Source organism: Pseudomonas sp. PDM14 (genome assembly GCF_014851905.1).
GTDB lineage: Bacteria > Pseudomonadota > Gammaproteobacteria > Pseudomonadales > Pseudomonadaceae > Aquipseudomonas.
Genome location: NZ_JACVAQ010000002.1, coordinates 785,294 through 900,636 on the forward strand (window position 1 = coordinate 785,294; position 115,343 = coordinate 900,636).

A 115,343-nucleotide genomic window follows, 5' to 3' on the forward strand; every position below is an offset into this window, starting at 1 on the left:
GAAAGTACCCTGACCGAAACCGGTCAGTGCGCCCAGCATCTGGCCAGTCTGGTTGTTGTCGCTGTCGATCGCTTGCTTGCCGAGGATGACCAGCTGCGGCTGCTCTTTGTCGACAACGGCTTTCAGCAGCTTGGCTACCGCCAGAGAGTTCAGCTCGTCGGCGGACTCGACCAGAATGGCGCGGTCAGCACCCAGCGCCAGCGCAGTACGCAGTTGCTCTTGGGCAGTGGCAGGGCCGATGGTGACGACGACGATTTCAGTCGCAACGCCTTTTTCCTTCAGGCGCACGGCTTCTTCCACGGCGATTTCGCAGAAGGGGTTCATCGACATCTTGACGTTGGCGAGGTCGACGCCGGAGCTGTCCGCTTTGACGCGAACCTTGACGTTGTAGTCGACCACTCGTTTGACAGCTACAAGAACCTTCATGGATTCCTCGTTACTCTCCGGTGAATAAGGATGTCGCCAAGGCGAGCCTGGCAGGTGATGCAGGTCGGCCGGAACCGACGGTCAGCCCGTACGGCGAACGCAAAACCGCCCGTATCTTGACCGGAACACCTATTCTGGTCAATACGAAAAAATCCCATTCCATTCGTCGCCAAGCCTTGCGCTACAGGGCTTTGACAAAATTCAAACAAACGTTTGTATTGGACCGGGACGGACGTGTGGATATAATGCCCGCGCGCAGGCCAGAGAAAGCCTAGCCAAGTAATCACAATACACCGAAGAGCCTTGAGCAGGAGATTCTCTGTGGAACGCGAATTTATGGAATTCGACGTCGTCATCGTTGGTGCGGGCCCTTCCGGTCTGTCTGCCGCCTGCCGACTCAAGCAGAAAGCCGCCGACGCCGGCAAAGAGATCAGCGTCTGCGTGGTCGAGAAAGGCTCCGAGGTCGGTGCCCACATTCTTTCCGGTGCAGTGTTCGAGCCGCGTGCGCTGAACGAGCTGTTCCCCGACTGGAAAGAACTCGGCGCCCCGCTGAATACCCCGGTCAAGCGTGACGACATCTATATGTTGAGAAACGCCGAATCCGCGATCAAGGTGCCGGACCTGTTTGTGCCGAAAACCATGCACAACGAAGGCAACTACATCATCTCCCTAGGCAATCTGTGCCGCTGGCTGGCCCAGCAGGCCGAGAACCTCGGTGTCGAGATCTACCCGGGCTTCTCCGCCCAGGAAGCACTGATCGACGAGAACGGCGTGGTGCGCGGCATCATCACCGGCGACCTGGGTGTGGACCGCGAAGGTCACCCGAAAGAAGGCTACTACACCCCCGGCATGGAGCTGCGTGGCAAGTACACGCTGTTCGCCGAAGGCTGCCGCGGTCACCTCGGCAAACAACTGATCAGCAAGTATGACCTGGCTTCCGAAGCCGACGCCCAGCACTATGGCATCGGCATCAAGGAAATCTGGGACATCGACCCGGCCAAGCACGAGCAAGGCCTGGTGGTACACACCGCCGGCTGGCCGCTGGACGTGATTGGCACCGGCAACACCGGTGGCTCCTTCCTTTATCACCTGGAAAACAACCAGGTGGTCGTCGGCCTGATCGTCGACCTGTCCTACAGCAACCCGTTCCTCTCGCCATTCGACGAGTTCCAGCGCTACAAGCACCACCCGGTCGTGGCGCAGTACCTGGAAGGCGGCAAGCGCGTTTCCTACGGTGCTCGCGCCATCTGCAAAGGCGGCCTGAACTCGCTGCCGAAGATGGTCTTCCCGGGCGGCGCGCTGATCGGCTGCGACCTGGGTACCCTGAACTTCGCCAAAATCAAGGGCAGCCACACCGCCATGAAGTCCGGCATGCTCGCCGCCGAAGCGGTCGCTGACGCACTGCTGGCCGATGGCCAGGGCGGTGATCTGCTCAATGGCTACGTTGATGGCTTCAAGGCCAGCTGGCTGTACGACGAGCTGTTCCGCAGCCGTAACTTCGGCCCGGCGCTGCACAAGTTCGGCCCGGTTTTCGGTGGCGGCCTGAACTGGCTGGACCAGAACATCTTCGGCGGCAAGATCCCCTTCACCCTGCATGACACCAAGCCGGACCATGCCTGCCTGAAGAAAGCCGCTGAGTCGACCAAGATTGCCTACCCGAAACCGGACGGCAAGCTGAGCTTCGACAAACTGTCCTCGGTATTCCTCTCCAACACCAACCATGAAGAGGAACAACCGTGCCACCTGAAACTGACCGATCCGAACATTCCGATCGAGCAGAACCTGCCGCTGTATGACGAACCGGCGCAGCGCTACTGCCCGGCAGGCGTGTATGAAGTCGTCAGCAATGAAGACGGCAGCAAGCGCTTCCAGATCAACGCGCAGAACTGCGTGCACTGCAAGACCTGTGACATCAAGGACCCGGCCCAGAACATCACCTGGGTGGCTCCTGAAGGCACCGGCGGCCCGAACTACCCCAACATGTAATTCGCCCGCTGTATCGAAAAGCCGCCGCAAGGCGGCTTTTTCGTTTCTGTCATTCCCGCGCCAAGGGGCTTCCGCCTTCCCCCCCCCGACCACACATCGCATACGAGCAGGTCGGAAGAAAACCCACCGCCAAGCTCTACGCTGAAACATCCAACGGCACGTTGAGCCGGCAATAAAAAAGGGCTCCCGAAGGAGCCCTTTTTCACATGCCTACCGGATCAGTGAGCGAACAGCGAACCGCCCTGCTTGCCAGCCAGTTTCTCCGGCTTGATCAGGAAGCGAGCCAGTGCCGGCAACAGCCACAGCGCACCGAACATGTTCCACAGGAGCATGAAGGTCAGCATCAGCCCCATGTCGGCCTGGAACTTGATCGCCGAGAAGATCCAGGTCGCCACGCCGATCGCCAGGCACAGGCCGGTGAACAGAACGGCCTTACCGGTGGATTTCAGCGTCTGGTAGTAGGCTTCCTGCAGCGGCATGCCGGCACGCAGGAAACTTTCCAGGCGACTGTAGATATAGATGCCGTAGTCGACACCGATACCCACACCCAGCGCGATCACCGGCAGGGTCGCCACCTTGACGCCGATACCCAGGGCCGCCATCAGCGAGTTGCCCAAGATCGAGGTCAGGATCAGCGGCAGGATGATGCACAGCATGGCGCCGAAGGAGCGGAAGGTGATCAGACACATCACCGCCACACAGATGTACACCAGCACCAGGATGATCAGCTCGGACTTGGCGATGACCTCGTTGGTCGCCGCTTCGATACCGGCGTTACCGGCGGCCAGGAGGAACTCCAGACCATCCTTGTTGTGCTCCTTGGCGAACTCGTCGACCACGGAAACGGCGCGCTTGAGCGTGGCCGCCTTGTGGTCGTTGAGGAACACCAGTACCGGTGCCAGCGAGCAGTCGGCGTTGTACAGGCCATCGGCGCGGGCGATGGAACTGTTCAGCACGTCAGGGTTGCGCGACAGGGTTTCCCATTTCAGGTTGCCCTCGTTCATGCCCTTGATCACCTGCTTGGACACACTGACCATCGACAGTGCGGACTGCACGCCTTCGGTGTTGTCCAGGCGCCACATCAGCTCGTCCATCGGCGCCAGCGTGTCGTACGTCGAACAGCCTTCGTTCGGCGTCTTCACCATCACCACCAGCACGTCGGAGCTGGTCGAGTAGTTGTTGATGATGAAGTTGTTGTCGTTGTTGTAGCGCGAGTCGGCGCGCAGCTCCGGGGCACCCTGGTCGAGGTCACCGATCTGCAGGTTCTGCTTCTGGTAGATGAAGCCACCGACGCCGGCTGCCAGGGCGATGACCACCGAGATCGGCGCCACTACCGGGTGAGCGAAATTCGACAGCAGACGCCAGAACGGGTGGTCACGCACCGCGTCCTTCTTGCTGCGCTCGACCGCCTTGCTGCTGATACCGATGTAGGAAATCGCCACCGGCAGCAGGATCAGGTTGGTGAACACGATCACGCCGACACCGATGGACGCACCGATGGCCAGCTCGCGGATCACGCCGATGTCGATCACCAGTAGGGTGATGAAGCCGACGGCGTCCACCAGGATGGCGATCATGCCCGGCAGGAACAGCTGGCGGAAGGTACGGCGGGCGGCGGTCAGGGCGTTGTCGGCGTCGCTCGACTGCAGGGCGATACCGTTGATCTTCTGCACGCCGTGGGAAATACCGATGGCGAAGATCAGGAACGGCACCAGCATCGAGTACGGGTCGAGACCGAAGCCGACCAGGTGCATCAGGCCGAGTTGCCAGACCACCGCGATCAGCGTCGTCGAGAGGACCGAAATGGTGCTGCGGATACACCAGCTGAACCAGTACAGCAGGACCAGGGTGATCAGGAAGGCGATACCGAAGAACGCCACCACCATGATCAGGCCGTCGATCAGGTCACCGACCTTCTTGGCGAAACCGACGATGTGAATCTTCACATTCGGGTTCTGCGCCTGGAACTTGTCGCGGATCTTCTCTTCCAGCTCGTGGGAGAACTGGCGGTAGTCCAGCTTGAGCAGCTCGCTCTGGTTTTCCGGGTTCGGGTAGGACTCCAGCAACGGCACGTCGACGATGCTCGACTTGAAGTTGTTGGCGACCAGACGGCCGACCTGGCCGGACTTGAGCACGTTGTTGCGCAGCTCGTCGAGGCTCTCCGCGGAACCGTCGTAGGTCTGCGGAATCACCTCACCACCGTCGAAGCCCTCTTCGGTCACTTCGGTCCAGCGTACGCTCGGGCTCCACAGCGACTTCAGGCCGGAACGGTCGACACCCGGGATGTAGAACGCTTCGTCATGGACCTGCTTGAGCGTCTCCATGTATTCCTGGGTGAAGATGTCCCCGTCCTTGGCTTCCACGGAAATACGCACGGTATTGCCGAGGTTGGACAGGTCGTTGCGGTGCTCCATCATCTTCTGGATGAATGGATGGTCGAGCGGAATCATCTTCTCGAAACTGGTCGAGGGACGAATCATCGAGGCCTGCCACAGCAGGAAGATCGTCACCAGCGCGCAGAGAGTGATCACTACCGGCCGGTTGTTGAAAATCAGGCGCTCAAGAAAGGTCGCCTTGTCTTGGTGATGGCTACTCATCGTACTCATACCCTAAAAAAGCCCGGCTTATTGTTTTTGGCCCGGTTCGGCGCCATTCCCTTCTGCAACATGCACGCCGCCCTGGCCTACCAGGATCAGCTTGCCCGCCGCATCGTCGGTGACGCTTGCCAGCGAGGCGCGGTCAGGACGATTGAACACGGAGAACGTACGGCCGGAGTCGTTGCTGCGCAGCACGCTGCCGCCGTGACCGACGATGACCACGGTACCGTCCTTGAGCAGGGTGCCACCGGCCAGGCCGAAGCGCAGCGGGCCGCGCTCGGAGAGCAGCTGCTGGGTCTGCCAGGTCTTGCCGAAGTCGGTCGAGCGCAGCAGGTTGCCACGCAGGCCGTAGACCAGCACGGTGTTGGCGCTGGCGGTACCTTGTGCACCGAACAGCGAGCCTTCATAGGGGCTTTTCAGGCTTTCCCAAGTCTGGCCCCAGTCGGCGGAGCGGAAGACGCTGCCCATCTCGCCCACGACCAGCAGGCCGGCATCCTTGACGGCGGTGATGCCGTTCAGGTGGTAGCCGTCTTCGTTGCTGATGCGGTCGCTGACGTCATTCCAGGTCTGCCCGCCATCGGTGGTTTCCAGCAGTGCGCCATAGGCACCGACGGCGATGCCGTGGTTGGCGTCCTGGAACCAGATGTCCAGCAGCGGCGCTTCGCGCCCGAGGTCTTCATGTTGCAGCGTCCAGTTGGCGCCGCCGTCGACGGTCGCCAGGATCTGCGCGTCGTGACCGACCGCCCAGCCTTTCTTGTCGTCGATGAAGAACACACCGGTGAGCAACTGCCGGGTCGGCACGCGGGCCTGCACCCAGTTGCGACCGGCGTCGTCGGAAAACAGGATGTGGCCACGATCACCCACAGCGACCAGACGCTTGCCGGCATGGGCAACGTCGAGCAGCAGGCTGTGAGCGGCTTTCGAGGATTCGATGGAGAAGACGGCCGGAGCGTCGGCGGCGACAGCGTGCACGGGAGCAGCCAGAACCAGGACGGAGACCACGCTGAGCAATGACAGCGCTTTCGCCAGCGGCGATTTGAGTTGGGTCGACAGCGGAACGGAGTCCAGGCTACCGAAGCGGGTGCGCCGCATGACGGGCTCACGCATAAAACTTCCCCCTTTATTCTTATAAGTGGGTGCATGCCTTATGGCAGACCGCCCATGCTATACAGCTTTGGAAAATCCTGACAATCGGCGCGACGTTATGTTTTGTTAAGCGCTCGATTGCCAGCAGCCGCACAAGCTCGGGCCTTGCGACTGTAGCAAGCTTTTTACGGCGTGCGTCGGCAAATCGTGCAAAGCCATTCTTCCGAGTGAACGAATCGCCGGCTCTTCCACCCTTCCCCAGATATACGAAGCCGCCCTTGAGGGCGGCTTCGATGACCTGTACGACTCAGCGCGTCCCGCGTCGGCGCAAGGCCGCTGGGGTGAAGGCGCTGTCCGCCGGAATCGGCTGACTGAAATCGACCGTGGTCGGCTCCTCGCTGTCGAGGTTCTGCACGTGGTAACGGCGGCCCTGCAGGTCGTGGAACACCTCCATCGCCGACCAGGTGGTGGGCAGGTCGTAGTAGTTCTTCAGGTAGGCGACGGAGACGCGCCACAGCTCGTTGCGACCGTCGTACTGGTCGACCACGGCGGCCTGCCAGCTGTCCTCGTCGAGGTACAAGGTGCGCTTGGAATAGATGTGCCGCGCGCCCGGCTTGAGCGTGCCCTCGACCACCCACACACGGTGCAGCTCGTTGCGCGTCAGTTGTGGATTGATGTGGCCGACCTGCAGGACATCCTTGTACTTCACCTGCGGGCTGGAGATCTTGTAGTTGTTGTACGGGATGTACAGCTCCTTCTTGCCCAGCAGCTTCCAGTCGTAGCGATCCGGTGCGCCGTTGAACATGTCGGTGTCGTCGGCAGTGCGCAGGCCCTCGGACGCGGAGATCGGCGTGTCGTACGCCAGGTTCGGCGCGCGGCGAACACGGCGTTGGCCGGCACTGTAGCCCCAGGCCTGGCGCTGCTCCTTGACCTGATCCAGCGTCTCGTGCACCAGCGCGGCACTGCCGGCCAGACGCGCCGGGCTCTTGGTGAACGACAGGTAATAGAAGAGGATGTTGTTCAGGTCGGCGAAGCTGCCCTTGGGATCGTAGTAACGGAACAGCGCCTCCTGCTCGGTGACCACCGGCGAGAAGGCGCCATTGCGCTGCACCGCCACCTCCGCGGAGCGCCGCACGATGTGCGAACCGCGGTAGCGCACGATGTGGTTCCACAGCGCTTCCACGCCGCTCTGCGGAATCGGGAACGGGATGCCGCCGTAGGCATCAGCGAACCCATTGCCGCCGTCCAGCAGCTTGGCCGTCGAGGCATTCTTGATGCTGTTGTCGTAGACCCACTGCGGCGCCGAGCCAGAGCGGCGGGTCGGGTAGATCGGCATATTGAAGGTATCGGGATAGGCGTTGAACAGGGCGATCTGCCCTGCGCTCAGCTTGTCCTTGTACTGCTCCAGGTTGGCCTTGGTGATGGTGAACAGCGGCTTGTCTTGCGGGAACGGATCGACGTGGTGCGAGCTGTTGCCCTGGTACCCGGCCGGTGCCCGGGTAATGCCTCCGGTCCAGGCCGGGATGCTGCCGTCGGCGTTGCCCGCCTTTTCGGCACCGAACGGCGTCAGGCTGGCACCCAGTTTGGCCGCCTCTTGCGACGAAACGGCTGCCATTACGCTACCGGCAGAGAGCGCCAGTGCAATCGCGGCCCCCATCAGCGTGTGCTTTTTCAGCATCTTGATTCTCCGTGATAAGTCATCGACCGAGCGCCCATGGGCGCTCGGTATCTTTTATAGGGGGCCTTAGAACGAGTACTTGACGTTGACACCGACGTTATCGCGGTCACGAGCGGAGTTGTTCTGGCCTGCACCGTAGAACTCGGTGTATTGCAGCTCGGCCTCCAGGCTATTCATGTAGTTGGCACGCAGGCCGACGGTGTACGCCTTGCGGTCTTCGATGAAGTTGCCGGTCTGGTGTGAATTGCCCTGGAAGTCATCCTTGTAGATGACGAACGGGGACAGGTTCACACCCGCATAAACGTCGTTCCAAGTGCCGGAAAGGACCACGGTGTAACCGTAGGAGTCACGGTCAATCTGGTCGTCATGACCAAAACCGGAAATGTACGAGTTGTTCGCACGCCCGGCGTACGTACGCTCCTGCAAACCACCGTTCAGCGGATTGAGGCCGATGTACTTCAGGCTGCTGCCGCGAATGTGCTCGGAGGCGAGTTCGGCCACACCGATCAGCGAGTCGAAACCCAAGGACGGGCCGAAATTGTAGATGGTGCCAACAGACGTATTGAACGCCTCTACACGCTCATAGTTGTGGAAGATGCTGCCACGGCACATCTGCCCGCCCGATACACGCGCACAGGCCTGGGAGCCAGAGACTGCACCGTCATACAGGTTGGTCTGACCGGTTACGCCCTGCCCCAGAAGATCACCGAGGATGTCGTTGGTAGCGCTGATACCGATGGGCATGTTCGGACGGTACGACAGCTCGCCGAACACTGACGCCTCGCCAACCGTGGTGTTGAAGCTGAAGCCATACATGCGTACGTCTTCCACGTACTCACGACGTGCGATTGCGTTGCTCGCGGCATCGAGGGTTGCGATAGCCCCCGCGCTGCCACCGACGATCCCAACCAGGTTCGTCATATTGAGGCCCTGATACCCGCCGAAGTCGACAGCGATCTGCGGTTCCTTGGTGTGGTAGTTGACGAAGTAGAAGCCGAACTCGGTCGAATTGAGTTCTTCGGCAATATAGCGGAACGCCACGCCATATTGGCCATCGTTCTTGGCGTTCAGGTCGGAGCCGATGTTCGCCACCTTGAACACGCCTGTGGACGCATCCATGAAGCTGTTACGACCGTTCGGACCACGGCCGAGCCCCGTGAGACCGGACAGGGCGGCGCTACTGGCAATGCCGTTGTATGCAGCAAAGGCAGGAATCAGCGCGGTGCTGGTGGTGTAGGCCTGATCGCCACCATCGGCGAACAGGTCGGTTTCGGAGAAGTAGGTCCCGACCGGATCGATCACCGTTTCCTTCCAGTTGAACTGGTAGAAGGCTTCCATCGATAGGCTGTCGGTCAGCCCCAGGTTGAAGCTCAGCGCCTCGACCGGGACCAGAACCTCTTTCAGCTCCGAGCCGGGGAGGCGGAACTTGGCTGCGTCGACCGGGTTGGTGGTGTTGATACCACCACGGTAGAAAATCCCCTCCCCCCAGTTGAACACCTGCTTACCGAAACGAGCAGTAACAGGCATCTCTGCAATGTCCCAATTGCCATAGACATAGGCATCGAGGATCTGCGCATCACGACCGGCCTTGTGGCGGGTTTCATACGTGAAGCTGTTGTCGCGCGGGTAGCTCTGGCTCGGCCGGTAGTCGTCGTTGTCGTTACGCCGGTCCATGATCTGGCTGTCGTAGAACGCCGTACCGCGCACCAGCATTCCGTAGTTCTGGTAGGTGGCCTCCAGGTCGGAGGTGACCTTGTACACCTCGGAAACCAGACCAGTGTCGAAATTGCGGTTACCGTCGTTGGTGTTGACGTCGTCGTTGCTCTTGTCGCGGCCCTGCACGCGCCAGAGCTGGCCGTAGGAGACGGTGGTGTCGAGCGAGCCGCTGAGTTCGTTGTCGAGGAAACTGAACTCTGCCGCCTGGGCCGGCACGGCCAGCAACAGCGGCATCAGTCCCGCCAGGGCGAAACCCGCAGCCGCGGGCGCCAGGCTCAGTGAAGAGGTGCGCAAGGGATTGTCCATCTACAGCTCCATCGTTCTTGTTATGAGTCGGGCCGTCGTTCGATGACGCGCCCAAGGCAGGCAACCGATGGAGCCAATACAAGATCGATACCAGAAATGCGTGGCCTGAACGCTTTCTTTCCGGCACGGCCGGCAACCTGGCCAGCTGGTCAGTTAATGTACAAAACGCGGCAAAAAAGCATTCGTGTCCTGATCCGCTCATGGATTTGGCGCGATCGAACTTGAGTAATACGGCGCCTGAGCAACGAGAAAAAACCATGCAAACCAGGCAGCTACGCGTTCCGTTCGAGCTGGCAGAAAGGAAACAGGCGGGGTAACAGCGGCGAAACCGAGCAAGCGCTCGGTAACACCTGAAAGCGATCCCTCCCCACTAGCGGAAAGGGATCGCAACGGCGTCAGGCGAGGCTCTTGCTGACCACTTCGAACACGTCACTGGACAGCTCGCCGGAGGCGAGAATGCGCTCCAGCTCGCCACGCATCTGCGCCTGGCGCGCTTCGTCGTACTTGCGCCAGCGGGTCAGCGGTCCCAGTTGGCGTGAGGCGATCTGCGGGTTGGAAGCGTTCAGGCTGATGACCTGATCGGCGAGGAAGCGATAACCGCTGCCATCGGCGGCGTGGAAGTTGACCAGGTTCTGCCCGGCGAAGGCACCGATCAGGGCACGGACCTTGTTCGGGTTCTTCAGGGTGAAGGCCGGGTGCTGCATCAGCGCCTGCACCCGCGCCAAGCCGCCGGGCAAGGTGCTGGCCGCCTGCACGCTGAACCACTGATCCATGACCAGGGCGTTGTCCTTGAAGTGCTCGGCGAAGGCCTTGAGCGCCTCGCCACGCTCGGCCTCGAACGGCGAGTTGACCAGCACCGCCAGGGCGGTCAGGCGCTCGGTCATGTTGTCGCACGCCTCGTACTGCTCAAGCGTCGCGGCCAGCACTTCCGGCTTGCCGGTGAGCATCAGGTAAGACAGCGCGATGTTCTGCAGGCTGCGGCGGGCGAAGTGACCGGCCTCGGCCACGTAGGCGGTCGCGCGCGACTGCTCGCGGTTGGCCTGGTAACGCTGCCACAGTGGCTCGAACAGCGCGTTGGCCAGCTCGAGACGGGCGAATTCGCGGGCCGCGTGGATGGCGTCGACATCAGCCACGTCGCTGATCTCGGTGAGGTAGGCCTCGCCCGGCAGCGAAAGCATCTCGGCGACCATCGCCTGGTCCAGCGACGCGTCCTGCAGCAGGGTGCGCAGCGCAGTGACCAGGCGCTGGTCGAGCACCAGTTGCTCGCCGCGCTGATGCTGGCCGATCAGCTCCTGCAGCACCTGCACGGACAGCTGCTGGCCAGCCTCCCAGCGGTTGAAGCCATCAGCGTCGTGCTGCATGAGGAACATCAGCTGGTCGCGGTCGTAGGGGAAGCTCAGCTTCACCGGCGCGGAGAACCCGCGCAGCAGCGACGGCAGCGGCTGCGCGGCGATGTCGACGAAGGTGAACGACTGCTGCGCCTCGGTCACCGACAGCACGCGATTGCTGCCCACTGCGGCGCTTTCGCCCTGCAGGCGCAGCGGCAGATCGTTGCCCTGGGCGTCGAGCAGGCCCAGCTCGACCGGGATCACGAACGGCAGCTTCTCGCTCTGCCCCGGCGTGGCCGGGCAGCTCTGAGTGAAGGTCAGGGTGTAGGTCTTCGCAGCCGCGTCGTACGCCTCGCTGACCGCCAGGCGCGGCGTGCCGGCCCGGGTGTACCAGCGCTTGAACTGGCTCAGGTCGGCGCCGCTGGCGTCCTCCATGGCCTTGACGAAATCGTCACAGGTCACGGCCTGGCCGTCGTGGCGCTCGAAGTACAGGTCCGAGCCCTTGCGGAATTTTTCCGCACCGAGCAGGGTGTGGATCATGCGCAGCACTTCGGAGCCCTTCTCGTAGATGGTCAGGGTGTAGAAGTTGGAGATTTCCATGTACGCATCCGGGCGCACTGGGTGGGCCATCGGGCCGGCGTCCTCGGCGAACTGGTGGGTGCGCAGGTAGGCCACGTCCTCGATGCGCTTGACCGTGCGCGAGTTCATGTCGGCGCTGAACTCGGCGTCGCGGAACACGGTGAAGCCTTCCTTGAGCGACAGCTGGAACCAGTCACGGCAGGTCACGCGGTTGCCCGACCAGTTGTGGAAGTACTCGTGGGCGACCACCGCCTCGACGCGCTGGTGGGCGGCATCGGTGGCCGTCTCGGCGCGGGCCAGCACGCAGCTGGAGTTGAAGATGTTGAGGCCTTTGTTCTCCATGGCGCCCATGTTGAAGTCGTTGACCGCGACGATCATGAAGATGTCCAGGTCGTACTCGCGCCCGTATACCTCCTCGTCCCACTTCATCGACTTCTTCAGGCTGTCCATGCCGTGCTGCACCTTGTCGATGTTCTCCGGCTCGACGTAGATGCGCAGGGTCACGTCGCGGGCGCTCAGGGTGGTGAAGGTGTCCTCCACGCACCAGAGGTCACCGGCGACCAGGGCGAACAGGTAGGCCGGTTTCATGAACGGGTCTTCCCAGGTCGCCCAGTGGCGGCCGCCCTCCTCGCTGCCACTGGCGATCGGGTTGCCGTTCGACAGCAGGACCGGGTAGCGGTGCTGCTCGGCGCTGAGGGTCGTGGTGAACGTGCTCATCACGTCCGGGCGGTCGAGGTAGTAGGTGATCTTGCGAAAGCCCTCGGCCTCGCACTGGGTGCAGAACATGCCGCTGGACTTGTACAGGCCTTCCAGCGCGGTGTTGCTTTCCGGGTGGATGCGCACGCTGCTGTCGATGACGAAGCTGGCCGCGGTCGGCTGCAGGGTCAGATGGCTGTCATCGAGCTGGTAGTCCGAGGCGCTCAGCGGGCGGTCGTCGAGGGCGACGCTGAGCAGCTCCAGCTGCTGGCCGTCGAGCACCAGCGGCGGCAAATCGGCGCCGAGGGCCGGGTTGCGGCGCATCACCAGTTGCGCATGGACCAGGGTGTGGTCTTCAAACAGCTCAAAGGTCAGGTGGGTCTCGTCGATCAGGTAATCGGGCGCCTGATAGTCCTTGAGGTAGATCATTTTCGGCTGTTCGGTACGCATGGCTTGTGGCCCTTTTTCTGGAGCGGGCCGGCGGCACGACCCGTTGACGATGAGTTCGGTAACTCGCTAGTGATGCACGGCCAACTGATAGGCCGTGTACTTGCGGATGTTGATCACGCCGGTGTCGAACATCAGGTACTGGCCCTTGATACCGAGCAGCGTACCTTCCACGAGCGGGTTCTTGTCCAGGTTGAAGCTGGTGATCTTGGCCGGGTAGGCCTCGATCGGGTAGCTGATCTGCACCACCGGCTGTTCGCTCAGTGGCTGCACGGCCTGGATCCCGAAGCGCTGCTGCAGGGCGTGCATGCCGTCGGCGCAGACATCGAGAATCTGGTCGCGGATGGCCAGCAGGTCGACCGGCGTGGCGTCGCTTTTGAGCAGCTCGCGCCAGTTGGTCTTGTCCGCCACCTGGCTGCGCAGCAGGTCTTCGACGAAGCCGGACTGCTGACGCGTGGCAACGCGCATGATCGGCAGCGCCTGGGTCGCGCCCTGGTCGATCCAGCGCGTGGGAATCTGCGTGGCGCGGGTAATGCCGACCTTCACCCCGGAGGAGTTGGCCAGGTAGACCACGTGATCGGTCATGCAGAACTGCTCGCCCCAGCTCGGCTCGCGGCAGGTGCCGGCCTCATAGTGGCAGCGCTCGGGACTCATGATGCAGATGTCGCACTGCGCCAGCTTCTGCATGCACGGGTAGCAGTAGCCCTGGCTGAAACTGGTTTTGGTCTTGCGGCCACAATGGCTGCAGTGGATCGCGCCGAGGTACTCCAGGCGCAGGGTCTTGCCGATCAGCGGGTTGACCGGCACTTCCTCGTCATCCAGGCGAAAGGCGTACTGCACCGGCGCACCCAGCTGCGCCTTCATCTTGCTCAGGGCACCGCGGGCCAGCTCGACCATCAGTGCAGGGTGTCCGTGGTATTGGCGGAGGTGTACAGCAGGTTGGGGATCGGCTCGGACTTGGAGCCGCACTCCGAGGTGCCCATGTAGCCGGTGCGCTCTTCTTCCGGCAGGTTCTGCACTTCCCAGGCGATCATCGCCTGCAGCGACAGCTCCTTCTGCTCCTGGCTCAGCTTGCGGCCATCCGGCCATTTGCCGATTTCCACCGCCAGCTTGAGGCTCTGGTAGATCTCGGGGGTGATGTTCTCGATCATTTCGGCAAAGGACGACATTTTCAGGCTCCAGACAAACGCCATAACGGAAATCAGGCCGGCAGTTTACCGGCGCGCACGCGCCAGCGCACCGCCGATCAGGCCAGCGGCACACCCGGCGACCAAGCCGCCGACATGCGCGGCATTGGCAATCGAGCCGAACCCGAGCAGGTCGACCACCCCGCTCAGGCACACCAGCAGCCAGATCAGCATCATCACCAGCACGCCGCGCGGCAGGTGATAAGCCGGCGTCGGCGCCAGCAGCTGGAAGATCCAGCAGTAGCCGAGCAGTCCGTAGAGCACGCCGGAAAGGCCGCCGAACAGCCCGGAGCCGCCAAACCAGAACTGCGCGAGGTTGGACAGCAGGCTGAACAGCAGCGTCAGCCCGAGCAGCGCCAGCGAGCCCTGGCGCGCTTCGATGCGTCGGCCCAGCTCCCAGTACCACATGCTGTTCATGGCCAGGTGCAGCCAGCCGAAATGGATGAACATCGGCGTGACCAGGCGCCAGACCTGCCCGGCCTGCAGGCCTTCCAGCCACGGCATGAAATAGGCGTATTCGCCCTCCACCCGGTAATCCTGAAAGCTCAGCCAGCGCATGCTCAGGTGGTTGTCGCCGAGCCAGGTCACCCCGGCGACGATCAGGGTGATCAGCAGCATCAACGCAGTCATCGGGCTGGCACGCAGCTGCTGGACGAAGCCGGCACGTGGCGCAGCGCGCTGTACCGGCGGCAACGTATCCGGTTCACCGCCCTCGGGGTAGCGCTGGTACAGGTCGCGCACACCAACGGCCACCTGCTCGTCCGGCACCCAGAGCACCTGCTGGCCGGCCTCCTCGCTGACCCGGTGCGGTACCTGCAGGTGGCGCAGCAGTTCGACGAAGCGGTTCAGATCGGTATGCAAGGGCAGACGCAGAGCCGCGACAGCGCTCATTGGGGAAACTCCGACGGTTCGACATCGACCCAGACGAACTTGCCCGGGTCCAGAAACGTTTCTTGGTCCAGACGGTAGGCGACCAGCTTGCCGGCCATCACCGCGCTGTAATCCAGACACGCCAGGTTTGGCCGGATCGGTGCCGGCAGGCCGCGACGCCAGTAGTGGCCGACGAACAGCAGCGGTTCGTCGAGGCCGTATTGCAGCAGGCGTCCACGGTCAGCGGTCGACAGCGGCTGACTGGCCACCTCGGCGGGCAGGCCATCGGGCTGGAACACCACGTCGCCGTAGGTCTTGGGGTTGTCTTCCCAGAACTTGGTGCGGAAGAAGGCGCGGGTGAAGCCCTCCTCGCTGGTCAGCGTGAGGCCCTGCGGCAGGCGCATGTCGGTGCCGCGTAGCAGGCGCTCGAAGATGCGGTTGGGGAAGCTGCCAGCCACCGCCGACATCTGCAGGAAGGCCGGATCGATACGCCCGTCCGGGTGCGTGGTACGCAGCGCCGCGATCAACTCGTTGTCCCAGCAGGCATGCACCATGCGAAAGCGTTCGGCATCGACGAACAGCGGCAACTGATAGAACCAGCCGAGGAAGTCGTGCCAGTCGCCCGGATGCTCGGCGAACTGCTCCAGGGTCTGCTCCAGCAGGCGCTCGTGCCGCGGCGTGTGCTCACGGACGAACTGCTTGCCGCTGGACGGCACCGCGGGCGTGGCCCAACCCAGCGCGTTGTACTCGTGGTTGCCCATGATGCACAGCGCCTGGCCGGCAGCGACCATGTCGTGCACCAGGTGCAGCGCCTCGCGAATGCGCGGGCCGCGGTCGATCAGGTCGCCGAGAAACAGCGCCATGCGCGTCGGGTGGCGCCAGACGCCGGCGTGGTACTGATAACCCAGCTGTTCGAGCAGGCGCGCCAGCGTATGGGCACAGCCGTGCACATCGCCGATCAGGTCGTAGCCGCGCGCCGCATCGAGCTGCATGTCAGTCCTGGCTCCCCAGGCGGCTGCCCCAGCCGAGCTTGGTGCGGCAGGCCTCGTAGTAGTTGTGGTCGAGCGGGTGGATCAGGCGCAGCTTCTGCGGTTTCTTGGCCACCGTGATGGTGTCGCCGGGGGCGCAGGTGAAGTGATTCTGGCCGTCGCACGACACCAGCGGGTAGATCGGCAGGTCGTCGGCGACCACCACCTTCAGCTCGCTGTTGCCGTCGACCACGATGGGCCGGCTGGACAGCGTGTGCGGGTACATCGGCACGATGACGATGGCGTCCAGACGCGGGTGCATGATCGGCCCGCCGGCGGACAGCGAGTAGGCGGTGGAGCCGGTCGGCGTGGCGATGATCAGGCCGTCGGCCTTTTGGCTGCAGACAAAGTGGCCGTCGATGTACAGCTCGAACTCGATCATCTTGGTCGACTTGCCGGGGTGCAGCACCACGTCGTTGAGCGCATCGCCCTGGCCGATGGCTTCACCGTGGCGGCGCACTTCGGCTTCGAGCAGGAAGCGGCTCTCCTCGATGAAATGCCCTTCGAGCACCTCGGCGACCTTCACCTCCAGCTCGTCGGGCTTGATGTCGGTGAGAAAGCCCAGGCTGCCACGGTTGATCCCCAGCACCGGGATCTTGTGCCGCGCCAGCGCGCGGGCGGCGCCGAGCATGCTGCCGTCGCCGCCGACGACGATGACCAAGTCGCAGACCTCACCAAGGATCTTGCGCGAGGAGGTCTGCAGGCCGTGGCCCGGCAGCACTTCGGCAATGGTGTCCTCGAGGATCACGTGCAGATGACGCTCGAGCAGGAAGTTCTTCAGGCGGCGGATGGTATCGAGAGCGTGGGGGCTGCCCAGGCGACCGATGATGCCGATATTGCGGAATTGCTCCATGGGGCGCTCTGCAACGGGAGGAATTGCCTGGATTATGGGCGAAAGCCGTCTGCAGCGGCAAACCGCTCTCGGCTATGCTCGGCCAATGACTGCCCTGCTTCCGCTCGATGATCTGCTCAACCAGCTGCGCCAGCCCGCGGTACGTGACCTGGCCTGGACCCTGCTGTCTCCTGCCCTGCTCCAACCCGGCAGCCTGCCGCTGCGCAACCCGCTCGCCGCCAGCGACTGGGCAGCCCACCCGGACCGCTTGTACACCTGGTTACTGAAGCAGGAGCGCGATAGCCGGCCATTGCAGGCCTGGCTCGACGAGGGTCGCAGCCGACGCCTAGGGCATTACTACGAACGCCTGTGGCAATTCGCCCTGCAACAGGCGCCCGGGGTCGAATTGCTCGCCGCCAACCTGCCGATCCGCCATAACGGACAAACCCTCGGCGAACTCGATCTGCTGCTGCGCGACGCGGATGGCATTCACCACCTGGAACTGGCGATCAAGCTCTATCTCGGCCCCGAACACGATGACGGTCACGACGCCCACCACTGGCTCGGCCCCGGCAGCCAGGATCGCCTGGGGGTGAAGTTGCAGCACCTGCTGCAGCACCAGTTACCGCTGGCCAGCAGCAACGAAGCGCAGGCGCTGATCGATGCCGTGTGTCAGGGCGTAGTGCGCTCCAGCCTGTGGCTGGGTGGCTACCTGTTCTATCCATGGCAAGCGCCCTGCGCCTCGCCGCAATACGCCAATCCCGCCCACCTGCGTGGCCGCTGGCTTCGCCATCAGGACTGGCCGGCGTTCGCCATGCAGCAACCCGAGGCGCACTGGCAGACACTGCCGCGCGCCGCCTGGCTCAGCCCGGCGCGTCTGACTGACGTCGAGATGAAGTCAGCAAGAGCCTTCAACGAATGGCTGCAGGCACTGCCCGACGACGCCCAGGCGCAGCTACTGGTGCGCCTGGAGGCGGACGCCTCAGGTCAGTGGCAGGAAAGGGAGCGGGTATTCCTGGTCGGCCCGCATTGGCCACAAGCCGAACCGTGGGATCAGCCGCTGCGCTCGGTGCGCCCACCGGAGCGCGCCAGGTAGCCGGGGCCGCTCTCACAGAGCAGGGCATCACGCTGGATCGCTGGCAGCGCATCGAGGCCATCGCGCAGGGCATAGGCATTGAAGCCCAGTTGCGAGAGCAGGAACACCGCGCTGGCGCTGCGCTTGCCGCTGTCGCAGTAGCACAGATAGGTACGCGACTTGTCGAGCAGACGCGCCTTCAGGCGCAGCAGCTGCAGCGGCATGTTCAGCGTCTGCTGGGCGTGGGCACGCTCGTACTCGGCCTGCAGGCGCACGTCCAACCACTGGGCGCCGCTGGCCAGCAACCGCGCCGCTTCACCGAACGACACCTCGTCGACCACCGGCGCCTTGAGCAGGGCGAAGAAATCCTGACGATCCAGGCGCAGCACCACACCCGAGTCGAGCATGGTCACGCTGGCATTGCGCGGCTGATCGGAGAGCAGCGCCTCTTCGCCGAAACAGGCACCGATCTCCAGCTCGGCGAGCACCTGGCGATCGCTGTCGGCACCGCGAATCACCTCGGCACGGCCGCTCTTGAGGAAATAGCAGCAGTCGCCACCCTCACCCTCCACCAGCACCCGGCTGTCGGCCGGCAGGTCGATCGGCCGCAAACGCTCGAGCATGGCCTGCACGTTGGCCGGCGGCACCTTGGCGAAGAGCGGGTTTTCCAGCAGACGCTCGAGCCACTCGGTGTCTTCACCTGAAGCAGTGAGGTCGAGCAGCAGGTCCTGATAGGCCAGGCGCCAGGTCAGCAGGCGCCCAAGCGTCGCGCTGTCCAGGGCCAGCACGCTGACGTCGGTCAGCGCCTGGGCTTCGTGCAGACGTGGCAGGCTCGGCGACAACGGATGGCAGCTGGCGGCGCTGCCGGCCTGCAGGCGTTCCTGCTGGCCATCGGCGGTGTGCAACAGCAACTCGCCAGACAGCAGGTAATAGGTGGTGCGCGCCTGATCGCCACGGCGGAACAGCAGTTGCCCGGCGAGCAGCGGCACCGGCACCAGCTGGCTGCGCAGTTCGCGCCACTGCTGTTCGGACAGCACGTTGAGCGGCGTGAAGCTGCGCAACTGCTCGGGGTTCAGGGGCTCGCTCATCACACCAATCCTTATCGTTATTCTCGCGTCACGGCGGTAAACCTGTTCAACGTCCAGCGCGCTGGTTTGAACAGGATCTACGACACGGCCAGCTCCTGCATACGATGCGCCATCGCCCGTCGCCCCTGCAAACCACCGGTGTGCAGAAACAGCAGGCGAGTGCCCCGGGCAAAGTAACCGGCCTCAACCTCCGCGCGCAATGCCAGCAACGCTTTGCCGGTGTACAGCGGCTCCAGCGGAATGCTCGAAGCGCGCTCGGTGGCGAGGATGAACCGCGCCAACTCGGCATCGAGACGCCCGAAGCCACCACGGCTGGCGTCCAGCAGACGGCATACGAGATACGCCTGACCGGCCTCCTGCAGCAGCGCTGCCAGGTTGCTCTCGACGCCATGCCCGGCTGGCACCGCCATGGCCCCGAACACCGCATGCGCACCCGCCTCGGCGAGAACGATACCGGCGAGCGTGGTGCCCGTCCCGGCAGCCAGCCACCAGCCGTGGTAATCATCCCAGCCGAGCGGCGCCAGCTGCCTGCGCGCCATCGCCACAATCGCCGCGCAGGCCTGCGCGGCAGGCAGGCCACTGCCGCCCTCGGCAACCGCGGCGAACTGCGGATAGCGCTCCAGCCAGGGCAACCAGAAATCCGCGTCATGACGCGCGCGGTAACCACCGTAGCCCAGCCAATGCAGCTGCATGCCGAAACGCTGCAGATCGCGCACGGTGGGCGAATCCTGCGCTGCGCCGCGCAACAGGCCGACACTAGGAAAATCGAAACGCTGCCCGGCGGCGGCCAGTGCGTGCAGGTGATTGGAGTGGGCGCCGCCGAGGCTGATCAGGCCGTGCGCACCCGTGGCCTCAGCCGCTTGCAGATGCGGCAGCAGCTTGAACCACTTGTTGCCGGAAATCAGCGGATCGAGCAGATCCAGGCGCAGCACCGCGACCTCGACGCCGGCACGCTGCAGCCAATCAAGATGCAGCGCGTGCAGCGGCGCCTCGGACGCCCACTGCGGGACCCGCACCGCCACTAGCTGACGGTGCGCAGACGCGTACCGGCCTTGTGCCGGGCGCAGCAGTTGGATTCACCGATGACGAAACGGCTGGGCGTTTCCACCCGGTCGATGGGCATGGCGCAGCGCTCACCCGAGGACAACGTCGCCTCGCAGGTGGGCTGCTGGTAGTGGCCGAGCCACTGGCGGTACTGCGCCTCGGAGACAAAACACTTGGCCGCGGCGTAGCTCATCGGGTTGTCCTGGTAGCGGGCGATGTCCTGCAGCGGAATGGTCAAGTGCCCGGCGCCCGGGTGATAGACCACGAACACCACACCGAGGCGGGACAGGCGCTCGAGGATTTGCTCGCCTCCCTGGGCGGCGAACTCGTCGCGCTCGCGCTTGAGGCGCTCCACTTCCTGTTGCTGCTGGGTGTCCTGCTCGGCGCTGTAGGCTAGTTCGACGTCACGGATCGCCACCTGCTCTTTCAGCTCGGCGACCGCGGCCGCCACCTTGGCCTGCAGCTCGCCCTCGAACTGCGAGCGCAGGATGTCCGCCTCGGTGCGGCTGTGGCGCTCGAGGGCACGCAGCTGCTGGGACATTTCCTCGCGGGTCTTCTGAAAATTCTCCACCTGCTCGTCGAGCTGCGCCTTGAGGCTGGTGTTGAGTTCCTCCTGCTGACGCAGGGCCATGTGCAGGCTGTGGATCTCGCTCTGCGAGCCACGCAGGCGCTCTTCGGCATGCAGTTTGAGGCGCGCCATGTCCTCTTCGTACTGCTTGCTCAGGGTGCTGATGCGCAGGCGCTGCTGCTTGATCAGCTGCGCGGTCTTGACCCGGTGTTCCTGTTCCTTCTGCTCGCTCTGCCTGTCGGCTGCCTCGCGCGCCGGATCGGGTGCCTGCCACTTGTCTTCGGCCACCATCTGCAGGCGCTCGGGAACCATCACCGAGGCCATATCGTCGTCCACCAGCACGCCGAGATTGTTGCGCTTGACCGCATCGCGCAGCAGCACCAGGTCGTTCTTGCCGGGCGCCAGGCCCGGATCCCACAAGTGCATCTGGTGCCAGGACACCGGACACTGGCTGCGGCAGGCCAGGCGAATCGGCCCGGCCCCCATGTCCGGGCCACGTCCGGCGTTGTCGGCGAGGTGACGCAGGGGCAGGTTCCAGCCGGAATCGGCGGCGCCCTTTTCATCGAAGTCGAGGTAGAAGAACACCACGGAACGGATCAGCAGCCGCGGGTTGATCAGCACGTAGGCCATGCGCATCTGCTCGTCGGCGAACTCCGGCATGTTCACCACGCCATCGAGCAGGGCTTCGAATTCGGGGAAAAGCATTTCCTTGCAGATGCCGCGTTCATTGAAGAACACCACGGCTTCGACCATCTGCGGCTTGTTCTGCATGCTCATGATTTTCCTCACGGCCATCAGGAGGATGATTCGCTGCAGACGGGCATGGCCCGGTCGCGCGTATTGCCTGCAATACAGGCGCCATCCCTCGTTTGAGGCAAGTCTAGGGGAAAAAGCAAAGCGGGCAATGTGACTGGGTTGGCACTCGACCGGCCACCGGCGGTCGGTGAGCCGGTGGCAGGGTCAAACTGTGATGCGGTTGGGCAGATTGGCGGCATGCCGAGGCGTTGCGCGCCCCGGCAAACGGCGTCAGGCCGGTTTTTTCGCCGCCAGGAACGGCGCCAGGCGCCGGCCCATTTCCTCGCCGAGGGCCTGCAGGCCACTCATGGGACGAACCATCACTTCGAACTCGACGATCTTGCCCGCCTCGTCGAAACGGATCATGTCGATGCCCTTGAGCTCACGCTCGCCGACCCGGGCGCTGAACTCCAGCACCAGGTTGAGGCCATCGTCGCTGACCAGCTCACGGTGGTAGGCGAAGTCCTCGAACACCTTGATCACGGTATTGAGGATCAGGTTGACCGTCGGCGCCCCCGGGTAGGGAGTGTGCGCCATCGGCGAGCGAAACACCGCTTGCGGGTGCAGCAGGTCGCCCAGTTGACTGAGGTCACCGGCAGCGATCATCTGGTGCCAGCGTTCGACGCTCGCGGCCACGGCCGGTGCGAGTTGCGTGGAAGTGCTCATGGCAGTTCTCCTTGTTGTTGTCAGCCGTAAACAAAACGCCCCGCATGAAGCGGGGCGCTGGTGACTCAGAGTTCGGCGGCGAGGCGCGAACCCTGGTTGATCGCACGTTTGGCATCCAGCTCGGCCGCCACGTCGGCGCCGCCGATCAGGTGCACATTCTGCCCGGCGGCAACCAGACCCTCCTGCAGCTCGCGCAGCGGATCCTGGCCGGCGCAGATGATGATCGTGTCCACCGGCAATACCTGCGGCTCGCCATCGGCGATGCGGATGTGCAGGCCGGCGTCGTCGACCTTGAGGTACTCGACCGCGTTGAGCATCTGCACCTGCTTGTTCTTCAGGCCGGTGCGATGGATCCAGCCGGTGGTCTTGCCCAGGCCGTCGCCGACCTTGGAGGTCTTGCGCTGCAGCAGGAACACCTGGCGCGCCGCCGGGTGCGGCTGCGCCTGGATGCCGGCGATGCCGCCACGGGCTTCCAGATCGGTGTCGATGCCCCACTCCTTCCAGAACGCGTCACGGTCGAGGCTGGTGGCCTCGCCCTGATGGGTGACGAACTCGGAGACGTCGAAGCCGATACCGCCGGCGCCAATCACCGCAACCTTCTGGCCGACCGGTTTGCGCTGCAGGATGGCATCCAGGTAGCTGATCACCTTGGCGTTGTCGATGCCCGGAATCGCCGGGGTGCGCGGCGCGATGCCGGTGGCGAGGATGATCTCGTCATAGCCGCCCTTGGCCAGCTCGTCGGCCGATACACGGGTGTTCAGGCGCAGGTCGACGCCGGTGGTTTCCAGCTTCTTCTTGAAGTAGCGCAGGGTCTCGTAGAACTCTTCCTTGCCCGGCACACGCTTGGCCACGTTGAACTGGCCGCCAATCTCGCTGGCCGAATCGAACAGGGTCACGCTGTGGCCACGCTCGGCGGCGACGGTCGCGGCGGAAAGCCCGGCAGGGCCGGCACCGACCACGGCGATTTTCTTCACGGCGGCAGTGGGGATGTAATTCAGCTCGGTCTCGTGACAGGCACGCGGGTTGACCAGGCAGCTGGTCAGCTTGCCGCCAAAGGTGTGGTCCAGGCAGGCCTGGTTGCAGCCAATGCAGGTGTTAATCTCGTCGGCACGGCCTTCAGCGGCCTTGTTGACGAAGTCCGGATCGGCGAGGAACGGACGGGCCATGGAGACCATGTCGGCGTCGCCTTCAGCCAGTACCTGGTCGGCAACTTCCGGGGTATTGATGCGGTTGGTGGTGCACAGCGGAATGCTCACTTCGCCCTTGAGCTTGGCGGTGACCTTGGTGAAGGCCGCGCGCGGTACCTTGGTGGCGATGGTCGGGATACGCGCTTCGTGCCAGCCGATACCGGTGTTGATGATGGTGGCGCCGGCCTTCTCGATGGCCTTGGCCAGTAGGACGATCTCGTCCCAGGTGCTGCCACCCTCGACCAGGTCGAGCATCGACAGGCGATAGATGATGATGAAGTTCGGGCCTACGGCCTCACGCACGCGGCGGACGATTTCCACCGGCAGGCGCATGCGGTTCTCGTAGCTGCCGCCCCAGCGATCGGTACGGTGGTTGGTGTGGGCGGCGAGGAACTGGTTAATGAAGTAACCCTCGGAACCCATGATCTCGACGCCGTCGTACTCGGCCTGCTGGGCCAGCACGGAGCAGGTGACGAAGTCCTGGATCTGCTTCTCGATGCCCTCCTCGTCCAGCTCGCGCGGCGTGAACGGGTTGATCGGCGCCTGAATGGCGCTCGGCGCTACCGATTTCGGGCTGTAGGCGTAGCGGCCGGCATGCAGGATCTGCATGGCGATCTTGCCACCCGCCTCATGCACCGCCTTGGTGACGATCTTGTGCTTCTCGGCTTCCTCGACGGTGGTCAGCTTGGCCGCGCCGGAGTACACGCCGCCTTCCTCGTTCGGGCCGATACCGCCGGTGACCATCAGGCCGACGCCACCACGGGCACGCTCGGCGAAGTAGGCCGCCATGCGCTCGAAGCCGCCCGGCTTCTCTTCCAGGCCGGTGTGCATCGAGCCCATCAGGGTGCGGTTCTTCAGGGTGGTGAAGCCGAGGTCGAGTGGAGCCAGCAGATGCGGATAGGTAGCGGCGGCCATGGAGTTCTCCTGAGCAGGCGTGTGCGGTTCACGGATTGTCGCGGTCTCATGCGGACCGCGATCGGTTATGCGGCAGACGATAAAGAGCGGCACGCGACCGCTCAATGATCGTAAGTGACAAGTTATTGATCAAAAGTAGCAGCGCGACTTGGCATCGCCGCCGCACTTCCCTACCCTGAGGGCGAATTCCATCACTCGTTTTCCTATGCGCAACCTGCTGACCACCTTCTTCGCCGTGCTGCTGCTCTGTGGCACCGTCATCTATGCCCTGTGGACGCAGGAAGTCCCGCCCAGCCACTACCTCTCCGACTTGCGCAGCGAGATCGTCGAAACCAGCGGCACGCCCACTGAGCTGGGCAACCTGCTGGCGATCAGCCCGACCCTGCACCCCAGCGACTACCAGCGCCCGCGACGCCTCTACCTGAAACTCGATGCTGCCCTGCGCCATGCACGCCAGGCCGGCCAGCTCGACGCGCATACCGTGGTGGTGCTGCCCGAGCAGATCGGTACCTGGTTGGTACTCGCCGACGAGAAACCGCGCCTCTACCGCGCCGGCTCGCTGGACGAAGCCAAACCGCTGCTCGCCCTGAACAACCCCTGGGCGCTGCTGCGCACCTGGCTCAGCGCCGAGCAGTCACTGAACCTGCGCGAGCTGTTGCTGCGGATGAAAGCCCAGCAGGCCGCCGACGCCTACCTGCAGGTATTCGGCGCCCTGGCACGCGAGCACCGGGTGATCCTGCGTGCCGGCAGCATCCTCTTGCCATCACCACGCCTGGTCGACGGCAGCGTGCGCACCGGCAATGGCGCCCTGCACAACTTCGCCCTGACCTTCGCCGCGGACGGCAGCATCCTCGGCGCACCACTCAGCCAGGCGCTGCACAAACACCCGGCGGCGCAGGAACAGGTGCTCGGTGACAGCGGCCTGACACTGCGCAGCCAGGCCATACCCGGCGCCACCACCTACCAGCTGCATGCTGCGGGCGCCCAGGCCAGCGTCAGCGCCACACTCGGCGGGCAACTGTGGGCGGTGCGAGCCGCCGACGTACGCGTGGAAATGAGGACGGCGTCCCAGGCACAGGGCCCGACGCGCTTGCACAACACCTGGCTGACCCGATGAAAGCGCAGCGCGTCCGCCTTGGCGAGCTGTCCGTGGCCTTCGTCCACGGCCTGAGCGAAGCCGTACGCGAAGCCGAGCGGGATGCCGGCAGCCTGCTCGAACAGTTTGGCCTGGATGCCGCGCGCCTGGCGCAACCCAATGGGCGCCTGTCGATCCCGCGCTATATGCGCCTCGGCCACGCGGCCATCCAGCTCACCGGCAACCCGGCCCTGGGCCTGGACATGGGCCGTCTCAGCCATATCGGCCAGCTCGGCCTGGCCGGTGTCACCGCTGCACAGGCACCGACGCTGCGCGAGGCCGCCCGTACCCTGACCCGCTTCGAGCTGCTCTACGCCAGCAACTACCGTGGCCAGTCGAGCTTTCACGAAGACAGCAAGGGCGCCTGGCTGCGCTTCTACTCCATCAGCCCGTACAACGCCTACAACCGCTTCGTCGTCGACTCGGTACTGGCCGGCTGGCATCGCCACCTCAGCCAGGTCGCCGGACAAAAGGTGACAGTGGAAAAGGTCGAGATCGAATTCCCCGCCCCCGTCTACGCCGAGCGCTACAGCGAAGCCTTCGGCTGTCCGGTGGAGTTCGGCGCGGCGGCCAACCAACTGCGCCTGAGCCAACCGACCCTGGCACTGCGCGGCCCTGAACACTGCCCGAGCACCTGGCAGCAGTTGGTGGCACTGTGCGAACGCGAGTTCGAGCAGCTGACGCGCACGCGCAGCCTGCGCGAACGCATCACGCGTCTGCTGGGGCCGTTACTGCATGGTCGGGAACCGGATCTGGAAGAGGTGGCCACTCGCCTGCAACTGCCCGTGTGGACATTGCGCCGCAAGCTGGCAGAAGAAGGAACGCAATACCGGGCGATTCTCAACGATACCCGGCGCGATCTGGCGATGGCATACATCAGGGATACCGAACTGGCGTTCGGAGAAATTGCATACTTGCTGGGCTTCGCTTCCGCGGAAGCCTTTCAACGCGCCTTCAAGCGCTGGAGCGGGCAAACTCCCGGGGAGTTCCGCCGCAGCCAGCGCCTACAGGCTTAGGCACTTCACAGCTCGGTGGCGTCTTCGGCCGACTCGGCTGAGTCGTGTTCGCCGGCGTGGTACTCGAGCAGTTCTTCTACGTAATCGTCCATAGGGCTTCCTCCTGTCGTGACGTTATGGCCTAAACAAAGACCATGCCAACAGCCTGAAGATTCCATATGACGAGCGTGTGACGGCGAAAAATTTTCCACCAGATGCGAAAAACCCCCAGTTCTTGCGAACTGAGGGCTTCTCTAATATGGCGCAGCGGACGGGACTCGAACCCGCGACCCCCGGCGTGACAGGCCGGTATTCTAACCGACTGAACTACCGCTGCGCGTCGGTCTCGCAAGAGAATGGTGGGTGATGACGGGATCGAACCGCCGACCCTCTGCTTGTAAGGCAGATGCTCTCCCGGCTGAGCTAATCACCCGAGTAGCCTTGCGAGGTGGCGAAATTTACGCATCGGCCTTCGCTAAGTCAACACCCTGCTTGAAGTTTTTTTACAAATCGCGATTTTCCCGCTGTCGCAGCCGCTTGCCGATGCGTGATGACCAGGCCGGAACCAGCAACACGTGACGGCATCCAGACGGCCGCCACTCCGCCATCGCCGAACGCGCAAGGAAACCTGCCGATGCGCGCTGCTGGCCCGCCGCGAGCAGCAGCGTTGTATTGCACGCCAGCGACGCTGCGGTCATCGAGCGAGGCAACGCGCTCTGCCGTTTCCGGCCTCGTTCTGGTGCATTCGGCACCAAGCTGGGCCGTTCAGGCACCACTGCGCAGCAACAGGCGGCTGCTCACCAAGCCCTTGTCGGCACGCTCCAGGCCGGCTTCGTCGACACGCACGCCCTGCCCCTCCAGCTCGATCAGCCAGCGCAGCAACCGTGCAAACTCGGTGGGCTGCAGCACCACCTGCACCGCGCCATCGCCCTGACTGTCGATGCGTTCGACCGTCAGCCCCTGGGTGCCGGCGCTGGCCGTTACCAGGCCTTGCAAGCGTGCCGGGGCGAGGCTGACCTGCGGTTTACCGCTCATGGCGCGCACCTGCGGTGCGTGCTCCTGCAGGTAGCCGTTGAGCGTGCGTTGCTGCTGCAGGTACTCGCGCGCCTGCACCACACGCAGCTCCGCCGGACGCCAGAGCAGCAGATAGAGCAGCACCAGCAGGGTGAACAGCCCGAGCGCGCCGAGCGCCAGGCGATCACGCCGTGACAAGCCGTACCAGTAGTTCAACGCACCCGTGCGCTGCAGGCTGGCCTGCAGCGGTGCTGTCAGGGACATGAGCCGGCTCATCCGTTACCTCCAATGACCAGTCGCGCGCTGACGCCCGCGTCCTCGCGGCTCGCCGAGCCCATCTGTACCGCCATGCCGCTCTCCTGCAAGCGCTCGCGCAGACGCTCCAGCGCGGCAAAATCCTGCGCCTGCAGATTCAGCGCGACATCGCCGCGCTGGGCGTTGAAGTCCAGCTGCTCGACCCGCACCTGCGCGCCTTCGGCGTTGATCGCCCTGGCCGCCTGATCGAGCAGGCCGAGGAGCAGGTTCTGCCCGCTGCCGGCGCCTTCGCTGAGGTGCTGATCGAACTGCGCACGCAGGTTGATCAGCTTGCGGTCCCCGGGGAACAGCTCGCGGTACAGCGCCTCGTTGGCGCTGGCGTAATGCTCCGCCTCGCTCTGCAGACGCCAGCCCTGGGCCAGGTTGAAGCCCCATTGCAGCGTGACCCAGATACCGAACAGTGCCAGCACCACACGCCAGCGCCCCAGCCCGCCAGACGCCTCGCGGCGGGCGAAGGCGCCCTGAGCCAGGTTGCCACCGTGCTGCTTGGCCAACCAGGCATAGGGCTGCGCCACCTCATGCAGTTCGTCCACGCCGTCGGCTCGCGCCGCGCCCTGCGCCAGGTGCGCGACCCAGGGCTGCGGGCACAGATCGCGCACCTGCGGCCACTGCTCGGCCTGAATGGCCAGGCGCACCTCGCCACTGCCGCCCAGCAACCAGCGCTCGCCCAGGCACAGTAATTGAGTCGCGCCATTGCCGAGCAGGTCGGCGTCGATCTCGATGCGCTGTGGCGCGCTGTCCCCGCACAGCGCCAGCCAGCCGGCCAACCAGTCGCGACGCACCGCATACACGCGGTGACGGCCATCGCCCAGCGCCTCGCCCACCGTCAGGTGAAACAGGTCGACATCCTCGGCCAACAACTCCTCGACGGCGAACGGCAGGGCCTTTTCCAGCCAGCGCGCCTTGGTCGTCGGCAGTGCGACGGCGCAGACGCTCACCGCCTCCACCGGTAACACCAGGCGCCACACCTGCTCGGTGGCCGGAACGGCATCGGCGAACGCCAGCTGCGCACAATCGCCACCCGCCACCCGCCACACCGGCAGTTCGGGGTCGACCGCGGCGCAGGCCGCGGGCGGAAGAAATACACACAGCGCACTCATTGCTCGGACTCCTTGTTGGCCAGCGCCGGTACGATGCCGGCCTGCCCCAGATCACGCGCCGTCACGCGCACGCGCCCATCATTGCCACGTTGCAGGGTGCTGACCAGCACCTGCCGCCGATCCCCCAGGCGCACTTCGCTGGTGACCTGGAAATACTGACTGCTGAATACCACGCCCTCCACGGGGCTCTGTGCGCCCAGCAACTGCTGAAACTGCTCCTGGGCGATACCACCGCGCCGCTGCATGGCCAGCAGCGCATCCAGCGATTGCGGCGCTACGCCGGCACTCAGGCTGGCCAGCACCTGGGCGCTGGCGGTATTGACGTTCAGTTTGACCTCCCTGGGCAAGGCGCTGACGAAGGGCTGCAGGCGGCGATACTCCTCCTCCTTCATGCCCAGCAGCAGGCGCAGCTCGGAAACATCGGCGATCAGCCCCGGACCAGTACGGTACGGCGGCTGCAACAGCAGGTACTCGGCATCCTCGGCGCCCTCGCTGCCGGAGGCATCCTGATCGCGGTCGAGCCAGTCCAGCAGACGATCGGCATAGGTCGGTGGCAGCTCCAGCAATTGCAGCAGACGACGCAGACGCTGCAGCTCCAACTCGGCCTCCTGGCCGCCAACCGCGAGGCGGTTGAGATTGAAGCGCCCGGCCAGGTCGCTGATGCGCAGGGTCAGGTCGCCGCCCTCGTCGAGGGGAAAACTCAGCCGTGGATTGGCCCACTGCTCGCCCAGGTGATCGATGGGTACCGCCGTATCGTTGGCACGCAGATCGCGCAGCAGAATGGCCTTGGCCAGCAACTCGCCGCCCTCGGCGTAATACAGTGCCTGGCGCACCAGCAACTGGTTGCCGGTGCTGCGAATCGCCAGCTGCTGGCGCAGCAACAGACCAGTACAGACCACGCTGACCAGTGCCACCACCAGCAACACGGTGATCAGGGCGACGCCGCGTTCGCGCTTCACAGGCCGCCCTCCGCCGCATCGGGCAATTGCTCGCCAGGGTCGGGCTCGCCGGGCACCTGCTGGCTGCGCTCCGCCGGATCGACCAGACGCCAGACCCGACGCAGTTCGCCATAGTGGCGGTGCTCGATGGTCACCTCCAGCGCCTTGGGCAACTGGGTCATGGCTTCCTCGGCATCGCTGTTGGCCGGCGGCCAGGTCTGCAGCCAGCGGTCTTCTTCATCGAGAAAGCGCAACTCGAAACGCGTGACGCCCTGCAGGGCACGCTGCACGCGCGGCTGGCTGTCCTGGGCCTGGTCGAGTACCGCCCAGTAGACCCGCTGCCAGTCCTCGCCCTGCAGCTGCCAACGCACCCGCTGCAAGGTCGCACGCGGCAGGCCCAGCGGGTTGCGCCAGCCATTGCGGGTCAGTTCCAGGCGCGTACTGGAACCGCTGTCGCCGAGCATTGCCGGCATGCTGTCGCCCAACGGGTCACGCACCGGACGAGCGATGGCCTGCAGTACGTCGCGCTCGAAGGCGGCCATGGCACGGGTCAGCTCGCGGATGCGCTGCTCCTGCACGCGCTGGCCGCGGTCGACCTGCATCACGCTGTCGAACATACGGTAGGTGGCCAGACCGAGCAGGGCGAAAATGGCGATGGCGATCAGCAGCTCGAGCAGGGTGAAACCTGCGGCGCGCCTCATGGCTGTACCCCGATGAAACCGGTCAGGGCTACCAGTGCCTGGTCCTCGACCTTGCCCACCAGGCCGCTATCCGGACGCAGCGCCACCCACAGGGTCACCCGTCGCATGCCTGGTTCGCTGGTCGCCTTGACCTCGCTCTGCCACGACCAGCGGCGCCCGGCATAGGTGTCCTCGCCCTGCTCGCGCCCTTCCGCCGCCGGATCGGTGGCCAGCTGCATCTCTTGCAAGCGGTTGTCGGCGACCCACAGGGCGAAGGTCTTGTCCTCCAGGCGTGCAGCCGTCTTCAACGCCCGCGAGCTGGCCGCCAGGACACTGGCCGCGACCAGAGCGAAGATCGCCAGGGCCACCAGTACTTCCAGCAGGGTGAAGCCATGCGCACGCTTCACGGCCGGCTACCCGGCAGCTTTTCCGGCTCGATCAGCGGCTCGCTGAAACCGTCGCTGGACATCACCAGCGCCGGAGCGCCGCGATCCCGCCCAGCCAGGCGCAGGCTGAACGGACTCAGCTCGCCACTGGAGAGAATCAGCAGTTGCGGCACCAGCGTCTTGGCCGTGCCCTTGCCGGTTGGTACCGGCAGCGTCAGCGCCTGGTCGTCCAGTTCGATGCGCAGCTCGACCCAGTCCGGCAGCCTGTGCACCTTGTCATCGTCCAGCGGTTGCCACTGCGCCCGCGGCGCGTCGTAACGCAGCACCTGATAGCTCTGCCGCTCGAAGCGTACGCCGTACTCACGGTTGTCCAGCACCGCTTCGTCGAGCAGTACGCGCAGCAGGCCACCGAGGCGCTCGGCCTCGTCGTTCAACTGGCGCGCCGGGCTGGAGACCATGCCGCTGCCAATCACCGCCACGCCGACCAGCACGCCGAGGATCACCAGGACCACCAGCAGTTCGATCAGGGTGAAGCCGCGCACGCGCCGCATGAATAATCAGAGGCTCCAGTTGCCGATGTCGGCGTCACTGCCCTCGCCGCCTTCCTGGCCATCGGCGCCCAGCGAGTACAGGTCGATCTTGCCGCGCGTGCCCGGCGACAGGTACAGGTAGGTATTGCCCCACGGGTCGACCGGCAGCTTCTTCAGGTAGCCCTCGGCGTTCCAGTTCTTCGGCGGCGGGTTGCCGGTGGGCTTTTTCACCAGCGCCTCGAGGCCCTGCTGGGTGCTCGGGTAGCCCTGGTTGTCGAGCTTGTACATGTCCAGCGCGGCGCCGATGGCGCGGATATCGTTCTGCGCCACGGTGACCTTGGCCTGGTCCGGGCGGCCCATCACCTGCGGCACCACCAGCGCGGCGAGGATGCCGAGAATCACCACCACAACCATGATTTCAATGAGGGTGAAGCCTTGTTGATTTACCCGCTTGTTCATCGTTTCAACCCACCAGTTGGTTCAAGGACAGAATTGGCAGGAGGATGGCCAGTACGATCACCAGCACCACCGCTCCCATGAAGACCAGCATGAACGGCTCGAACAACCCCACCAGCAGGCCGATGGTGGCCGCCAGGTCGTTCTCCTGATTGCGCGCAGTGCGCGCCAGCATCTGATCCAGTTCGCCCGAGCGTTCGCCGCTGGCGATCATGTGCAGCATCATCGGCGGAAACTGCCGGCTGGCCTCCAGCGCCCGCGACAGGCTGCCGCCTTCGCGCACGCGCTGGGTGGCCTGGATCACGTCGTTGCGGATCACTCGGTTGACCACAACCTCGGTGCCGATTGCCAGCGCCTCGACCAGTGGCACGCCGCTGCGCACCAGGATCGCCAGAGTCGAGGCGAACCGCGCTGTCTCGGTGGCCCGCACCAGCCCCCCCACCAGCGGCACGCGCAGGACAACGCCGTGCCAGCGCAAGCGCATGCCCTCCTCGCGAATCGCCCGGCGAAACCCCAGCACCAGCAGGACGATGACAATCAGCGCCAGCCAGCCCCAGCTCTTCACTAGCTCACTGACGATGATCAGCCCGCGGGTCAGCGCCGGCAGGGTCTGCCCGGAGTCGATGAACACCCGCACCACGTCCGGCACCACGTAGCCGAGCAGGAAACCGACGATGATCAACGAGGTGACCATCAGGATCACCGGATAGAGCAGTGCCAGCTGCACCTTCTGCCGCGACTGCTGGCGCTGTTCGGTGTAGTCGGCAAGTTGCTCCAGCACCGGCCCCAGGTGTCCGGCGTGCTCGCCGGCGGACACGGTGGCGCGGTACAGCTCGGGGAAGGCCGCCGGGAATGCCGCCAGCGCCGCGGCCAGGCCATGACCTTCGAGCACCCGCGCGCGTACGGCGAGCAGCATCGACTGGATGCGCGGCTGACGTGATTGCGCGGCGGCGGCGCGCAGGGCCTCCTCGATGGGCAAGGCGGCACTGATCAGCGTCGCCAGTTGCCGGGTGACCAGGGCCAGGTCGCGCGCGGCCAGGCCACGACGGAAACCGAAGCCGCTGCCCTGCGGCGCCTCGCGGCTGCGCATGGCCTCGACCTGCAGCGGCGCCAGCTGTTTCTCGCGCAGCAACTGACGCACCTGACGCGCGCTGTCGGCCTCGAGCACGCCCTTCTGCTGGCGGCCCTTGGCGTCGAGGGCGATGTATTCGAAAGCGGCCATCAGTCTTCCCGCGTCACGCGCAGCACTTCTTCCAGGGTGGTCACCCCTTCCAGCACCTTGCGCCGGCCGTCTTCGCGGATGCCAGGGCCGAGGCTGCGGGCATGGCGGGTCAGCTCCTGCTCGCCGGCACCGTTGTGCACCAGGGTGCGCATCTGCTCGTCGAACACCACCAGCTCGTAGATACCGGTACGCCCGCGGTAGCCCTGCTGGTGGCAGTCGCTGCAGCCCTGGGCGTGGTAGATCACTGGCTTGGCCTGCGCATCGAGGCTGAGCAGCGCGCATTCGGCCTCGTCCGCCGGGCGCGCCTCGCGGCAATGCGAGCAGAGCACACGCACCAGGCGCTGGGCCAGCACACCGAGCAGGGACGACGACAGCAGGAAGGGCTCGACGCCCATGTCGACCAGGCGGGTAACGGCGCCCACCGCGCTGTTGGTGTGCAACGTCGAGAGCACCAGGTGACCGGTCAGCGAGGCCTGCACGGCGATGTCGGCGGTTTCCTGGTCGCGAATCTCGCCGACCATCACCACGTCCGGGTCCTGGCGCAGGATGGCGCGCAGGCCGCGGGCAAAGGTCATGTCCACGCGCGGGTTGACCTGGGTCTGGCCGATGCCTTCGAGGTAGTACTCGATCGGGTCTTCGACGGTGAGGATGTTGCGTGTGCGGTCGTTGAGAGTGACCAGGCCGGCGTACAGCGTGGTGGTCTTGCCCGAGCCGGTGGGGCCGGTCACCAGGATGATGCCGTGCGGCTTGCGCAGGTTCTCGTCGAGCAGCCGACGGTCGCGCTCGCTCATGCCCAGGTGCGGCAGCGACAGGCGCCCGGCCTGTTTGTCGAGCAGGCGCAGCACCACTCGCTCGCCGTTGGCCGAGGGCAGCGTGGAGACGCGGATGTCCACCTCGCGGCCACCGACCTTGAGCGAGATGCGCCCGTCCTGCGGCACGCGCTTTTCGGCGATGTCCAGGCGCGCCATGACCTTGACCCGCGACACCAGCAGCGCCGCCAGCTCGCGGCGTGGTTCGATCACTTCACGCAGGATGCCGTCGACCCGAAAGCGCACGACCAGGCGTTTTTCAAAGGTTTCCAGGTGGATATCGGAGGCGCCAGCCTTGATCGCCTCGCTGAGGATGGCGTTGATCAGGCGGATGATCGGCGCGTCGTCTTCCTGCTCCAGCAGGTCGCCGGATTCGGGGGTAAGTTCGGCCAGGCTGGCCAGGTCCATTTCCGCACCGAGGCCTTCAGCCATCAGGCGCACTTCCGAGGAGTCGCGCTGGTAGGCGTTGCCCAGTTCCTGCTCGAAAGCGGCGGGTTCCAGCCACTGCAGGGCCAGGGTCTGGCGGGCGAAGCGCTGGGCTTCCTGCACGGCAGCCAGCGTGGCGCCTTCACGGGCGAACAGGTGGGTGTGCGCACCGGCTTCACGCAGCAGCACACCATGGCGCTTGGCGAAGGCGAACGGCAGCGAGCGAAATGGCAAGCCTGCCGGCGCTGCGGCGACGGCAAATGGATCGGTGGACATGTGCGGGCCTATTCCTGGATCAAAGGAGTTAGCTGTTCTTGTTGTTATGAGGCGCGACAGAGCGGCCAAGTTAACGGATTCGACAAAAAAATAAAGGTTCGATGTGGGGCTTTGTCATCACAGTGCGCGCAATCGCACAGGGGATGGGCCTCGCCGGATAAAAAAACGCCGGCGCTGCGGGTGCAGTGCCGGCGTCATGGCCACGTGTGCGACGTACTGCTGCCTGCCCGCAACGTCGCGTGAATGACCTGTAATGTGCGTAACGCGTAACAGGACTCACCAGCGCAGCGCGCTGGTGAGGTCCACGGGTTTACTTGTCTTCGTTGCGCTGGTGCTTGAAGAACACGCCGTTGTCGCCGAATGCGGAGGCGATCATTGGGGTGGTCAGCTCCAGCTCGCCGACTTTCACCGCACTGCTGCGGCGCTGCTGGGCGTAGGTACGGCTGAGCGACGGGATGATCGAGGTCTTGATCTCCGCCGAGGTGGCGTACACGTCATACAGCTTGGTGCCGGCGGTTAGCGTGGTCAGGTCGTTGCGGAAGTCGTGCACGGCACTGGAGAAACGCGTGCGCAGCTCGGCCTTCGGCACGAAGTAGATCTGTGTCGGCGCCTTCGGCTTGGCCACGGCCTGGCCGTTCTGCGTCACTTCGGCGAGGTCGTCGACGCGCAGCAGGGTCGGTTTCAGGCTCACCGCCGAGAACAGCAGGGTCGTGCCCAGGGTGTCATTGACTTCCGGCACCACGTACTGCGAAAGCTCGTTGGCGAAGAAGTTGTAGTTGTTGCCCTGGCCGCTGAGGCTGTACAGCGCGGAGACGTTCTGCGACGGCTTGCCATCGACGAAGGCCTTCCACCCCAGACCCGGCTGGAAGCCGTTGGCATTCGGATCGCCAGCTACCGACAGGCGCAGCAGGCCATGGTCGGCGCCCTGGAACAGCCCGGTGTACGGGTTGCCCGCGGTGGCGACGAACTTCACCTTGGCCATCACGCCGTGCGGGTGCATGGCCTTCTGATAGCCCGCCGGTGCGACATCACCGGTCTGCTGGACCTTCTTCCACAGCACCGAACCGATCAGGCCACCGACGTCCACCGGCGGGATCACCGGCAGTTGGCCCGCGGCGTACTGGGTGCGCAGCGCACCGTTGACCCACAGGTTGTCGACCTTGCCCTGCGCCGGCCAGGCCTGGTAGTCCGCCGGGATGTTCAGGCCCCAGGGTTTGAAGGCGTTCTCCACGCCCACCAGGCTGCTGTTGAGCTCCGGGTTGTGGCGCTTGAGCACGTCGACCATGGTGCTGTTCTCGACCCAGGCCAGGCCTTCGGCGGTGTAGATCTCCGGGCGGTAGTCCTTGGTGTAGAAACGGTCGGTCATCAGGCGGCGCGAGGCGTTCATGATGAAGATCTGGAACGCCGTCTCGCCGAAGGCGAAGCCGTCCGGGCGCACGGTTTCAGCGAGCTGGCCGACCAGGGTGTCGATCTTCTCGATGTCGTTGCCGTACAGGCGCTTGAGCTGCGCCAGGGTGGCCGCGTCCTTGGTCAGGTCCTCGAACTTGGTGATCGGCTTGAGGCCGATCTGCCGGCGGAACTCGTTGTAGCGCGGCACGCCACGCTCCCGATCACGCAGCACGTCGATGGTCGCCAGGTCGATGTTGCCGACCAGCGGAATCGACAGGTTGCGCAGGAAGTTCGGGTAGTTGTGCAGCGTCAGCGAACCGGGGTTGGTGATGCCGAACGAGTACCACAGGCGGTCTGGACGCTCGACGTTGAGCAGATTCTCGGCGTCGCGGTCACGGGTGTTCTGCAGCGGCACGGAACGCGACACCAGGTTGGAGCCGATGTCGTAGACGTCGACCTTGTCGCGCATCAGCGGGTGCATGCGGTACACGGCGACGAACTCTTCGGTGAGGCTGTACGGCGTGCCGTGGTTGTTCGGTGCGGTCGAACCGACGATGCCGCTGAGGGCGTGGTCGATAGACGAGCTACCGACACCATTGGGGTCGAAACCAAGGATGCGTTTGATGAAGGAGTCCGACTTGGCCAGGTCCTCCTGGAGCATGCGCACTTCGGCCTGATACTTGTCACGCGCGCCGCCGGAACCCAGCAGGCCCCACCAGTTGGCGTACATGGCACGTTCGGTGATCGGGTTGGCGATCACCGCAGGGGTCCATTCCACGGTGTGGATCTTGGCCATCAGCGCCGAGTTGACCAGGCGCGCGTGGTCGTACAGCCACTGGTCGGTCTGCCCCGGATACTTCTGCTTGAGCATCGTGGCGATGGCGTTGTGTTCCTTGGTGAACAGCTGGTGCAGCATGCTCAGCCCGACCCACCAGTTCTCGTTGAAACCGGTGATCGGCTTGCCGCTGATCAGCTCGTGCGGCAGGCTGCCGTCGGCGTTGATCTTCAGCTTGCCGTCGACGAAGGAACGCACCTTGTCGTTGGTTTCCTTGTTGCTGCCGTAGAGCTGCGAACCGTCCCACCAGTGGGTGTTGTGGTTGCGGTAGGTCATCGGCTTGCCGGCATCGGCGGCGGTACGGGTCGGATCGGGCTGGGTGCGGCGCACGGACAGCGTGCCGCTGCCGAGCACGTCGCCGGCCGGCAGCGGTACCTGGATCGGGTTGGCTTCGACGTTCGGGCCGTGTTCGACCCAGTCGTGGATCATGAACTGGATCCAGGAGGCGGCGATGAAGTTGAGGCTCGGCGCCGGCTTGAACTCGCCGCGCGCCATCAGGCTGTTACTCACGTCACGCGGGTTGGGCTTGAGCAGCGTGTCGGTTTCGCCATGGGTGACGTTGGGGTTCACGTTGCGGCCGAAGCGGCGGTAGACGGAGCCTTCGGCAGGGTTCGAGAGGATGTTGCAGGTGCCGTCCTCGGTCCGCGCCACACGACTTCGCGCGTCACAGGTGATCGTCGCGTTGGCCTTTGGGTAGTCTTCCACGTCGAACAGGTTGTTCTTGAACAGCGATTCGCGCTCCAGGCTGAGCGCGATCAGGCCGGCGAAGATGCCCAGGGTGCCGAGCTTGGTTAAAGCCGGCCATGTGACCCAAACAGACATGACGGTATCTCCCGATTTTATTTTTGTGGGTATGGGGTGCCGGGATGATCCGGCAGGCGGGAGAGTAAGGATTTGTTTCAGCCCCTCCCCCCCTCCCAGGGAGGGGTAGAGGGTGATCGGCAGGCCGTTCGTCGTCAGCTGCGTGGCAGCATGGCGAGGATGGCTTCGGTGCGGCTGGAGACGTTGAGCTTCGAGTAGATGTTCTTCAGGTGCCACTTGGTGGTCGACAGGGCGATACCGGTGCGCGCGCTGATCTCGGTGTTGGACAGGCCGCTGCGCAGGCAGTCGAAGATCTCCACCTCCTTGCCCGTGAGCAGGCTGGCGATGTCCGGCAGTGGCGCCGGCGCGGCGCTTTCGGCCATGAGGAACTCGGCGTAGGTCGCACGGTAGTTCTCCGGAATTTCCAGCAGGCCGGATTGCAGCAGGCCGAGCACCGCCTCGGCAAAGCCTGGCGCCTCGTCGAACACCGAGCGGTTGATGTTGACGATGCCAAAGCGCTCCACCAGTTGCAGCAGCGCACGCAGTTGGTCGTCCTTGCCTTGTTGCGGCGAGCCGAACACCAGCAGGTTGGCTTCGACCACCAGCGCACGGGCCTTCATCTCGCTCTGGCGCAACGACTGCGCCAGCACGTTGAGGATGCGACTGGCGCGCGGCTGCGCGCCACGCATCACCAGCCAGTACACCGCAGCCAGGCCGTAGCGCTCCCAGCACTCGTCATAGGGCCGCGCGCGCTCCCACTCCCCGGCCGCCAAGCGCTCTTCGATGCCGAGGCGCTGGGCCAGGCTATCGAGCGCCGCCGGACGCCCGGCGAGGAAGGCCTGGCGCATGCTTTCCTGCGCGACCTGGCTGGCGAAGCGCTCGTAGTTGCCCAGCTGCAGCACCCGCGACAGCTGCTCCAGCAGGCGCCCGGCGCGGCCATGGGACTGACGCCGGTAGAGCAGGCGCGACAGGGTGATGTGCACCGTGGCGATGGCCTCGGTGGCCGACGACGAACTGACCACCGCCATCAGGTCCTCGCACAGCTGCTGCGCCGCCGCGAGCTGGTTCTGCTCGTACAGCGCCACCACCATGGCCGTAGCCCGGTTGACCCAGGCCGGCGAGGAGCGTTCGGTGCGCTGGTAGTCATTGCACACATCCTTGCGCGCACTGGTGGCGCGCCCGGCGTTGCGGTTGCACAGGGCGATGATCAGGTCGGCGTAACTTTCCAGGAAGCTCTGGCCGATCTGCGCCAGCAATGCCTTGGCTTCCATGGCCATGTGGATGGCCCGCTCCAGGCGCGCGTTCATCAGGTGGTGGTAGGACAGCAGCGTCAACGTCAGTGCGCGGATGTTCGGTGGCACGCCGGGCTGCAGCAGCGACGCCCAGCGCTCGCCCGGGACGAAGCCGAGGTCGAACTGGAACAGCTCCAGGTTCAGCGCCAGCAGCCGGCGCGTCGGCTCGTCCACGGTCGGCTCGGCGGCAGCGCGGGCGAACAACTCGTCCAGGCAGTAGCGCGCCTGGTGGAAGCGCCGCGACAGGGTCAGCGCATAGATCATCGGCACCAGCAGGCGCGGGCGGGCGAACAGCTCGGCCTCGGGCAGCGGCTCCAGCCACTTGAGCACATCGGCGAAGTAGCCGATGCGCACCCACTGCTCGCAGGCATCCTCGAGCATCTGCAGGAACAGCGCCGGCTCGCCGCAGCGCTGGGCATGCAGCAGCGCCTGCTCGAAATCGCCGCGCTGCAGGAACCACTGCGCCGCCCGCTGGTTCAGCGGGCCGATGCGCTGCGGCTGCTCGACCGCCAGACGCTTGCCGAGAAAATCGTGCAGCAGCGCGTGATAGCGGTACCAGCCGGCCTGGTTTTCCACCGGCAGCATGAACAGTTCGCGGGCGGCGATATCCTCCAGCAGCAGCGCCGAGCCGCTGCGGCCGAGCACGTGGTCGCAGAGATCGCCGTCGAAGCGCTCGAAGATCGCACTGCACAGGAAAAACTCGCGCAGGTGCGGTGACAGGCGCTTGAGCACCACATGGCCGAAGTAGTCGACGATCTCCGGCTGGCTGCCATTGAAGCGCTCGAGGGCAATGGTGCCGAAGCGCGCATAGGCCAGTAGCGCGACCTTGACCCCGGCCATCCAGCCCTCGGTCATGGCCATCAGGTTGTCGACGTAGGTCGCGCTCAGGCTCGGCCCGCCAAGGTGCGCATTGAGCTGCTGGATCTGCCCGGCGGACAGGCGCAGGTCATGCTGGTCGATGCACAGCAGCTTGTTTTCCAGCTTCAGCCGGCTCAGGGAAAAGCCGGGGTGGTTGCGACTGGAGAGGATCACCCGGGTACTCGAGGACAGGCGTTCGAGCATCGCCGAGAGCACATCGAGAATGGTCGGCTGGCTGATGTGCTGCAGATCGTCGAGGACGATGTAGAGGCCACCGTCGATGCGGTCCAGGGCGTCGGCCAGGTACTCACCAACCGCCTCGGGTGCCTGGTGCATCTCGCCGCCGAAGGGGTTGAACCAGGAAATGTCGAAGTCTTCGACCTGGCCGCGAATGCACTCGGCGAGGCGGCGAAAGAAGCGCACGGGGTCATTGTCGCGGGCCTGCACCGGGTAGTAGGCGACGGTGCGCAGGGTGTCCCCGGCCTGCCAGTGGGCCAGCAGCGTGGACTTGCCGGAGCCCGCGGGCGCGAGCAGCAGCGTCAGGGGGAACTGCTCGCAGTGGCTGAGCAGCTCCAGCAATTGCTCCCGCGCAAAACCCGGAGGCATGGCGGCAGACGACTTGCGGTCATCCATGGTGGTAACTCTTCAGGCTTGTTTTTATTGTTTGGGAGCACGCACGTGGCGACGGATGATAACCACCTCGCGCCGGGGAAATCTGAAACAGGTCACGCTTCGAACAGCGCGCCGCGCAATGGCGCTGGCGCCAGACGGCCGGCACCCTGGCCGCAGGCGATATACCGCAGCTCTGGAACCGGCACGTCAGACGGTGGTCATGCATCGGTAGCGCAACGATGATTGCATCGGTCTGCGACAAGCACGGCAGCGATTCTTGCGGTATGGTTGGCGCTGCTCCGATTTCCGATGGCAGAATCGGCGCAATCCCCTACCCAGGGATGGTGCAAGGATCGGCCAAGCGGCCGCACGCTACCCGGCGGCGCCGCGCGACAAAAAATAAGAAGAAAAAAGAACTTGGGGAGTGAAGCTTTGACCGCATCAGGCATCCGCCTTCCTGGCTGGCTGCATCGCCACGGCGTGTCCATCCTGTTTCTGCTCGGCGTCTGCGCCATGAGCCTGAGTCTGTCGTGGCAGACGCTGGATCTCGTGCGCCTGTTGCGCAGCCCCGCCCCCGCTCCCACCGAATCCTCCGCCAGCGCCCAGCAGCAACCCATCGTCGTGGAATCCCTGCAGGGCCTGTTCGGCACGCCGCTGCAGCAGCGCGGCGACCAGCAGGCCCCGGCCACCACCCTGCAGCTGACCCTGCTCGGCAGCTTCGTCAGCCCGGACAGCCAGCGCTCCACCGCCATCGTCCTGGTCGCTGGCGGCAAGCCCAAGCGCCTGGCCATCGGCGATGAAATCAGCGACGGCGTGCGCCTGCAGGCCGTGCATCAGGATCATGTGGTCCTCAGCCGCAACGGTCGCGATGAGAGCCTGCGCTTCCCCCGCCAGCGCAACGTTGCGCCGGTACAGCAACAGAACGCGCCAGACGAGCTGCTGCCACCGACCGCCGAACAGCTTGAGCAACTGCAGGGCGAAGACGTCCAGCTCCTGCAGCAGCGCATGGAACTTCTCCGTCAACAAATGGAAGGCGACGGCAGCGTGCCGCCGCCAGCCGACGCACCCGAAGACGAAATCACCCAATGAGCCAGCCGAAATCCATGTCGCCCAAGCACCTGCCCCTCGCCCTCTGCCTGGCCATTGGTTGCGCGAGCCTGCCGCTTCTCGCCCAGGCCGCCGAACCAGCCGCCATCAGCGCCCAGCAGAACGAAACCTGGACCATCAACATGAAGGATGCGGATATCCGCGACTTCATCGAACAGGTTTCCAGCATCAGTGGCCAGACGTTCGTCGTCGATCCGCGGGTCAAGGGCCAGGTCACCGTCGTCTCGCAGGCGCCGCTGGGGCTGAGCGAGGTCTACCAGCTGTTCCTCTCGGTGATGAGCACCCACGGTTTCTCGGTGGTGTCCCAGGGCGACCAGGCGCGCATCGTGCCCAATACCGAGGCCCGCGCCGATGGCTCCACGGGTGGCATCGACTCGCCCAACACCATGGAAACCCGCGTGATCCAGGTGCAGCAGAACTCGGTGAACGAGCTGATTCCGCTGATCCGCCCGCTGGTTCCGCAATACGGCCACCTGGCCGCGGTGCTGTCGGCCAATGCGCTGATCATCAGTGACCGCCCGGCCAACATCACCCGCATCGAACAACTGGTGCGCCAGCTCGACCAGGCCAACCAGCAGGACTACACCGTCTACGACATGAAGCACGCCTGGGTGATGGATGCCGCCGAGGTGCTCAACAACACCCTCAACCGCGGCCAGGCCAAGGGCACCAGCGCCGCCCAGGTGATCGCCGACCGGCGCACCAACCGCCTGATCCTGCTTGGCCCGGAAGAGGCGCGCAGCAAGATGCTGGCCCTGGCGCGTTCCATCGACACGCCCTCCTCGCGCTCGGCCAACACCCGCGTCATCCGCCTGCGCCATAACGACGCCAAGGCCCTGGCGCAGACCCTGGGCGAAATCAGCGAAACGTTGAAATCCGCCGAAGGTGGCGGCGCCGAAGGCGGTGGCGGCAAGCCCAAGCAGATGCTGATCCGCGCCGACGAGAGCCTCAATGCCCTGGTCATCCTCGCCGACCCGGACACCGTGACCATGCTCGAGGACATCGTCCGTCAGCTCGACGTGCCACGTGCGCAGGTGCTGGTCGAGGCCGCCATCGTCGAGATTTCCGGCGACATCCGCGATGCCCTCGGCGTGCAGTGGGCCGCGCGGGGTGACAACGGCATTGGCGGGGTCAACTTCAACAACACCGGGATTTCCATCGGCACCCTGATCGGCGCACTGCAGGAAGAGGAAATCCCCGCCACCCTGCCCAACGGCGCGATCATCGGCATCGGCAACGGCACCTTCGGTGCGCTGATCACCGCGCTGTCGTCCAACAGCAAGAGCAACCTGCTGTCGACCCCGACCCTGCTGACCCTGGACAACCAGGAGGCGGAAATCCTGGTCGGCCAAAACGTGCCGTTCCAGACCGGCTCCTACACCACCGCCACCGACGGTGCGAGCAACCCGTTCACCACCATCGAGCGCCAGGACATCGGCGTGACGCTCAAGGTCACCCCGCATATCAACGAAGGTGCCACCCTGCGCCTGGAGATCGAACAGGAAATCTCCTCGCTGGTGCCCTCGCCGGCCAACGTCACGGTGTCCGACGTGATCACCAACAAGCGCTCGATCAAGAGCACCATCCTCGCCAGCGACGGCCAGGTCATCGTGCTCGGCGGCCTGATCCAGGACGACGTCACCCGCAGCGACTCCAGGGTGCCGATCCTCGGCAGCATTCCCCTGCTGGGGCGGCTGTTCCGCTCCACCGAGGACACCCACGTCAAGCGCAACCTGATGGTCTTCCTGCGCCCGGCCATCGTCCGCGACGCCAATGGCCTGGCGGGGCTCAGCAGCAAGAAGTACAGCGACTTGCGCGTGCTCAGCCAGCCTGCCGAAGGCCCGAGCATCCTGCCGGCGGAAGCCCGCCGCCTGTTCGACCGCCAGGACAGCTACGGCGAGCCGACCATCGACCTGCGCCCACAGCAGTAGATACCCGCCAGCCAAAACGACTACGCCGCGTCCTGTTATGCAGGACGCGGCGTAGTCGTTTCAGGCAGTGCCACGTGCAGCGGGCGAGTCATTCGCCCGCGATGCGCCTCACAATGCAGCGAGACCGCGAGCCAGGTCGGCCTTCAGATCGGCCAGGTCTTCCAGGCCCACGGCAACGCGAATCAGGTTGTCGCGAATCCCGGCATTGCCGCGCTCTTCGGCCGACAGGCGTCCGTGCGAGGTGGTCGCCGGGTGGGCGATGGTGGTCTTGGTGTCACCGAGGTTGGTGGTGATCGAGATCACTCGCGTGGCATCGATGAAACGCCAGGCCGCCTCCTTGCCCCCCGCCACCTCGAAACTGACCACCGCACCGAAGGCACTCTGCTGACGCGTGGCCAGTTCATGCTGCGGATGGCTGGGCAGGCCGGCGTAGTAGACACGCTCGATGCCCGGCTGCTGCTCCAGCCACAGGGCCAGCTGCAGTGCGCTGGCGCAATGCGCCTGCATGCGCACGCGCAGGGTTTCCAGGCCCTTGAGGAAGATCCAGGCGTTGAACGGGCTGAGGGTCGGCCCGGCAGTGCGCAGGAAGCCGACCACACCTTCCATCTGCGCCTTGTAGCCGGCGACCACGCCGCCCATGCTGCGGCCCTGACCGTCGATGTACTTGGTCGCCGAATGCATGACGATGTCGGCGCCGAGCTTCAGCGGCTGCTGCAGCGCAGGGGTGCAGAAGCAGTTGTCCACCGCCAGCAGCGCGCCACGGGCATGGGCGATTTCCGCCAGTGCGGCGATATCGACCAGTTCGGCCAGCGGATTGGACGGCGACTCGACGAACAGCAGCTTGGTGTTGGCCTTGAACGCCGCCTGCCAGGCCGACAGGTCGGCCAGCGGCACGTAGTCGACCTGCACGCCGAAGCGCTTGAGGTACTTCTCGAACAAGCTGATGGTCGAGCCGAACACACTGCGCGAGACCAGTACGTGGTCGCCCGCGCTGCACTGGCTCATGACGATGGCGAGGATCGCCGCCATGCCCGACGACGTGGCGACCGCCTGCTCGGCGCCCTCCAGCGCGGCGATGCGCTCCTCGAAGGCGCGCACGGTGGGATTGGTGTAGCGCGAATAGACGTTACCCGGCACTTCACCGGCAAAACGCGCGGCAGCATCGGCGGCGGTGCGGAACACGTAGCTGGAGGTGAGGAACATCGCCTCGCCGTGCTCGCCTTCCGGCGTGCGGTGCTGCCCTGCCCTGACCGCCAGGGTGTCGAAACCGACACCCTCGAGGTCACTGTCCAGACGTCCTGCATCCCAATCCTGGCTCATCGCGCCGTCCTCAGTCGTTGTGCAGGTCGATGATCGCGCTAACCGCTTCGGCCGTAGCCTTGCTGGCATCGTTGCGCGCCTGTTCGATCTTGTTCAGGTAGACCTCGTTGACGTCCCCGGTGACGTACTCGCCGTCGAACACCGCGCAGTCGAAATGCTCGATCTTGACCTTGCCGCCGCCGACCGCTTCCTTCAGGTCAGCGAGGTCCTGGTAGATCAGCCAGTCGGCGCCGATCAGCTCGGCCACTTCATCGGTACTGCGGCCGTGAGCGATCAGCTCGTGCGGGCTGGGCATGTCGATGCCGTAGACGTTCGGATAGCGCACCGCCGGGGCCGCCGAGCAGAAGTAGACGTTCTTCGCGCCAGCTTCACGGGCCATCTGGATGATCTGCTTGCAGGTGGTGCCGCGTACGATGGAATCGTCCACCAGCATCACGTTCTTGCCGCGGAATTCCAGTTCGATGGCGTTGAGCTTCTGGCGTACCGATTTCTTGCGCGCCGCCTGGCCGGGCATGATGAAGGTACGGCCGATGTAGCGGTTCTTGACGAAGCCTTCACGGAACTTCACGCCCAGGTGGTTGGCCAGTTCCAGTGCCGAGGTGCGGCTGGTATCCGGAATCGGGATGACCACGTCGATGTCATGGTCCGGGCGCTCGCGCTGAATCTTCTCGGCCAGCTTCTCGCCCATGCGCAGGCGCGCCTTGTACACCGAGATGCCGTCCATCAGCGAGTCCGGGCGAGCCAGGTAGACGTGCTCGAAGATGCACGGCGAGTACTGCGGGTTCTCCGCGCACTGGCGGGTGTAGAGACGGCCGTCTTCGGTGATGTACACCGCTTCGCCCGGCGCCAGGTCACGGATCAGGGTGAAGCCGAGCACATCGAGGGCGACGCTCTCGGAGGCGATCATATATTCCACGCCGTTGTCGGTGTGACGCTGGCCGAAGACGATCGGACGGATCGCATGAGGGTCGCGGAAACCGACCACGCCGTAGCCGGTGATCATCGCCACCACCGCGTAACCACCCCGGCAACGGGCATGCACGCCGGCAACGGCCGCGAACACGTCCTCCTCGGTCGGCTGCAGCTTGCCGCGCACCGCCAGCTCATGGGCGAAGACGTTGAGCAGCACTTCCGAGTCGGAGTTGGTGTTGACGTGGCGCAGGTCGGACTCGTAGATCTCCTTGGCCAGCTGCTCGACGTTGGTCAGGTTGCCGTTGTGCGCCAGGGTGATGCCATACGGCGAGTTGACGTAGAACGGCTGCGCCTCGGCGGAGCTGGAGCTGCCCGCGGTCGGGTAGCGCACGTGGCCGATGCCAACCTGGCCGACCAGACGCTGCATGTGGCGCTGCTGGAAAACGTCCCGTACCAGGCCGTTGTCCTTGCGCAAAAACAACCGGCCATCATGGCTGGTCACGATGCCGGCAGCGTCCTGGCCGCGATGCTGGAGGACGGTGAGCGCGTCGTACAGAGACTGGTTGACGTTCGACTTACCGACAATACCGACGATGCCACACATGTGCCGCAACCCCTACGTTGTGAATCAGGCTAGAACTACAGGCTCTCGGGCAGTTTAGGCTGCAAGAGACCGTCTTTGAATGGAAGCTCGGCTGGCGCGCTGATACCGCTCGCCAACCACTGACTGGACAGACTCAGAATCAGATTCTTCGACCAGTCGGCGACCATCAGAAAATGCGGCATCAGGGTCGACTGCTGCCACCATTCATCCTGTTGCACCGGTGCCAGGCTGACCAGACCGATCAGCACTACCACCAGCAAGGCCCCGCGCGCTGCGCCGAAGACCATGCCGAGAAAACGGTCGGTGCCTGACAGGCCGGTTACCCGGATCAGCTCACCGATGAGGAAATTGACCAGTGCGCCCACCAGCAAAGTGGCGATGAACAGAATGGCGCAGGCGGCGATGACGCGCATCGACGGTGTTTCGATGAATTCCGTGAGGTGCTGCGAGAGGGCCCCGCCGAACATCCAGGCGACCACACCTGCGATGATCCAGGTCAGCAGCGACAGGGCTTCCTTGAAGAAACCGCGCTTGAGGCTGATCAAACTGGAAATGGCGATGACGGCGATGATCGCCCAATCGACCCAAGTGAATGCCACGATGCTGCCTACAGACGGGAAAGGCGGCGGATTTTAACAGAGCAAAGCCCCGCCGGGTAAGTCGGGGCTTTTATATCAGCGTGATAGAGAGGATCAGGCCTTTTCCGGCTGGAAACGCACCACGAAACCGTTGAGCTTGTGCTGGCGATTGAGCTGATCGCGCAGGCGATCGGCTTCGGCACGCTCGATCAGCGGTCCGACGAAGATCCGGTTCATGCCATCGACGCTGCGGATGTAAGCGTTATAGCCCTGGCTACGCAGCTTCTTCTGCAGCTCTTCGGCGCCCGGACGGCTGGACAGGCTGGCCAGCTGGATCGACCAGCTCACCGGCAGGCTGCTGGCATCCAGACGCTTGGGCTCGCTGACAGCAGGCTTGACCGGAACGGCCTGTGGCGTGGCAGGGGCTTGTGCAACGACCGGAGCGGGCTCCTCCGCAGCAGGCTCAGCAGCCACCACGGGGGCATCCAGCGGCTCGACCGGCGGCACGGCCTCTTCGGCGACAGGCTGCGGCACTTCGACCGGGTCGAGCGCGACTTGCGGCATGGCTGGCGCCTGCGGCATGGCCGGCGCATCGACCGACACCTGACGCAGCTCGTCCTCGCGGGAAAACAGCATGGGCAGGAATATCACCGCCAGGGCGAGCAGTACCAGCGCGCCGACGATTCTCTGTTTTAGTCCCCTATCCAGCACTGCCATCCGCGGCCTCCACCTGGTGCTCCAGCCACTCAAGGGCCTCGGCTACGCAATAAAAAGATCCGAACACGAGGATTTCATCCCCATCCTGCGCCTGTTCGCATTGCGCCTGCAGCGCCTGCGTCACGCCGGTATAGGACGCCACTGGCGCCTGCAGGTTGCATAGCAATGCCTGCAACTCCGCCGCAGGCCTGCTGCGCGGAGTCGGCAGCGGCGCGACCGCCCAGTGCTGCACTTCCGCCAGCAGCGGCATGACCACACCCAACAAATCCTTGTCAGCCAGCAGGCCGAATACCGCCAGGCGACGAACCACCGGACGCGCCAACAGGCGCATGGCCAAGTACTCCGCTGCGTGGGGATTATGCCCAACATCCAGCAGCAGCGTCAGCGCCTTGCCGTTCCAGCATATTTCCCGACGATCCAGCCTCCCGGTAACGCGTGTGGCTCGAAGCGCCGTGTGAATCTGCGCAACATCCCAAGGCAATTGCAACAAGGCATAGGCCTGCAGCGCCAGCGCGGCATTTTCCATCGGCAGGTCGAGCAGCGGCAGGTCGTGCAGCTCCAGTACCCGACCATCACGACTCAGCCCCGCCCACTGCCAGGCGTGTTCATCGATCGTGCAGTGATAGTCGCGACCACGCAGGAATAGCGGGCAATCGAGCTGCGCGACCTGCTCCAGCAAAGGCTCCGGCGGGTCGACATCACCGCACAGCGCCGGGCGACCCTGACGAAAGATGCCGGCCTTCTCGAAGGCCACGGACTCACGGGTGTCACCCAGCCAGTCGGCGTGATCCAGGCCGATGCTGGTGACCAATGCCAGGTCGGCATCGATCAGGTTGACCGCATCCAGACGCCCACCCAGGCCGACCTCCAGCACCACGGCATCGAGCCCCGCCCGCTCGAACAGCCAGAATGCCGCCAGTGTGCCCATCTCGAAATAGGTCAGGGTGATGTCGCCGCGAGCAGCTTCCACCGCGGTGAACGCGGCGCAGAGTTCGGCATCGGTCGCTTCGCGCCCGTCGAACTGGACGCGCTCGTTGTAACGCAGCAGGTGTGGCGAACTGTAGACGCCGACCTTGAGGCCCTGCGCCATCAGCAACGAAGCGAGAAACGCACAGGTGGAGCCCTTGCCGTTGGTACCGGTAACGGTGATAACCCTCGGCGCCGGGCGACCCAGGCCAAGCTGCTCGGCTACCCGGCGACTGCGCTCCAGCCCCATATCGATGGCACTGGGGTGCAACTGCTCAAGGTAGGCAAGCCATTCGGCGAGGGTACGTTCGGTCATGCGGTGGCCGGAACCTGTGCAGGGGTCGGACGGTGCTGCAGTTGCGCAAGCAGGTTACCCAGGCGCGTACGCAGCTCCTGACGATGGATGATCATGTCGATCGCGCCATGCTCCAGAAGGAACTCGCTGCGCTGGAAGCCTTCCGGCAGCTTCTCGCGCACGGTCTGCTCGATCACGCGCGGGCCGGCGAAGCCGATCAGGGCGCGCGGCTCGGCGACGATCACGTCACCCAGCATGGCCAGACTGGCGGAGACACCGCCGTACACCGGATCGGTCAGCACGGAGATGAACGGCAGGCCTTCTTCGCGCAAACGCGCCAGCACGGCGGAAGTCTTGGCCATCTGCATCAGGGAAATCAGCGCTTCCTGCATGCGTGCGCCACCGGACGCGGCGAAGCACACCAGCGGGCAGCGCTTCTCCAGCGCGACATTGGCGGCCTGAACGAAACGCTCGCCGACCACGGCACCCATCGAGCCCCCCATGAAGCTGAATTCGAACGCACAGGTAACGATGGGCATGCCCAGCAGCGTACCGCTCATGGACACCAGGGCGTCTTTCTCGCCGGTATCCTTTTGCGCAGCACTCAGGCGGTCCTTGTACTTCTTGCTGTCACGAAATTTGAGGCGGTCCACCGGTTCCAGATCGGCACCGATCTCTTCACGGCCATCGGCATCGAGGAAGATGTCCAGACGGCTGCGCGCGCCGATGCGCATATGGTGGTTGCACTTGGGGCAGACGTCCTGGGTCTTCTCCAGCTCAGGACGGTAGAGCACCGCATCGCAGGACGGGCACTTGTGCCACAACCCTTCCGGTACCGAGCTCTTCTTGACCTCGGAACGCATGATCGAAGGGATCAGCTTGTCTCTCAACCAGTTGCTCATGCTTACTCTCCGTAGCTGACCCGGGCAGATGCTGCGCTGCCCGGCAAACTCATATTCGCTGTCCGGGCAGGCACAGCCCGGACGCTCAAAAGACTGGTTATGGACGGCAGGCAGTGCCGGCCCGTCACATCAGCCATGCTGCACGGCGCGAATAAAAGCCTGAATCTTCTCGGCATCCTTGATGCCCTTGGCGAGTTCGACGCCACCGCTGACATCCACCGCATATGGGCGGACGCGGGCAATGGCGGCACTCACGTTCTCGGGGGTCAGGCCGCCAGCCAGAATCACTGGCTTGGGCAAGTCCGCTGGCACCAGTGACCAGTCAAAGGCCTCGCCGGTTCCACCGGGAACGCCTTCGACATAGGTATCCAGCAGGAAGCCCGCCGCACTCGGATATGCCCGCATCTGCGCCGCGATGTCATCACCGGGGCGCACTCTCAGCGCCCTGATGTAAGGACGCCCGTAGCCTTCGCAATCACTTACGCGCTCGTCGCCATGGAACTGCAGCAGGTCCAGCGGCAACACCGTCAGCAGCTGCTCGATATCCGCGCGCAGTGCATTGACGAACAACCCGACGCTGGTCACGAACGGCGGCAAGGCCGCCAGGATCTGCTGAGCCTGTGCCACATCGACCGCACGCGGGCTCTTCGGATAGAACACCAGGCCGATTGCATCCGCGCCGGCTGCAGTTGCGGCCAACGCGTCCTCGATCCGGGTGATCCCGCAGATTTTGCTACGAACGGCAGGCAAGTGCTGGCACCTTGTAGAGAAAAACCAGATGTTAGCAAAGGCTAACCGCTGTGTTGACGAAATTTCCGCGACAGCTGCATAGCCACTTCGGGCGTCACTGCACCATTACATCAGGCAATCCCGAGAGGAAATGCGGCCCGAGGTAACGCTGCGGCAAGTCGAACTCCTGCGGGTACTCGACCTGAACCAGATAGAGCCCGTAGGGATGCGCCGTGACCCCGCCGGTGCGCCGTACACGACTCTCCAGGACTTCCCTCGCCCACTCGATCGGGCGCTCCCCCGCACCAATGGTCATCAACACACCGGCGAAATTACGCACCATGTGATGCAGAAAGGCATTGGCGCGAATATCCAGCACGATGAAGCGCCCGTGCTCGACCAGATGCAGGTGGTGAACGGTCTTCACCGGCGACTTGGCCTGGCACTGGCGGGCGCGAAAGGCGCTGAAATCATGGGTGCCGACCAGGCTCTGCGCTGCCTGACGCATGCGCTCTATATCCAGCGGGCGGTGGTTCCAGGTGACCTCTTCAGCCATGTGTGCCGGGCGGATCTGATCGTTGTAGATCACGTAGCGATAACGCCGCGCCATGGCACTGAAGCGCGCATCGAACTGCGGCGGCATGCGCCTGGCCCAGCTCACGCTGATGTCGGCAGGCAGATTGAGGTTGGCGCCCATGACCCAGGAATGCATGGTGCGCTCGACCGCGGTGTCGAAGTGCACCACCTGGCCGCTGGCGTGGACCAGCGCATCAGTACGCCCGGCACAACTCAGCACCACCGGCGCACCACCAGCGACCTTCGAGAGTGCCTTTTCCAGGCTTTCCTGAATGGACGGTACGCCAGCACGCTGACGCTGGAAGCCGCGGTACCGCGAGCCTTTGTATTCGACACCCAGGGCGATCCTGGAAATGCCAACGGCAGCCCCAGGGGCTGCCGTTGTCGGTATTGCATCAGACATTTATCAAACCAGTTTGCCGATCAGCTCGCGTGCTTCGTTCTGCTGACCTTCGTTACCTTCCGCGACCACCTCATCGAGAATGTCACGAGCACCTTCGGTGTCGCCCATGTCGATATAGGCACGCGCCAGATCCAGCTTGGTAGCGGTTTCGTCGGTGCCCGAAAGGAAATCGAAATCGTCGTCCACATCCAGTCCCGCGTCAGATTGAGCCAGTGAAGCAGCCGGCTCCGGCGCCAACAGATCGTCATCGAGGTCGCCACTCAGCTGATCCAGCTCGGCGGTGACTTCATCCAGCTGCGCTGCGAAGCTGTCAGTGTTCGGCTGGCTGGCAACGGGCTCGTCGGACAGCGACAGATCGAAATCAGCCGGCAGATCCAGCGCGTTGTCGGCGGCCGGGACAGCCGGCTCATCTTCCAGGCTGAGCATGAAGTCGTCTTCGGCGGAAGCCGGCTTGTCGCTATCCAGGTCCAGGCTGAAATCGGCCAGATCGTCGCCCTGCTCCAGAGCGGCAGCGGTATTGTCCGAGCCCAGCTCCAGATCAAAATCGAGATCGGAAGCTTTCTGCGGCTCGGCCTGAACCGGCAGGTCGAACTCACTGTCGAGGCTCAGATCGTTCAGGTCGGCATCCAGGTCATTCGACTTGGCAACGCTCGGCAGATCGCTGTCCAGGTCATCCAGGCTCAGGTCGAAGGAGTCGTCCAGATCGTTGGACTGTGCCGGGGCAACAGGCTCGTCCAGAGTCAGGTCATCGAGGCTGAACTCGTCCAGTTGATCGGCAGCCGCGTAGCCACCAGCAGCCAACGCCACCATGGCTGGGTACTTGGCTTTCAGCTGATCGACGCTGGCAGCCGCACCACCGATTTCACGCAGTTCCTGCTCCTGGCGAAGGAAACCGTCGCGATCACCCAGCTCGGCATAAACCTCCATCAGTTTCAGACGCAGATCGCTGCGCTGCGGCTCATCATTGATGGCGTTCTGCAGCAGTTCGGCCGCCTGGCTGAACTTGCCATAAGCAATGTAGATATCCGCTTCACCCAGCGCGTCAGCGGTCTGCGGTGTCACACGCTCGGCTTCAGGTTCGGCAAAGTCGCTTGGCGAATCATCGAGGCCGGCGAAACCGTCTTCCGGCATATCCAGATCACTGGCGAAGGTCGAACCCTCGTCGGCAGACAGGCTTTCCTGCAGCTCGGCTTCTTTCATCGCATTGCGACGCGACAGCACCATCAGGGCGATCAGCAGGGCCAGCAGTGCACCACCACCGACGATACCCAGCAGCATCGGATTACCCATCAGGTTATCGATGAAGCTGACAGGCTCGGGCTCCTTGGCAACGACCGGGGCGGCAGGCTTGACTGCCGGGGGTTTCACCGCAGCAGCAGGCTTGGCTGGAGCTTCGGCAGCCGGCTTGGCTGGTTCGGCTTGCGGTGCGGGCTCTTCGCTGTAGTTGTAGTCAGTCGCTGGCGCGGCAGGTTTGGCATCGGCAGCAGGCGCGTCCGCGGTGGGAGCAGCTGGTTTGGCTGCTTCGGCAGGTTTGGGCTCGACCGCTGCCGGTTTCGACTCAGCCGCCGGCGCCTCGACTGCAGGCGCAGCAGGTTTGGCAGGAGTGGATGCAGACGGTGCAGCGGCAGGAGCGACCGGCTCAACTGGCGTCGCAGGTGTTGCCGGCGTGGCAGGTACCGCAGCCTTGCTCTGGCTGGCCAGGTCGGTTTGCAGCTTGGCCAGTTGATTGTCCTTCAGCTCAATCAGTTTTTGCAGCTTGTCCATCTGGCTCTGCAGATCGCTCACGCGGCCTTTCAGGTCTTCGTTCTCGCGACGAGTCGAATCCAGGCTTTCCTTGGTGACGGCCAGTTGATCGTTGAGCGCCTTGCTGTCGCCAGCACCACCCTTCTCGCCTGCGGTTTTACCGGTGGCCGGCGCAACCAGTTTCAGGCTGTCCTTGGTTTCGGTCTTGGCGGGTGCATCACCAGCGCTGGCGCGCTTGGTGGCATCGAGCTGACGCGCGCCAGCAGGGGCCGCGGCAACCGAACGGCCTTCACGCCAGGCGTTGTTCTGCTCCACGACCTGAGCAATGGCCTCGCCCTGGCTGCGGCTAGCGATTTGCGACTCATCGGGCAGACGCAGCACCTGACCGCTTTTCAGGCGGTTGATGTTGCCATCGACGAACGCGTTCGGATTGAGGTCCTGGATGGCCAGCATGGCCTGGTGCACGGAACCGCCCTGACGGGTACGCGCCGCGATTTCCCAGAGCGTATCGCTGGAGGTGGTCTTGTACTCGTTACCCTGCAGCTGGCTGACAGGTGCGGACGGACGCAGCGCGGGAGCGGCCGGGCGTGCGGGAGCGGGTGCAGGCGCCGGGGCGGCAGCTTGCGGTGCAGGTGTGATTGGACGCGGAACAGGCGCGCTGGCCTGCGGACGCGGTGCAGGTGCCGGAGCGGCTACGGGCAGGCGCGGAGTGGCGGCGATCACGGCTTGCGGGGAATAGGTCGGTGGGTCGAGCAGCAGGGTGTACTCACGCAGCAGGCGGCCATTGGGCCACAGCACTTCCACCAGGAAGTTCAGGTAAGGCTCACGTACCGGCTTGCTTGAGGTCACCCGGATCACGCTCTTGCCGTTGGGCTTGATGATCGGGGTGAATTTGAGATCAGTCAGGAAATACTGGCGATCGACGCCTGCCTTGTTGAACTCTTCGGGAGACGCGAGGGTCGGAATCACTTCCGCAGTCCCCAGATCACGCACCTCAAGCAGTTCGATCTCCGCTACCAGCGGCTGGCTCAGCGAGGACCTGAGGGTAACTTCCCCCAGGCCAAGCGCATGCGCCGTACCGGAGGACAGCGCCGAAGCAGCTGCAATTGCCAGCACCAGTTTGCGAACCCGAACCATAGCGTAATCCCTTGTTTTATCTTTTTTTCTCGATAATCGAGAGGATTTTGAAGGTCGCTGCCTGCACCGCTTTTAGCGGCTCCCCGTCAGCGCACAGCCAAACCAGTATTAGCCAACCTAGAATAATTCTTCAAATTTGGAGGTAAGTATCTTTTACAGATAGTGTTTTATCAATAACTCACCTATTTGCACAGCATTTAGCGCGGAGCCTTTTCGCACATTATCAGACGCAATCCACAAATTGAGTTCGGTCGAATCATCCAGCCCCTGACGCACGCGGCCGACATAGACTTCGTCCTGCCCCACCGCATCCCCCACCACCGTCGGATAGTCACCCTCTTCCACCCGTTCGACGCCAGGCTGTTTATCCAGCAATTGCCCGATCTGCGCAATATCCACCGCAGCAGACGCCTGCACGGACACGCTCAGGCTGTCACCGAAGAACACCGGCGCCTGCACGCAGGTCACCGCCACTTTCAGCTCGGCCATGTCCAGTACCTGACGCAGTTCCTGAGCAATGCGACGCTCAAGCGCATCATGCCCGGACGCATCCAGCTCTCCGACCTGAGCCAGCAGATTGAATGCCATCTGCCGGTCGAACACCTTGGGCTCCAGCGGGCGCATGTTGAGCAGCTCTGCAGTCTGCCGCGCCAGTTCCGCAATGCCTTCGCGGCCACGACTGGACACCGCCAACGCCGCAGTCAGCGTGATCTTCTGCAGAGACAGGTGAGATTTCAACGGCGCCAGGACCAGACCCAGCGCAACAGCTACCGGCGCCGGACTGCCGAGCAGGAATGGCGGCTTGAGTGCCGACAGCATGGCGGCATTGGCTTCAGGCACCAGGCGCGGCGCCTGGTCCAGCGGCAGCACGCCACTCAGCTCGATCACCGAGCAGCCGGCTGCGTGGGCCTTGAGAGCGAATTCGTGGGTAACCGCGGCGCCTGCGGCGAAGAACACCAGCTGCACCTGGGCGAAATCGAACCCGGCCAGCTCGCGCACGCGCAGGTTCTTGCCACGAAAGATGATCGACTGCCCCGCCGACGAGTTGCCGGCCAGCACGTGCAGATTGGCGATCGGGAAGTCGCGTTCGTCGAGCAGTTGCACGATGGTTTCGCCGACCGTGCCGGAGGCACCGATCACTGCGACATCGAAGGACTTGGACATCGTGAGGCCTTACGCAGGTATCGAATGGGCGGGCACTCTACCCCTCAGCCGTGACGCAGGCAATTGGCGCCACAATGCAAAAGGGGCTGGCACTTGCCAACCCCTTTCTCGTCAACGCTCCAGCAGGATGCGCAACATCCGCCGCAGCGGCTCCGCCGCCCCCCACAACAACTGGTCACCGACGGTGAAGGCACCGAGGTACTGCGAGCCCATGTTGAGCTTGCGCAGACGGCCGACCGGCACACTGAGGGTACCGGTAACCGCAGTCGGGCCCAGCTCGCGAATGCTCGCCTCGCGCTGGTTCGGCACCAGTTTGACCCACGGGTTGTGCTGGCTGATCAGGCCTTCGATGTCCGACAGCGGCACATCCTTGTTCAGCTTGATGGTCAGCGCCTGGCTGTGGCAGCGCATGGCGCCGATACGCACGCACAGGCCATCGACCGGGATCGGGCTCTTGTTGCGACCGAGGATCTTGTTGGTCTCCGCCTGGCCCTTCCACTCTTCGCGGCTCTGCCCGTTCGGCAGTTCCTTGTCGATGTAGGGGATCAGGCTGCCGGCCAGCGGCACGCCAAACTGGTCGACCGGGAAGCTGTCGCCACGCATGGCCTCGGCAACCTTGCGGTCGATGTCGAGGATGGCACTGGCCGGGTTGGCCAGCTCATCGGCGACCGAGGCGTTGATCGCGCCCATCTGCTTGATCAGCTCGCGCATGTTCTGCGCGCCGGCGCCCGAGGCCGCCTGATAGGTCATCGCGCTCATCCACTCGACCAGGCCGGCTTCGTAGAGGCCGCCGAGCGCCATCAGCATCAGGCTGACGGTGCAGTTGCCGCCGATGTAGTTCTTCACGCCGCCATCGAGCGACTGGTCGATGACCTTGCGGTTGACCGGATCGAGCACGATGACCGAGTCATCGGCCATGCGCAGGCTCGATGCCGCGTCGATCCAGTAGCCAGCCCAGCCGGCTTCGCGCAGCTTGGGGAAGACTTCGCTGGTGTAGTCGCCACCCTGGCAGGTGAGGATGACATCGAGCCCCTTGAGCTCGTCGATGTTGTAGGCATCCTTCAGCGGGGCAACGTCCTTGCCTACCGCCGGGCCTTCGCCACCGACGTTGGAAGTGGTGAAGAACACCGGCTCGATCAGGTCGAAGTCACGCTCTTCCAGCATGCGCTGCATGAGCACGGAACCAACCATACCGCGCCAACCGATCAAACCTACGCGTTTCATAACACCTACACCCTAGAGAAGAAGTGGTCCGCTGCTACGCAGCGGGCCGACAGATTACAGATTGCGCAGGGCCTCGACCACTGCGTCACCCATGGCGGCGGTACCGACCTTGGTCTTGCCTTCCGACCAGATATCGCCCGTGCGCAGCCCCTGATCCAGCACCTTGCTAACCGCCAGCTCGATGGCATCGGCGGCTGCGGCCTGATTGAAGGTGTAACGCAGCATCATCGATACCGAGAGGATGGTCGCCAGCGGGTTGGCGATGCCCTGGCCGGCGATATCCGGCGCCGAGCCGTGGCACGGCTCGTACATGCCCTTGTTGTTGGCGTCCAGCGAAGCGGACGGCAGCATGCCGATGGAACCGGTAAGCATGGAAGCCTCATCCGACAGAATGTCGCCGAACATGTTGTCAGTGACCATCACGTCGAACTGCTTGGGCGCACGCACCAGCTGCATGGCAGCGTTGTCGACGTACATGTGGCTCAGTTCGACATCCGGGTAATCCTTCGCCACTTCCTCGACCACGGCACGCCAAAGCTGGCTGGAGGCCAGCACGTTGGCCTTGTCCACCGAGCACAGCTTCTTGCCACGCACGCGGGCCATGTCAAAGCCGACACGAGCGATGCGACGGATCTCGCTTTCGCTGTATGGCAGGGTGTCGTAGGCCATGCGTTCGCCGTTCTCCAGCACCTTGCTCTCGCGCGGCTGGCCGAAATAGATGCCACCGGTCAGCTCACGCACGATGAGGATGTCCAGGCCAGACACCACTTCCGGCTTGAGGCTGGAAGCCTCGGCCAGTTGCGGGTAGAGGATGGCCGGACGCAGGTTGCCGAACAGGCCCAGCTGCGAACGGATCTTCAACAGGCCGCGCTCCGGGCGGATGGCCGGGTCGATCTTGTCCCACTTCGGCCCACCGACGGCGCCGAGCAGCACCGCATCGGCAGCGCGCGCACGATCCAGAGTCTCGTCGGCCAACGGTACGCCGTACTTGTCCACGGCAGCACCGCCCAGCTCATCGAACGACAGCTCGAAGCCCAGGCTGTACTTGTCGTTGGCCAGCTCCAGCACCTTGACCGCTTCGGCCATGATTTCCGGGCCGATACCGTCGCCGGGGAGAATCAGAATCTGCTTGCTCATTGCCTTCCTCAATTTATCCATGGGCCGGATGACGTGGCTCATCCACCGAAATCCCGCAGGCGGCTGGATGAGCGCTCATCCACCCTGCCCGCCTGTATTACTTGATCGCGCCAAACAACCAGGGGTTGTTCTGCTGATGGCGACCCTCGAAGACCTTGATCGCGTCGGCGTCCTGCAGGGTCAGACCGATATCGTCCAGACCATTGAGCAGGCAATGCTTGCGGAAGGCATCGACCTCGAAACCGTACTGCACGCCGTCCGGACGGGTCACGGTCTGCGCGGCCAGGTCGACGGTCAGCTGATAACCCTCGGTGGCCTCGGCCTGCTGGAACAGCGCATCGACTTCATCTTCCTTGAGGATGATCGGCAACAGGCCGTTCTTGAAGCTGTTATTGAAGAAGATGTCGGCGAAGCTCGGCGCGATGATGGTGCGGAAACCGTACTCTTCCAGCGCCCACGGCGCGTGCTCGCGGGACGAGCCGCAGCCGAAGTTTTCGCGCGCCAGCAGCACACTGGCGCCCTGGTAGCGCGGAAAGTTGAGCACGAAATCCTTGTTCACCGGGCGCCCGGAGCTGTCCTGGTTCGGCTGACCGACATCCAGGTAACGCCACTCGTCGAACAGGTTCGGGCCGAAGCCGGTGCGCTTGATCGACTTGAGGAACTGCTTGGGAATGATCTGATCGGTGTCGACGTTGGCACGATCGAGTGGCGCAACGAGGCCGGTGTGTTGGGTAAAGGCTTTCATGACGCTCTCCTCAGGCCTGCATCAGTTCACGAACATCGATGAAACGACCGGTCACCGCGGCAGCGGCGGCCATCGCCGGGCTGACCAGGTGCGTACGACCACCGGCACCCTGGCGGCCTTCGAAGTTGCGGTTGGAGGTCGAGGCGCAATGCTCGCCGCTGCCCAGCTTGTCCGGGTTCATCGCCAGGCACATGGAACAGCCCGGCTCACGCCACTCGAAACCGGCTTCGATGAAGATCTTGTCCAGCCCTTCCTGCTCGGCCTGGGCTTTGACCAGGCCGGAGCCCGGCACCACCATCGCCTGCTTGATGGTCGCGGCAACCTTGCGCCCCTTGGCCACTTCGGCGGCGGCGCGCAGGTCTTCGATGCGCGAGTTGGTGCAGGAACCGATGAACACGCGATCGAGCTGGATATCGGTGATCGCCTGGTTGGCATTCAGGCCCATGTACTTGAGGGCGCGCACGATGGAGTCGCGCTTGACCGGGTCAGCCTCGGCGGCCGGGTCCGGCACGCGCTGGTCGACGGCCAGGACCATTTCCGGCGAGGTGCCCCAGCTGACCTGCGGCTTGATCTCGGCGGCGTCCAGCTCGACCACGGTGTCGAACAGCGCATCGGCGTCGGACACCAGGTCGGCCCAGGCGGCCACGGCCTTGTCCCAGTCTTCGCCCTTGGGCGAGAACGGGCGGCCTTTGACGTAGGCGAGAGTCTTCTCGTCCACCGCCACCAGGCCAACACGAGCCCCCGCTTCGATGGACATGTTGCAGATGGTCATGCGCCCTTCCAGCGACAAGTCGCGAATTGCGCTGCCGGCGAACTCCAGGGCATGGCCGTTGCCGCCGGCGGTGCCGATCTTGCCGATCACCGCGAGGACGATGTCCTTGGCGGTCACGCCGGCGGGCAATGTGCCTTCGACACGCACCTGCATGTTCTTCATCTTCTTGGCGACCAGGCACTGGGTCGCGAGCACGTGCTCGACTTCCGAGGTGCCGATGCCATGGGCCAGCGCGCCGAACGCACCGTGGGTCGAGGTATGCGAGTCGCCGCAGACCACGGTCATCCCCGGCAGGGTCGCGCCCTGCTCCGGACCGACGACGTGGACGATGCCCTGGCGGCTGTCGTTCATCTTGAACTCGAGGATGCCGAAGTCATCGCAGTTCTCGTCGAGGGTCTGCACCTGGATGCGCGAAACCTCGTCGGCGATCGCCTCGTTGCCGCCCTGGCGCTCGGCCTTGGTGGTGGGTACGTTATGATCCGGCGTGGCGATGTTGGCGTCGATGCGCCACGGCTTGCGGCTGGCCAGACGCAGCCCCTCGAAGGCCTGCGGCGAGGTCACTTCGTGGAGAATCTGCCGGTCGATGTAGATCAGCGACGAACCATCGTCGCGGCGCTTCACCTCGTGCATTTCCCAGAGCTTGTCGTAGAGCGTCTTGCCGGCCATCTGCTATGTCCTCATCAGGGTCATGTGCGGTGCGAGGGTTAAAACCCTTCTGCTGATGGGGCAATCCTATGGAGTTGCAACGAATAACTCCAATTCATAATTTTTATTCAAAGCATTCCTTGCTGGAATGCGCGAGCATTACACTCGCCACCTCCTCTGTTAATAGACGCACCCGACGCCTTTCTGGAACGCCGCCCATGGACCTTGCCAACCTCAACGCCTTTCTCGCCATCGCCGAAGCCGGCAGTTTTTCCGAAGCCGCCGAGCGCCTGCACCTGACCCAGCCGGCCGTGAGCAAGCGCATCGCCGGCCTCGAACAGCAGCTCAATGTGCGCCTGTTCGACCGCCTGGGCCGCGAGGTCAGCCTGACCGAAGCCGGCCGCGCCCTGCTGCCCCGCGCCTACCAGATCCTCAACGTGCTGGACGACACGCGCCGCGCCCTGACCAACCTCAACGGCCAGGTCAGCGGCCGCCTGACGCTCGCCACCAGCCACCACATCGGCCTGCACCGCCTGCCGCCGCTGCTGCGCGCGTTTACCCGCAGCCATCCGCACGTGGCGCTGGACATCCAGTTTCTCGACTCCGAAGTCGCCTACGAGGAGATCCTCCACGGCCGCGCCGAGCTGGCGGTGATCACCCTCGCCCCGGAAACCCGCGAACCGGTGCGCGCGGTGGCGGTATGGGACGACCCGCTGGACTTCGTCGCTGCCCCCGAACACCCGCTGGTGCGTGGCGGCGCCATCTCCCTGGCCGACATCGCGCGCCACCCGGCAGTTTTCCCCGGTGACAACACCTTCACCCACCACATCGTCCGGCGCCTGTTCGAGGCCCAGGGACTGACCCCGAACATCGGCATGAGCACCAATTATCTGGAGACGATCAAGATGATGGTGTCCATCGGTCTGGCCTGGAGCGTGCTGCCACGCACCATGCTCGACGAACAGGTCATGCGCCTGCCGCTGCCGGGCATTCAGCTGGAGCGCCGACTGGGCTACATCGTGCATACGGAACGAACCCTGTCCAACGCAGCCAAAGCCTTCATGCAGCTCATGGACGAGCAGCGCACGGGTCTTGCCTAGGACGCGCGGACAAGGCTAACGTGGCATTCATAACGATAAGAAAAGGCCCTGGCATGCCCGCACGCCGTTTTCGCCCAGCGCACTGCCTGACAACCGCACCGGCAATGGTCCACACATGACCCGTAGACCGCCGCTTCCCGTCATTCCCGCACTCGACCCGGCCGAATTCGAAAAGGCCTGGCAGGATGCCCCGCACCTGCTCGCCGCACTCAATGGCGCCAAGCTGGGCGCCTGGTACTGGGACATCGAAAGCGGCAAGGTCAGCTGGTCGCGCGGCGCCCAGGCGCTGTTCGGCTTCGACCCCAAGCGCCCGCTGAGCGCGCCGGTCAACTACATCGAACTGATTCCCGAGGAAGACCGCGCCGAAGTGCTGCGCCTGTTCGATGCCGTGCTCGACGGCAAACCGAGCAATCGTGCCTTCCGTCACCGCATTCGCTGGCCTGACGGCAGTCTGCACTGGCTGGAAATCAGCGGCAGCCTGCAGCAGCACACCGATGGCAAGCCGCGCGTGTTCGGCGTGATCCGCGACCTCAGCGCCCAGCGCGAACGCGAGGAAGCCCTGACCAATTCCGAGCGGCGCTTCTCCAGCCTGTTCCACATGAGCCCCGACGTGGTCGTGCTGATCCGCTACGCCGACGGCGTGATCACCGAGGCCAACCAGAACTTCGAGGCACTGTTTGGCTGGCCGCCATCGGAGATCATCGGTTTCTCGACCCTCGACCTGAAGCTCTGGGTACACGCCGCGGAACGCGACTACATGCGCAGCCAGGCGCCACTGATGGATGGCCCGCTGAACCAGGAAGTGCAGCTGCGCACACGCACCGGGCAGATCCTCGACGGCATCCTCAGCAGCCAGTATATCGATCTCGACGGCCAGGCTTTTCTGCTGTCCAGCTTCGTCGACACCACCGAACGCAAGCGCGCCGAAGCCACCCTGCGCGCCAGCGAAGACAAGTTCGCCAAGGCCTTCCGCCAGACCCCGGACGCTGTGGTCATCACTGACAAGGCCAGCGGCCGCTTCGTCGAGTGCAACCCGGCCTTCGAACGCCAGTTCGGCTGGAGCAAGGGCGAAACCATCGGCCGCAGCTCTCTGGAAATGGGCATCTGGGCCAGCCCCAGCGACCGTCAGCGACTGATCGATGCCATACAGTACGACGGCACCTGCCACAATCTGGAGGTGCAGCTGTACAGCCGCGACGGCCGCCTGACCCACAACCTGATCTTCGGTGGCGAGATCGAGTTGAACGGCACGCCCTGCCTGGTGCTGACCGTGCGCGACATCTCCCACGAGCGCGAGCAGGAACAGGCCCTGCTCGACAGCCAGGAGCGCCTGACCCTGGCCCTCGACTCGGCCAACCTCGGCACCTGGGACTGGCACATCCCCAGCAGCATGCTCTACGGCTCGGCACGCGCCGCCACCCTGCACGGCCTCAAGGGCGAGCCCTACCACGGCGACTTCGCCGAATTCTTCCGCTGCGTGCCGGAAGACGACCAGCTGAAAATGCGCGTCGCCTACCGCGAGCTGGTCGAGGGCGTACGCCACGATTACCAGCTGTCCTACCGCGTGCGCATGCCCGACGGCGAGTCGCGCTACCTGGAAAGCACCGCCAAGCTCTACCGCGACGAACAGGGCGAGCCGCTGCGCATGGCCGGGATCCTGGTCGACATCACCGAGCGGGTGATGCGCGAACAGCGCCTGGCCGCCTCCGAAGAGAAATTCGTCACCCTGTTCCAGGCCAGCCCGGAGCCAATCTGCGTCTCGCGCGTGCGCGACGGCCACTTCATCGAGGTCAACCCGAGCTTCTCGCAGACCTTCGGCTGGGCATCCCACGAAATCGTCGGCCAGAGCGCGCCGGCACTGGGTTTCTGGGTCGACGAGCAGCAGCGCCTGCAGCTGTACAAGAAGATGAGTCGCGACCAGGGCCTGAACAACGAGACCGCGCGCTTCCGCACCCGCCAGGGCAAGGAGCTGACCTGCGTGGTGTCCAGCCGCTTCATCCGCGTCGACCGCCAGCTGTGCATCACCACCACCTTCCGCGACATCACCGAACGCCAGCAGGCCGAAGCCGCGCTCAAGTCCAGCCAGGAGAAGTTCGCCAAGGCGTTCCACTCCAGTCCCGACGCGATCACCATTACCGAGCGCGAGAGCGCCCGCTACATCGAGGTCAACGAAGGCTTTTGCCGCCTCACCGGCTTCCGGGCCGACGAAGTCATCGGCCGTAGTTCGCTGGAGCTCAACGTCTGGGCCGACCCTCAGGAGCGCGTGCGCCTGCTCGAAACCTTGCGCCAGGATGGCCGCGTGCATCACCTCGAGATGCACGGCCTGCACCGCGATGGCAGCTCGCGCCTGGTCGAAGTGTCGGTCGAACCGATCGACCTCGACGGCGTGCCCTGCCTGCTGCTCACCGCACGCGACATCAGCGAACTCAAGGAGGCCCAGGCCCAGGTGCGTCACCTGGCCTACCACGACCCGCTGACCAACCTGCCCAACCGCGCCCTGCTGATGGATCGCCTGACCCAGCAGATCGCCCTGCTCAAGCGCCACGACCTGCACGGCGCGCTGCTGTTCATCGACCTCGACCACTTCAAGCACATCAACGACTCGCTCGGCCACCCGGTCGGCGATGCGGTGCTGAAGATGGTCACCGCGCGTCTGGAAGCCAGCGTGCGCCAGGAAGACACCGTGGCACGCCTGGGCGGCGACGAATTCGTCGTGCTGCTCTCCGGCCTGGAAGGCAAGCGCTCGGAAATCACCCGCCAGGTGCGGCATATCGCCGAAAAGCTGCGCAAGCTGCTGGCCGAGCCGATGCTGCACGACGGCCATCGCCTGCAGGTAACGCCGAGTATCGGTATTGCCCTGATCCCCGACCACGGCGACAACCCGACCGACCTGCTCAAGCGCGCCGACATCGCCCTGTACCGGGCCAAGGATTCCGGGCGCAACACCATCCAGCTGTTCCGCACCACCATGCAGGCCGCCGCCAGCGAGCGCCTGCGCCTGGAAAGCGACCTGCGCATGGCCCTGGCGCGCGGCGAATTCGAGCTGTACTTCCAGCCTCAGGTAGACGCCCGCAACGGCCGCGCCATCGGCGCCGAAGCCCTGCTGCGCTGGAGCCATCCGACCCTCGGCGCGCAGTCGCCAGCCCAGTTCATCCAGGTGCTCGAGGAAAGCGGGCTGATCCTCGAGGTCGGCGCCTGGGTGCTCACCGAGTCCTGCAACGTCGCCGCTCAGCTCCTGCTCGATGGCGTGATCAGCCGCGGCGACTTCCAGCTCTGCGTCAACATCAGCCCACGGCAGTTCCGCCAGAACGACTTCGTCGACCTGGTCGAGCGCTGCCTGCAGCAAAGCGCTCTGCCGGCGAGCATGCTCAAGCTGGAGATCACCGAAGGCATCGTGATCCAGAACATCGACGACACCATCGCCAAGATGCACCGCCTCAAACGCACCGGCGTGAGCTTCGCGATGGATGACTTCGGCACCGGCTACTCGTCGCTGACCTACCTCAAGCGTCTGCCGGTGGATGTACTGAAGATCGACCAGTCGTTCGTTCGCGACGCCACCACCGACCCCAACGACGCGGAAATCATCCGCGCCATCGTCGCCATGGCGCGCAGCCTAAACCTCGACATGATCGCCGAGGGCGTCGAGCAGATCGAACAGCTGGACTTCCTCCAGCAGCAGGGCTGCCACTTCTACCAGGGCTACTTCTTCAGCAAGCCGTTGCCGCTGGTGGACTTCCGCCACCTGCTCAAATTCAACCGGCAGCAAACCGCCGAGGCATGAAAAAGGCGCCCTAGGGCGCCTTTTTTCCATCATCGCGAGTTACATCATCGCGCGCAGCTTAGCTCTGCAGCACCGGCTGCTGGCCGCTGATCGGAATGCGCTTGGCCTTGGCTTCCTCGGGCACGATGCGCTCCAGCTCGATGTTCAGCAGGCCGTTGACCAGGCTCGCTGCCTTCACTTCGATGTGGTCGGCGAGGCGGAACGACAGCTTGAAGCCGCGCTGGGCGATGCCCTGGTGCAGATAGGTCACGCTTTCCGCGCTGCGCTCACGCTTGCCGCCGGTGACGGTCAGCACGCCACGCTCGACCTGCAACTCCATGTCCTGCTCCTGGAAGCCGGCAGCGGCAACCACGATGCGGTACTGGTCATCGCCATGCTTCTCGACGTTGTAGGGCGGGTAGGAACTGCCGCTGGCCTCGTTGCGCAGGGCCGACTCGAACAGGTCGTTGAAGCGGTCGAAACCGATGGATTGGCGGAACAGCGGGGCCAGGGAAAGGACGTTGCTCATGGAAAATCTCCTGAATAAATCAGCAAGTGGTGAATGCGGGACCCGACTTCGGCATCCCGCATTGCCTAGATGCGGACGGGGTGCGAAATTTCAAGAGCGGCTATTTTTCCTGCACACGACGAGGTGACGAATGGACAAGGTCATGCTGATCACCGGCGCCAGCCGTGGCATTGGCGCCGCCATTGCGCGCCTGGCGGCGGCGCGAGGCTATGCGTTGTGCCTGAACTATCGCGAGCGCAGCGAAGCGGCGGCAAGCCTGGTCGAGGAGATCGAGCGCCAGGGCGGCCACGCCATCGCCGTGGCGGCGGATGTCGCCGATGAGGCGCAGGTCGTGCAGCTGTTCGAGCGCATCGACCAGGCTTTCGGTCGCCTCGACGTGCTGGTCAACAATGCCGGCATGCTGGAAACCCAGATGCGCCTGGAGCAGATGGACGCCGCCCGTCTGCAGCGAGTCTTCGCCACTAACGTGATCGGCAGCTTTCTCTGCGCCCGCGAGGCGATCAAGCGCCTGTCCACCCGGCATGGCGGCCGCGGCGGCGCCATCGTCAACCTGTCGTCCATCGCCGCGCGTATCGGTGCACCCAACGAGTACATCGACTACGCCGCGGCCAAGGGCGCCATCGACAGCATGACCCTGGGCCTGGCCAAGGAAGTCGCCGCCGAGGGCATCCGCGTCAACGCCGTGCGCCCAGGCGTGATCCACACCGAGATCCACGCCAGCGGTGGCGAACCGGGACGCATCGAGCGGGTCAAGGCCAGCGTGCCCATGGCCCGCGGCGGACTGGCCGAGGAAGTGGCGGAAGCGATTCTATGGCTGGCCAGCGAGGCGGCGTCGTACACCAGCGGCGCGCTGCTGGACGTCAGCGGCGGCCGCTGAACTCAGGCGCAGAGCGCATCAGACGGCGTGCGACTGGCGGTCTGCAGGCCGAGCAAGGCATCGATCTGCGCGCAATCGTTCTCACGACGCATCGCCGCGAACAGCGCGATCGCTTCCGGGTAGCTGCGCGTGAGCATCGCCCGCCATTGCTTGAGCCGACCCGGGGCGTAGCGCGGGGCGATCTTGCCGCGCGCCTGCAGCCAGAAGTCCTGCAGCAGCGGCAGGAATTCTTCCCAGGTCATCGGCGCCACCGGCTGCCTCGCCTGCGCAGCGGCGATCTGCCGGGCGAGGTCCGGACGCGAGACCAGCCCGCGACCAAGCATGATGTCCTCCACACCACTGACCTCGCGGCAACGCCGCCAGTCCTCCAGGCTCCACACCTCGCCGTTGGCGTAGACCGGAACCGCCACCGCCTCCTGCACGCGCGCCACCCACTCCCAGTGCGCCGGCGGCTTGTAGCCATCGGTCTTGGTCCGCGCATGCACCACCAGCTGCGCCGCACCGCCGTCCACCAGGGCACGGGCACAATCCAGCGCGCCATCGGGACTGTCGAAGCCCAGGCGCATCTTCGCGGTCACCGGAATTTCCCGCGGCACGGCGCGGCGCACCTCGCTGAGGATGGCGTGGAGCAGCTCCGGCTCCTTGAGCAAGACCGCACCGCCACGCGACTTGTTCACCGTCTTTGCCGGGCAACCGAAGTTGAGATCGATCACCGGCGCACCCAGCTCGCAGGCATAGGCGGCATTCTCGGCCAGGCACACCGGATCGGAACCAAGCAGTTGTACCCGCACCGGCGTGCCGCTGCGGGTACGCGACGCACTGCCCAGCTCGGGTGCCAGCTTGCGGAAGTGGCTGGCCGGCAGCAGCCGGTCGCTGACGCGGATGAACTCGGTCACGCACCAGTCGATGCCACCGACACGAGTCAGCACGTCGCGAAGAATCTCGTCGACCAGGCCTTCCATGGGCGCCAAGGCGATCTGCATGGGTACGGGTATCCGGAAAAAGGGCGCGTAGTCTAAGCGCTGCGGCAGATCGGCGGAATTACCCGCGGGCCGGCAAGGTCCATTGGGGACCTGCGACTGACGAAAGGACTACCGCCATGCGCTTGCCCCTGCTGCTTGCCCTGTGCCTCGCCTGCCCCATGGCAGTGGCGGAAATCACCATCCCGGTGCCCCAGCTGACGCCCAACGAACCGGCGCCGGACTCACCGGCGCGGCTGGTGGTCATGCGTGACGAAAGCGCGCCGAATGCCTGCGATGTCGAGCTGTACATCAACCAAGTGGTGGTCGGTAAAGTGGCGCCAGGCGAAACCCTGAGCCTGGACGTACCCGCCGGCGACCTGAGCCTGGCGGTCTCGATCTCGCAGGCGGGTTATTGCGGCGGCCTGGGCCCGGGCACGCCGCAGTCGGTGCTGATCGAGCCAGGGCAGACCCGTCAGTTCGCCATCACCGTCGAACCGGGCCAGGCTTTCCTCGCCCCGTTGTCGGAATAAGCGCTACGCGCTAGGTTCGAGCAACGCCTGGCCGTAACCCTCGATGAACTCCACCGGCATGCGCTTGGGCTTGCCTGTGGACAGTTCGATGCAGACGAAGGTGGTTCTTGCACGCAGTAGCGTGCAGGCATCACTGGGGCGCACCAACTGGAAATGCCGGGTCATCTTCAGGCGCTGGTCGGACTCGATGATCCAGGTGGCCAGTTGCAGCGCCTCGCCTTCGTAGGCGCTGGCCAGGTAATCGATCTCGTGACGCACCACCGCCATCGCCCGATCTAGGCGCCGGTACTCGGCCAGGTCCAGACCGAGGCTCTGCGAATGCCGCCAGGCGCAACGCTCCAGCCAACTGACGTAGACCGCGTTGTTGGCGTGGCCGAGGCCGTCGATATCGTCGGCAGTGACGCTCAGGTCGATGACGAATGGGGTAGCGAGATCCCAGGTCACGGCTGCACATCCTGGCTGGCGCCCAGCGCAACGGCTTCGGCGGCCAGCTGGGTGATCTGGTCCCAGGCGCGCGCACGAATCAGGTTGTCCGGGGCGATCCAGGTACCGCCGACGCAGGCCACGTTCGGCAAGCGCAGGAAGCTCAGCAGGTTGTCCGGCGTAACGCCGCCGGTCGGGCAGAAACGGATGCCGGTGAACGGCCCCTTGAAGCTCTTGAGCATCTTCACGCTGGTGTTGCCATTGGCCGGGAACAACTTCAGCGAACGGTAGCCGTATTCAAGCGCCAGCAGCACTTCCGACGGGGTCATCACGCCCGGCAGGTAGGGCAGCCCGGAATCCTCGGCAGCGGCGGCCAGGCGCTCGGTGCACCCTGGGCTAACGGCGAACTGGGCACCGGCATCGCGGGCCTCGAGGAACTGCTCGGTGTGGATCAGCGTACCGGCGCCCACCAGCAGCTCCGGCAGGGCCGCCCGGATCGCCGCCAGGGCATCCAGCGCCCGCGGCGTGCGCAGGGTCACCTCAAGCACCCGCACCCCGCCAGCGAACAGCGCCTGGGCCAGGTCGACCGCCAGCGCGTTGTCTTCGATCACCAGCACCGGCAACACCGGGCGCGCCCGCTGCAGCACCACATCCATCGTCAGGCTCATGTCATCGTCCCCCTGCAAAATATCCACACCCGGCCAGCCAGGCGAATCCGTCCAGTCAACGCAGCTTCGGACAACCCGCGGCGCGCAATGTCAGCTGTGACGGCGAGATCGTCCGACGAAGCACACCAGACGCAGCCAGGCCGCTCGCCGTATTCAAGAGCTGCAGTGTACCGGCTAGAGGCGCGCAATCGAAACGACAGGGTAAAGGACGCCGCATACGGACGCGGGCGAGAGGGTTTTGGACAGCGGAAAAACAAAAGGGCCATTCCGCTAGGAATGACCCCTTAAGCCCGCAAAACGCGGAATAAAAATGGCGTCCCCTAGGGGACTCGAACCCCTGTTACCGCCGTGAAAGGGCGGTGTCCTAGGCCACTAGACGAAGGGGACGAAACCTTCGAACAACAAGGCCAGCAGCGAGCTGGCCTTGAGTGGAATTGGTGGAGCTAAACGGGATCGAACCGTTGACCTCTTGCATGCCATGCAAGCGCTCTCCCAGCTGAGCTATAGCCCCGGATTTAGCGTCTCTCGACGAGCAGTGCAAGCACTGCATGAATGGCGTCCCCTAGGGGACTCGAACCCCTGTTACCGCCGTGAAAGGGCGGTGTCCTAGGCCACTAGACGAAGGGGACAAAACCTTCATTTACACGAACGAGCTGGAATTCGTTCGGTGGCAATTTGGTGGAGCTAAACGGGATCGAACCGTTGACCTCTTGCATGCCATGCAAGCGCTCTCCCAGCTGAGCTATAGCCCCGTCTTAACGACGGGGCGCATATTAGGTGCCGAGCTGTAGGCTGTCAACACAATTTTTCCGCCGTGGTTGAATCTTTTATCCACAAGAACAACCACTTACCGAAGAGCACTGGATCAGCGGAAGCTTTCCAGCAGCTTCTTCCACTCCTTGCTCTCGCCATTGCTGACCCCCCCCACCAACTCGATGGCCTGGCGCAGGCGGAAACGCGAGAGGTCGGCACCGAGAATCTCCATGGCGTCGAGCACCGACACCGAGCTGGATTTGCCGGTGATCGCCGGGAACATCAGCGGCATCAGATCACGCAGCTTCAGGCCCAGGCCCTCGCAGACGAACTGGATGCTCGCGGTGATCTTTTCCTTGTCCCACTGGCGCAGCGCCTCCAGCTCCCACAGCACCAGCTGCAGTGCCTGGCGCACCTGATCCGGGCTCAGCTTCTTGTGCTCCAGCAGCTTGGCGTCGAGCTGCACGCCACCACTGAAGAAGAAACTGCCAAGCGGCGCGATGTCGCTGAAGGTCTCGACACGCTGTTGCACGTGTGGCGCGATCTGCATCAGGTACTGCGAATTGAACGCCCACTGCTGCACGCGCGCTGCGAACTGCTCGACCGGCAGCTCACGCAGCCACTGACCATTGAGCCAGGACAGCTTCTCCACGTCGAAGATCGGCCCGCCGAGCGAGATGCGCGACAGGTCGAAGTGCTCGATCATTTCGGCCAGGGAGAACTTCTCGCGCTCATCCGGCATCGACCAGCCCATGCGACCCAGGTAGTTGAGCAGCGCCTCGGGCATGTAGCCCATGCGCTCGTAGAAGGTGATGCAGGTCGGGTTCTTGCGCTTGGACAGCTTGCTCTTGTCCGGATTGCGCAGCAGCGGCATGTAGCAGAGCTTGGGCTGCTCCCAGCCGAAGTACTCGTACAGCTTGATCAGCTTCGGCGCCGAGGGCAGCCACTCCTCGCCGCGCAGGACGTGGGTGATTTCCATCAGGTGGTCGTCGACGACGTTGGCGAGGAAATAGGTGGGCAGGCCATCGGCCTTCATCAGCACCTGCATGTCCATGCGATCCCACGGGATCTCGACGTCGCCACGCAGCATGTCCGGCACCACGCAGACACCCTCGCTCGGCACCTTCATGCGCACCACATGGGACTCGCCAGCCGCGACGCGCTGCTCGGCGACATCCGCGGAGATGTGCATGCAGTGGCCGTCGTAGCGCTGGGTTTCCTTGCGCGCAGCCTGTTCGGCCCGCACCTGATCGAGACGTTCGGCACTGCAGAAGCACGGGAATGCATGGCCCTTGCTGACCAGTTCGTCCGAGTACTTCTTGTAGATCGCGCCGCGCTCGCTCTGCCGATACGGCCCGTGCGGCCCGCCGACGTCCGGGCCTTCGTTCCACTCGATACCCAACCAGCGCAGGGCGTCATAGATCTGCTGCTCCGACTCACGGGTCGAACGCAGCTGATCGGTGTCCTCGATGCGCAGGATGAACTCGCCGCCGTGCTGGCGGGCGAAACACAGGTTGAACAGAGCTATATAGGCAGTACCGACGTGCGGGTCACCAGTAGGCGACGGCGCAATGCGGGTGCGGACTTTGGTCATGACAAGTCTCGGGGCAAGGGAATTGGATCAAGGGCGCGATGTTAACAGGCCGGCGGCCGTGGTCTCCAGTTGCGCGGGGCTCGGCAGGCTGGCCATGAGGAAGTCGAGGAAGGTTTTCACCTTCATCGCCTGAAAGCGCCGTGACGGGTAGACCGCATACAGCTCACCAACCGGCAGTTGCGCCGCCGGCAGCAACTCGACCAAGCGCCCACTCTGTACCGCCGCCTCGGAAATCATCAACGGCAGGCCGGCAATGCCCGCCCCCGCCAGCGCCGCTTCGCGGGCCAGGGTGATGTTGTTGCAGGACATCACCCGCTGACAGGCGATCTGCTCGCCGAGCAGCGGCCAGTAGCGTGGCGGGTCCTGCGGCAGGAGGATGGCGCGATGCGAGACCAGCTCCTCGCTGCGCCGCGGCGTGCCATGCAACGCCAAGTATTCGGGGCTGGCACACAGGCGGCGGCCACTCTCGAACAGCTTGCGCGCGATCAGGGTCGAGTCATGCGGCTGGCCGACGACGATGGCGATGTCCACGCCCTCCTCCACCGGGTCGACATCGCGCGAGGTCAACTCGACCTCGGCGCTGATCTGCGGGTACTGGCGCATGAACTGCCCCAGCACACTGCCGAGAAACAGCTGGCCGAACTCGATGGGCGCGGTGATGCGCAACAATCCCGACGGTTCCTGCTGCAACTGCATCACAGCCTGCTCGGCCTCGGCGAAGTCGAGCATGATCTGCCGACAGCGCTCGTAGTAGGCCTGGCCCACCTCGGTCAGGCGCAATTTGCGTGTGGTGCGGTTGAGCAGGCGCACCCCCAGGCGCTCCTCGAGCAGGGCGATGCGCCGGCTGACCGTGGACTTCTGCATGCCCAGGCTCTGCGCGGCCTGGGTGAAACTGTGGAACTCGACCACGCGGGTGAAGATCAACGCATCATCCAGCCCCATGATTGTTCCTCATAAGCAACAAAGTTTGGCGATTCTACCGGCTACATACTTCCAGGCAACACTGTTAGATTTGCTTACACTTTGCCCGCCGTTCGAGCACCTTCATGTCCGCCCAACTGCAACGCCGCCTGTCGATCTTCGTCGTCCTTCTCGTCCTCATCATCGCCGCGTTCTTCGCCCACTGGCTGCTGGTCGGACGTTTTCACGAAAGCACCGACAATGCCTATGTCCAGGGTGAGATCACCCGCGTGTCGAGCCAGCTCGGTGCGCGCATCGACCAGGTACTGGTGCACGACAACCAGTCCGTGGAAAAAGGCCAGCTGCTCGCCGTGCTCGAGTCGGCAGACTTCCAGCTGGCCCTCGACCGTGCCCGCGCCGCGCTCGCCACCCGCGAAGCCGAGCTGGACCAGGCGCAGAGCCGCCTGAGCCAGCAAGGCAGTCTGATTGCCTCGAGCCAGGCCGATGTCGGCGCCAGCCAGGCCACACTCAACCGCACGCAGATCGACCTGTCCCGTGCCCAGGCGCTGCGCAAGCCGGGTTATGTTTCCGAAGAACGCGTTACCACCCTGTCCGCCGACAGCCGTGTGGCCCGCTCGCAAGTGGCCAAGGCCGAGGCCGACCTCAGCGCCCAACGCCAGCAGGTTGCCGCACTGAACGCCGAGATCAAGCGCCTCGACGCGCAGATCGCCAATGCCCGCGCCGACATCGCCCAGGCCGAGCTCAACCTGCAGCGCACGCAGATCCACGCACCGATCAGCGGTATCGTCGGCCAGCGCTCCGCACGCAACGGCCAGGTGGTGCAGGCCGGCGCCTACCTGCTGTCGATCGTGCCCAACGATGACATCTGGGTGCAGGCCAATTTCAAGGAAACCCAGATCGGCCGCATGCAGGCCGGCCAACATGCCGAACTGGTCTTCGACGCTTACCCGGACAGCCCGATCGACGCCACCATCGAAAGCCTGTTCGCCGCTTCCGGTGCGCAGTTCAGCCTGCTGCCGCCGGACAACGCCACCGGCAACTTCACCAAGGTGGTGCAGCGCATCCCGGTGAAGCTGACCTTCGCCGCGGACAACCCGCTCAAGGGCAAGATCCGCCCGGGCATGTCGGTCGAGGTCAATGTCGACATCCGCAATGAGCGGTGACTCGCTGATCCGCCCGGTTGGCGAACCCAGCCGGCGCGACTGGATCGCCGTGATGAGCGCCATGCTTGGCGCCTTCATGGCAGTACTGGACATCCAGATCACCAACTCTTCGCTGAAGGACATCCAGGGCGCGCTGTCGGCGACGCTGGAAGAAGGCTCGTGGATCTCCACCTCCTATCTGGTAGCCGAGATCATCATGATCCCGCTGACCGCCTGGCTGGTGCAGCTGCTCTCCGCGCGGCGCCTGGCGGTATGGGTGTCGCTGGGCTTCCTCGCCTCCTCCCTGCTCTGCTCGTTCGCCTGGAACCTGGAGAGCATGATCGTGTTCCGCGCCCTGCAGGGCTTCACCGGCGGCGCGCTGATTCCCCTGGCGTTCACCCTGACCCTGATCAAGTTGCCGGAAAGTCAGCGCGCCAAGGGCATGGCCCTGTTCGCCATCACCGCCACCTTCGCCCCGTCCATCGGACCAACCCTGGGCGGCTGGCTGACCGAGAACTGGGGCTGGGAATACATCTTCTATATCAATGTGCCGCCCGGCCTGCTGATGATCGCCGGCCTGATGTACGGGCTGGAGAAGAAGAAACCCAACTGGGAACTGCTCAAGAGCACCGACTACGCTGGCATCGTCACCCTCGGCATGGGCCTGGGCTGCCTGCAGGTGTTTCTCGAGGAAGGCCACCGCAAGGACTGGTTGGAGTCGAGCCTGATCGTCGGCCTCGGCTCTATCGCCGTGGTCAGCCTGTGCGTATTCGTCATCCTGCAGTTCTCGCGGGACAACCCGCTGATCAACCTGCGCATCCTGCGTGAACGCAACTTCGGCCTGACCAGCATCGCCAGCCTGGGCATGGGGCTGGGCTTGTATGGCTCGATCTACCTGCTGCCGCTGTACCTGGCACAGATCCAGAACTACAACGCCCTGCAGATCGGCGAAGTGATCATGTGGATGGGCCTGCCGCAGCTGTTCATCATCCCGCTGGTACCGATGCTGATGAAGGTCATCCCGCCCAAGCTGCTCTGCGCGCTGGGTTTTGGCCTGTTCGGCTTCTCCAGCTTCGCCTCGGGCGTGCTCAACCCGGACTTCGCTGGCGAGCAGTTCAATCACATCCAGATCATCCGCGCCCTCGGCCAGCCGATGATCATGGTCACCGTATCGCTGATCGCCACTGCGTACATCCAGGCCCAGGACGCCGGCTCAGCCTCCAGCCTGTTCAACATCCTGCGCAACCTCGGCGGTGCCATCGGCATCGCCCTGCTCGCGACCCTGCTCGACAGCCGCACCAAGACCTACTTCGACTACCTGCGCGAAGCCGTGGTGCCCGGTAACCCGCAGGTCGACGAGCGCCTCGCGCAACTCACCGAACAACTCGGCAGCTCGCAGGCGGCACTCGGCAAACTGAGCGAGATCGTCCATCAGCAGGCCAGCATCATGGCCTACAATGACGCCTTCCATTTCGTCGGACTGGCGCTCGGCATCAGCATGATTGCCGTGCTCCTGACTCGCGCACTGCCACCGGGAACCACCGGCGGCGCTGCCCACTAAAAGTCGGTCACTGCGTCACGAGCGCGGTGGCCATCTGCAAGGTCAAGCAATGCCCACCTCCGCCACCCGCACCCGTTCGCTGCTGCTGATCGGGGCTTTCCTGGTCATCTACATCGGCTGGGGCACCACCTACCTGGCCAACCATTTCCTGCTGCGCGAACTGCCACCCTTCATCATCGGCACCCTGCGCTTCCTGCTGGCCGGGCTGCTGGCGCTGGCCTGGGTGATCGCCCGCGGCGAACTGCGCCTGCAGCGCAGCGACATCGGAGGCGCGCTGATCGGCGGCGTCCTACTCATTGCGGTCGGCCAGGGCGCGCTGATCTACGCCAACCTGCACCTGCCCACCGGCATGCTGGCGATGCTCTACACCACGCTGCCGCTGTGGAGCGTGGCGCTGGAATGGTTGCTGGGCGAACGCCCACCGCTGTGGGTGCTGCTGGGGCTGGCGGTGTCGGTGGCGGGCATCGTGCTGCTGATGGGCAACGGCCTGGGCCACGGTGCTGGGCCGCTGCAGTGGCTGTCCGGGGCGCTGGTGCTGGGCGCCACGCTGCTGTGGGCAATCGGCGCCTGGTGGCTGCGCCGGCGCGCGCCGTTTCGCTCCAGTGCACTGGGCCTGTCCCTGCAGATGCTCACCGGCGCGCTGATCCTCGCCGTGATCGCCGCCTTCCAGGGCAACTGGCAGAGCCTGCACCTGGGTTCGCTGTCCGGCACCGGGTGGCTCTGGCTGGCGTACCTGGTGCTGCCAGTCAGCCTCGGCGTCTACCCGGCCTACTTCTGGCTGCTGCGCGAAGTCCGCCCGAGCCTGGTGTCGACCTTCGCCTTCGTCAACCCGGTGGTGGCACTGCTGCTCGGCTACCTGCTGCTCGACGAACAGTTGACCACGGATGCGGCGATGGCCTGTGCAGCGATCCTGATCGGCGTATCGCTGATCGTCTTTGGCCGCCGTTGACGCCACATGCAGAGCGGGCTGCAGCCCACCCTGTATGCGGCTTGATCACACCTGTAGCAAACGGTCGCGCAGCTTCTGGATCTCGTCGCGCATCTGCGCCGCGGCCTCGAACTCCAGGTCCCGGGCCAGCTGGTACATCTTCTCCTCGAGCTGACGGATGCGCTTGGTGATCTCGCTCGGCGAGCGCAGCTCGGCCTCGTAGCGTGCATTCTCTTCCGCCGCCTTGGCCATGCCCTTGCGCTTGTTGCTGCGCGAACCAGGCACCGTGGCGCCTTCAAGGATGTCCTGAATGTCCTTCTTCACACCTTTGGGCACGATGCCATTGGCCTCGTTGAAGGCGATCTGCTTGTCGCGGCGACGCTCGGTCTCGCCGATCGCCCGCTCCATCGAGCCGGTGATGCGGTCGGCGTAGAGGATCGCCCGGCCATTGAGGTTGCGCGCCGCGCGGCCGATGGTCTGGATCAGCGAGCGCTCGGAACGCAGGAAGCCTTCCTTGTCCGCATCGAGGATCGCCACCAGCGACACCTCGGGCATGTCCAGGCCCTCACGCAGCAGGTTGATCCCAACCAGCACGTCGAACGCCCCAGTACGCAGGTCGCGAATAATCTCCACACGCTCGACCGTGTCGATGTCCGAGTGCAGGTAGCGCACCTTGACTCCGTGGTCGGCGAGGTAGTCGGTGAGGTCTTCGGACATACGCTTGGTCAGCGTGGTCACCAACACCCGCTCCTCCAGGGCGACGCGCTTGGTGATCTCCGACAGCAGGTCATCGACCTGGGTACGCGCCGGGCGCACTTCGATCTGCGGATCGACCAGCCCGGTCGGACGCACCACCTGCTCAATCACCCGCCCAGCGTGATCGGCCTCGTACGGGCCTGGCGTGGCGGAGACGAAGATGGTCTGCGGGCTGGCCGCCTCCCACTCCTCGAAACGCATCGGCCGGTTGTCCAGCGCCGATGGCAGGCGGAAACCGTACTCCACCAGGGTTTCCTTGCGCGAACGGTCGCCCTTGAACATCGCGCCGACCTGCGGCACCGAAACGTGGGACTCGTCGATGACCAGAAGCGCTTCATCGGGCAGGTAGTCGTACAGGGTCGGCGGCGGCTCGCCCGGACCGCGCCCGGACAGGTAGCGCGAGTAGTTTTCGATGCCGTTGCAGTAGCCCAGCTCGAGGATCATTTCCAGGTCGAAGCGCGTGCGCTGCTCCAGGCGCTGCGCCTCGACCAGCTTGTTGTTGGCCCGCAGGTAATCCAGGCGCTCCTTGAGTTCGACCTTGATGTGCTCCACCGCTTCCAACAGGGTCTCGCGCGGGGTGACGTAGTGGCTCTTGGGGTAGAAGGTGAAACGCGGCAGCTTGCGGATGACCTCGCCGGTCAGCGGATCGAAGGCCGACAGGCTTTCCACTTCGTCGTCGAACAGCTCGATGCGAATCGCCTCCAGGTCTGACTCGGCCGGGAAGATGTCGATCACATCGCCGCGCACCCGGAAGGTGGCGCGAGCGAAATCCATGTCGTTGCGCGTGTACTGCAGGTCCGCCAGCCGGCGCAGCAGGGCGCGCTGATCCATCTTGTCGCCGCGATCCACGTGCAGAACCATTTTCAGGTAGCTCTCGGGGCTACCCAGGCCGTAGATACACGACACGGTGGTGACGATGATCGCATCCGGGCGTTCGAGCAGCGCCTTGGTCGCCGACAGGCGCATCTGCTCGATGTGGTCGTTGATCGAGGCATCCTTCTCGATGAAGGTATCGGACGACGGCACGTAGGCTTCGGGCTGGTAGTAGTCGTAGTAGGAAACGAAGTACTCCACCGCGTTGTTCGGGAAGAAACTCTTGAACTCGCCGTAAAGCTGCGCAGCGAGGGTCTTGTTCGGCGCCAACACCAGCGTCGGGCGCTGGATCTGGGCAATCACGTTGGCGATGCTGAAGGTCTTGCCCGAGCCGGTTACGCCGAGCAGCGTCTGGTGCGACAGGCCCGCCTCCAGGCCTTCGACCATCTGCCGGATGGCCTCCGGTTGATCGCCGGCCGGCTTGAATCGGGTGACAAGCTGAAACTGCGACATGAACGACCTCTCGACCGCTGTGACGCGCCGCTGCCACGGGCGTCTCAGCTAGCAATAAAGCACGCGCGCGATATCGCCGCATGCAACCTTGGCCGCTATAATACCGACCGCCTCACGCAACCCCTAGCGCAGTCCGCGCGGACGTTGCCAATCCCCCACTCTCATCTCCGAGCTGCCGCATCATGAGTCTGTTCTCTGCCGTCGAAATGGCGCCGCGCGACCCGATCCTGGGCCTGAATGAAGCCTTTGCTGCCGATACCCGAAGCACCAAGGTCAACCTGGGTGTGGGGGTGTATTACAACGAAGAGGGCCGAATTCCTCTGCTGCGCGCCGTGGCCGAAGCCGAGAAGGCACGCATCGAGGCGCATGCGCCGCGTGGCTATCTGCCGATCGAGGGTATCGCTGTGTATGACAGCGCCGTACAGAAACTGTTGCTCGGTGCCGACTCCGAGCTGATCGCCGCCGGCCGCGTGATCACCACCCAGGCCGTGGGCGGCACTGGCGCGCTGAAAACTGGCGCAGACTTCCTCAAACGCCTGCTGCCCGACGCCGTCGTCGCCATCAGCGACCCGAGCTGGGAAAACCATCGCGCCCTGTTCGAAAGCGCCGGCTTTCCAGTACAGAACTACCGCTACTACGATGCCGCCAACCACGGCATCAACCGCAGCGGCATGCTGGAAGACCTGAAAAACCTGCCGGCCCGCTCGGTCGTCGTGCTGCACGCCTGCTGCCATAACCCAACCGGTGTCGACCTGTCCCTGGACGACTGGAAAGCGGTGCTGGACATACTGCGCGAGCGCGAACACGTGCCCTTCCTCGACATCGCCTACCAGGGCTTCGGTGACGGCATCGAACAGGACGCCGCTGCGGTCAGGCTGTTCGCCGACGCTGGCGTGACCTTCTTCGTCTCCAGTTCGTTCTCCAAGTCATTCTCGCTGTATGGCGAGCGTGTCGGCGCCCTGTCGATCGTCACCGGCTCCAAGGAAGAAGCTGGCCGCGTGCTCTCGCAGGTCAAGCGTGTGATTCGCACCAACTACTCCAACCCACCGACCCACGGCGCAACCGTGGTCGCCAGCGTGCTGAACAACCCGGAACTGCGCGCACTGTGGGAAGCCGAGTTGGCTGAGATGCGTGAGCGGATCCGTAGCATGCGCATCGCCATGGTGGATCAACTGGCGGCACTGGGCGCCAAGCGCGACTTCAGCTTCGTCGCCCGCCAGCGGGGCATGTTCTCCTACTCGGGCCTGACTCAGGAGCAAGTCGAACGCCTGAAAACGGAGTTCGGCATCTACGCTGTCGGCACCGGCCGCATCTGCGTCGCCGCACTGAACCGCAACAATCTGGATGCCGTGACCAAGGCCATCGCACAGGTTCTCTGAGATAACTGGGAAGTATTGACTTCCCCTTTTTAATCAGTAGGATACGCACCGCAGTTCCGCGATAGCTCAGTCGGTAGAGCAAATGACTGTTAATCATTGGGTCCCTGGTTCGAGTCCAGGTCGCGGAGCCAAATTCAAAGCCCCAGCACTGCTGGGGCTTTTTTATTGCACAGAGAAAAGCTCGAAAGCGAATACGTCGAGCACAAAAAAGCCGGCGCAAGGCCGGCTTTCATTCTGCGAACGAAACTGACTTCAGTTGACGCTCAGTCGATCGCGGTTCTTCTCCAGAGTGGCCGCACCGATACCCTTCACTTCGAGCAACTCATCCACAGAAGCAAACGGACCATTGGCCGTGCGGTGTTCGATGATGGCTTCGGCTTTTACTTTACCGATACCATTCAGCTCGCCCTGCAACGTTTCTGCATCGGCAGTATTGATGTTCACTGTCGACGCTTGAGCAGCCTGCTGCTCGCTAACGATAGGTTGGGCTTTGGGTTTGACGGGTTCCGCTGCCGAGACAGCGACGGAGAGACTGGCAAGGCAGGCAAACAACAGGGAAGACAACTTGAGTTTCGGCATTTGCAGCTCCTTAGTGGATTCCATGTGACATTCCGTTTGTCACGTAACAGACAATAGCCAGCCAATACCCACTGTCAAAGCCGCCCTACCGATCTGTGCGCTGCTGCACATGTATCCAGTCGACGATCTCACCTTCCGGGCTGTATCCACTCACTGTTTGCCGAAGCATCCTGCGCACCGTGTCGTAGTCATCGCGCTCAACCGCCAGGAACAACTCGCCAAGGACACCTTTCAGCACCTCCCAAGGCAGATGCTCCTCATCCGCCCGCATGATCATCGAGTGATCGGTCGGGCTGACGTTCTCGCCAATCAGCAGCTCTTCATAGAGTTTTTCCCCTGGACGCAGACCAGTGAATTCGATGGCAATGTCACCGCCGGGCGAATCTTCATCACGCAGACTCAGTCCAGAGAGGTGAATCATCTTTTCTGCCAATTCGACGATTCGTACAGGCTGCCCCATGTCCAGCACGAACACATCGCCACCCTGCCCCATCGAGCCTGCCTGGATCACCAGTTGCGCCGCCTCGGGAATGGTCATGAAGTAACGAGTAATGTTCGGATGCGTGACCGTCACCGGCCCACCGCGCTTGATCTGCTCACGAAACAACGGAATCACCGAGCCGGATGAGCCCAGCACATTGCCGAAGCGCACCATGGTGAAACGCGTCTGGCTGACCTGCGGCACACCCACTTCGTCAGTCATCAGCACTGGCGCCGACTCGCGAGCGAGCGCCTGCAGCACCATTTCCGCCAGACGCTTGGTGCTGCCCATCACATTGGTCGGCCTGACAGCCTTGTCGGTCGAGATCAGCACGAAGTGACGCACACCCGCCTTCACCGCCGCCTGCGCGGTTTGCAGCGTCCCGAACACGTTGTTGAGCACACCCTCGGCAATGTTGTGCTCAACGATGGGCACATGCTTGTAAGCCGCCGCGTGATAGACCGTCTGCACCTTCCAGGTACGCATCACATCGAGAAGCCGTTCGCGGTTGCGGATACTACCCAGGATGCCGATCAACCGGATTGGCAACGAATCGCGGCGAATGCGCTCTTCGAGCTCGGTCTGAATGCCATACAGATTGAATTCGCTGTGCTCGAACAGCACCAGCGTGGTGGCGCCTGAAGCCAGAATCTGCCGGCACAGCTCCGAGCCGATGGAACCACCAGCCCCCGTCACCAAGACTACCTGCCCATGAATACAGCGCTCGAACAACTCCTTGCGCGGCGGCACAGCATCGCGCCCGAGCAGGTCGACGATGTCGACGTCCTGCAGATCATTCACCTTGACCCTGCCGCTGGCCAGGTCCATGAAGCCGGGAATAGTGCGCACGTGTAATGGATATGGCTCCAGCGACTCGAGGATTTCTCGGCGACGTGACCGGGATGCAGACGGGATCGCCAGCAGAATTTCCTCTGCACCGGTTTGCCGGATCATCGCCTCGATGTTTTTGGGCTTATAGACGCGAAGACCAGCGATCTCACGGGACGCGATACTTTCATCATCGTCGACGAACGCAACCGGTCGCATGGCACGCCCTAGTCGCAGCGCCGCTGCCAGCTGATTGCCAGCAGCACCGGCACCGTATATGGCAACGCGGGGATGAGACTTGGAAGCGCTCACGAACGGCATCTGCTCCACGCCTACGTACCAGTCGCCAAGAAAATACTGGCGCATGACCAAGCGTAAACTTCCCACCAAAATCAGTGTGAGACACCAATAGATGAACACCATGGACCGGGGAACCAGCATGCCTGGGTCACGGTACCAATACACGAATAGAGCCCACCCGAGCATCGAAAGGGTGACGGCCTTGAGAATAGTCAGCAGTGCATCATTGCCGAAGTAACGCATGACGGCACGGTACATACCCAGCCTGATAAAGATGGGAATGGCGATCACTGGAGCACTGAGGAAAAGCCAGATGTGATCGCCCAATGGGCTGACCGAGTTGCTCATGCCCAGTCGCATGGCGAATGACAGCCACAACGCCAGCCAGAGCAGGAATATGTCAGCGCACACTTGCAGCAGACGCTTGTATCCGCGAGAAAGCCCTAGCAACCGCTCCCGAACAGTGGTCGATACCTTCAAAGGAGGTCTCCCATCAAGCGGTACATCGACCTACGTACACACCACAACGCCGCAGTCCAAATCATTGAACTGCCTGCGCCATAACGGCGGTCAGGGCGTCGCATGTCTTCGATACATCAGCACTTGCAAGGGTCGGATGGACCATGAACATCAAGCTCGTTTCTCCGAGCTCACGTGCGATCGGTAGTCGATGCTCTGGCCGCCAGCCCGTCCCGTCGAAGGCCTTTTCAAGATAGACCTCTGAACAGCTACCCGAAAAACAGGGAACGCCCAGCTTACCGATCTCGCCGAGCACACGATCCCGACTCCAGTCAGCCTTAAGCTTCTCTGCTTCGATAAAGACATAACATTTATAAGCAGCGTGTACGACGTCACTCGGCACGGCCGGTACACGAAGCCCGCGCACATTCGCGGCGGTCTCCCATATACGCTGGGCATTGCCAAGCCGAGCAGCCTGCCAAGCCGGCATCCGCTGCAATTGGATACGTCCGATTGCAGCTTGTACTTCCAGCATGCGCCAGTTGGTACCGAAACTTTCATGCAGCCAGCGAAAGCCCGGTGCGTGCTCCCGCTCGTACACCGCTTCCCAGGATTTTCCGTGATCCTTGAACGACCATATGCTCGACCAGAGGCTGCGATCGTTGGTGGTCACCATTCCTCCCTCGCCACCCGTAGTCATGATCTTGTCCTGGCAGAACGACCAAGCGCCAACATGACCAATCGAACCAACCGCTCGCCCCTTGTAACTTGCGCCATGCGCCTGCGCACAATCCTCGATAACGAACAGGCCGTGCTGCTCCGCAAGCGACATGATGGGGTCCATGTCACACGGCCATCCAGCCAGATGAACGCAAATGATGGCTCGTGTACGAACCGTCAGTACCGCGGCAATACTATCGACTGTGACGTTCTGGGAGTCGCGATCGACATCGGCGAAAACCGGAACCGCGCCCGCATTGACAATGGACGAAGCCGAAGCCAGGAAGGTTCGTGATGTCACCACGACCTCATCCCCAGCGCCCACGCCGAGCGCCTTTAATGCCACGTCCAAAGCTACGGTACCGTTGGCCAGAGCTATCGCATACTCAACGCCTACCCAGGCCGCGAATTCCTTCTCGAACTCGCGACAATGCTGACCCGTCCAGTAATTGACCTTATTCGAAAGAATCACATCACGGGTCGCATTGGCTTCTTCTTCAGAAAAGCTGGGCCATGGAGCGAAGGGTGTATTGAGCACAACGGCAATCCTGCAAAAACGAAATGAAAGGCTGACACCTAGGAAACACGCAACAAGTACGCTACGAAAGCCAGCGAGGAGCCCAGTTCAAGTTCAAAAAACGGAATGCTGACCGGGGTTTTTAAAGTTTACGAGTTGTACATAAGTATGCCGAGCCGTTTTTGATGGAGCGTTGCAAACGCAGGCACTTCGCTTTCAGAGCTGCACCAGGCGGGCCGGCACTCCGACAGCAGTATAGCCATCCGGTATATCGGCTACGACGGCTGCACCGGCACCGATCATTACTCCACGCCCGATGCGAATCGACTGACGCACGCAGGCACCAATACCAATCCAGGTCGCTTCACCCACCTGAACGCCACCAGCCAGGTGCGCACCCGGACTGATGTGTACCGCAGCGGCCAACTCGCAGTCATGGTCCACACTGCTGCCGGTATTGATAATAGTTGCCGTGCCCACCTTCGCGTAGGCATTGACCACCGCTCCAGCGAAGACCACACACCCCTCACGCAACGATGCATAGCGGCTTATGCAGGCCAGCGGGTGGATCAGCGTGGCAATACGTGCACCTGCTGCCTGCAGCTCAAGTACCTTGGCAAGTCGTACATCGTTTTGGCCAATAGCGACCAATACACCATCGAAATCAGACAGGCTCTCCAGCAACGCCGCGGTATTGCCCTCTACCGCCCATTCACCATTGTGCAAAAGGGTTGGCCAGGCATCGTCGAAGAAAGAGAGACGCTGCCACCCACAGAGCTCTGCAGTATCCGCCACGACCTTGCCGTGACCACTGGCACCGAGGATAGCGAGACGCTTCATCATTCCTTTCCCGTGAACTTGGCCATGGTTGCCTCGCCATCCGCGCTGATGCCTTCGCGAATGAAGACCTTGCGAATGGTCAGGAAAATGATCCGTATATCCAACCGCAGAGATCGATTCTCTACGTACCACATGTCCAACTCGAACTTCTCGGGCCAGCCCAGCGCATTACGCCCGTTGACCTGTGCCCAGCCCGTCACCCCTGGCCGAACTTCGTGACGGCGAGCTTGCCGCTCATTGTAGAGGGGTAGGTACTCCATCAGCAGTGGGCGTGGACCAACCAGGCTCATATCGCCCTTGAGCACATTCCACAGCTCAGGCAACTCGTCGAGACTGGTAGACCTGAGAAAGCGTCCAAATGGCGTCATCCGTTCGGCATCGGGAAGCGAATTACCCTGAGTATCGACTGCATCCAGCATGGTACGAAACTTGATCATCTCGAATGGGCGCCCATTCAGGCCTGGACGAACCTGACGGAACAGCACCGGACTGCCCAAGCGCTGACGAATCATCAAGGCGACGACCACCAACACCGGTGAAAGCAATAACAACCCAAATGCAGAGCAAACGAGATCAAACAGACGCTTCACGACTCAACTCACCCTGATAAAACTCGACCATACGCTGCCAATGCGCCTCCTGCTCGAAACACGCCTTTACGTTCAAGCGCGCCTCTTGCCCCATGGCAATCAGGCCCTCTTCCGATGTTTCCATTGCCACCTGCATCGCCAAGCGCAAAGCCTCGCTGTCTCGAGCAGGAACCAACCATCCATTAAGACTAGGTGTAACGATCTCGTTGCAGCCGTTTATATCGCTGGCGATCACAGGTAATGACATGGATCCAGCTTGCAACAGCACATTCGGAAACCCTTCCCGATAGCTGGGCAGCACCAACACATCGGCGCTCAACAAGGCAGCCCGGATATCTTCTTGGAAGCCCACATGATGGATACGCGGATGCTCATCCAGGACTTGCCTGGTCCGCGCGTCGAGTGGCGCGGTCTGATCATGAGCGCCGACGAGCAACAGTTGCCCGCCGTCCAACTGCTCAAAGGCACGCACCAACTCCAACAAGCCTTTATCGCGGTTCAAGCGACCAACAAAACAGAACACGAATGCAGAGTCCGCAATACCCAATGCGCTACGCAGCGTCTGGGCACGCTCAACTGAGTGTGTGTCTGCCGGGTTGAAATAGGCCGTGTCGACCCCCGCGATATTTCCGGAGCCGATGACCTGCAGAGGCTTGTGGGTAATACCGAAACGGCGTAGATCCTGCGCAACACCCTGCCCCTCGGGAACGACACGCGTGGCACAAGCGCAGATCAGCCTGTCGATCCAGATCAGCAGTTTCTGCTTTGCACCCGAGGCTGTGGGAAAAATCAGCCCGGTGAACGTGTGGATCCGGACCGGCACGCGACAGAGCCATGCGGCAATCATTGTCACCAAGCCAGCCTTGGGGGTATAGGAATGAACGGCGTCAGGTCGCATCTGACGCAGCAGAACAATCATCCGCATGACGGAGAGCAGATCACGAACAGGGCTGATACCCCGCACCATCGGCACAATACTTAGCTCAAGTCCTTCATTAGAAGTGATCAGGATGACCTCATCACCTAGAGAGGTAGCAAGTCGCAAATCAAAATGTCGAGCAAGAAAGGCGGGCTGCCCCTTCAGAATAGTGCTCAATGTCTCCGGGACAGTCGTGACCACAAGCAGTTTTTTTTTTGCTTTAGCATATCCACTCATGAAACTCAGCCCTCGGCGCCTCGGACATCCCTCATGGCACGATATAGAATATCAAGAGCAACTGACTTATCAATATATGGTCTTGCAGCACCTGCAACCTGCTCGCGAGATATCGAGCGTACGCTATTTGCAAAGGCGAGAATATCGGCAATTGAAGGGGGGCCACTACGATAGTATGCAAAGGACGAAGGAATAACCTCTTGATAACCAGCATACACGGGGAGACCCATCATTAGATATTCGCGAACTTTCAGTGTACACGCTTCAGCCATACCTATGCGCGATAAAGCAAATGACGAAATACCAAGAGAGCAGCGCCCGGAAATTTTACGTACGTACTCAACGGGTTTGTAGCCATGCAATACAATACGCTTATCTTTTTTCGCACGGGCTTGGTCGACCGCTGACAAAGTACCGACAAGATGCAATATAAATTCCTGACCACTAGACTCTATATCGCTCAAGAGCAAATCAAGCCCATGCCATGGCGCAAAAAATCCGGCAACAAATAGCAACTCTGGGATATCACATCGCTCATCAGATACAGTGCACTTTTCATACAATATTCCATTGGGGTAGAGATAATCCCCCCCCCTCTTGTAACCACGCAAATTTTGATGAGTTAGAATTTCTTGAGTGACGCCAATAGTCCCGTAGGAATATCGAACAGCATATCTCCCAATCCAATCCTCTAGCAAAGACCGCAGGCGAGCCCCTGTACCGCCCGGCATCGCCAACTCGGGAACCTCAAGCGTGTGATGCACCAAATACACAGGACGATTACATAGCAATATGAACAACAACTGGAAAGGATCGTGCACATAATAGCGCAAAACAAAAGCGTCGTATTCTTTTGCGAGCGAATACAACCAAACGTGATACTCAATACGTAAAATAAGCCAAGCGTATAGCTTCCAAACAACACCATTCCGCTTACCCCCCAACCATCGAGCACGGTAAACGACAGGTGAGTCCGCACAGCTATCCCGAGGGCAAAACATTTTCACATGCCATGGAATCCCCAATTGAGACGCAGCAAGCTGCTCCCACTCCATTTGATTCACAATACCAGAAGGAGGTGAAAGTAAAGCTGCCGCGTGTAATACCCTCATTGGAAGTCCACCCAAAGCGCCAAAATAAAGCCGTTAAAAATAATCACCAAAAAACCATATAAAATCAAAATAGCAGCTCCAGCAAGCTTAAGCGCGAGCAATAGATAAGCAAGAGCAACAAACAATACACCAATCAGAAAACCTTATAATAGAATTGTGAGAAAAATGCATTCATTGAAAATATAACGCACGCACCTGCAAAGGTAGCAAAAGAGGCCCCAAGGATACCCCACCAATGTACAAACCAAAAATTAAGACATACAGCAATAATCGCACCAAAAACATTAACACACGCAAGTAATTTTGTTTTCTTATATATAGAGAGTCCTGGAAAAAAAGCACACATACCCTGCACAAAAACTGCAGCACTCAACACCACTGCAACAGAAGCAGCACCCGCATAACTATCGCTTGCGATAATCAAGACAAGGCTATCTCCCAGCACAGCGATAGCCAAAACGAAGGAAGCCCCGAAAAAAATATAACCCCAGAATATTTTTCTCAACTTCATAGGTGTATCAACACAATCAAATTTCGCATAAATCAAAGGTGCTAATGCGCTTTGCACACCCATAGTAAGAAGAGTAATGACGGCAGCAATTTTCGCTCCTACACTGAACACCGCCAACTCTTGAAATCCTAGAATGGCCTTAATAAATAGACGATCAGAAAAAATAGAAGCAACCACACTCAAACTGGAAAAAACAAGAGGGGCGGAAAAAGAAAGCAGCTCTTTCAGTCGTAACAAATCAGGACGCTTAAAAAAATCCTTACGCTCATGCCATACGATGACACCAATCACCAGCGCCTGAGCAAGGAATTGGGCGAGCAGAAGTCCATCGACGCCATACCCCAAATAAAGAGAGCACAAAGAAAATATCGCGATGCTAATTACAGAGCACATCGAAATCAGTATGGAAGCCTGAGGCCGTAATTTTGAACGGTAAACTACAGAAAAAAAATAAACCAATGCACTGGAGGAGAAAGCAAGAGCACCGAAAAGAAGCACTCGCTCCCTATTGGCCTCATCCAACAGCATTAGAGAAAGATCTGTTAAAAAAAACGAAACCGTGACGATCAATAAAAAATAGGACGCCACTGTAAACCAAAATGCCGTGGCAATATAAGAAGATTGCAAAACCCTCTGCCCCTGATACTCAGAAACAAATCGCATCACACCCTGCGACACTTCAAAGGTCACAACAACTGCAACTATAGCCCCAACAGATAAAACATATTCAAAGACGCCATATTCCTCTTTAGATAAAAAACTCAAATATATAGGTATCAGCAAGAAGCTGACCCCTTTTGTAAGAATATTACCAACGCTATATAAAGCTGAGTGCCGAAGAAATTGCCTAAGCATCAACATACTCTCTGAAACGAGCAGAGCTTGCGCTATAAGAACAGTACTCTCGAACCCAACTGGTTCCACGATCAGCTTGGTCCTGCAATGCATCAGGATGATCAAGCTGAAGTTTTAAATTCTCATAGATCATCCAATATGGTGTCACCACCCATGCTTCATTAGCCCCTTCAAACAAGGTCGGCTCAATTCCCCTATCAGCAGAAGTTAGTAACACCGCATTGGCCGCCATTGCCTCAACACCAAAAACTCCCGGAACGAAGGCATAAAATTCGTTAAGAACAATATGCGCGCGATTTATCGTCTCAAGCACCGTTGAATGGGGAACACCTATAAGCTCAATATACTCAAAATCATATCCATCCAACATCAGCTTCTTAATGGCCGCACGAACCAGAGGCGTCCCCTTTATCAATGGCGATGAAGGCGCATGAACAATTACAGGCAGAGTCGTATCTTTCCACTTACAGGGAGCCCTGCGTATATTCTCATCAGGATAAAAATAAAGAAAAGGAAAGGTTTCACGCGACATATATGACATTTGATCGGTAGATGGATTGAAGATCACATCTGCAAATTTATCTGCTGATAACGCTAGTGCCTTTCTTCGCTCTTCCTTAACTGGAGAGTCGATACCCCTAGAAGAGATAGGTTGATAGGTAGTGATGACATCTATATGACGCTGCTTGGCATAGGCGTTTAACAATTTGAATGACCTGATCTCACTCCCCGTAAAATAGCAAACGATCACACCTCCTCGCTTCTTAATAAACTCAAACTCCTTGAAACGCCCATCACACTGTGAAAACAGGAATCCATTGCCACCAACATAAATAAATTTCCTGTACCTAGCAGCAAAGAAACCCAGCAAAAAAGGACCCAAGATAAATCTAGAAACGTGACTAGATAACGTACCTAAGCTGTATTCATACTTGAAACTGTAATAGGGGTTTCGAAAGAGGCAAACACTCACAGCCCCCGGCAAAGACATACTCAAGTTATGCAGAACGGAAGCGATCTCCTCGACACCGACCACATAGTCTGTCTTTTTTTCTCTAGGGAAAATTCGATCAAATATAAAAAATGAAGAATACAAGAAAAACAACTGAAGAGAATGTGCGACCCGAAAAAGAACCCTTCTCAAGACAACTCGTCCTTTTGCACTTCATGAGGAAGCGTATATTTAATATAAAAACTCCACGGAACAAAGCCCCACTTGGCCATCAGATAGAAAAAGGGCCTCATGATCTCAAAGGTTTTTTTGTACGTTTTAAAATCCGTATAATATTTTTTCGGAAGTTTCATCAGCGCTTCAAATTGGTTGTCATCAAGACTCAGCCTTTTCTTATAGTAATCTAAAAGCCCCGCCTCTAGATGCGGCTCCTCACGCATCAAGGATAGAGCGTGCTCACGCGTCATACGCCCATCTCGGCAATATGCTGAATATCCAACAATTCTAAAATCACTGCCCCAGCGTTTGGGAAAGAAATAACTGTGGAAGAAGGCAGCTGTCCGATTTTCTAAATGATGTCCGCCATACCACACCCAGCCATACTCCTCAGACAGAAGTGTTTTTGCTTGCTCCTTATCATAGTCCAAATAATAAAGCGGGCGCACTGACTTGATTTTGTTAAACAGCATCCACTTCAACTGCTTATACAGCCACAAATTCGGAAACGTCTTCATTGAGGACTTCCCGTACTCTCGATGAACGCTTTGTATGTATTTGGCATCCATGTATATCCACCCCATTGGGGCGGTGCCCTCTGTCCGAAATGAGTGCCCATCAATCTTGTAACGGATACCATATTTTTCGGCAGCAATATTCATCGTCGCGGCCAGACCAATATCGGTTGGACACTCGATATCTCTGACCCCAGACTTCAAGAAAGAAAGAACTATATCATCGAACTCTTCAGCATCGACCACATAGGTAAACAGATCGATACCTAACTTGTCAGTAACAGCATGGATGTTCTGCGTAGCAATCGTTGTATTCCATGTGTTATCAAAATGCACGGCCAAGAGGCGCAGGCCATATTTCTTAGTCATGAGATGCATCAGATAGGATGAGTCACATCCTCCGGACACACCGATAAGAGCATCGTATTTCTTGCCCCGACCCGCAGCCTTCATCTCAGCCACTGCATTTTCCAATGCGCGCTCACCACGTTCATCGTTTGGAAACTGCTGCTCTAATTCTTCTATCTGACGGCAATAGTTACAAACACCACTATCATCGAAAGAAATATTAGGGACACTCTCGTCATAAATGCATTTTGTACAGATGATATTAGAAGAGTCGCTTACTTCAGCAGACATTCCAGCTCTCTCGTCTTTGGAAATTTTATAAGCACGCCCATTCCTTTAGCCTGAAATACAGCCATGCTTCCCAAGCCTACGGCCGAGGCCTGCCCCTCTTTCACGACAGACTTTATATGATCCAGCGTTCCACACCCGCCTACAGCAACGACAGGAACATCTAGTGATTTTGCAAAATAACTGACCAAGTCATTATCAAACCCCTGCCATGTTCCTTCACGGTCGACATTATTTATGACCACTTCCCCTACACCCAGATTTTCGAGAACAGCCAGCACCTGCTGAAGAGGCATACTGATCTGGCGCTTGGCATTATGAGTGGTAACTTTGTATTTTTTGCGCCAGAAGCTCTTTTTTATATCGAGCACAGCAACAATGCTTTGCGCCCCAAACATACTTACTGCTTTTTTTACAACGTCAGGAGCACTAAAGATGAGTGAGCCGACCGCAACTTTTTCAACACCGAGATAAAATAGCTTTCTGAAATCCTCAATCGACTGGACACCCCCACCGTAACAAATAGGCATAAAGCACTCAGAAACGATGCGCCCGATCAAATCAAATTGAATTGGTGCTTTCTTTGCGGTGGAATCAATGTCCAGAATAATTAGCTCATCAACCTCCATTTGATTGAAAATTCTTGCAGAATTGATGATATCTCCGACATATTGAGCAGACTTGAACCTAGTAGTTTTCACCAGCCCTCTGCCGCTCAGCAATAGCACAGGCATTACTCGCGTTCTCAGCATGCCTGAAAACTCGCAAAATTTTTCAACAGTTGCATACCGTGCTTGTGACTTTTTTCAGGGTGAAATTGAACACCCCAAATGTTCCTATGGTTTATAGCGCAAGTAAACTCATAACCATAACTGCACGTCATGAAAATATCTTCTGCACGAATATCTGCAGCGTGAAAGGAATGAACAAAGTAAAAGCGCGTATCTTCTGAGAGACCTGCGCTTAGAGGGTTAAGCTTATCGGCGGATACAATATTCCACCCCATATGCGGAACCTTTAGCCTTTCACAATTCTCATAAATTGAGAAATCGAATCGTTTTACGCTTCCTTCAATCCAACCCAAGCCAGCCAACTCTCCCTCTTGGCTGCTGTTCAATAAGAGTTGCATGCCAAGACAAATACCTAGCACTGGTATTTCTCTAACCAACGCTGCATCGTCCAGCACGTCTCTCAGACCGCTTGAGTTGATAGTTTTCATCCCACTATTCCAGTGGCCTACACCTGGCAAGATTATCTTTGTGGCTGTTGCGACTTGCGCACGCTCGGAAATAACCTCGCTTTTCACGCCTATATGCTTGAGAATATTGACAATCGAGCCAATATTTCCCATACCGCAGTCGACAATAGAAATCATATCTTTCCCATTTCAATCTTCGACACTACACGACAGGGTGCCCCCCAAGCCTTGCAGTTTGAAGGAATATCCTGCAATACAAGGCTGTTCGCACCAATAACAACGGCGTCACCGATAATGATGCCTTTGGCGATAACTGTATTTGGGCCGATATAACAATTGGATCCGATCCTTGTCGGCGCGGTGGCAACTGGTGCCTTCCCACCACTCAGCGAGCGCTCTACTGTATCGTGTGTATATATCTGCACACCTGCCGAAATGGAGCAGTGGGAACCTATTTCAAGACCTCCACCAGAACCGTCCAAAATAGTGAAGGGCCCAATCCAAGTATGTTCACCTACCGTAACATGTCCAAATACAACACTGCTGTCATAGATGGATGCACCATCACCGAAACCAAGCTCCCTCGCTTTCTCCCAACGGTCAACCACGTAGTCGCCAAGCGGTAGGGTACGTGCGAATTTCTCATTCACTTCTCGACGACGTGCAAGCCAAAACGCCTTGAGTTCGCTCAGCAAAGTAAGCATTAGCTAAGCGCTCTCACCTAACAAAACTTGCGAAACCGCCTCGGCTACCAGACTTACATCATCCATTGTCATACGCTCAAACAAGGGCAATGCCAGTCCATACTTATACAAGGCTGGGCCGAACACTGAACGAACTTGCGGCTCACCATATATTCCGATACAGGATAGGCTTTGCGCCCCGAGATTGGTTTCGACGCCTCGCGCACGCAGTTCTCCGATTACCTCATCACGATTGATGGATGCATCCAGAACAACCATGAAAGTTTGCCAGCTATGCCCGGTGACCAGCCTTGGCAAAGCAAGAACTCCAGCTTTTTCCAACGGACTTAAAAGTTCTTTATAAATGCTGGCAAGTATCGTCCGCTGACAAATCCACTCATCCAGCAGCGGCAACTGTGCACGTCCAAGTGCGGCCTGAAAATTTGTCATGCGGTAGTTTGTTGCCGGCTCAAAAAATTGCATACCAGATATCGTACGCTCCATACCGTGGTTACGCAGACGACGCATGCGAGCGGCCAATGCAGCGTCATTCGTTGCCAAAGCCCCCCCCTCCCCGGTGGTCAGCGTCTTGCGGGGATGGAAGGAAAAGCAGCCAACATCAGACAAAGTGCCCGCCTTACGCTGATCCTGTCGAGCACCTAGCGCACAGGCGGCGTCCTCAACGACAGCCAGACCATACGACTTGGCAATGCGATTTATTTCGCGCATGTCGGCAATACAACCAAACTCATGCACGGGCAGCACTGCACGCAGCCGCTCCACCCCATCCCATGACTGGATAACTTGCTCAAGCTGGACAGTATCCAGCGTATAGGTTCCCGGAACGACATCCACAATAACCGGGCGAGCACCTGTCAGTGCTACAACGTTAGCGGTGGCCGGGAAAGTGAAGTCCGGAACGATGACCGCATCTCCAAGACCTATATCAAGCGCTTGCAGGGCAACGTGCAATGCAGCAGTGCCGGAGGACACTAGAATTACGTCACTGCAGCCCAAGTAGGTTGCGAGTTCTCGCTCGAATGCTTCGCACTCTTGGCCATGCACAAGCTGACCAGAACGAAGAACGTCGGCAACTGCGGCGATAGCAGCCTCACTGATATTGGGCTGGGACAACTTCAGCATGATCAGCTCTTGAACAGGTTGGAGAGTTGCGGCAGGGAGGTTTCGTTTTCTGCAATCCAGGCCGCGGTACGCTGCAGCCCCTCATCCAGATCGACCTTGGCCTCAAATCCAATACGCTCACGGGCCTTTCCAACCTTGGGAATACGGAGCTCGATATCGGCCGACAGCGCCTCACGGAATATGATCTTCGACGAACTGCCAACAATGCGGCAAACCGCCTGAGCCAGGCCATACACGGTAGTCACCGCGCGCGAGTTACCTATATTGAACGACTCACCTACGGCGTTCGGGTGCTCCAGAGCACACAGTACGCCTTCAACCATGTCGTCTACATAGCACCAAGCGCGAATCTGGCTGCCATCGCCAAAGATTAGAATATCTTCATTCTTCAACGCTTTACGTACAAAGATTGCCAATGCGCCCTCACCTGTCTGGCCGGGGCCATAGACGTTAAACGGGCGGACCGTAACGGTCGGCAGTCCATACTGTTTGAAATAGGCGTGTGCCAGGTGTTCCCCCGCCAGCTTGCTCACCGCGTAAGTCCAACGTGCTTCGCCAACAGCGCCGGTGACCGTCTGTTGCTCTTCATCCACCTTAAAGGCATGGGAACCGAATACTTCTGAAGTCGAAAAATCGACGAAACGCTCCACTCCACCCAGCTCCTGAGCCGCCTCCATGGCATTGGCTGCGCCGATCATGTTGACCCGCATAGTAGTAACAGGATTGCGCACGGTGGATTCGATACCCGCAATGGCAGCAGCATGCACGACCAACTGAGCTCCGGCCATTGCAGCCTTGAGCTTCGGGAAATCAAGCACATCACCTTGAATTTGGCGGACATTGGGATGGTTAGCGTAGGGAGTACCCTTTAGCGTGTTGCGGGTGTAGTTGTCATACACCACGATCTCGTTCTTATCAGCTAGACGAGAAATGAGCATGCTCGCGATGAAGCCGGCGCCGCCAGTGATGAAGATTCTCTTGCCTGTAATCATTCGCGGAAATCCCAAGTACGAAGGCCGATGGCCTGAAAATAAAGAATTCAATTGGGCTCAATGAGCCGAAAATAGGTTTATTTAACTGCGTCGATAGTCACGCAGCTGCAATTCAACTGTTAGCCATCAGTTTCTCTACGATCCTGCCACTAGCAGCGCCATCTCCGTAAGGCGCGGCACATGCAGTCGGAGAGCTATTCGAGAAAGTATTGTAAGCCTCAAGAATACGCGATCGGTCAGCGCCTGCGAGCTGGTTCCACCCTAACTCGACAGTCTCTAACCACTCTGTCTCGTCTCGCATGGTGATGCAGGGAACGCGATAGAAAAATGCCTCCTTCTGTACACCACCAGAGTCCGTAAGGATGACGCTGGCAGCCTGCTCCAGCGCAACCATGTCAAGAAATGGCAAAGGATCAAGTACGTGAAGTGCTTTGAGTTCGTGCGCCAAGCCATATTGCTGGAGTAGCTTGCACGTGCGGGGATGCAGCGGCATTACTACGGGAATTTCGACAGCAATTTTGGCCAGAGCGGCGACAATAGCTCCCAACCTAATCGGATCATCGGTATTTTCCGCACGGTGGCAGGTGGCCAGAGCATAGCCCTGCTCAGTCAGACCAAGTCGCTGCAGTATCCGGCTATTTACCCGAGCACGTTCTCGATAATAGAGCGCAACGTCGTACATCACGTCCCCGACATTGTGCACACCCTGGATCATACTTTCGTGAGCCAGATTTCCTACGGCGGCCTCGGTCGGGCATAGCAGTAGTGTCGAAATTCGGTCAGCAAGTATACGGTTGACTTCCTCAGGCATACGCATATTGAATGAACGTAGCCCCGCCTCAACATGCGCAACCGGAATATGCAGCTTGACAGCGGCTAAAGCACCGGCCAGGGTCGAATTAGTATCGCCGTAGATCAGAACCCAATCAGGCTTCTCACTGAGCAGAATCTGCTCGATACCTTCGAGCATCCGCCCAGTCATCGCACCATGACCGCCACCAGAAACCTCAAGGTTATATTTCGGCGTGGGGATTTCTAGCTCATCAAAAAACACTTGAGACATATTTGGATCGTAGTGCTGCCCCGTATGCACAATCACTTCTTCCAGCACGCTTGAATGCTTAAGAATCTCTCGGGATACGGCTGCAGCTTTAATGAATTGCGGTCGTGCGCCGACGATCGTGACGATTTTTCGGGTCATACAGAAAAGCTCGCTTTAAAAGCCTTAACGACAACCTCTTGGGTGGCCTCATCCAGGTACGGATGCATCGGCAGGCTCATGACTCGTTCAGCGACTGCATCTCCCACGGGTAAGCTTGCCTGCTCATCCCTGACCGCCGGCTGGCGATTGAGCGGAATCGGGTAATGCACTGCCGTCGGTACACCTGATGCTTTCAGCCTTTCCTGAATCTCGTCACGCGCTTCAACCTGCACGGTGTACTGCGCCCAAGCGCTGAAATTGTGCGCCTCGACATGAGGGGCAGCGATACCGGCATCGCCCAGCAGCTGGGTATAACGCCGTGCCACTTGCTCACGAAGCTTCAGCTCACGCGGGAGGATCTCCAGCTTGGGCAACAGGATCGCTGCCTGCAGGGTATCCAGGCGGCTGTTCACACCGACGCGGATGTGATGGTAACGGCGATCCTGTCCGTGCCGGGCAATCTGCCGCAAGACCTTGGCCAGTTCATCGTCATTGGTGAAGATCGCGCCGCCATCGCCGTAACAACCCAAAGGCTTGCTGGGGAAGAAACTGGTGCACGCAATGGTCGTCAGGTTGCAGGAACGTTTGCCTTTGTAGGTAGCCCCAAAACTCTGTGCCGCATCCTCGATCACGGGAATACCGTGCTTCGCAGCAATGGCATTGATCGCATCGAAGTCCGCACACTGGCCGTACAGCGACACCGGAATAATTGCCTTGGTACGCGGTGTAATGGCGGCTTCCAGCAACTGCGGATCGAGATTGTAGGTCCGTGGGTCAACATCCACGTACACCGGCTTGGCGCCCAGCAAGGCGACGGTTTCGGCGGTGGCGATATAGGTGAAGCCCGGGGTGATGACTTCATCGCCAGCCCCTACGCCAATGGCCATCAGGGCGATCTGCAGGGCATCGGTGCCGTTGGCCACGCTGATGCAGTACTTGGCGCCGACAAAAGCAACGAGCTTCTCTTCCAGCTCAGCCACTTCCGGGCCCAGAATGTACTGGCCGTGCGCCAGGACACGCTGAATTCCCGCATCAATCCTGTCTTTGATCAGCGCCTGCTGCGCCTTAAGGTCAATGAACTCGATCACTGTACGGCCTCCCTGATCAGCGCTTTGCCCTTGAGCACATAACGTGCTCCGGTGTGAACACACGGCGCGCTACCCTCGCCTTCCAGCGGCAGATTGATCTGCTCGCCAAACTCGCTCATCCAGCCGATCTGCCGGGCCGGCACGCCGACCATCAACGCGTAGGCCGGCACGTCCTTGTTGATAACCGCGCCAGCACCAACGAAGGCAAACTCGCCGATGGTCACGCCACAGACGATGGTGCAGTTGGCACCCAAAGTGGCGCCCTTTTTCACCAGGGTATCGCGGTATTCATTCTTGCGTTCAATCAGCGAGCGCGGGTTGTAAACGTTGGTGAAGACCATACTCGGGCCACAGAAGACGCCCTCTTCGAGAGTGACGTTGTCGTACACCGAGACGTTGTTCTGAACCTTGCAGTTGTCGCCGATGATCACTTTATTGCCGACGAATACGCCCTGCCCCAGGGAAACACCCTGGCCGATTCGAGCACCACCGCATACATGGACAAAATGCCAGACGCGTGAGCCCTCGCCGATTTGCGCGCCGTCGTCGACGATGGCACTGGAGTGCTGATAGTGGCTCATGATCAGCCCAGCAGACGCGCAAGGAACGGGTGACCTTCATCATCCTGGGCACGGATGGGGGCCAAGGTGCGAATGGTTTCCACGGTTTCCACACAGTGACGGGCATCCTCGATGCCGTAGCCCTTGCCATCCAGGATCGCCTGATAGCTGACCGTGTGCAGGTCGGTGAAGCCTTCGGAGAACTCGATTTCAACACCATCACAGGTAATCGAGCGATAGGTCGGTTTCTTGCCTTTCACCGAGTCAGGCAGATCGTTGGCGTCGATGGAAAGAAACCAGCGCACGCGCGCGTTCTCATACTCCAGATAACCTGCGGCCTTGAACTCATTGACGAAGTGAACGACGTTGCGCTGCAGCTTGCCGAAGATGAAGTGCAGCATGTCGTAAAAGTGCACACCGATGTTCGTCGCCACGCCAAACGATTTGCGCGGATCGCCCTTCCAGCTTTCCATGTACCACTTGCCACGGCTGGTGATGTAGGTCAGTTCGACGTCGTGCTTGTGATCCTGCTTACCGTCACTGACTTGCTGTTTGAGGTCGATAATGGCCTGGTGGTGGCGCAGCTGGAGGATGTTCCACAGGCGGCGACCGGTTTCCTTCTCGGTGAGGAGCAGGTCATCGAGCATTGATGCACTGGGCACCAGAGGTTTCTCACAGATCACGTCGCAACCTAGGCGCAAGCCTGCGGTGATATGTGAATGGTGCAGGTAGTTGGGCGAGCAGACCGAGACGATGTCCAGTGCAGTCACCGGATCGCGCTTCAGCCGCCAGGCGTGGTCATAGAAGCGCTCGAACTCGGTGAAGAACTCGCTCTGCGGCGAGAGGCTATCGATGATGCCAACCGAGTCGTTGATGTCGTAGGCGCACACAAGCTCGTTGCCGGTGTCCTTGATGGCGCGCATGTGGCGTGGAGCTATATAGCCAGCAGCGCCGATGAGAGCGAAACGTTTCATGGAGTATCTCGCGAATGCGATGAGGCAATGGCGCCGCTGCAGCGACGCCCGCCAGATCAGGCCTTGATGATATGGTTCGCCGGTGTGCGGTACTTGCCGCGGCTGTCGACGATCAGACGAGCGCTCGACTCGATCAATGCATAGTCGAAGCGGTCATGATCGGTCGCCAGCACCACCGCATCGAAGGACGCCAGGTTCTCTGCCGTCAGCGGCTCGCTGGACAGCTCGAAGTGATGCTCACGCATGGTCGGAAACACCGGCACATGCGGATCGCTGTATGCCACGACCGCACTTTTGGCCTCCAGCAGCTCCATGATCTCGACCGATGGCGATTCACGCATGTCGTCCACGTTCTTCTTGTAAGCAATGCCCAAGACCAACACACGGCTACCCTTGAGTGCACGTCCCTGATCGTTCAGGCCGTCCATCAACTTGCCGACCACATACTCCGGCATTGCCTGGTTGACTTCCCCAGACAGCTCGATGAAACGGGTGTGCAACCCATACTCGCGCGCCTTCCAGGTCAGATAGAAGGGGTCGATCGGAATGCAGTGGCCGCCCAGCCCGGGGCCAGGATAATAAGCGGTAAAGCCGAACGGCTTGGTCGCCGCCGCATCCACCACCTCGAAGATGTCGATACCCATGCGATCAGCAACGACCTTCATCTCGTTGACCAGGCCGATGTTCACCGCGCGATGGATGTTTTCCAGCAACTTGGTCAGCTCGGCAGCTTTCGTGGAGCTGACTGGAACGACCTGATCAATGGCCTGCTCGTAAAGCGCGATGCCCACCTGTAAACACGCCGGCGTATGGCCACCGATCACCTTGGGAATGGTGCGCGTCTCAAAATTCGGATTACCAGGGTCTTCGCGCTCAGGCGAGTAGACAAGAAAAACATCCTCACCTACCACCAGGCCACCCTCTTGCACCCGAGGCAACAACTCTTCTTCCGTAGTCCCCGGGTACGTAGTGCTTTCCAGCGAAACTATCTGTCCAGCGCGCAGGTATGGCTTGAGGGCATCTGTGGTATTGATCACGAAGCTCATGTCCGGCTCGCGATACTTGTTCAGCGGTGTCGGGACACAAAGAATCAGGGCATCACACTCGGTAACACGCCGAAAATCCGTAGTCGCTTCAAACCCACGCTGGCGTGCCAGAGCAATTTTTTCCGCAGGAATATGCTCGATGTAGCTATGGCCCGCATTCAGGTTCTCAACCTTTGACTGGTCTATATCAATGCCCAGCACGCGGTAGCCAATGGCGCTGTAGCGCAGCATCAACGGCAAACCAACGTAACCAAGACCAACGATACCGATGATCGCTTCCTTGCTTTTGAATCGGGCGATGGGCGCCTGGACTCGATCCGACATATCTAAGCTCCACACTACTTCAGCAATGACATCAGGCCCACCGCCCTAGCTAGCAAATGCCAAAGGGGGATCATCGTGCCTGAAAGCCCGTCATCATAAAGAGCCTCTGCCGAATCTCATAGCTCTGCAACAATAGCCGGCGACCAATGCGAGTAGCTCCGCCTTTCTAGAAAGCGCCTTGGCTCAGAAAACACCGACGCTCGCCCCCATCGTGACAGCTTTTGGCTGCAACGTTGTCATGGCCGCCGCAACGGTGACTCATGCATTGCATTGCATTGCATAGCTGGCTGGCTGGCTGGCTAAACGGTGCCCGTAGACTCGCCCGCTCGTGTAGATATGCACAGACTTGCGATATGCATAAGGCCCGCCGCTATCCAGATAGGTGCATTGGATCAGAGCCAACAGACATTGATGATCCTGAGCTCGCGCGGTCTCGCCTCATGAAAATTCTATTTATCAGCGCCAAGAACCGAGAAAGTGCTGACACTGAGCGCGCATTTCACACTCTCAAGAATATGAGTGGCAGAAGATAAGGGTTTTGACGCCAGACGCAGGACGGACAAATATTCCCTACAAGAGGGAAGAGAGCCCGCAAGTAGCTAGAGAAGCATCACCACAGAAGCCGAAACTATTCATCTTCGTTGACCCGGTCACGCAATTCCTTGCCCGGCTTGAAGTGCGGAACGAATTTGCCATCCAGACGTACCGATTCACCAGTCTTCGGGTTGCGCCCTACGCGGGGGGCGCGATAGTGCAGCGAAAAACTGCCGAAGCCGCGGATCTCGATGCGATCACCGGTCGCCAATGCTTGGGACATCTGCTCCAGCATCGTCTTGATCGCCAGCTCCACATCTTTCGAGGAAAGCAATCCCTGGTGGGTGACGATGCGTTCGATCAACTCCGACTTGGTCATGGTTTTCCCTTCTTTTTCAAGCGGCTAGATCACTAGATAGGAAGGTTTTAGCATGCTGATCAGCTTTTGAACAGCCTATAAAACAAGGTCTTAGCGCAAAAAAGCGCCGTGCCAGGCGCTGCTGAAGCTGCAAATCTTTCGACGGGAAAATGCAGGCACAAAAAAGGGCGACCGAAGTCGCCCTTTTTCAGAATTACCTGAACTTAGTTCTGGTTCATCTGCGCACGGATCAGATCACCGATGGTGGTCGGACCAGTGGTTTCAACTTCCTGCTTGGTACGCAGCTCTTTCATCGCGTCTTTTTCGTCTTCGACGTCTTTGGACTTGATGGAGAGGCTGATTACGCGGCTCTTACGGTCGATGCTGATGATCTTGGCTTCGACTTCGTCGCCTTCCTTCAGGACGTTACGCGCGTCTTCAACGCGGTCACGGCTGATTTCGGAGGCTTTCAGAGTCGCTTCGATATCGTTGCCCAGATCGATGATGGCGCCTTTGGCGTCAACTTCTTTCACGGTGCCACGAACGATAGTGCCCTTCTCGTTGAGCGAGGCGTAGTTGGAGAACGGATCGTCTTCCAGCTGCTTGATACCCAGGGAGATGCGCTCACGCTCCGGATCAACCGACAGGATGACGGTGTCAAGCTCGTCGCCCTTCTTGAAGCGACGTACGGCTTCTTCGCCGACTTCGTTCCAGGAGATGTCGGACAGGTGAACCAGACCGTCGATGCCGCCGTCCAGACCAATGAAGATACCGAAATCGGTGATCGACTTGATGGTGCCGGAGATCTTGTCGCCCTTGTTGAACTGACCGGAGAAATCTTCCCACGGGTTCGACTTGCACTGCTTGATACCCAGGGAGATACGACGACGCTCTTCATCGATGTCGAGAACCTGAACTTCCACTTCGTCGCCAACTTGAACGACTTTGGACGGGTGGATGTTCTTGTTGGTCCAATCCATCTCGGAGACGTGCACCAGACCTTCAACGCCCTCTTCCAGCTCAGCGAAGCAGCCGTAGTCGGTCAGGTTGGTGACGCGCGCAGTAACGCGGGTGCCTTCCGGGTAACGGGCTTTGATAGCAACCCATGGGTCTTCGCCCAGTTGCTTCAGACCCAGGGAAACGCGATTGCGCTCGCGATCGTATTTCAGAACCTTGACGTCGATCTCGTCGCCAACGTTGACGATTTCGGACGGATGCTTGATACGCTTCCAGGCCATGTCGGTGATGTGCAGCAGACCATCGACGCCGCCCAGGTCAACAAACGCACCGTAGTCGGTGAGGTTCTTGACGATACCTTTGACCTGCTGGCCTTCCTGCAGGGATTCCAGCAGAGCTTCGCGCTCGGCGCTGTTTTCCGCTTCCAGGACGCTGCGACGGGAAACGACAACGTTGTTGCGCTTCTGGTCCAGCTTGATGACCTTGAATTCCAGCTCTTTGCCTTCCAGGTGCGTGGTGTCGCGCACTGGACGGACGTCAACCAGAGAACCTGGCAGGAACGCACGGATGCCGTTAACGTCGACAGTGAAGCCGCCTTTAACCTTACCGTTGATAACGCCCTTGACCACTTCTTCAGCTGCGAAAGCCGCTTCCAGAACGATCCAGCACTCAGCGCGCTTGGCTTTTTCGCGGGACAGTTTGGTTTCGCCAAAGCCGTCTTCAACCGCGTCCAGCGCAACGTGCACTTCGTCGCCGACATTGATGGTCAGCTCGCCAGCATCGTTGTAGAACTGCTCAAGCGGGATCAGGCCTTCGGACTTCAGACCGGCGTGAACAGTGACCCAACCAGCCTGGTAGTCGATGTCGACAATGATCGCGGTGATGATCGCGCCAGCTTGGAGGTTGAGGGTCTTTAGGCTTTCTTCAAAGAGTTCTGCAAAGCTTTCGCTCATGTTGATTCCTGTTGATCAAGGGCAGTGAACCTGCCCAATCCACACTCCAGACAATGTGGGTTCGTTATGTAAAAAGAGGCCTGCAGGACGTTGACTGGTCTCCTGCACGCCTCCTTGTCGACCGCTTGAGTGCGGTCTTTTGCTACCCGGCGAGATCGCGATTGGCGACCTCGCTGAGAATTCTTTCCAGTACCTGCTCGATGCTGAGCTCGGTGGAATCCAGCTGAATGGCATCGACTGCCGGCTTCAGAGGAGCCACTGCACGTTGCATGTCGCGCTCGTCGCGCTCACGAATCTCGTCTAGCAGACTCGGCAGGCTAACACCATCGACCTTGCCTTTCAACTGAAGATAGCGGCGACGTGCGCGCTCCTCGGCACTGGCGGTCAGGAAAATCTTCAGCGGTGCCTGCGGGAATACCACTGTGCCCATGTCACGGCCATCGGCGACCAGACCCGGCATCTCGAGGAAGGCGCGCTGGCGCTGCAGCAGCGCCTCACGCACGGCGGGCAGCGCGGCAACCTGGGAAGCGCCCGCACCGACCTGCTCATTGCGAATCGCATCGGTGACTTCGTCGCCCTCGAGAATGATGCGCTGCGGCTTGCCATCCGCGGCAGCGATGAACTGCACGTCCAGATGGGCGGCCAGCGTCTTCAGCGCCTCCTCATTGGTCAGGTCCATGCCGTGGTTACGCGCAGCGAAGGCCAGCAGGCGGTACAGCGCACCGGAGTCCAACAGGTTCCAGCCGAGTTTCTGTGCCAGCAAGCCGGCAATCGTGCCCTTGCCAGAGCCACTCGGACCATCGATGGTGATTACGCTGGCAGTCATGCTTTGCCCTCTTCGGCGACGCGAATGCCCACCTGCTCGGCCAGACCGAGGAAGTTGGGGAAGGAAGTGGCCACGTTGGCGCAATCATGGATGCGGATCGGCGCACTGGCGCGCAGCGAGGCGACACTGAAGGACATGGCGATGCGGTGATCGCCGTGACTCCACACTTCACCACCGCCAATCGAGCCGCCCTCGATGATGATGCCATCCGGCGTCGGCTCGGCTTTCACGCCCAGCGCGATCAGGCCATCGGCCATCACCTGAATGCGATCGGACTCCTTGACCCGCAGCTCCTCGGCGCCACGCAGCACGGTGCGCCCTTCGGCGCAGGCGGCGGCGACGAACAGCACCGGAAACTCGTCGATGGCCAGCGGCACCAGGTCTTCCGGAATATCGATGCCTTTCAGCCTGGCCGCACGCACACGGATGTCGGCAACCGGCTCACCGCCGACTTCGCGCTGGTTTTCCAGGGTCAGATCGGCGCCCATCAACTTGAGGATGTCGATCACACCGGTACGGGTCGGGTTGATGCCGACATGCTCCAGCAGCAGTTCGGAGCCCTCGGCAATGCTCGCCGCCACCAGGAAGAACGCCGCCGAGGAAATGTCCGCGGGCACTTCGATGGCCGTGGCGCTGAGCTTGTGACCGGATTCGACGGTGGCGACGTTGCCGTCGACGCTGACCGGATAGCCGAAGCCGCGCAGCATGCGCTCGGTATGGTCGCGGGTCGGCGCCGGTTCGGTGACCGAGGTTTCACCGGCGGCATACAGGCCGGCGAGCAGCAGGCAGGATTTGACCTGCGCGCTGGCCATCGGCATCTCGTAGCTCATGCCGGTCAGGCGCTGACCACCGCGAATGGTCAGCGGTGGGCGACCTTCAGGACCGGTCTCGATCACCGCGCCCATCTCGCGCAGCGGCTTGGCCACGCGGTTCATCGGACGCTTGGACAGCGAGGCGTCGCCGGTCAGCACGGTGTCGAACGGCTGTGCGGCCAACAGGCCGGAGAGCAGGCGCATGGACGTGCCGGAGTTGCCCAGGTAGAGCGGGCCGGGCGGCGCCTTGAGGCCGCGCAGGCCGACGCCGTGGATGGTCACGCGCCCGTGGTGCGGGCCCTCGATGACCACGCCCATGTCGCGGAATGCCTGCAGGGTCGCCAGGGCGTCCTCGCCTTCGAGAAACCCCTCGACCTCGGTCGTGCCTTCGGCCAGCGAGCCGAGCATGATCGAGCGGTGCGAAATGGATTTGTCGCCGGGCACGCGGATGCGGCCCGACAGGGAACCACCGGGGTTGGCGAGGTAAATCAGGTCGTTCGAATGCATGGCGTCCACATAGGCCCTGCGGGCCAGGATTTTACTGAAATGCTCACGGGCGAAGCGGGCGCGGGTGAAGACGCCCAGCAACTGATGCCCATCCCCTGCGTCGACCGCGCCGCGCAGGGCGTCGAGGTCGTCGCGAAATGCGTCGAGGGTACGCAACACCGCCTCGCGATTGGCGAGGAAGATGTCGTGCCACATCACCGGATCACTGCCGGCAATCCGCGTGAAATCGCGAAAGCCGCCGGCGGCATAACGGAATATTTCCAGATTCTCGCTGCGCTTGGCCAGCGAGTCGACCAGGGTAAAGGCCAGCAGATGCGGCAGGTGGCTGGTCGCGGCAAGCACCTGATCGTGGTGCTGCACGTCCATGTGCTCGACATCTGCACCGAGCTCGCGCCACAGACCGTCGACCAGCGCCAGCGCGGCGCTATCGGTCGACTCCAGCGGCGTGAGAATCACCTTGTGCCTACGGAACAGGCTGGCGTTCGATGCCTCTACCCCACTCTGCTCGGACCCCGCAATCGGGTGCCCCGGCACGAAGCGTGCGCTGTCGCCACCGAAGGCCAGGCGCGCAGCACGCACCACATTGCCTTTGGCGCTGCCCACGTCGGTGAGTACCGCAGCGCCCAGATCCAACTTCGCCAGCTGCGCCAGCAGCTTCTCCATGGCCAGGATAGGCACGGCCAGCTGGATCACCGTGGCGCCCTGACAGGCGGCCGCCAGGTCGGTTTCGCAGCGATCGACCACGCCCAGCTCGACCGCCACCCGCCGCGACTCGGCATCGAGATCGACCCCGACCACTTCGCGAAACAGGCCTTTTTCGCGCATGCCCTTGGCGAACGAGCCACCGATCAGCCCCAGACCGACCACGACCAGACGTTCGAGCCGAGCACTCGCGTGTGCAGTCGGCAGCAGCTCAGACACGCGCCAGCACCTGGCTCAGCGTGTCGAGGAAGCGAGCATTCTCGGCTTCGGTGCCAATGGAGATGCGCAGGAAGTTCGGCATCCCATAGCCGGCCACCGGACGCACGATGACGCCAGCCTGCAGCAGCGCCTGATTGATCGGCGCGGCATCGCGGGCGAAATCCACGGCGATGAAATTGCCCTTGCTGGGAATCCAGCTCAGACCGAGCTGGCGCAAGCCCCGCTCCAGCTGCAGCATGCCGGCGTCATTGACCCGACGACCGGCAGCCAGATAGTCGACATCGTCCAGCGCCGCGCCTGCGGCAGCAAGCGCCAGGTTGTTGACGTTGAATGGTGCGCGCACGCGATTGAGCACGTCGGCCACTTGCGCCGAAGACAGCGCGTAGCCAACCCGCAGCGACGCCAGGCCATAAGCCTTGGAGAATGTCCGCGAGACCAGCAGATTGGGGTAACGCGCCAGGTAGTCGAGACCATCCGGCAGCTCGTCGCCTTCGGCGTATTCGATGTAGGCCTCGTCCAGCACCACCAGCACGCCCTGCGGCACGCGCGAAAGGAAACGCTCCAGCGCATCGGGGCCGAACCAGGTGCCGGTCGGGTTGTTCGGGTTGGCGATGAACACCACGCGGGTGTTGGCATCGATGGCCGCGAGCATGGCTTCCAGGTCGTGGCCGTGCCCCTTGGCCGGCACCACCTTGCCCTGCGCACCGACTGCCTGGGTGGCGATCGGGTACACGGCAAACGCGTACTGGCTGAACACCGCATTCAACCCCGGCGCCAGCCAGGCGCGCGCGACCAGATCAAGAATGTCGTTGGAGCCGTTGCCGAGGGTCACCTGGGCCACCGCCACACCACAGCGCGCCGCGAGCTTCGATTTGAGCTCGAAGCCGTTGCCGTCCGGGTAGCGGGTCAGCTCGGCCAGTTGGGCACGGATCGCCTCGAGCGCCTTCGGCGATGGGCCGAGCGGATTCTCGTTGCTCGCCAGCTTGACGATGCCGGCCGGGTCGAGATTCAGCTCGCGAGCCAGCTCATCGACCGGCTTACCCGGCACATAGGGCGAAAGTTTCTGCACGCCCGGCACTGCCAGGGCGAGGAAGTCGCAACTCATGGACGCTCCTCAGGGAATGGCCCGGGTTCAGAGAACCGCTTTCGGGTAGGAACCCAGCACCTTCAGCGCCACGGCTTCCTGATTGATCTTTTCCAGCACGTCCTTGATCAGCGGGTCCTTGTGGTGGCCGACGAAGTCGATGAAGAACACGTAGGTCCACTTGCCGCTGCGCGAGGGGCGCGTTTCGATGCGGGTCAGGTCGATGCCGTTGGTGTGGAACGGCACGAGCAACTCGTGCAGCGCCCCCGGTTTGTTGCGCATGGATACGATGACCGAGGTCTTGTCGTCGCCGGTCGGCGGGACTTCCTGGCTGCCGATGATGAGGAAGCGCGTGGAGTTGTCCGGACGATCCTCGATCTTCTCCGCCAGCTTGCTCAGGCCGTACAGGCTCGCTGCCATGTCGCCGGCGATGGCCGCCGAACTCCACTCGCTCTTCACTCGCTTGGCCGCTTCCGCGTTGCTGGAAACCGCCACGCGCTCGACGTTCGGGTAGTGCGCGTCCAGCCACTTGCGGCACTGGGCCAGCGACTGGGCGTGGGAATAAATGCGGGTGATCTTGTCGGTCTTGGTGGTTTCACCGACCAGCAGGTGGTGGTGGATGCGCAGCTCCACTTCACCACAGATGACCATGTCGTGCTCGAGGAAGCTGTCGAGGGTATGGTTGACCGCACCCTCGGTGGAGTTTTCCACCGGCACCACGCCGAAGTTGACCGCACCGGCGGCCACTTCGCGGAACACTTCGTCAATCGCCGCCATTGGCTGGCTGATCACCGCGTGGCCGAAATGCTTGAGCGCCGCGGCCTGGGAGAACGTGCCTTCCGGGCCAAGGTAGGCGATCTTCAGCGGCTGCTCGAGCGCCAGGCAGGAGGACATGATCTCGCGGAACAGCCGCGCCATTTCCTCGTTGTCCAGCGGCCCCTTGTTCAGCTCCATGATGTGCTTGAGCACCCAGGCTTCACGCTCGGGACGGTAGAACACAGGGGCTTCGCCGGCCGGCAGGGACTGCATCTTCACCCGCGCCACTTCCTGAGCGCAGCGCGCGCGCTCGCTGATCAGCTCGAGGACTTTTTCGTCGAGGCTGTCGATGCGTACCCGCAGCGCCTTGAGCTGATCGGCGTCACTCATCAGGCGTGCTCCTTCTCGAACTCCGCCATGTAGGCCACCAGGGCTTCCACCGCATCCAGCCCGGTGGCGTTGTAGATGGAGGCACGCATGCCGCCCACCGAACGGTGGCCCTTGAGGTTGAGCAGGTCGCGCGCTTCGGCGCCAGCCAGGAAGGCCTTGTCCAGCTTCTCGTCGGCCAGGCGGAACGGTACGTTCATCCAGGAACGGGCGTTGTGGGCGATCGGGTTGCTGTAGAAGTCGCTGGCGTCGATGGCCTTGTACAGCAGGTCCTTCTTCGCCTTGTTGCGCTGTTCAATCGCCGAAACGCCACCCTGCTCCTTGAGCCACTCGAAGACCAGGCCCGAGAGGTACCAGGAATAAGTGGCCGGGGTGTTGTACATGGAGCCGTTATCGGCGGCGACCTTGTAGTTGAGCATGGTCGGGCAGGAACTGCGGGCACGGCCGAGCAGGTCTTCACGAATGATGGTGACCACCAGCCCGCTGGGGCCGATGTTCTTCTGCGCGCCGGCGTAGATCACGCCGAACTTGGAGACATCGACTTCGCGCGACAGGATGTCCGAGGACATGTCCACCACCAGCGGGGTATCGCCAACGCTGGGAATCCAGTCGAACTGCAGGCCACCGATGGTTTCGTTGCTGGCGTAGTGCACGTAGGCCGCGTCTTTCGACAGCTGCCAGTCGTTCTGCCCGGGAATGGCGAAGTAGTCGTAACCCTTGGCGCTGGCGGCGACATTGACGTTGCCGTAGCGGCTGGCTTCCTCGATGGCCTTTTTCGACCAGATGCCGGTGTCGACGTAATCGGCGACGCCGTCTTCCGGCAGCAGGTTGAGAGCGATCTCGGCGAACTGCTGACTGGCCCCCCCCTGCAGGAACAGCACCTTGTAGTCCGACGGGATGGCCATCAGGTCGCGCAGATCCTGCTCGGCCTTCTCGGCAATCGCCACATACTCGTCGCTGCGGTGGCTCATTTCCATCACGGAAAGGCCACGGCCCTGCCAGTCGAGCATTTCGGCCTGCGCGCGCTCCAGCACGGCAGTGGGAAGCGCGGCCGGGCCAGCGCAGAAGTTATGGGCTCGCTTGCTCACGTCAGTCTCACTCTTCGCTATCTGGGGCGTCCGCCGGGGTCTCGTCGCCCGCTTCCGCCACCACGTCGTTCTGGTCCACGTCGCCTTCCAGCGCCACGTCGTCGAGTTCGTCCTCGTCCGGCACGGATGGCTCCTGCACACGCTCCAGGCCGACCAAGGTCTCGTCGCTGGCCAGCTTGATCAGGGTCACGCCCTGGGTGTTGCGGCCGGAACTGGAGACTTCGTCGACACGGGTACGCACCAGGGTGCCCTGGTCGGAGATGAGCATGATCTCTTCACCGTCCTGCACCTGGATGGCACCGATCAGCTTGCCGTTGCGCTCCTTGGTGATCATGCCGATCACGCCCTGGCCACCACGGCCGCGACGCGGGAACTTGCTCAGCGCGGTGCGTTTGCCGAAGCCACGCTCGGAAGCGGTGAGGATCTGCGCGCCGGATTCCGGAATCAGCATGGAAATCAGCTGCTGCTCCTTGCCGATGCGCATGCCGCGGATACCGCGGGCGCCACGGCCCATCACCCGCACGACGCTCTCGGCGAAGCGGATGACCTTGCCGGAATCGGAGAACAGCATGACTTCCTTGGCGCCGTCGGTGATGGCGGCGGCGATCAGGGTGTCACCCTCTTTCAGTTTCAAGGCGATCAGGCCGCTGGAGCGCGGGCGACTGAACTGCGACAGCGGCGTCTTCTTGACCGTGCCCAAGGCAGTAGCCATGAAGATGTAAGCACCGGTCGGCTCGGCCACCAGCTCGGCGGTTTCACCCTCGACTTCCTCGACTTCGGCGGTCTCGGCGGCTTCTTCCACCTCGACCACTTCGCCCTCGATCACGCCGTCCTCGGCATCATCCAGGTCCTCGTCGGCACTCGGGTTCTGCTGTTGCAGGGCTTCCAGGTCGATCTGCAGCATCGCGGTGATGCGTTCGCCCTCATCCAGCGGCAGCAGGTTGACCAGCGGACGGCCACGCGCGGCACGCGAGGCTTCCGGGATTTCGAAGGTGCGCAGCCAGTAGACCTTGCCCTTGCTGGAGAACAGCAAGAGCGTGGCGTGACTGTTGGCGACCAGCAGGTGTTCGACGTAGTCCTCGTCCTTCACCCCGGTAGCGGACTTGCCCTTGCCGCCGCGACGCTGCGCCTGGTAGGCATGCAGCGGCTGCGACTTGGCATAGCCACCGTGGGAAATGGTCACCACACGCTCTTCTTCGGTGATCAGGTCAGCGATGGTCAGGTCGGTCTGCGACGCCATGATCTCGGTGCGGCGGGCATCGCCGAACTCGGCCTTGACCTTCTCCAGCTCCTCGCGGATGACTTCCATCAGGCGCGTGGCGCTGGTCAGGATGCGGATCAGCTCGCCGATCTGGGTCAGGATCTCCTGGTACTCGGCCAGCAGCTTCTCGTGCTCCAGACCGGTCAGGCGGTGCAGGCGCAGCTCGAGGATGGCTTGAGCCTGCTCGGGCGACAGGTAGTACTTGCCTTCGCGCAGACCGTACTGCGGATCGAGATCGTCGGGGCGGCAGGAGTCGGCACCGGCGCGCTCGACCATGGCTTCCACAGCGCTGGACTCCCAGGCGGCGGCGATCAGGCGCTCCTTGGCCTCGGCCGGGGTCGGCGAGGTCTTGATCAGCTCGATCACCGGGTCGATGTTCGACAGGGCGACGGCCTGGCCTTCAAGGATATGGCCACGCTCGCGCGCCTTGCGCAGCTCGTAGACGGTCCGACGGGTCACCACTTCACGGCGGTGACGGACGAACACCTCGAGCATGTCCTTGAGGTTCATGGTCTTCGGCTGGCCGTCGACCAGGGCCACGACGTTGATACCGAACACGCTCTGCATCTGGGTCTGGGCGTAGAGGTTGTTGAGCACGACCTCGCCCACTTCGCCACGACGCAGTTCGATGACCACGCGCATGCCGTCCTTGTCGGACTCGTCGCGCAGCTCGGTAATGCCTTCGAGCTTCTTCTCTTTGACCAGCTCGGCGATCTTCTCGATCAGGCGGGCCTTGTTCAGCTGGTACGGCAGCTCGGTGACGATGATCTGCTGGCGGCTGCCAGACTTGTCCATGTCCTCGATCTCGGCACGGGCGCGCATATAGATGCGGCCACGCCCGGTGCGGTACGCCTCGATGATGCCGGCGCGACCGTTGATGATGCCTGCGGTCGGGAAGTCCGGACCGGGGATGTACTGCATCAGCTCGTCGACAGTCAGCTCGGCGTTGTCGATCAGCGCCAGGCAGCCGTCGATCACTTCGCGCAGGTTGTGCGGCGGGATGTTGGTCGCCATGCCCACGGCGATACCGGACGAACCGTTGACCAGCAGGTTGGGGATCTTGGTCGGCATGACTGCCGGGATCTGCTCGGTGCCGTCGTAGTTGGGCACCCAGTCGACGGTTTCCTTGTCCAGATCAGCGAGCAGCTCATGGGCGAGCTTGGCCATGCGCACTTCGGTGTATCGCATGGCTGCGGCGTTGTCGCCGTCCACCGAACCAAAGTTGCCCTGACCGTCGACCAGCATGTAGCGCAGGGAGAAAGGCTGAGCCATACGCACGATGGTGTCGTAGACCGCAGTGTCACCATGCGGGTGGTACTTACCGATCACGTCACCGACCACACGGGCGGACTTCTTGTACGCCTTGTTCCAGTCGTTGCCCAGTTCGCTCATCGCGAACAGCACACGACGGTGCACAGGCTTCAGACCGTCGCGCGCATCCGGCAGGGCGCGACCGACGATCACGCTCATCGCGTAGTCGAGGTAGGACTGTTTCAGCTCGTCTTCGATATTGACCGGGAGGATTTCTTTGGCCAGTTCGCCCATGAGAAGCCTGGTTCCTTTTTCTGGTGAAACCCCGTCACACCCATCCTGGGCGGGACCGGAGTCCGCCGTGGCCGCCAGTGACAGCAGCGACTCACAGCAAATCAACGAGTTAAGCTAACAATTCGCGCTATTTGGGCGACCTCCACGAGGTCGCCTGAGAACTGCCGGAGCTTACCACAGTCACTGCCTCAGACCTACCCCGCCAGCCACGCCGGCCAGCGACTCAGTGCAGGCGCTTGCGGCACATCAGCTGGGCCATTTTTGCCGCATCCGGACGCTCGACCACACCCTTTTCGGTGACGATCGCATCGATCAGGTCGGCCGGGGTGACATCGAACACCGGATTGCACGCCTCGACGTCCGCCGCCAGGCGCTGCCCGCCGACCTCCAACAGCTCGCTGCCAGCACGCTCCTCGATGGGAATGTCGTCGCCGCTCTCCAGGGCCATGTCGATGGTCGAGCTGGGCGCCACGACCATGAAGCGCACGCCGTGGTGCATGGCACAGACGGCCAGCTGGTAGGTGCCGATCTTGTTGGCCACATCGCCATTGGCGGTGATGCGATCAGCACCGACGATGACCCAGGTGATGCCGCGGGTCTTCATCAGATGGGCAGCGGCGGAGTCGGCATTCACCGTCACCGGCACGCCCTCGCCCGCCAGCTCCCAGGCCGTCAGGCGCGAGCCCTGCAGCCACGGACGGGTTTCGTCGGCGTAGACGCGCTCAACCAGGCCATCAAGATGCGCGGCGCGGATCACCCCCAGCGCCGTGCCGAAACCGCCGGTCGCCAGCGCACCGGTGTTGCAGTGGGTTAGCAGGTTCTGCGGATTGCCCTGGTGCTTGCGGATCAGCTCCATGCCCAGCTGGGCCATGGTCAGGTTGGCCTCGCGATCACTCTGATGGATGCCGACGGCTTCGGCTTCAAGCACCGCCAGCGGATCATCACCAACCTTCAGCCGCTGCAGGCGCTCACGCATGCGCTCCAGCGCCCAGAACAGGTTGACCGCCGTAGGCCGCGACTCCATGAGCACGGTGAAATCGTCTTCCAGCGACACGCGCCAGTCGGGATCGCCCTCGACCAGGCGCGCCTTCACACCCAATACCAGACCGTAGGCGGCAGCGATGCCGATGGCCGGCGCGCCGCGCACCACCATGCTGCGAATTGCCTCGGCGACATCCGCTGCAGAGTCATAAGCCAGCCAGGTTTCCTCGCGCGGCAGCACGCGCTGATCGAGCAGGTACAACGTGCCATCTCGCCATTCAATGGCTTTAACCTTCTCAGCCGCCAGCAATTGCTCGCGCATGGCACACCCCACCTGCAGAAACGAAAAGCCGCGGATTATAGCGAGCCGCGCCCGGTATGGCTCAGTTATACTGCCGCCACATCTTATTTACCTCGGAATCACGCCATGCCCGACCATCGCGCGCCGCTCGACCTATTGCTCCTGCCAACCTGGCTGGTGCCGGTCGAGCCTGCCGGGGTGGTGTTACGCGAGCATGGCATCGGCATCCGCGACGGCCGCATCGCCCTGATCGCACCGCGCGCCGAAGCCCTGCGCCACCCCGCCAGCGAAGTGCGCGAACTGCCCGGCCACCTGCTCAGCCCCGGCCTGATCAACGCCCACGGCCACGCGGCGATGACCCTGTTCCGCGGCCTGGCCGACGACTTGCCGCTGATGAGCTGGCTGCAGGAGCACATCTGGCCGGCCGAGGCGAAATGGGTCGATGAGGAATTCGTCCGCGACGGCACCGAGCTGGCCATCGCCGAGCAGCTCAAGGGCGGCATCACCAGCTTCTCCGACATGTACTTCTTCCCGGAGATCGCCTGCGAGCTGATCCACAAGAGCGGCATTCGCGCCCAGGTGACCATTCCCGTCCTAGACTTCCCCACGCCCGGCGCGCGCGACGCCGACGAGGCGCTGCGCAAGGGCCTCAAGCTGTTCGACGAGCTCAAGCTGCACCCGCGGATCAAAGTGGCGTTCGGCCCGCACGCACCCTACTCGGTCAGCGACGACAAGCTGGAAAACGTGCGCATGCTCGCCGAAGAGCTGGATGCCGGCATTCACATGCACGTCCACGAAAGTGCCTTCGAAGTGCAGCAGAGCCTCGAGCTGCACGGCGTACGCCCAATGCAGCGCCTGGCCAATCTCGGCCTGCTCGGCCCGCGCTTCCAGGCCGTGCACATGACCCAGATCAGCGATGAAGACATCGCCCTGCTGGTAGAAAGCAACAGCAGCGTGATCCATTGCCCCGAGTCCAACCTCAAGCTCGCCAGCGGCTTCTGCCCGGTGGAGAAGCTCTGGCAGGCCGGGGTCAACGTGGCCATTGGCACCGACGGCGCGGCCAGCAACAACGACCTCGACCTGCTCGGCGAAACCCGCACCGCCGCCCTGCTGGCCAAGGCCGTGGCCGGCAGCGCCACCGCCCTCAATGCCCACAGCGCGCTGCGCATGGCCACGCTCAACGGCGCTCGCGCCCTGGGCCTGGACGAACAGACCGGCTCGCTGGAGCTGGGCAAACTGGCTGACATGGTCGCTTTCGACCTCTCCGGCCTGGCCCAGCAACCGATCTACGACCCGGTCTCGCAACTGATCTACGCCGGCAGCCGCAGCTGCGTGCAGCACCTCTGGGTCGGCGGCAAGCAACTGCTCGACCAAGGCTGCCTGACGCGCCTGGACGAAGAACACATCATCGCCAACGCCCGCGCCTGGGGCGCCCGCATTGCCGACAAGAATTCGCTTTGAAGGAAAACAGCATGAGCAACGTCGACCACGCCGAAATCGCCAAGTTCGAGGCCCTCGCCCACCGCTGGTGGGACCGCGAGAGCGAGTTCAAGCCGCTGCACGACATCAACCCGCTGCGCGTCAACTGGATCGACGAGCGCGTCGGCCTGGCCGGCAAGAAGGTCCTCGACGTCGGCTGCGGCGGCGGCATCCTCAGTGAAGCCATGGCGCAGCGCGGCGCCAGCGTGACCGGCATCGACATGGGCGAGGCGCCGCTGGCCGTTGCCCAGCTGCACCAGCTGGAATCCGGGGTGAACGTCGAGTACCGGCAGATCACCGCCGAGGCCCTAGCCGAGGAAATGCCCGGTCAGTTCGACGTGGTCACCTGCCTGGAAATGCTCGAGCACGTGCCCGATCCGTCCTCGGTGATCCGCGCCTGCTACCGCATGGTCAAGCCCGGCGGCCAGGTGTTCTTCTCCACCATCAACCGCAATCCCAAGGCCTACCTGTTCGCCGTGGTCGGCGCTGAATACCTGCTGCGCCTGCTGCCGCGCGGCACCCACGACTTCAAGAAATTCATCCGCCCCTCCGAACTGGGCGCCTGGAGCCGCAACGCCGGCCTGCAGGTCAAGGACATCATCGGCCTGACCTACAACCCGATCACCAAGCACTACAAGCTGGCCGCGGACGTCGACGTCAACTACATGATCCAGACCCTGCGCGAGGAGTGAAGCGCATGCGTTTGCGAGCGGTAATCTTCGACATGGACGGCACCCTGCTCGACACGGCGCCGGATTTCATCGCCGTGTGCCAGGCGATGCTGCAACAACGTGGCCTGCCGGCCATCGACGACAAGCTGATCCGCGACCAGGTGTCCGGCGGCGCCCGCGCCATGGTTGCGGCGACCTTCGCCATGCAGCCACAGGACGACGGCTTCGAGCTGCTGCGCGCCGAGTTCCTGGAGCGCTACCAAGCGCACTGCGCGGTCCTCAGCCAGCCGTTCGACGGCATGCTGCAGCTGATCGCCGACATCGAGCAAGCCAAGCTGATCTGGGGCGTGGCAACCAATAAGCCGGTGCGCTTCGCCGAACCGATCATGCAGCAGCTCGGCCTGGCCGAGCGCTCGGCGGTACTGGTCTGCCCGGATCACGTCAGCCGCAGCAAGCCC

At 62.1% G+C, this 115,343-nt stretch carries 94 protein-coding genes and 7 tRNA genes (2 of these 101 running past the window's edge); 18 read left to right on the forward strand and 83 right to left on the reverse strand.

What is annotated here, in order from left to right; genetic code table 11:
- Window positions 1–426, reverse strand: partial view of an electron transfer flavoprotein subunit beta/FixA family protein gene (locus IB229_RS16295; RefSeq protein ID WP_192330852.1) — the 5' portion only. It extends 324 nt beyond the left edge of the window; the window shows 426 of its 750 coding nt (coding positions 1–426); its start codon is at window positions 424–426; its stop codon lies beyond the left edge, outside the window.
- Window positions 427–729: 303 nt separating this feature from the next.
- Between IB229_RS16295 and IB229_RS16300 the strand changes: the two genes are divergently transcribed.
- Entirely contained in the window at window positions 730–2,412 is a 1,683-nt protein-coding gene (locus IB229_RS16300) for an electron transfer flavoprotein-ubiquinone oxidoreductase (protein ID WP_192330854.1), read from the forward strand.
- A 218-nt stretch (window positions 2,413–2,630) separates the two neighbouring features.
- On the opposite strand, the gene IB229_RS16305 is transcribed toward IB229_RS16300, so the two are convergent.
- The 10 genes from IB229_RS16305 to IB229_RS16350 all read right to left on the reverse strand — a co-directional run bounded on the left by IB229_RS16305 (window position 2,631) and on the right by IB229_RS16350 (window position 16,783).
- On the reverse strand, window positions 2,631–5,018 hold the full coding sequence (locus IB229_RS16305; RefSeq protein WP_192330856.1) for an efflux RND transporter permease subunit: 2,388 nt from the start codon (window positions 5,016–5,018) through the stop codon (window positions 2,631–2,633).
- 18 nt (window positions 5,019–5,036) lie between these two features.
- Window positions 5,037–6,116 (reverse strand): YCF48-related protein, encoded by a 1,080-nt coding sequence (locus IB229_RS16310; protein ID WP_192330858.1) that lies wholly within the window; start codon window positions 6,114–6,116, stop codon window positions 5,037–5,039.
- Between the two features lie 286 nt (window positions 6,117–6,402).
- A complete protein-coding gene (locus IB229_RS16315) occupies window positions 6,403–7,773 on the reverse strand; it encodes a DUF1329 domain-containing protein (protein ID WP_192330860.1) in 1,371 nt (456 codons plus the stop codon).
- 66 nt (window positions 7,774–7,839) lie between these two features.
- Window positions 7,840–9,795: a DUF1302 domain-containing protein gene (locus tag IB229_RS16320; RefSeq protein WP_192330861.1), complete on the reverse strand. Its 1,956-nt coding sequence runs from the start codon at window positions 9,793–9,795 to the stop codon at window positions 7,840–7,842.
- Between the two features lie 395 nt (window positions 9,796–10,190).
- On the reverse strand, window positions 10,191–12,848 hold the full coding sequence (pepN, locus tag IB229_RS16325; RefSeq protein ID WP_192330863.1) for an aminopeptidase N: 2,658 nt from the start codon (window positions 12,846–12,848) through the stop codon (window positions 10,191–10,193).
- 66 nt (window positions 12,849–12,914) lie between these two features.
- Entirely contained in the window at window positions 12,915–13,742 is an 828-nt protein-coding gene (locus IB229_RS16330) for a DUF2797 domain-containing protein (protein WP_192330865.1), read from the reverse strand.
- On the reverse strand, window positions 13,742–14,014 hold the full coding sequence (locus IB229_RS16335; RefSeq protein ID WP_192330866.1) for a YeaC family protein: 273 nt from the start codon (window positions 14,012–14,014) through the stop codon (window positions 13,742–13,744). Before IB229_RS16335 ends, IB229_RS16330 begins: the two co-directional genes overlap by 1 nt.
- Before the next feature lie 45 nt (window positions 14,015–14,059).
- The gene (locus IB229_RS16340) at window positions 14,060–14,923 is read right to left on the reverse strand and encodes a rhomboid family intramembrane serine protease (protein ID WP_192330874.1); all 864 of its coding nucleotides are present in this window, start codon (window positions 14,921–14,923) and stop codon (window positions 14,060–14,062) included.
- A complete protein-coding gene (locus IB229_RS16345; protein ID WP_192330876.1) occupies window positions 14,920–15,894 on the reverse strand; it encodes a metallophosphoesterase in 975 nt (324 codons plus the stop codon). Before IB229_RS16345 ends, IB229_RS16340 begins: the two co-directional genes overlap by 4 nt.
- 1 nt (window position 15,895) lies before the next feature.
- Window positions 15,896–16,783, reverse strand: a complete 888-nt coding sequence (locus IB229_RS16350) for an NAD(+) kinase (protein ID WP_192330878.1) — start codon at window positions 16,781–16,783, stop codon at window positions 15,896–15,898.
- A gap of 85 nt (window positions 16,784–16,868) precedes the next feature.
- Here IB229_RS16350 and IB229_RS16355 point away from each other — a divergent pair, with 85 nt between their 5' ends.
- Window positions 16,869–17,858 (forward strand): DUF1853 family protein, encoded by a 990-nt coding sequence (locus IB229_RS16355; RefSeq protein ID WP_192330880.1) that lies wholly within the window; start codon window positions 16,869–16,871, stop codon window positions 17,856–17,858.
- Here the strand turns inward: IB229_RS16355 and IB229_RS16360 are convergent.
- The 5 genes from IB229_RS16360 to IB229_RS16380 form a co-directional block, all read right to left on the reverse strand.
- Entirely contained in the window at window positions 17,816–18,925 is a 1,110-nt protein-coding gene (locus IB229_RS16360; protein WP_192330882.1) for a cyclic nucleotide-binding domain-containing protein, read from the reverse strand. The genes IB229_RS16355 and IB229_RS16360 overlap by 43 nt on opposite strands.
- Window positions 18,926–19,002: 77 nt before the next feature.
- Complete coding sequence (locus IB229_RS16365) at window positions 19,003–19,947, reverse strand: 1-aminocyclopropane-1-carboxylate deaminase/D-cysteine desulfhydrase (RefSeq protein ID WP_192330884.1); 945 nt, start codon at window positions 19,945–19,947, stop codon at window positions 19,003–19,005.
- Entirely contained in the window at window positions 19,947–21,314 is a 1,368-nt protein-coding gene (locus IB229_RS16370; protein WP_192330886.1) for a chromosome partitioning protein ParA, read from the reverse strand. The genes IB229_RS16365 and IB229_RS16370 overlap by 1 nt, the downstream gene beginning before the upstream one ends.
- Before the next feature lie 249 nt (window positions 21,315–21,563).
- A complete protein-coding gene (locus IB229_RS16375) occupies window positions 21,564–21,998 on the reverse strand; it encodes a nuclear transport factor 2 family protein (RefSeq protein ID WP_192330888.1) in 435 nt (144 codons plus the stop codon).
- A 65-nt stretch (window positions 21,999–22,063) separates the two neighbouring features.
- Entirely contained in the window at window positions 22,064–24,100 is a 2,037-nt protein-coding gene (locus IB229_RS16380) for an NADPH-dependent 2,4-dienoyl-CoA reductase (RefSeq protein WP_192330890.1), read from the reverse strand.
- Window positions 24,101–24,305: 205 nt separating this feature from the next.
- On the opposite strand from IB229_RS16380, the gene IB229_RS16385 reads away from it, so the two are divergent.
- Both IB229_RS16385 and IB229_RS16390 read left to right on the forward strand, forming a co-directional pair.
- Window positions 24,306–25,217, forward strand: a complete 912-nt coding sequence (locus IB229_RS16385; RefSeq protein WP_192330892.1) for a hydrolase — start codon at window positions 24,306–24,308, stop codon at window positions 25,215–25,217.
- A complete protein-coding gene (locus IB229_RS16390) occupies window positions 25,214–26,251 on the forward strand; it encodes an AraC family transcriptional regulator (RefSeq protein ID WP_192330893.1) in 1,038 nt (345 codons plus the stop codon). Before IB229_RS16385 ends, IB229_RS16390 begins: the two co-directional genes overlap by 4 nt.
- Window positions 26,252–26,490: 239 nt before the next feature.
- On the opposite strand, the gene IB229_RS16395 is transcribed toward IB229_RS16390, so the two are convergent.
- The 13 genes from IB229_RS16395 to IB229_RS16455 all read right to left on the reverse strand — a co-directional run bounded on the left by IB229_RS16395 (window position 26,491) and on the right by IB229_RS16455 (window position 40,190).
- Window positions 26,491–26,567 (reverse strand) — tRNA-Asp (locus IB229_RS16395).
- A 20-nt stretch (window positions 26,568–26,587) separates the two neighbouring features.
- Window positions 26,588–26,663, reverse strand: a tRNA-Val gene (locus IB229_RS16400).
- Window positions 26,664–26,995: 332 nt separating this feature from the next.
- The gene (locus IB229_RS16405; RefSeq protein ID WP_225579161.1) at window positions 26,996–27,508 is read right to left on the reverse strand and encodes a type II secretion system protein M; all 513 of its coding nucleotides are present in this window, start codon (window positions 27,506–27,508) and stop codon (window positions 26,996–26,998) included.
- 8 nt (window positions 27,509–27,516) lie between these two features.
- Window positions 27,517–28,659: a type II secretion system protein GspL gene (gene gspL / locus IB229_RS16410; protein WP_192330904.1), complete on the reverse strand. Its 1,143-nt coding sequence runs from the start codon at window positions 28,657–28,659 to the stop codon at window positions 27,517–27,519.
- Window positions 28,656–29,618 (reverse strand): type II secretion system minor pseudopilin GspK, encoded by a 963-nt coding sequence (gene gspK, locus IB229_RS16415; RefSeq protein ID WP_192330906.1) that lies wholly within the window; start codon window positions 29,616–29,618, stop codon window positions 28,656–28,658. The genes gspL and gspK overlap by 4 nt, the downstream gene beginning before the upstream one ends.
- The gene (gene gspJ, locus IB229_RS16420) at window positions 29,615–30,298 is read right to left on the reverse strand and encodes a type II secretion system minor pseudopilin GspJ (protein ID WP_192330908.1); all 684 of its coding nucleotides are present in this window, start codon (window positions 30,296–30,298) and stop codon (window positions 29,615–29,617) included. Before gspJ ends, gspK begins: the two co-directional genes overlap by 4 nt.
- The gene (gspI, locus tag IB229_RS16425) at window positions 30,295–30,684 is read right to left on the reverse strand and encodes a type II secretion system minor pseudopilin GspI (RefSeq protein ID WP_192330910.1); all 390 of its coding nucleotides are present in this window, start codon (window positions 30,682–30,684) and stop codon (window positions 30,295–30,297) included. Before gspI ends, gspJ begins: the two co-directional genes overlap by 4 nt.
- A complete protein-coding gene (gene gspH, locus IB229_RS16430) occupies window positions 30,681–31,214 on the reverse strand; it encodes a type II secretion system minor pseudopilin GspH (protein WP_192330912.1) in 534 nt (177 codons plus the stop codon). Before gspH ends, gspI begins: the two co-directional genes overlap by 4 nt.
- Window positions 31,215–31,220: 6 nt before the next feature.
- A complete protein-coding gene (gene gspG / locus IB229_RS16435) occupies window positions 31,221–31,652 on the reverse strand; it encodes a type II secretion system major pseudopilin GspG (RefSeq protein WP_192330914.1) in 432 nt (143 codons plus the stop codon).
- Between the two features lie 4 nt (window positions 31,653–31,656).
- Window positions 31,657–32,871 (reverse strand): GspF family T2SS innner membrane protein variant XcpS, encoded by a 1,215-nt coding sequence (xcpS, locus tag IB229_RS16440; protein ID WP_192330916.1) that lies wholly within the window; start codon window positions 32,869–32,871, stop codon window positions 31,657–31,659.
- The gene (gene gspE, locus IB229_RS16445) at window positions 32,871–34,382 is read right to left on the reverse strand and encodes a type II secretion system ATPase GspE (protein WP_192330918.1); all 1,512 of its coding nucleotides are present in this window, start codon (window positions 34,380–34,382) and stop codon (window positions 32,871–32,873) included. Before gspE ends, xcpS begins: the two co-directional genes overlap by 1 nt.
- A 310-nt stretch (window positions 34,383–34,692) precedes the next feature.
- Window positions 34,693–37,428 carry a peroxidase family protein gene (locus IB229_RS16450; protein WP_192330920.1) on the reverse strand — a complete coding sequence of 912 codons (2,736 nt, stop codon included), beginning with the start codon at window positions 37,426–37,428 and terminating at the stop codon, window positions 34,693–34,695.
- A 134-nt stretch (window positions 37,429–37,562) separates the two neighbouring features.
- Window positions 37,563–40,190: a LuxR C-terminal-related transcriptional regulator gene (locus tag IB229_RS16455; protein ID WP_192330922.1), complete on the reverse strand. Its 2,628-nt coding sequence runs from the start codon at window positions 40,188–40,190 to the stop codon at window positions 37,563–37,565.
- Between the two features lie 411 nt (window positions 40,191–40,601).
- Here IB229_RS16455 and IB229_RS16460 point away from each other — a divergent pair, with 411 nt between their 5' ends.
- Complete coding sequence (locus IB229_RS16460; protein WP_192330924.1) at window positions 40,602–41,258, forward strand: type II secretion system protein N; 657 nt, start codon at window positions 40,602–40,604, stop codon at window positions 41,256–41,258.
- Window positions 41,255–43,207, forward strand: a complete 1,953-nt coding sequence (gene gspD / locus IB229_RS16465) for a type II secretion system secretin GspD (protein WP_225579162.1) — start codon at window positions 41,255–41,257, stop codon at window positions 43,205–43,207. Before IB229_RS16460 ends, gspD begins: the two co-directional genes overlap by 4 nt.
- 108 nt (window positions 43,208–43,315) lie before the next feature.
- On the opposite strand, the gene IB229_RS16470 is transcribed toward gspD, so the two are convergent.
- The 14 genes from IB229_RS16470 to leuC form a co-directional block, all read right to left on the reverse strand.
- On the reverse strand, window positions 43,316–44,527 hold the full coding sequence (locus IB229_RS16470; RefSeq protein ID WP_192330926.1) for an O-succinylhomoserine sulfhydrylase: 1,212 nt from the start codon (window positions 44,525–44,527) through the stop codon (window positions 43,316–43,318).
- 10 nt (window positions 44,528–44,537) lie between these two features.
- Entirely contained in the window at window positions 44,538–46,043 is a 1,506-nt protein-coding gene (gene purF / locus IB229_RS16475; RefSeq protein ID WP_192330928.1) for an amidophosphoribosyltransferase, read from the reverse strand.
- 35 nt (window positions 46,044–46,078) lie between these two features.
- Window positions 46,079–46,642, reverse strand: a complete 564-nt coding sequence (locus IB229_RS16480; protein WP_192330930.1) for a CvpA family protein — start codon at window positions 46,640–46,642, stop codon at window positions 46,079–46,081.
- Window positions 46,643–46,735: 93 nt separating this feature from the next.
- The gene (locus IB229_RS16485) at window positions 46,736–47,338 is read right to left on the reverse strand and encodes an SPOR domain-containing protein (RefSeq protein WP_192330932.1); all 603 of its coding nucleotides are present in this window, start codon (window positions 47,336–47,338) and stop codon (window positions 46,736–46,738) included.
- Entirely contained in the window at window positions 47,322–48,620 is a 1,299-nt protein-coding gene (gene folC, locus IB229_RS16490) for a bifunctional tetrahydrofolate synthase/dihydrofolate synthase (RefSeq protein ID WP_192330934.1), read from the reverse strand. The genes IB229_RS16485 and folC overlap by 17 nt, the downstream gene beginning before the upstream one ends.
- On the reverse strand, window positions 48,617–49,501 hold the full coding sequence (accD, locus tag IB229_RS16495; protein ID WP_192330936.1) for an acetyl-CoA carboxylase, carboxyltransferase subunit beta: 885 nt from the start codon (window positions 49,499–49,501) through the stop codon (window positions 48,617–48,619). The genes folC and accD overlap by 4 nt, the downstream gene beginning before the upstream one ends.
- 129 nt (window positions 49,502–49,630) lie before the next feature.
- Window positions 49,631–50,251 carry a phosphoribosylanthranilate isomerase gene (locus tag IB229_RS16500; protein ID WP_192330938.1) on the reverse strand — a complete coding sequence of 207 codons (621 nt, stop codon included), beginning with the start codon at window positions 50,249–50,251 and terminating at the stop codon, window positions 49,631–49,633.
- 94 nt (window positions 50,252–50,345) lie between these two features.
- A complete protein-coding gene (gene truA, locus IB229_RS16505) occupies window positions 50,346–51,209 on the reverse strand; it encodes a tRNA pseudouridine(38-40) synthase TruA (protein ID WP_192330940.1) in 864 nt (287 codons plus the stop codon).
- Window positions 51,210–51,212: 3 nt separating this feature from the next.
- A complete protein-coding gene (locus tag IB229_RS16510) occupies window positions 51,213–54,089 on the reverse strand; it encodes a FimV family protein (protein WP_192330942.1) in 2,877 nt (958 codons plus the stop codon).
- Window positions 54,090–54,242: 153 nt separating this feature from the next.
- Window positions 54,243–55,253 (reverse strand): aspartate-semialdehyde dehydrogenase, encoded by a 1,011-nt coding sequence (locus IB229_RS16515; RefSeq protein ID WP_192330944.1) that lies wholly within the window; start codon window positions 55,251–55,253, stop codon window positions 54,243–54,245.
- 111 nt (window positions 55,254–55,364) lie between these two features.
- On the reverse strand, window positions 55,365–56,477 hold the full coding sequence (gene asd, locus IB229_RS16520; protein ID WP_192330946.1) for an aspartate-semialdehyde dehydrogenase: 1,113 nt from the start codon (window positions 56,475–56,477) through the stop codon (window positions 55,365–55,367).
- Window positions 56,478–56,531: 54 nt separating this feature from the next.
- On the reverse strand, window positions 56,532–57,614 hold the full coding sequence (gene leuB, locus IB229_RS16525) for a 3-isopropylmalate dehydrogenase (protein ID WP_192330948.1): 1,083 nt from the start codon (window positions 57,612–57,614) through the stop codon (window positions 56,532–56,534).
- A 97-nt stretch (window positions 57,615–57,711) separates the two neighbouring features.
- Window positions 57,712–58,359, reverse strand: a complete 648-nt coding sequence (leuD, locus tag IB229_RS16530; protein WP_192330950.1) for a 3-isopropylmalate dehydratase small subunit — start codon at window positions 58,357–58,359, stop codon at window positions 57,712–57,714.
- Between the two features lie 10 nt (window positions 58,360–58,369).
- Complete coding sequence (gene leuC, locus IB229_RS16535) at window positions 58,370–59,797, reverse strand: 3-isopropylmalate dehydratase large subunit (RefSeq protein ID WP_192330952.1); 1,428 nt, start codon at window positions 59,795–59,797, stop codon at window positions 58,370–58,372.
- A gap of 197 nt (window positions 59,798–59,994) precedes the next feature.
- On the opposite strand from leuC, the gene IB229_RS16540 reads away from it, so the two are divergent.
- Both IB229_RS16540 and IB229_RS16545 read left to right on the forward strand, forming a co-directional pair.
- Window positions 59,995–60,876: a LysR family transcriptional regulator gene (locus IB229_RS16540; RefSeq protein ID WP_192330954.1), complete on the forward strand. Its 882-nt coding sequence runs from the start codon at window positions 59,995–59,997 to the stop codon at window positions 60,874–60,876.
- A gap of 115 nt (window positions 60,877–60,991) precedes the next feature.
- Window positions 60,992–64,660, forward strand: a complete 3,669-nt coding sequence (locus IB229_RS16545) for a PAS domain S-box protein (protein WP_192330955.1) — start codon at window positions 60,992–60,994, stop codon at window positions 64,658–64,660.
- A gap of 58 nt (window positions 64,661–64,718) precedes the next feature.
- Here IB229_RS16545 and IB229_RS16550 read toward each other — a convergent pair whose 3' ends face one another.
- On the reverse strand, window positions 64,719–65,168 hold the full coding sequence (locus tag IB229_RS16550) for an Hsp20 family protein (protein WP_192330957.1): 450 nt from the start codon (window positions 65,166–65,168) through the stop codon (window positions 64,719–64,721).
- Between the two features lie 130 nt (window positions 65,169–65,298).
- Here IB229_RS16550 and IB229_RS16555 point away from each other — a divergent pair, with 130 nt between their 5' ends.
- Window positions 65,299–66,045: an SDR family oxidoreductase gene (locus IB229_RS16555; protein WP_192330959.1), complete on the forward strand. Its 747-nt coding sequence runs from the start codon at window positions 65,299–65,301 to the stop codon at window positions 66,043–66,045.
- A gap of 2 nt (window positions 66,046–66,047) precedes the next feature.
- Here IB229_RS16555 and IB229_RS16560 read toward each other — a convergent pair whose 3' ends face one another.
- Window positions 66,048–67,028, reverse strand: a complete 981-nt coding sequence (locus tag IB229_RS16560; protein ID WP_192330961.1) for a tRNA dihydrouridine synthase — start codon at window positions 67,026–67,028, stop codon at window positions 66,048–66,050.
- A 116-nt stretch (window positions 67,029–67,144) separates the two neighbouring features.
- Between IB229_RS16560 and IB229_RS16565 the strand changes: the two genes are divergently transcribed.
- A complete protein-coding gene (locus IB229_RS16565; RefSeq protein ID WP_192330963.1) occupies window positions 67,145–67,537 on the forward strand; it encodes a hypothetical protein in 393 nt (130 codons plus the stop codon).
- 3 nt (window positions 67,538–67,540) lie between these two features.
- Here IB229_RS16565 and IB229_RS16570 read toward each other — a convergent pair whose 3' ends face one another.
- From IB229_RS16570 to IB229_RS16605, 8 genes are all read right to left on the reverse strand, one after another.
- On the reverse strand, window positions 67,541–67,981 hold the full coding sequence (locus tag IB229_RS16570) for an acyl-CoA thioesterase (protein WP_192330965.1): 441 nt from the start codon (window positions 67,979–67,981) through the stop codon (window positions 67,541–67,543).
- A complete protein-coding gene (locus tag IB229_RS16575; protein WP_192330967.1) occupies window positions 67,978–68,628 on the reverse strand; it encodes a bifunctional 4-hydroxy-2-oxoglutarate aldolase/2-dehydro-3-deoxy-phosphogluconate aldolase in 651 nt (216 codons plus the stop codon). The genes IB229_RS16570 and IB229_RS16575 overlap by 4 nt, the downstream gene beginning before the upstream one ends.
- A gap of 311 nt (window positions 68,629–68,939) precedes the next feature.
- Window positions 68,940–69,015 (reverse strand) — tRNA-Glu (locus tag IB229_RS16580).
- A gap of 48 nt (window positions 69,016–69,063) precedes the next feature.
- A tRNA-Ala gene (locus IB229_RS16585) sits at window positions 69,064–69,139 on the reverse strand.
- Window positions 69,140–69,181: 42 nt separating this feature from the next.
- Window positions 69,182–69,257, reverse strand: a tRNA-Glu gene (locus IB229_RS16590).
- Window positions 69,258–69,304: 47 nt separating this feature from the next.
- A tRNA-Ala gene (locus IB229_RS16595) sits at window positions 69,305–69,380 on the reverse strand.
- 113 nt (window positions 69,381–69,493) lie between these two features.
- Window positions 69,494–70,975: a glutamate--tRNA ligase gene (gene gltX / locus IB229_RS16600; protein WP_192330968.1), complete on the reverse strand. Its 1,482-nt coding sequence runs from the start codon at window positions 70,973–70,975 to the stop codon at window positions 69,494–69,496.
- Window positions 70,976–71,002: 27 nt separating this feature from the next.
- Complete coding sequence (locus IB229_RS16605; RefSeq protein WP_192330969.1) at window positions 71,003–71,917, reverse strand: LysR family transcriptional regulator; 915 nt, start codon at window positions 71,915–71,917, stop codon at window positions 71,003–71,005.
- A 104-nt stretch (window positions 71,918–72,021) separates the two neighbouring features.
- Here IB229_RS16605 and IB229_RS16610 point away from each other — a divergent pair, with 104 nt between their 5' ends.
- The 3 genes from IB229_RS16610 to IB229_RS16620 are packed head-to-tail and all read left to right on the forward strand — an operon-like array spanning window position 72,022 to window position 75,548.
- Window positions 72,022–73,059, forward strand: a complete 1,038-nt coding sequence (locus IB229_RS16610; protein ID WP_192330970.1) for an HlyD family secretion protein — start codon at window positions 72,022–72,024, stop codon at window positions 73,057–73,059.
- Window positions 73,060–73,108: 49 nt separating this feature from the next.
- The gene (locus tag IB229_RS16615) at window positions 73,109–74,599 is read left to right on the forward strand and encodes an MDR family MFS transporter (RefSeq protein WP_192331598.1); all 1,491 of its coding nucleotides are present in this window, start codon (window positions 73,109–73,111) and stop codon (window positions 74,597–74,599) included.
- A gap of 49 nt (window positions 74,600–74,648) precedes the next feature.
- Window positions 74,649–75,548 (forward strand): EamA family transporter, encoded by a 900-nt coding sequence (locus IB229_RS16620; RefSeq protein WP_192330971.1) that lies wholly within the window; start codon window positions 74,649–74,651, stop codon window positions 75,546–75,548.
- A 45-nt stretch (window positions 75,549–75,593) separates the two neighbouring features.
- Here the strand turns inward: IB229_RS16620 and uvrB are convergent, their stop codons facing one another.
- Complete coding sequence (gene uvrB / locus IB229_RS16625; protein WP_192330972.1) at window positions 75,594–77,609, reverse strand: excinuclease ABC subunit UvrB; 2,016 nt, start codon at window positions 77,607–77,609, stop codon at window positions 75,594–75,596.
- Between the two features lie 182 nt (window positions 77,610–77,791).
- Here uvrB and IB229_RS16630 point away from each other — a divergent pair, with 182 nt between their 5' ends.
- Together IB229_RS16630 and IB229_RS16635 are read left to right on the forward strand one after the other, a co-directional pair.
- On the forward strand, window positions 77,792–78,988 hold the full coding sequence (locus IB229_RS16630; RefSeq protein ID WP_192330973.1) for an amino acid aminotransferase: 1,197 nt from the start codon (window positions 77,792–77,794) through the stop codon (window positions 78,986–78,988).
- Between the two features lie 55 nt (window positions 78,989–79,043).
- Window positions 79,044–79,119, forward strand: a tRNA-Asn gene (locus IB229_RS16635).
- Between the two features lie 121 nt (window positions 79,120–79,240).
- Here the strand turns inward: IB229_RS16635 and IB229_RS16640 are convergent.
- The 29 genes from IB229_RS16640 to mtnA form a co-directional block, all read right to left on the reverse strand.
- Window positions 79,241–79,567 carry a ComEA family DNA-binding protein gene (locus IB229_RS16640; RefSeq protein ID WP_192330975.1) on the reverse strand — a complete coding sequence of 109 codons (327 nt, stop codon included), beginning with the start codon at window positions 79,565–79,567 and terminating at the stop codon, window positions 79,241–79,243.
- Window positions 79,568–79,652: 85 nt separating this feature from the next.
- Window positions 79,653–81,656 carry a polysaccharide biosynthesis protein gene (locus IB229_RS16645; RefSeq protein WP_192330977.1) on the reverse strand — a complete coding sequence of 668 codons (2,004 nt, stop codon included), beginning with the start codon at window positions 81,654–81,656 and terminating at the stop codon, window positions 79,653–79,655.
- Between the two features lie 61 nt (window positions 81,657–81,717).
- Complete coding sequence (locus tag IB229_RS16650) at window positions 81,718–82,893, reverse strand: DegT/DnrJ/EryC1/StrS family aminotransferase (protein ID WP_192330979.1); 1,176 nt, start codon at window positions 82,891–82,893, stop codon at window positions 81,718–81,720.
- Between the two features lie 195 nt (window positions 82,894–83,088).
- Window positions 83,089–83,712, reverse strand: coding sequence for an acetyltransferase (locus tag IB229_RS16655; protein ID WP_192331599.1), 624 nt, complete (start codon window positions 83,710–83,712; stop codon window positions 83,089–83,091).
- Entirely contained in the window at window positions 83,712–84,302 is a 591-nt protein-coding gene (locus tag IB229_RS16660) for a sugar transferase (protein WP_192330980.1), read from the reverse strand. The genes IB229_RS16655 and IB229_RS16660 overlap by 1 nt, the downstream gene beginning before the upstream one ends.
- Window positions 84,286–85,458 (reverse strand): glycosyltransferase family 4 protein, encoded by a 1,173-nt coding sequence (locus IB229_RS16665; RefSeq protein ID WP_192330981.1) that lies wholly within the window; start codon window positions 85,456–85,458, stop codon window positions 84,286–84,288. The genes IB229_RS16660 and IB229_RS16665 overlap by 17 nt, the downstream gene beginning before the upstream one ends.
- Window positions 85,459–85,463: 5 nt before the next feature.
- Window positions 85,464–86,570 carry a glycosyltransferase family 1 protein gene (locus IB229_RS16670; RefSeq protein WP_192330982.1) on the reverse strand — a complete coding sequence of 369 codons (1,107 nt, stop codon included), beginning with the start codon at window positions 86,568–86,570 and terminating at the stop codon, window positions 85,464–85,466.
- 133 nt (window positions 86,571–86,703) lie between these two features.
- Window positions 86,704–87,936, reverse strand: a complete 1,233-nt coding sequence (locus IB229_RS16675) for an oligosaccharide flippase family protein (protein WP_192330983.1) — start codon at window positions 87,934–87,936, stop codon at window positions 86,704–86,706.
- Window positions 87,929–88,972 carry a hypothetical protein gene (locus IB229_RS16680; RefSeq protein WP_192330984.1) on the reverse strand — a complete coding sequence of 348 codons (1,044 nt, stop codon included), beginning with the start codon at window positions 88,970–88,972 and terminating at the stop codon, window positions 87,929–87,931. The genes IB229_RS16675 and IB229_RS16680 overlap by 8 nt, the downstream gene beginning before the upstream one ends.
- Before the next feature lie 104 nt (window positions 88,973–89,076).
- Window positions 89,077–90,258, reverse strand: coding sequence for an N-acetyl sugar amidotransferase (locus IB229_RS16685; RefSeq protein ID WP_192330991.1), 1,182 nt, complete (start codon window positions 90,256–90,258; stop codon window positions 89,077–89,079).
- On the reverse strand, window positions 90,243–90,989 hold the full coding sequence (locus tag IB229_RS16690; RefSeq protein ID WP_263864168.1) for a HisA/HisF-related TIM barrel protein: 747 nt from the start codon (window positions 90,987–90,989) through the stop codon (window positions 90,243–90,245). The genes IB229_RS16685 and IB229_RS16690 overlap by 16 nt, the downstream gene beginning before the upstream one ends.
- A gap of 11 nt (window positions 90,990–91,000) precedes the next feature.
- Window positions 91,001–91,630, reverse strand: coding sequence for an imidazole glycerol phosphate synthase subunit HisH (gene hisH, locus IB229_RS16695; RefSeq protein ID WP_192330995.1), 630 nt, complete (start codon window positions 91,628–91,630; stop codon window positions 91,001–91,003).
- The gene (locus tag IB229_RS16700) at window positions 91,627–92,157 is read right to left on the reverse strand and encodes an acyltransferase (RefSeq protein ID WP_192330997.1); all 531 of its coding nucleotides are present in this window, start codon (window positions 92,155–92,157) and stop codon (window positions 91,627–91,629) included. Before IB229_RS16700 ends, hisH begins: the two co-directional genes overlap by 4 nt.
- 3 nt (window positions 92,158–92,160) lie before the next feature.
- On the reverse strand, window positions 92,161–93,279 hold the full coding sequence (locus IB229_RS16705; RefSeq protein ID WP_192330999.1) for a DegT/DnrJ/EryC1/StrS family aminotransferase: 1,119 nt from the start codon (window positions 93,277–93,279) through the stop codon (window positions 92,161–92,163).
- A 2-nt stretch (window positions 93,280–93,281) separates the two neighbouring features.
- Window positions 93,282–94,271, reverse strand: coding sequence for an NAD-dependent epimerase/dehydratase family protein (locus IB229_RS16710; protein ID WP_192331001.1), 990 nt, complete (start codon window positions 94,269–94,271; stop codon window positions 93,282–93,284).
- 112 nt (window positions 94,272–94,383) lie between these two features.
- Entirely contained in the window at window positions 94,384–95,472 is a 1,089-nt protein-coding gene (gene wecB / locus IB229_RS16715) for a non-hydrolyzing UDP-N-acetylglucosamine 2-epimerase (RefSeq protein WP_192331003.1), read from the reverse strand.
- Window positions 95,469–96,560, reverse strand: coding sequence for a DegT/DnrJ/EryC1/StrS family aminotransferase (locus IB229_RS16720; protein ID WP_192331006.1), 1,092 nt, complete (start codon window positions 96,558–96,560; stop codon window positions 95,469–95,471). Before IB229_RS16720 ends, wecB begins: the two co-directional genes overlap by 4 nt.
- A complete protein-coding gene (wbpD, locus tag IB229_RS16725) occupies window positions 96,557–97,141 on the reverse strand; it encodes a UDP-2-acetamido-3-amino-2,3-dideoxy-D-glucuronate N-acetyltransferase (protein WP_192331008.1) in 585 nt (194 codons plus the stop codon). The genes IB229_RS16720 and wbpD overlap by 4 nt, the downstream gene beginning before the upstream one ends.
- A 2-nt stretch (window positions 97,142–97,143) precedes the next feature.
- Window positions 97,144–98,094: a Gfo/Idh/MocA family protein gene (locus IB229_RS16730; RefSeq protein WP_192331010.1), complete on the reverse strand. Its 951-nt coding sequence runs from the start codon at window positions 98,092–98,094 to the stop codon at window positions 97,144–97,146.
- Between the two features lie 56 nt (window positions 98,095–98,150).
- On the reverse strand, window positions 98,151–99,464 hold the full coding sequence (gene wbpA, locus IB229_RS16735; protein ID WP_192331012.1) for a UDP-N-acetyl-D-glucosamine 6-dehydrogenase: 1,314 nt from the start codon (window positions 99,462–99,464) through the stop codon (window positions 98,151–98,153).
- A gap of 628 nt (window positions 99,465–100,092) precedes the next feature.
- The gene (gene ihfB, locus IB229_RS16740) at window positions 100,093–100,377 is read right to left on the reverse strand and encodes an integration host factor subunit beta (protein WP_137971639.1); all 285 of its coding nucleotides are present in this window, start codon (window positions 100,375–100,377) and stop codon (window positions 100,093–100,095) included.
- 203 nt (window positions 100,378–100,580) lie between these two features.
- A complete protein-coding gene (rpsA, locus tag IB229_RS16745) occupies window positions 100,581–102,266 on the reverse strand; it encodes a 30S ribosomal protein S1 (protein ID WP_192331014.1) in 1,686 nt (561 codons plus the stop codon).
- Between the two features lie 142 nt (window positions 102,267–102,408).
- Entirely contained in the window at window positions 102,409–103,092 is a 684-nt protein-coding gene (gene cmk / locus IB229_RS16750) for a (d)CMP kinase (RefSeq protein ID WP_192331016.1), read from the reverse strand.
- Complete coding sequence (locus IB229_RS16755; protein ID WP_192331018.1) at window positions 103,089–105,332, reverse strand: bifunctional prephenate dehydrogenase/3-phosphoshikimate 1-carboxyvinyltransferase; 2,244 nt, start codon at window positions 105,330–105,332, stop codon at window positions 103,089–103,091. The genes cmk and IB229_RS16755 overlap by 4 nt, the downstream gene beginning before the upstream one ends.
- Window positions 105,325–106,437, reverse strand: a complete 1,113-nt coding sequence (hisC, locus tag IB229_RS16760) for a histidinol-phosphate transaminase (RefSeq protein WP_192331020.1) — start codon at window positions 106,435–106,437, stop codon at window positions 105,325–105,327. The genes IB229_RS16755 and hisC overlap by 8 nt, the downstream gene beginning before the upstream one ends.
- Window positions 106,438–106,464: 27 nt before the next feature.
- On the reverse strand, window positions 106,465–107,562 hold the full coding sequence (gene pheA, locus IB229_RS16765) for a prephenate dehydratase (protein ID WP_192331022.1): 1,098 nt from the start codon (window positions 107,560–107,562) through the stop codon (window positions 106,465–106,467).
- Window positions 107,562–108,647: a 3-phosphoserine/phosphohydroxythreonine transaminase gene (gene serC / locus IB229_RS16770; RefSeq protein ID WP_192331024.1), complete on the reverse strand. Its 1,086-nt coding sequence runs from the start codon at window positions 108,645–108,647 to the stop codon at window positions 107,562–107,564. The genes pheA and serC overlap by 1 nt, the downstream gene beginning before the upstream one ends.
- A gap of 7 nt (window positions 108,648–108,654) precedes the next feature.
- Window positions 108,655–111,453 (reverse strand): DNA gyrase subunit A, encoded by a 2,799-nt coding sequence (gene gyrA, locus IB229_RS16775; protein ID WP_192331026.1) that lies wholly within the window; start codon window positions 111,451–111,453, stop codon window positions 108,655–108,657.
- A 223-nt stretch (window positions 111,454–111,676) separates the two neighbouring features.
- Complete coding sequence (gene mtnA / locus IB229_RS16780; RefSeq protein WP_192331028.1) at window positions 111,677–112,756, reverse strand: S-methyl-5-thioribose-1-phosphate isomerase; 1,080 nt, start codon at window positions 112,754–112,756, stop codon at window positions 111,677–111,679.
- Between the two features lie 105 nt (window positions 112,757–112,861).
- On the opposite strand from mtnA, the gene IB229_RS16785 reads away from it, so the two are divergent.
- The 3 genes in view from IB229_RS16785 to mupP are tightly spaced (at most 11 nt apart) and all read left to right on the forward strand, a layout consistent with a single transcriptional unit that may run on beyond the window.
- Window positions 112,862–114,196 (forward strand): TRZ/ATZ family hydrolase, encoded by a 1,335-nt coding sequence (locus IB229_RS16785; protein ID WP_192331030.1) that lies wholly within the window; start codon window positions 112,862–112,864, stop codon window positions 114,194–114,196.
- Between the two features lie 11 nt (window positions 114,197–114,207).
- The gene (gene ubiG, locus IB229_RS16790) at window positions 114,208–114,906 is read left to right on the forward strand and encodes a bifunctional 2-polyprenyl-6-hydroxyphenol methylase/3-demethylubiquinol 3-O-methyltransferase UbiG (protein ID WP_192331032.1); all 699 of its coding nucleotides are present in this window, start codon (window positions 114,208–114,210) and stop codon (window positions 114,904–114,906) included.
- A 5-nt stretch (window positions 114,907–114,911) separates the two neighbouring features.
- Window positions 114,912–115,343 carry the 5' portion of an N-acetylmuramic acid 6-phosphate phosphatase MupP gene (mupP, locus tag IB229_RS16795; protein WP_192331034.1) on the forward strand. 240 nt of this gene lie beyond the right edge of the window, so 432 of the gene's 672 nt are visible here — the first part of the coding sequence; it begins with the start codon at window positions 114,912–114,914; its stop codon lies beyond the right edge, outside the window.

What these genes read in the sequence shown, in the direction of transcription:
- IB229_RS16705 (WP_192330999.1), bottom strand. Translation starts at nt 93,279, where the DNA reads ATGCTGAAGTTGTCCCAGCCCAATATCAGTGAGGCTGCTATCGCCGCA.
- IB229_RS16640 (WP_192330975.1), bottom strand. Translation starts at nt 79,567, where the DNA reads ATGCCGAAACTCAAGTTGTCTTCCCTGTTGTTTGCCTGCCTTGCCAGT.
- pheA (WP_192331022.1), bottom strand. Translation starts at nt 107,562, where the DNA reads ATGAGTGACGCCGATCAGCTCAAGGCGCTGCGGGTACGCATCGACAGC.
- IB229_RS16330 (WP_192330865.1), bottom strand. Translation starts at nt 13,742, where the DNA reads ATGGTCGAGCTGGCCCGCGGTGCCCTGAGCAAGATGAAGGCGCAGCTG.
- cmk (WP_192331016.1), bottom strand. Translation starts at nt 103,092, where the DNA reads ATGACTGCCAGCGTAATCACCATCGATGGTCCGAGTGGCTCTGGCAAG.
- accD (WP_192330936.1), bottom strand. Translation starts at nt 49,501, where the DNA reads ATGAGCAACTGGTTGAGAGACAAGCTGATCCCTTCGATCATGCGTTCC.
- IB229_RS16310 (WP_192330858.1), bottom strand. Translation starts at nt 6,116, where the DNA reads ATGCGTGAGCCCGTCATGCGGCGCACCCGCTTCGGTAGCCTGGACTCC.
- IB229_RS16550 (WP_192330957.1), bottom strand. Translation starts at nt 65,168, where the DNA reads ATGAGCAACGTCCTTTCCCTGGCCCCGCTGTTCCGCCAATCCATCGGT.
- IB229_RS16675 (WP_192330983.1), bottom strand. Translation starts at nt 87,936, where the DNA reads ATGCTTAGGCAATTTCTTCGGCACTCAGCTTTATATAGCGTTGGTAAT.
- IB229_RS16385 (WP_192330892.1), top strand. Translation starts at nt 24,306, where the DNA reads ATGCGCAACCTGCTGACCACCTTCTTCGCCGTGCTGCTGCTCTGTGGC.
- IB229_RS16350 (WP_192330878.1), bottom strand. Translation starts at nt 16,783, where the DNA reads ATGGAGCAATTCCGCAATATCGGCATCATCGGTCGCCTGGGCAGCCCC.
- IB229_RS16685 (WP_192330991.1), bottom strand. Translation starts at nt 90,258, where the DNA reads ATGTCTGCTGAAGTAAGCGACTCTTCTAATATCATCTGTACAAAATGC.
- wbpD (WP_192331008.1), bottom strand. Translation starts at nt 97,141, where the DNA reads ATGAGCCACTATCAGCACTCCAGTGCCATCGTCGACGACGGCGCGCAA.
- gyrA (WP_192331026.1), bottom strand. Translation starts at nt 111,453, where the DNA reads ATGGGCGAACTGGCCAAAGAAATCCTCCCGGTCAATATCGAAGACGAG.
- IB229_RS16485 (WP_192330932.1), bottom strand. Translation starts at nt 47,338, where the DNA reads ATGGCAGTGCTGGATAGGGGACTAAAACAGAGAATCGTCGGCGCGCTG.
- IB229_RS16605 (WP_192330969.1), bottom strand. Translation starts at nt 71,917, where the DNA reads ATGGGGCTGGATGATGCGTTGATCTTCACCCGCGTGGTCGAGTTCCAC.
- IB229_RS16455 (WP_192330922.1), bottom strand. Translation starts at nt 40,190, where the DNA reads ATGGATGACCGCAAGTCGTCTGCCGCCATGCCTCCGGGTTTTGCGCGG.
- IB229_RS16380 (WP_192330890.1), bottom strand. Translation starts at nt 24,100, where the DNA reads ATGGCCGCCGCTACCTATCCGCATCTGCTGGCTCCACTCGACCTCGGC.
- IB229_RS16450 (WP_192330920.1), bottom strand. Translation starts at nt 37,428, where the DNA reads ATGTCTGTTTGGGTCACATGGCCGGCTTTAACCAAGCTCGGCACCCTG.
- purF (WP_192330928.1), bottom strand. Translation starts at nt 46,043, where the DNA reads ATGTGTGGCATCGTCGGTATTGTCGGTAAGTCGAACGTCAACCAGTCT.
- IB229_RS16515 (WP_192330944.1), bottom strand. Translation starts at nt 55,253, where the DNA reads ATGTCCAAGTCCTTCGATGTCGCAGTGATCGGTGCCTCCGGCACGGTC.
- IB229_RS16375 (WP_192330888.1), bottom strand. Translation starts at nt 21,998, where the DNA reads ATGAGCACTTCCACGCAACTCGCACCGGCCGTGGCCGCGAGCGTCGAA.
- xcpS (WP_192330916.1), bottom strand. Translation starts at nt 32,871, where the DNA reads ATGGCCGCTTTCGAATACATCGCCCTCGACGCCAAGGGCCGCCAGCAG.
- IB229_RS16620 (WP_192330971.1), top strand. Translation starts at nt 74,649, where the DNA reads ATGCCCACCTCCGCCACCCGCACCCGTTCGCTGCTGCTGATCGGGGCT.
- IB229_RS16510 (WP_192330942.1), bottom strand. Translation starts at nt 54,089, where the DNA reads ATGGTTCGGGTTCGCAAACTGGTGCTGGCAATTGCAGCTGCTTCGGCG.
- IB229_RS16315 (WP_192330860.1), bottom strand. Translation starts at nt 7,773, where the DNA reads ATGCTGAAAAAGCACACGCTGATGGGGGCCGCGATTGCACTGGCGCTC.
- ubiG (WP_192331032.1), top strand. Translation starts at nt 114,208, where the DNA reads ATGAGCAACGTCGACCACGCCGAAATCGCCAAGTTCGAGGCCCTCGCC.
- IB229_RS16630 (WP_192330973.1), top strand. Translation starts at nt 77,792, where the DNA reads ATGAGTCTGTTCTCTGCCGTCGAAATGGCGCCGCGCGACCCGATCCTG.
- asd (WP_192330946.1), bottom strand. Translation starts at nt 56,477, where the DNA reads ATGAAACGCGTAGGTTTGATCGGTTGGCGCGGTATGGTTGGTTCCGTG.
- gspG (WP_192330914.1), bottom strand. Translation starts at nt 31,652, where the DNA reads ATGAACAAGCGGGTAAATCAACAAGGCTTCACCCTCATTGAAATCATG.
- wecB (WP_192331003.1), bottom strand. Translation starts at nt 95,472, where the DNA reads ATGACCCGAAAAATCGTCACGATCGTCGGCGCACGACCGCAATTCATT.
- leuC (WP_192330952.1), bottom strand. Translation starts at nt 59,797, where the DNA reads ATGGCCGGCAAGACGCTCTACGACAAGCTCTGGGAAATGCACGAGGTG.
- truA (WP_192330940.1), bottom strand. Translation starts at nt 51,209, where the DNA reads ATGTCTGATGCAATACCGACAACGGCAGCCCCTGGGGCTGCCGTTGGC.
- uvrB (WP_192330972.1), bottom strand. Translation starts at nt 77,609, where the DNA reads ATGTCGCAGTTTCAGCTTGTCACCCGATTCAAGCCGGCCGGCGATCAA.
- folC (WP_192330934.1), bottom strand. Translation starts at nt 48,620, where the DNA reads ATGACCGAACGTACCCTCGCCGAATGGCTTGCCTACCTTGAGCAGTTG.
- IB229_RS16785 (WP_192331030.1), top strand. Translation starts at nt 112,862, where the DNA reads ATGCCCGACCATCGCGCGCCGCTCGACCTATTGCTCCTGCCAACCTGG.
- rpsA (WP_192331014.1), bottom strand. Translation starts at nt 102,266, where the DNA reads ATGAGCGAAAGCTTTGCAGAACTCTTTGAAGAAAGCCTAAAGACCCTC.
- IB229_RS16700 (WP_192330997.1), bottom strand. Translation starts at nt 92,157, where the DNA reads ATGCTTACTTTGCTGAGCGAACTCAAGGCGTTTTGGCTTGCACGTCGT.
- IB229_RS16355 (WP_192330880.1), top strand. Translation starts at nt 16,869, where the DNA reads ATGACTGCCCTGCTTCCGCTCGATGATCTGCTCAACCAGCTGCGCCAG.
- hisC (WP_192331020.1), bottom strand. Translation starts at nt 106,437, where the DNA reads ATGAGTTGCGACTTCCTCGCCCTGGCAGTGCCGGGCGTGCAGAAACTT.
- gspH (WP_192330912.1), bottom strand. Translation starts at nt 31,214, where the DNA reads ATGCGGCGCGTGCGCGGCTTCACCCTGATCGAACTGCTGGTGGTCCTG.
- IB229_RS16360 (WP_192330882.1), bottom strand. Translation starts at nt 18,925, where the DNA reads ATGAGCGAGCCCCTGAACCCCGAGCAGTTGCGCAGCTTCACGCCGCTC.
- IB229_RS16345 (WP_192330876.1), bottom strand. Translation starts at nt 15,894, where the DNA reads ATGCAGCTCGATGCGGCGCGCGGCTACGACCTGATCGGCGATGTGCAC.
- IB229_RS16555 (WP_192330959.1), top strand. Translation starts at nt 65,299, where the DNA reads ATGGACAAGGTCATGCTGATCACCGGCGCCAGCCGTGGCATTGGCGCC.
- IB229_RS16405 (WP_225579161.1), bottom strand. Translation starts at nt 27,508, where the DNA reads ATGTCCCTGACAGCACCGCTGCAGGCCAGCCTGCAGCGCACGGGTGCG.
- IB229_RS16610 (WP_192330970.1), top strand. Translation starts at nt 72,022, where the DNA reads ATGTCCGCCCAACTGCAACGCCGCCTGTCGATCTTCGTCGTCCTTCTC.
- gltX (WP_192330968.1), bottom strand. Translation starts at nt 70,975, where the DNA reads ATGACCAAAGTCCGCACCCGCATTGCGCCGTCGCCTACTGGTGACCCG.
- gspL (WP_192330904.1), bottom strand. Translation starts at nt 28,659, where the DNA reads ATGAGTGCGCTGTGTGTATTTCTTCCGCCCGCGGCCTGCGCCGCGGTC.
- leuD (WP_192330950.1), bottom strand. Translation starts at nt 58,359, where the DNA reads ATGAAAGCCTTTACCCAACACACCGGCCTCGTTGCGCCACTCGATCGT.
- IB229_RS16390 (WP_192330893.1), top strand. Translation starts at nt 25,214, where the DNA reads ATGAAAGCGCAGCGCGTCCGCCTTGGCGAGCTGTCCGTGGCCTTCGTC.
- IB229_RS16575 (WP_192330967.1), bottom strand. Translation starts at nt 68,628, where the DNA reads ATGAGCCTGACGATGGATGTGGTGCTGCAGCGGGCGCGCCCGGTGTTG.
- IB229_RS16340 (WP_192330874.1), bottom strand. Translation starts at nt 14,923, where the DNA reads ATGAGCGCTGTCGCGGCTCTGCGTCTGCCCTTGCATACCGATCTGAAC.
- IB229_RS16730 (WP_192331010.1), bottom strand. Translation starts at nt 98,094, where the DNA reads ATGAAACGTTTCGCTCTCATCGGCGCTGCTGGCTATATAGCTCCACGC.
- IB229_RS16320 (WP_192330861.1), bottom strand. Translation starts at nt 9,795, where the DNA reads ATGGACAATCCCTTGCGCACCTCTTCACTGAGCCTGGCGCCCGCGGCT.
- IB229_RS16670 (WP_192330982.1), bottom strand. Translation starts at nt 86,570, where the DNA reads ATGAGGGTATTACACGCGGCAGCTTTACTTTCACCTCCTTCTGGTATT.
- gspD (WP_225579162.1), top strand. Translation starts at nt 41,255, where the DNA reads ATGAGCCAGCCGAAATCCATGTCGCCCAAGCACCTGCCCCTCGCCCTC.
- IB229_RS16560 (WP_192330961.1), bottom strand. Translation starts at nt 67,028, where the DNA reads ATGCAGATCGCCTTGGCGCCCATGGAAGGCCTGGTCGACGAGATTCTT.
- pepN (WP_192330863.1), bottom strand. Translation starts at nt 12,848, where the DNA reads ATGCGTACCGAACAGCCGAAAATGATCTACCTCAAGGACTATCAGGCG.
- IB229_RS16540 (WP_192330954.1), top strand. Translation starts at nt 59,995, where the DNA reads ATGGACCTTGCCAACCTCAACGCCTTTCTCGCCATCGCCGAAGCCGGC.
- IB229_RS16335 (WP_192330866.1), bottom strand. Translation starts at nt 14,014, where the DNA reads ATGTCGTCCTTTGCCGAAATGATCGAGAACATCACCCCCGAGATCTAC.
- IB229_RS16690 (WP_263864168.1), bottom strand. Translation starts at nt 90,989, where the DNA reads ATGCCTGTGCTATTGCTGAGCGGCAGAGGGCTGGTGAAAACTACTAGG.
- IB229_RS16545 (WP_192330955.1), top strand. Translation starts at nt 60,992, where the DNA reads ATGACCCGTAGACCGCCGCTTCCCGTCATTCCCGCACTCGACCCGGCC.
- IB229_RS16655 (WP_192331599.1), bottom strand. Translation starts at nt 83,712, where the DNA reads ATGAAGCGTCTCGCTATCCTCGGTGCCAGTGGTCACGGCAAGGTCGTG.
- wbpA (WP_192331012.1), bottom strand. Translation starts at nt 99,464, where the DNA reads ATGTCGGATCGAGTCCAGGCGCCCATCGCCCGATTCAAAAGCAAGGAA.
- ihfB (WP_137971639.1), bottom strand. Translation starts at nt 100,377, where the DNA reads ATGACCAAGTCGGAGTTGATCGAACGCATCGTCACCCACCAGGGATTG.
- IB229_RS16710 (WP_192331001.1), bottom strand. Translation starts at nt 94,271, where the DNA reads ATGATTACAGGCAAGAGAATCTTCATCACTGGCGGCGCCGGCTTCATC.
- IB229_RS16370 (WP_192330886.1), bottom strand. Translation starts at nt 21,314, where the DNA reads ATGAGCATGCAGAACAAGCCGCAGATGGTCGAAGCCGTGGTGTTCTTC.
- IB229_RS16305 (WP_192330856.1), bottom strand. Translation starts at nt 5,018, where the DNA reads ATGAGTACGATGAGTAGCCATCACCAAGACAAGGCGACCTTTCTTGAG.
- IB229_RS16565 (WP_192330963.1), top strand. Translation starts at nt 67,145, where the DNA reads ATGCGCTTGCCCCTGCTGCTTGCCCTGTGCCTCGCCTGCCCCATGGCA.
- mtnA (WP_192331028.1), bottom strand. Translation starts at nt 112,756, where the DNA reads ATGCGCGAGCAATTGCTGGCGGCTGAGAAGGTTAAAGCCATTGAATGG.
- gspE (WP_192330918.1), bottom strand. Translation starts at nt 34,382, where the DNA reads ATGTCCACCGATCCATTTGCCGTCGCCGCAGCGCCGGCAGGCTTGCCA.
- hisH (WP_192330995.1), bottom strand. Translation starts at nt 91,630, where the DNA reads ATGATTTCTATTGTCGACTGCGGTATGGGAAATATTGGCTCGATTGTC.
- gspJ (WP_192330908.1), bottom strand. Translation starts at nt 30,298, where the DNA reads ATGAGGCGCGCCGCAGGTTTCACCCTGCTCGAGCTGCTGATCGCCATC.
- IB229_RS16665 (WP_192330981.1), bottom strand. Translation starts at nt 85,458, where the DNA reads ATGAGTGGATATGCTAAAGCAAAAAAAAAACTGCTTGTGGTCACGACT.
- IB229_RS16470 (WP_192330926.1), bottom strand. Translation starts at nt 44,527, where the DNA reads ATGAGCCAGGATTGGGATGCAGGACGTCTGGACAGTGACCTCGAGGGT.
- leuB (WP_192330948.1), bottom strand. Translation starts at nt 57,614, where the DNA reads ATGAGCAAGCAGATTCTGATTCTCCCCGGCGACGGTATCGGCCCGGAA.